The organism is Pseudomonas sp. B7, assembly GCF_016735645.1.
Taxonomy (GTDB): Bacteria; Pseudomonadota; Gammaproteobacteria; order Pseudomonadales; family Pseudomonadaceae; genus Aquipseudomonas; species Aquipseudomonas glycinae.
The window spans coordinates 1-111,726 of sequence record NZ_JAERRE010000005.1; the positions used below are offsets into that span (position 1 = coordinate 1).

Sequence of the window (111,726 nt, forward strand, 5' to 3'; positions counted from 1 at the left end):
ACCAGTACGCCGGTCGCCAGGGCATCAAGGACGGCGATTACGAAGTCATCGATGCCTTGGGCAAAAGCATCAAGGGCAAGCTCGACGCGAAGGGCTTCGCCAGCGTCGCCGGCGCCGCACCGGGGCCGGCGCGGGTGCTGTTCGGCAAGGATCCGGCGGATACCTGGAGCGAAGGCAGCTATATCGGCAAACCGGAATGGCCGTTGAATCCGCCGGGCGCGGAAGACATTCCGAGCCAGGTGCAGGCGATGGTGGCGCAGGTGCTGCCAAGCAAGAACTGGGACATGTTGGAGAAGGGCAAGGACATGGCGAAAACAGGGATGGGCGCCGTGCAGACCGCGCAAGGTGCGATGCAAACGGCGCAGCAGGTGAAAGGTGTGGTGCAGGGCGGGGTGGCCGGGCTGCCGAAACTGGCGAGTGCGGCGATGCCGAGTGCGTCCGGGATTCTCGGGGCGGCGAGCAAGGCGGGCAAGTTGCCGAGCCTGCCGGCGCCGACGCTTCCAAAACCTTCTTTGAAAACTCCGGAATTGCTGGCGGGTGAGGTGCTGTCATGACAACTGGGGGCGGTGGTGCGAAACAGCGTGAGCCGCAAGTCGCGGTGGTACCCCTCAACACGATCGATATTCAGGATGTCGGACGCGGCGCTGCCAAATTCGATGCCTGGTTGCAGTCCATCAGCGGCGGTGTCGTCACACTCGATCGGGTCAAGAACGTCGCGGGTGCTCTTCCTGTCGTGGGCAACATCATGGCGTTGGTTGATGCCCTCGGAGACATCGTCACCCTGGCCAAAAGCAAACAGCGTCAAGTGCTGGATTGGGTCAGCCTGGGTATCAACCTGATTGGTGTATTGCCTGCGCCACCGACCATGGCTTCTGCGCGCATGACACTACGCCCGACCCTGGGGCTGGTGCGTCAGGAACTGCGTAACAGCGCCAAGATGCTGCTGGGGGACTCTCTGATTGAAGTGTTGATCGGGCATCTGAACGCGACCATCGTCGGCACCATCGATGACTTCGTCAAACAGGCACAACCCAAACTGGCGGGCATTCTCGACGACGCTGGAAAACTGGGTCAAAGCGCGGTGAACGAGATCGCCAAGGGCCTGGAAAAGGTGGTCAACGGCAAGCTCGATGCGAAGGGAGACCTCAATGCGGCCGGTTCGAAAATCACGGCGGCGCGCGGTCAGTTGTTGCATGACCCCAAGGCGGCTATCAGCAACATTTTCGGTGCCGCTTTCAGTGCCTACAAGGCTGCAGGCAAAGGCGTTGCCAACAGTGCCGCCAAGAACTTGCTGCCGGAGAAAGCCAAGGCTCTGGTACTGAGCAACACATCGATGCTTCGCACGCTGGGGGTGGAGCTGCAATCCCAGATGAAAAAGCTTGGTGACCCGGGCGTTCAGCATTCCATCGGCTGGCTGTTGCAGATGTTGGCGGGCTCTGTAGTAACTTGGCGCAAACGTCGCTCTCATGGTCAGGCCGCCAGTGTCAAACCGGGGGCCACGAGCAAGGCAGAACAACGCGCCGGCAAAGGCCAACTGGAGTTGCAGCAAAGCCAGGCTCGAGCCCGTTCTGATGCCAGTGATTGCAAGAATCGCGTCCCGACAGGCACGAAAAGAAACATCAGCTTTGCACGCGGCACGGAAACCATCACCCACACGGATTTCCGTTTGCCGGGCCCGTTTCCCGTCGTCTGGAACCGTACTTATTACTCGAATCTGGAGGCCTACGACAAAGGCAGCCTGGGTGCTCGCTGGATCAACGAGTTCACCACTTGTTTCGATTATGTGGATGACGGGTTGGTCTTTCATGCGGCCGATGGCCGAAGTCATGAGTTTGCGTTGCCCAAAGTCGGCGAAGCCCATCATGACCCGATTGAAAACCTGACTCTGATTCGCTCAGGTGAAAATCAATTGCTGCTGTGCCGCGGCGTCGAGCGAAAGGAGACCTACGTGCGTCGTGGGGCACGCTTTCTGCTCGCCGGCATCGAGCTGCGCAGCGGTGCTGGAATCATGCTGCACTATGAGCACATGCATGGTGATGAGCCGGTGCTCTCTGACCTGCTCACCTATCAGGGGGACGTTACAAAGGTTCATCTACAACTCGGAACACTGATCGATGACCACGGACGTCTGACAGGTTTGTGGGAGATCGCCGATGGCATTCCTCAGCGCCAACTGTGTGCCTATCACTATGATGCGTTGGGCGATCTGGTTCAGGCACGGGATGAAAACGGTTATGCCTGGAATTATGAATTTCGCAGCCATCTGATCACGCGATACACCGACCGGACCGGGCGGGGCATGAATTTGCAATGGCAGGGGGACGGCTCCGATGCCAAAGCGATTCGTGAATGGGCGGATGATGGAAGCTTCGATACTCGACTTGAGTGGGACGAAAACATTCGTCTGACCTACGTCACTGACGCTCACGGCAATGAGACCTGGCACTACTACGACATTCTTGGCTACACGTACCGTATCCGTCATCCGGATGAGCGTTCGGAGTGGTTGTTCCGCGATGAGGCCAAAAATGTCGTGCGACATGTCCACACCGATGGAAGCGTTGATCGGTTCAGCTACGACGAGCGTGGCAATCTTCTCGAACACATCCGTGCCGATAACACCGTAATGCATTACGCATACGATGATCTGGACCAACTGATCAAGGTTAGTGATGCAGAGGGCGGACAGTGGACCAGAGCTTATGACGACAGCGGCAATCTTGTGGAAGCTGTCGATCCTCTGGGTAACAAGACGGAGTACACCTACACATCTGCCGGTTATCCGGAGACCGTCAAGGATGCTAACGGAGCAGAGAAGAAATTCGAATACAACGATGCCGGTCAGTTGACCGGGTACACCGATTGTTCCGGCAAAACCAGTACCTGGGAGTACAACGGCCTGGGTCAGTTGATTTGCTTTACCGATGCGGCAGGGCAAAGCACCGAGTATGAGTATGTGGCAGGTCAACTGGTGTTGATCAGGCATCCGGACAAGTCTGAGGAGCGTTTCAGTCGCGATGCCGAAGGGCGACTGTTGGCCCATGTCGACGGCCTGAACCGCTGCACCACCTGGAACTACAGCGCCGCCGGCCTTATCGCCGAGCGAGTGGATGCGGCTGAGCAAACGTTGCGCTATCGCTGGGACCGTCTCGGTCGTTTGACCGCTTTGGAGAACGAAAATGAGCGTAGCGCCCATTTTCACTACGATCCGATGGGGCGGTTATTGGAGGAAACAGGTTTCGACGGCCATATTACGCGCTACCAGTACGACACTGAATCAGGTCGTTTGAGCAGCAAGCTTGATGGCGAGCGGCGAGTGGCTTTCCAATTCGACCTGATGGGCCGTCTGATAGAGCGCCGTGCGAGTCTGGGCGAACAGGTACAAAGTGAAACATTTGCCTACGATGGCAACGGCAATATGACACTGGCTGAAAATGATCACAGTCGCTTGCAGTGGTTCCACGATCCGGCGGGCAACCTGCTGCGTGAACATCAGCATTATCTGAGTCTGGAGCAGCCTCGGATCGCAGTCTGGCAACATGAATACGATGCCCTGAATCAGCGAGTAGCGACTGTGCGTCCGGATGGCCAAAGAGTCAGTTGGATGACCTACGGCAGCGGGCACTTGCTGGGATTGAAAGTGGATGACCACGAGTTGCTGGCCTGGGAGCGTGATGATCTGCATCGCGAAATCGCCCGTCATCAGGGCAACCATTTATTGCAGACGCAGAAGTGGGACCCGGCTGGGCAGTTGCAGGAGCAATTGTTGGGTCGTAGCGATGACAAGCGCACGTTGCTCAAGCGTGAATATCAATATGATCCTGCGGGCCAACTGATCCTTCTCAACGACACGCGACGCGGGCCGCTGACGTATCAGTACGATCCGGTGGGGCGCCTGATCAAGGCGGCGAGTCGACAGGGTGTGGAAACTTTCGCCTTTGATCCTGCCGGTAACTTGCTTGATGAGCCGGTTGAACAGATGCGCCGACCTCTGGATCAGGACCCGATGCGTAGCAAGCGGGTGGACAACCTGCTGCGCGAGTACTCGGGTACCCACTATGAATACGATGATCGAGGCAATCTGATACAGCGTTGGCACAACGGCAGTATCGCCAGAATGCGCTGGGATTTGTTCGACCGTTTGGTTCACTTTGATGATGCCCGACTGGAAGTCGAGTATGCCTACGATGTATTGGGACGCCGTCTTTACAAGAACTCGACTGCGCATTTCAAGCGACGGCCTGAAGCCGGATCACAGTGGAACGACAATGAGTTTGTCCGCAAGCAGCGAGAGTCGGGTTGTGGTTTCACATTGTATGGCTGGGACGGCGATACGCTGGCCTGGGAGAGCAGTCCGGCTCTGCTGGATGGTGATCCCGGACGCACGGTGCATTACATCTATGAGCCGGGTACTTACATTCCGGTTGCGCAAGCTTTGCGACACCAGCCAATCATTCTGATGGGGCAGCCTGACTTCAGCGGCGAGTATCAATTGGAGGACGACCCGCTGTGGAACCACGTACCTGTGGCACTGCCAATCGACGTGTTGAGTTGGTATCAATGCGACCGAATGGGGACGCCTCTGGAGTTGACCGACCAGAATGGCGAAATAGCCTGGAGCGCTCAGTACAAGGCATGGGGGAGCGTGTCTGAGCAGCGTTCGCCAATGGCGCAGCAACAGGGTATTGGCAACCCGATTCGCCTCCAGGGGCAATATCACGATCATGAAACGGGGCTGCATTACAATCGTTATCGTTATTACGATCCGTTGATTGGACGCTTCATCAGCAAAGATCCCATCGGTTATGACGGTGGGCTGAACCTCTTTGTATATGCGCCGAGTCCACTGGGCTGGATTGACCCGCTAGGCTTGGCAAGATGTCCGTGTGCCGATCTGAAGAAAGGCAACCCTGAAGGAACCGGGCCATTCAGAGGTGGATCTTACGGAGGCACCACGGCCTCGGGGATCGAGTCGCATCACATGCCGGCAGACAGCACCAGTCCGATTAAGAGAAGCCAGGGGCCAGCAATACAAATGGAGCCCTATGACCATAGCCAAACAATGAGTCACGGCCACCAGGGTAATCCCGGAAAAGCCTATCGAGCTCAGGTTCAGTCAAAAATCGAAGTGGGAGACATGAGAGGTGCAATGGCGATGGAGATCAGAGATGTGCGCCGTGTAGCCACTCAGGTCGGACAACCCAGAAAGTACAATGAAGCAATGCAAGAAATGCTGGCGTATGCCAAGTGCCGTAAATTTCTGGATAAGTGAGAGAAACCATGAATGATCAAGCGTTCAAAATGTGGCGAGATAAACTGGTTTCATTGGATCGCTACGAGAACCCGGAAGATGCTCGTGAGTTCTCGGCGCTCGTGAGCAGTGTCCGCGACGAACTCGATGCAAAAACCATTGATGTACTACTGTCGACCTTTTGCGATGAAGACGACTACGGTGTGCAAGAGCGCGTGGTGGGTGTTCTTGATCATGCTGAAGCGGGCGTTTTTGCTGAAAGGCTTGCGGTGAACTTCTCAACGTTGCAAAGACAGGCAAGTGGCAAGGAATGGCCTCTTATTCTGATCGGTCGTGTCGTGAACTCGGACAACGCAGAGAAGATCAAGGCGATTGTCGCGGCTGCGAAGAAGTCCCCGGATCTTGACGCCTTTATTCGAAGTGATGAGTTCCTGGATGAGTATCCCGAGATCGATAGCTACTTCCCCTGATACGACTCAAGGCCCGCCGTTTTCACGTTTGATGGATTCCACGGCGCCATTTGGCATGCCAGAAGTCAGGTCAAAGGAGAGACAACATGAAAGACGCAATCCGCCTCGGCGACTCCACCACCCACGGTGGCAAAGTCCTCGAAGCCTTCTCCCGGACCGATCTCAACGGCAAGCCGATTGCCGGGGTCGGTCACAAGGTCAGTTGCCCGTTGTGCAAAGGGATTTTTCCGATTGCCGAGGGCAGCAGCACCTACACCGTCGATGGCACACCCATTGCGCTGGACGGTATGAAAACAGCCTGTGGGGCGGCGCTGATTGCCAGCGGGCCCAAAGGGGCCGTTGTCAGCTAAATCGATATTTGTAATTGCCGTCTCCATGACGCGGCCTTTTCGGCGCGTTATTTGAACAAGACATGCTTCACCCAAAACATGCTTCACCTCAAAAAGAGCTCAAAACGCTCCAACATTTAAAGGAATAAATATGAAGACCGCTTCTTTGATTCTCGCCATGGCAGCCGCGTTTGGCACCAGCACGCTTGCCTACGCCGAAGGGCAAGACGCCGCCACTTTGAAAGGGATATACGACAACGGTCGCAACATGTCAGGCCTGATCAAAAGCTGCGTCGACAAGGGGTTTCTGAAAGCGGACAGCACCGAGAACGCCAACAAGATGGCCGCATTCGTGGGCAACATGCCTGGCGATTTCGACAAGCGTGACGGCGACAAGAACGAACAGTCTGGCCGTAAAGGCGAAGTGTTCACGGATGGGGAATACAAGAGTCTGGAAAGCAACCTGCCGCCGAACCTCACCCTCAAACAATGGTGCGAACAGGCGGATCAGGGAATGCGCGAAGGGTTGAAGCGCGTCGGTCTGTAGCCGTCAGCTGATTCAGGGCCGACGGTAACGGCAAGCCGATTGCCGTGGTCGGTCCTGAGGTCAGTCGAGCCGCTCGATAGACCGAACTAAGCTAATGCAAAAAAGATATTTGTTCGGTGTTTTTAATATCGTTTAGTTTTGTTTCATAGACGAATCAAAAGCATCAAACCGATAGACCTCCCGATTGCCATGACGGCACACGCTGAATCGATCACGGACTCTTCAGGTTTGATTCACACGGGAGTGAATCATGCCGCACACCTCAGACATCACCGCGTTACCCATCCTCGACCTCTCCCTGCTCGACGGTACACCGTCGCAACGCCAGGCCTTTCTCGATGACTTGCGCCACGCCGCCCGCGATGTGGGTTTTTTCTACCTGACCGGCCATGGCATCGACGCCGGCCTGCTCGAGCAAGTGCAGGACTACGCACGCCAGTTCTTCGCCTTGCCTGACAGCGAGAAAACCGCCGTCGGCATGATCAATTCACCGCACTTTCGCGGCTACAACCGCGCCGCTTCCGAGATCACCCGTGGCCAGCCCGATCAGCGTGAGCAATTCGATCTGGGCGCCGAGCGCGACGTCTTGCCGTTGAACGCTGACAGTCCGTTATGGGCGCGGCTGCAAGGGCCGAATCAATGGCCCGGAGCGTTGCCGCAACTCAAGCCGCTGTTGCTCGACTGGCAGCAGGCGATGACCCAAATGTCGCTGCGCCTGCTGCGCGCATTCGCTCAGGCGCTGTCCTTGCCGGAAGACGCTTTCGACCGGTTGTACGGCGACAAACCCAACGAACACATCAAGCTGATGCGCTATCCGGGGCAAGCCTCGACCGCGAGCAATCAGGGCGTCGGCGCGCACAAGGATTCGGGTTTTCTCAGCTTCCTGCTGCAAGACCAGCAGGCCGGTCTGCAAGTGGAGATCGAAGAGGGGCGCTGGATCGATGCGCTGCCTCGGGACAATACGCTGGTGGTGAACATCGGCGAGCTGCTGGAGCTGGCCACCAACGGTTACCTGCGTGCCACGGTACATCGGGTGGTGTCGCCGCCGGTGGGCAGCGAGCGATTGTCCATCGCGTTTTTCCTCGGCGCGCAACTGGATGCGGTAGTGCCGCTGTACCCCTTGCCGACGGCGCTGTTGCGTGAGGCGCGTGGCCCGGCGAGTGATCCGCTCAATCCGCTGTTTCGCGATGTCGGCTGGAATTACCTGAAGGGCCGACTGCGCTCCCATCCCGATGTCGCGCAGCGTTTTTATGCCGATGCGTCGAATACCAGCACACCGCTGCGCAAGACCGCCAACGCCTGATCCATCACTCGCAGAAGGACTCTTTCCATGTTGAAAAAAGCAGGCTTGACCCTGGCCGTCCTCGGCGCGCTGGTGACTTCGTTCAGTGCCCAGGCGCTCGAACCATTGCGCGTTGCAGCGGACCCGGTGCCACACGCGCAGATCCTGGCGTACATCCAGAAACTCGATCCGCAGCTCAACCTCAAGGTGATCGAAATCCCGCAGGGCGTGAACTCCAACGAACTTTTAGTGCACGGCGATGTGGACGCCAACTACTTCCAGCATCTGCCGTACCTGCAATCCCAGGAAAAGGCCCTTGGCGAAAAACTCGCGGTGGCCGCCACGGTGCACATCGAACCGCTGGGCATCTATTCCCATCGCCACAAAACCTTCGCCCAGGTGCCAGACAAAGGTACGGTCGCCGTGCCGAACAACGTCACCAACCTGAGCCGTGCGCTGTACCTGTTGCAGGACAACGGCCTGATCAAACTCAAGCCTGGCTTCAATGACCCGGCGGCCGATCAGGCGACGCCCAAGGACATCGCCGAAAACCCGAAACAGCTGAAGATCCTCGAAATCGAATCGCCGCAACTGCCCCGTGCGCTGGATGACGTGGACCTGGCGGTGATCAACGGCAACTACGCGCTGGAAGCCGGGCTGGTGCCGGCCAAGGATGCGCTGGGGCTGGAGAAGGCCGAGCACAACCCGTACGCCAACATTCTGGTGACCACGCCGAAACTGAAAAATGATCCGCGCATTCAGCAACTGGCCAAGGACCTGACCTCGCCGCAAGTCGCCAAATACATCGCCGAGAACTTCAAGGGTTCGGTGATCCCGGTGGCGGATGCCAAGCCATGATCGTCGTCGAGCAGTTGAGCAAGACCTATCCGTCAGCGTCGATCCCGGCGCTGGATCAGGTGTCGTTGAGCATTCCCGATGGCGCGATCTACGGGATTCTCGGGCGCAGCGGCGCGGGTAAATCAACGTTGCTGCGTTGCCTCAATCTGCTCGAACGCCCGGATGCCGGGCGGATTCTGCTGGACGGCGAAGACCTCACGGCGCTGTCCGACCGTGAGTTGCGCCGCCAGCGTCAGCGCATCGGCATGATCTTTCAGGGCTTCAACCTGCTGCATTCGCGCAACGTGTTCGACAACGTCGCGGTGCCGCTGGAAATCGCCAAGGTTGCCAAGCTACAGCGCCATGAACGGGTTCGGGAACTGCTGGATCTGGTGGGGCTGGGCGACAAGGCTGAAGCCTTTCCATCGCAACTGTCCGGCGGGCAGAAGCAGCGGGTCGGGATCGCCCGGGCCTTGGCGGCGCGGCCGGCGTATCTGCTGTCGGACGAAGCCACCAGCGCCCTCGACCCGGAAACCACCGCGTCGATTCTGGAACTGTTGCGCGACATCAACCGCCAGCTCGGTTTGACCATCGTGCTGATCACCCACGAACTGGACGTGGTCAAGTCGATCTGCGATCACGCCGCGTCCATGGCCAATGGAAAACTGGTGGAGGCGGGACCGGTGGCCCGATTGCTCGCCGATCCGCAGTCCGCCCTCGGTGCTTCACTGCGCCCCAGTTGCGGCTTGCCGCTGGGGCATGACGCGCCCGGCCTGAGTTTTCTGCGGCAATACGGCGTACGGGCGGCCCACTCATGAACCGCGTGATCGACTGGAATGAAATCCTGCAACTGGTGCTCAACGCCACCGGCGAAACCCTGTACATGGTGCTGCTCGCCGGGCTGTTCACCTTGCTGATCGGTTTGCCGCTGGGGGTGTTGCTGTTCATCAGTCGGCGTCAGGGCCTGTACCCGTTGCCGAGGCTCAATCAAGCCTTGGGCGCGATCATCAATCTGGGGCGTTCGCTGCCGTTCGTGGTGATGCTGATTGCCCTGATCCCGCTGACCCGGCTGGTGGTCGGCACCACCCTGGGCAGCACCGCCGCCGTGGTGCCGATCACCATCGGCGCCTTTCCGTTTTTTGCGCGGATCGTCGAGAACGCTTTGGACGAAGTCGAAAAGGGCCGGATCGAAGCGATCCTCGCCATGGGCGGTGACATCCGCCATGTGATTTTCAAAGTGTTGTTGCCCGAAGCGCTGCCGGCCTTGCTGGCGGGCATCACCCTGACGCTGGTGATGCTGATCGGCTTTTCTTCCATGGCCGGGGTCATCGGTGGCGGCGGACTCGGCGATCTGGCGATCCGCTACGGCTATCAACGGTTCAACAATGAAGTGATGGTCGCCACCGTCGTGGTGTTGGTCATCCTCGTCCAGGGTGTGCAAAGCCTGGGCGATCGACTGGTGCGTTCGCTGGCTCATCGACGTTAAGGAATTTTATGGGTGCGCCTGTCGCTGTGGTCTCCGAGCCACTGATTCGTGTACGTGAACTGAGCAAGACCTTTGGCTCGAACCGGGCGCTGGACCGGGTCAGCCTGGATATTTTTCCCGCCGAAGTGGTGGCGCTGCTCGGCGCCAACGGTGCGGGCAAATCGACGCTGGTGAAGATCCTCGCCGGCAGCCAGACCCACGATGGCGGCGAGATCCGGATCGATGGCCAGCACCGGCATTTCAGTTCGCCGCTGTCGGCCCGCCGTTTCGGTATTGTCGCGGTTCATCAGCAGATTAACGAAGGCATCGCGCCCGGATTGAGCGTGGCGGAAAACCTGCTGCTCGATGAACTGTGCCGCCCCGACGCCGACTTCTGGCTCAATCGCAAACGCCTGCTGGAACGCGCCGCGAGCATCGCCGCCGGGCTCGGTCTGGTGCTGCCGCTGGAGCAACCGATCGAGCACCTCGGCCAGGCCGAGCGGCAACTGGTGGTGCTGGCTCGCGCCTTCGCCCCGCAACCGCGCCTGCTGATTCTCGACGAGCCGACAGCGGCCCTGTCGGACGCCGAAGCGCAGCGCCTGTTCGGGCTGATCGACACCTTGCGCAGCCGTGGTGTGGCGATTCTGTACATCTCCCATCGCCTGTCCGATCTGCAACGAGTGGCCGACCGCGCCGTGGTGTTGCGAGACGGGCAACTGGCCGGTGAGTTCAGTGCCCGGCAATTGCCCGAGGCACTGGAAGCGATGCTTGGTCAGGCGCTGGAAGCCCACGTCTACACACCGCGAGCGGCGGGGCGCGAAGTACTGAAACTGCGGGACGTGAAAATCCTGCCGCGCACTCAGGCTTTTGATCTGTCCCTGCACGAAAACGAAGTGGTGGTGCTGACCGGCTTGCTCGGCGCTGGCAAAAGCGAGATCGCCGAAGTGCTGTTCGGGCTGTGCAAACCGGTGTCCGGCTCTCTGCAGCTGGACGGCATCGACTGGCAACCGGGCTCGCCCCGCCAGGCAATCCAGAATGGCGTGTTCTTCGCCGCCGAAGATCGCGCGAGCCAATCGCTGGTGGCGGACTTTTCATTGCGCCGAACTCTGACCTTGCCGTTCCTCGAACGCTTCACCCGTGGCGGTTTCATCCGCAACCGCGCCGAAGCGGCGGCGGTGGAGGCGCAAGTCGCAGCGCTGGGAATCAAGACCGCCGGCATCGATGTGCCGATGAGTGCATTGTCCGGCGGCAATCAGCAGAAAGTCGTGCTCGGTCGCTGGCTGCTCGGCGAGGGCCGGGTGCTGATCCTCGACGAGCCGTTTCAGGGCGTCGATGTGCGTGCCCGGCGCGAGATCGGCCAGTTGCTGCGCGACAGCGCCGCTGGCCGCGCCACGCTGGTGATCTGCTCGGACGTCGATGAAGCGCTGGAGATCGCCGACCGCATTCTGCTGGTGCGCGATCACGCGGTGGTGGCCGAGTACCCGCGTGCCGGGCTGGATCGCGCCACCCTGGTCGCCGCGCTGGCCGGCAGCGATCCGCAAAATTCTATTGTTCACGCCGCGCCAAGGAGTAGAGCGAGTGCCTGATTCGAGTTCCCTGTTGTCATCCGCCCCGGCGCCGACCGAGCGCTTCGTGCAAGCGCTGATCCGCTACGGCCTGCTGTGGGTGCTGGCGTTGATCGTGGTGTTTTTCAGTGTGGCAGAACCGGCGTTTCTGCGCGTTGGCAACCTGTTCAGCATCCTGCAGTCGGTGTCGATTGTTGCACTGCTGGCGTTGGGCGTGACGCTGACCATGGCTGTCGGCGGACTGGATCTGTCGATCGGCGCGGTGGCGGCGATGAGCCTGATGATAGCCAGTTACGTGATGGTGGTGCTCGGCTGGGGCGCGGTGCCGGCGGTGCTGATCAGCCTGGCCGGTGGCGCGCTGGTGGGGCTGCTCAACGGCTGGCTGATCGTGAAGATGCGCGTGCCGGACATTCTCGCCACGCTCGGCAGCATGTTTCTGGTGATCGGCGTGCAACTGATCCCCACGGGCGGCCGCTCGATTGCGGTGGGCATGACCCTGCCCAATGGCGACGAAGCCGAAGGATCGTTCAGTGCGCTGTTTCTGGCACTGGGTCGTGGACGGCTGTGGGACATCGTGCCGGTTCCGGTGTTGATCACGGCGGTGGTCGCGGTGGCGGTGTGGTTGTTTCTCGAACGCACGCGCATCGGCCGGTTGTTCTATGCGATTGGCGGCAACGAGCAGGCGGCGCGTCTGGCCGGTGCGCCGGTGCAGCGCTTCAAGTTGCTGGCTTATGTGCTGTCGGCGCTGCTCGCATCGCTCGGCGGTTTGTTGTTGGCGGCGCGGTTGGGGCGCGGCGATGTCAGCTCCGGCAACGGTTTGGTGCTCGATGCGCTGGGCGCTGCGCTGATCGGTTTCGCGGTGCTCGGGGCGAAGAAGCCCAACGCGTTCGGCACGCTGGTCGGCGCGCTGCTGGTGGCCTCGTTGCTCAACGGCCTGACCATGCTCAACGCGCCGTATTACGCGCAGGATTTCGTCAAGGGACTGGTGCTGGTGCTGGCCCTGATGTTCACCTTCGGCCTCGCGCATCGGGCGCGCTGAGCCGGTTCATTGATGCTTCAAGGAAAGATCCATGCACGGTTCAATCAAGCAGTTCGCACGTCATTGCCTCGCCGGGGCGCTGCTCTCGGCGCTGGCCCTCAATGCGCAGGCCAAGGCCCTGCCCGGCGCACCGGCGCCGTTCGATAAAGGTCAGGTACAGATTGCGCTGGTCGGCTATCTGTTTTCCGGGGATTTCCCTGAAGCCTATCTGCGCGGCGTGGAGAAACAGACCGAAGCGCTGGGCGCCAACCTGCGGGTGTTCGACGCGCGGCAACAGGCGGCGAGCCAGGGCGAGATGATCGATCAGGCTGCCGACCTCGGTGTCGACGGGATCATCGTGCAATTGGGTCTCGCGGAAACCCTCAAAGGGCCAATTGATCGTGCCCTCGCCAAAGGCATCAAGGTCGTCGCGTTCGACGTCGACCTGAACACGCCGCAAGTGACTCAGGTCGAGCAGGATCACCATGCACTGGCGCGGCTGGCACTCGATCAAGCGGTCAAGGACAACGGCACCCGTTTCGATGCCGGTTACGTCTACATCAGTGGTTTCACGCCGATGGAGCGCCGCGACGAGATCTGGAGCCAGGTCAAGGCGAGCAATCCGGGGATCATCGAGAAGGCGCGCTTCGGCACGCTCAATCCGCCGATTGCCAACTCGGTGGCGGATCAGGCCAGCGCCGTGCTGCGGGCCAATCCGGGGATCAGCGTGATTTTCGCGCCGTTCGACGAGTTCGCCAAAGGTGCGAAGATCGCCGTCGATGAGGCCGGTCTCAGCCGCAAGGTGAAGATCTACAGCGCCGACATTTCCACCGCCGACATCCAGATCATGAAAGAGCCGGACAGCGCCTGGGCCGCCACCGCTGCGGTCAATCCGCAAGTGGCCGGCGCGATCAGCGTGCGCAGCCTGGCGATGCTGATCGCCGGGGAAAATCCGGGGCACAAGGTGCTGGTGCCGCCGACCCTGATCACCCGTCAGCAACTGCTGGATCTGGACGTGAAAAACGTACGGGATCTGGGGCAAAAACTGCCGGCCTTCGGTGACACCGCCAATGTCGCGCGGGCACCGTGGATTCCCGTGGCGAACTGAGGAACCGACATGCACGACAAGGCTGCGCGTCTGCGCAAGAGCCGTTCGCCGACAGCCGATGTGGCGCTGGGCGAACGGCTGCCGCCGGGGCAGGTGCTGACGGAGCGTTTCCCGATCCTGCACGAGGGCGAGGTGCCGGCGTATGACCTGGCGACGTGGTCGCTGCGCCTGTTCGGCATTTTGGCCAACCCGGTCGAACTGACCTACGCCGATCTGCAAGCGCTGCCGCAACGCCAGTTGCAATGCGACATTCATTGCGTGACACGCTGGTCGAAGTTCGACACCCGCTGGAGCGGCGTGCACCTGCAAGACCTGTTGCAGGCCCTGGACATCCGGCCGACATCGTCCTTCGTCATGGCCCACGCCGATCACGATTACCAGACCAACCTGCGCCTGGATGACCTGTTGCATCCGGACAGCCTGCTGGCCACCCATTACGACGGTCAGCCGCTGACCGCGCAGCATGGCTGGCCGCTGCGGCTGGTGGTGGCGGGGCGGTACTTCTGGAAGAGCGCGAAATGGCTGCGCGGGCTCGAATTCACCGATCAGGAACAACCGGGCTTCTGGGAGCGCAACGGCTTTCACTTGCACGCCGATCCGTTCATTGAACAGCGTTTCAGCGGCGATACGCTGGACATTGCCGAAGATGCCTGGCGGGAAAAGGACTTCGACTGACGGCATCTAACTTCGCACCGAAAAAAACACAGATTAATAACGCTCTCTACAACATGGAGTGCGTTTTGGTGCGTGCTTAGTTGTTGGTTAGTTGGGTGTTCATGTTGTTGCGCAAACACAAGTGTTGCTCAGGCAACACTCCATTCGTCGGGCATAACCTAAGCGTTATTGGTTCTTTTGCGGCAGGCAACCGCTCGTCTAGCATCGGTAAACAGGGGGTTCTACTAACTTTGGGGTTCTTGCGCTCTAACAGCCGATAGTTGCTCAACACAGTTGGCTGCCTTTCTGAATATCAAAACTACAGCAGAAATTGCCGTGCACTGATTGCCGAGACTTCATGATTCGGCAGCGGCCGGTTATTAACTGCGATTCAAGGAGCTGTCGCATGATTCACCGTTCGCGTTCATTACTCGCCATCGCTGTTGTCAGTGCAATCTGGCAACTTCCTGCGCAAGCCGAAGAGACTTCCGCGCGCGTCGACGATGACACACGGCTGGGCACCGTGCTGGTCACCGGCACCCGGGGCACCGCACGCACGGTGCTGGATTCGCCGGTGCCGGTGGATGTGCTGACCGCCGAGGACCTGAAGACCGCCGGCGCCAGTGGCGGCGAGCTGGGCCAGGCGTTGCAGACGCTGTTGCCGTCGTTCAGTTTTCCGCGCCAGTCCAACTCCGGCGGCGCCGACCACGTGCGCGCCGCGCAGCTTCGCGGCATGAGCCCGGATCAGGTGCTGGTGCTGGTCAACGGCAAGCGCCGCCACACCTCGGCCGTGGTCAACGACTCGTCGAAAATCGGTCGCGGCACGGCGCCGGTGGACTTCAACTCGATCCCGATCAGCGCGATCAAACGCATCGAAGTGCTGCGCGACGGCGCGGGTGCACAGTACGGCTCCGACGCGATTGCCGGGGTGATCAACATCATCCTCGACGACGCCCCCGAAGGCGGCGAAGTCTCCACCAGCTACGGCGCCTACCACACCCACCAGGACGCCATCGGCAAAACCACCACCGACGGCCAGAACAGCGTGACCACCGCCAAGATCGGCACGCGGCTGGGTGAGGAGGGCGGGTTCATTCGCGGCGGTACCGAGTACAAGGATCGCAACCCGACCAACCGTGCCGGCTACGACGGTTTTGCCGACACCCCGGGCCAGCGCAACTACGTGATGGGCGACGGCGTGGCGCGGGACGTCAACGCCTGGTTCAACGGCGAATTGCCGCTGGCCGGCGGCAAGGCCTACAGCTTCGGCACCTACAACGAACGCCACACCACCGGCGCCGAGTTCTACCGCTACCCGTCCGAGCAGCCGCAGTTCTACCCCAACGGCTATCTGCCGCAATCGCTGGGCGACAACACCGACATCTCCGCCACCGCCGGCTACAAAGGCCTGATCGGCGACGACTGGGATTTCGACAGCAGCGTCACCCACGGTCGCAACCGCTTCGAATCGGCAACCCGTCGCACCCTCAACGTCAGCCTCGGCGCGGACTCGCCGACCCGCTTCGACACTGGCGACTATGAGTTGCGCCAGACCACCACCAACCTGGATTTCAGCCGCGAATTGCGCCTCGGTGGCCGCTCGTTCGTGCTGGCGGTGGGCGGTGAATATCGCTACGAAAACTACCTGACCTTTGCCGGGGACGAGGCTTCCTATATTGGTTCCGGGGCCGATGGCGCCAACGGCCTGCGCCCGAGTGAGGAGTCGGATCTGGATCGCAACGTGTTCGGCACCTACGCCGAATTGTCCGGTGATCTCACCGACCGTTTCTTCGTCGATGCCGCCACGCGCTGGGAACATTACGACGATGCGGGCAGCAAACTCACCGGCAAGCTTAGCGGTCGCTACAAGTTGACCGATCAATGGGCGTTGCGCGGTGCGGTGTCGAACAACTTCCGCGCGCCGTCGCTGGCCCAGAGCGGCTTCCAGAACACCACCAGCAACTTCGGCGACGGCGGCACGCTCACCGATATCCGCGTGCTGTCGGTCAACGATCCGATTGCCCGTGCCCTGGGCGCGGAAAAACTCGATCCGGAAACCTCGAAGAACTTCAGCCTCGGCCTGACGTTCCAGTTGAACGAACGCTTCGATGCGTCGCTCGACGTGTTCCGTATCGACGTCAAAGACCGCATCACCCTGTCGCAGCGAATCGGCAGCGACGCGCTGGAAAGCTACATCAATGACAACTTCGGCGTGCCGGGCGTGCACGACGTCAACTTCTTCACCAACGCTGCCGACACCAGCACCGACGGTGCCGAACTGGTGCTCAACTACCATCAGCCGTTCTACGACGGGCAACTGGGCCTGACCACCGCGTACACCTACAACCACACCAAGGTCACCAGCACCAAGGGCACGCCGTCGCAACTGACCGCCTTAGGGATCGGCAATGACGCGCTGGTCGGCGTCGAGGAACGCAACACCCTGACCGACGCCGCGCCCAAGGATCGCTTCGTGTTTTCCGCCAACTGGACCAGCGAACACTGGGGCCTGCTCGGGCGTCTGACCCGCCAGGGCGAAACTACTCGGGTGTTCGATTTCGGCGACTCGCAGCCTGAGCAAACCTACGGCGCGGTGTGGCAACTGGACGCCGAGGTGACCTACAAATTCACCCCGAAATTCAGCATCGCCCTGGGTGGCAACAACCTGACCGACAACTACCCGGAACGCTCCGGCTCGGCCATCAACTACGGCGGCAACCTGCCGTACGACGTGCTGTCGCCGATCGGCACCAACGGCGCGTATTACTACGCCACCGCGACTTACGGCTTCTGAGTCTTTTCCGCCATGGATGGCGGATCATCAGCGGGAACCTTCATGACTCAAACCAATGGCCCCAAGCGGCACCTGCCGGTGTTCCAGGCATTGCTGATCACGCTGGGCATGGTCATCACCACCGATATTCTCAAAACCGCGCCGACCGTTGCCTTGAACGTCGGGCCGGAACATTTCTATTGTGTCTGGGTGCTCGGCGCACTGGCGTCGATGGCCGGGGCCTTGTGCTTTGCCGAGATGGCCACCGCCTTCCCGCATCCGGGCGGTGACTATCATTTCCTGCGCACCGCTTACGGCGAGCGCATGGGTTTCCTGTTTGCCTGGTCGCGATTCTCGGTGATGCACACCGGGTGGATCGCGTTGTCGGCGTTCATGTTTGCCGACTACTTCAATGCTGTCGTGCCGTTGGGGCATTACGGGTCGGGGCTGTTTGCCGGCGCGATCATTGTCGCGTTGGTGCTGCTGAATCTGACGGGCAAGCACATTGGTTTCATGACGCAGACGGTATTGGTCGGGCTGCTTGCTCTCGGGTTCCTGAGTATTGCCAGCGCCGGGGTCTGGCTGGCGTGGCAAGGGATCGAACCGACGCTGCCCAGTGATCCGGTGGTGCCCGAACACACGGGCGCGGCGGAATTTTCAGCGGCGATGATCTTCGTATTTCTGGCCTTCGGCGGCTGGAGCGATGCAGCGACATTGTCCGCCGAAGTGCGCGATGGTCGACGCGGGATCTTCATCGCCATGCTCGGTGCGCTGACGGTGCTGATGGCGATCTATCTGGCGCTGAACTGGGCGTTCGTCCAAGGGCTGGGATTCGAAGGCCTGGCGGCGAGCAACGCGCCGGCGGTGGAATTGTTGAACCGCGCCTTCGGTGCTCCCGGCGTGTTGTTGATTCTGTTGATGATTGGCATCGCGGCCATCGCCACTATCAACTCAACCTTGCTGGTCGGCGCCCGCACCACCTACGCCGCCGCCCGCGATGTGCCGCAACTGCGCCGCTTCGGTGAGTGGGATGAGCGCGATGGCGTCCCGCGCAAGGCGTTGTTGGCGGAGGGGGCGGTGGCGTTGTTGCTGGTGTTGTTTGGCAGTTTTACCCAGAGCGGTTTCAACACCATGGTTGAGTATCTGACGCCGGTGTACTGGCTGTTTCTGAGTTTGAGCAGTCTCGCGTTGATCATTCTGCGCAGGCGCTTTCCTGAGGTGCCCCGGCCGGTGAGGGTGCCGCTTTATCCGGTTTTGCCGCTGTTGTTCTTCGGGCTGTGCGTGTACATGCTGTATTCCAGTGTGACAGTGGTGGGGTTGGGGGCGTTTCTGGGGATTGGGGTTTTGATGGTGGGGGCGTTGTTGCTGGCCGGGTTGAGCCGCCTGGTGTCGACACCTCGGCAGGCTCTGCAAAAGACCTCGGATCAGAAGGACACCGCCGCCGGCTGAGACAACCGCAGCACAGACAAATCCCCCGTAATCCGTTTGTAAGCCAAACGAATCGACTCAATGTCACTCTCACGTTTCGCGGTGCTTTCGTGCAGGATCACAATCACCTTGGTCGCCAGTCGCTCGGGCACTTTCGCGTCGTGGTCCTTCCACTGCCCATACGCATCGAACACGCTGAACCCGTCCGGGAACCGCGTCGTCACTTCCTGATCGAGAAACTCGCGCCAGCGCGCCGGGCTCACCACACCTTCCTTGCCTTCCAGCGGCCCCACCGAGAAATACAACTCGGTGCGCACCCACTGCGCCTGCGCTGGCCGCGTGACATCGCCTTGCAGGGTCGAACTGACGGGATCCTTGGTATGCACGGACACCGGAGGAGGGCTGGCACACCCGGCGACCGCCAGGAACAGTGCTGCCAGTAGTAAACGTTGCGGCATGGAACTTCCTTATTGTTAAGAACTGTCCCGAATTATAGAGGGGGCGGTTAATAGCAATAAAAGATTAAAAAGTGGATCGTCGCTGAACTAATGGAATAAGCAAATACAATGAAAATAATGCCCGCTGGTTAGAACGATTATTTCTTTAAGTTATTTGCTTGGTGTTTGATCGCATATCCATGGCATTTAAAAACCTGTTCCCGCATTTGCCGGATCTGTCATTGCGTCTACTCTGCTGCTGCAACGGTTCAAGTCGCACGGAACGCTGCACTTGAAGCGCTTGAACAGCAGTTTTTGCTGCTCGATGGACAGCTTGTTGCGGATTTTCCAATCCTTAGAATCGGCTCCATCAACTTCTCATCCAGTTCTTAATCCTCAGGGAGCTACACCATGATGAACGCCATGCAGATGCAAATGCCGATGAACGCCAACATGCCGATGATGCCGATGACGGGCATGCCGATGATGATGGCGACCATGAGCTGCGACATGATGGACGACGGCATGATGTGCAAGATGATGCCGGCCGCTGGCATGGACATGGCCATGTTCAAGAACAGCGCTGAAATGATGCAGATGATGATGGACTGCGGCATGCCGATGATGATGCATTGCGGCAACATGAGCATGATGTGCATGTCCCCGGCGGCCATGGCCATGCCGATGATGAACATGATGATGCCGATGCCGATGATGGGCATGCCGATGCCATCGATGAAGTGCGTGATGGAATGCACCATGATGGCCGACTGCATGATGTGCAAAATCATGCCGATGCCGGGCATGAACATGGACATGATGAAAAACTGCTGCGCCCTGATGATGAAGATGATGAACGACTGCAGCATGCCGATGATGATGAGCTGCAACGGCATGCCGATGATGTGCTGCACCTGCTGATTTTCGCCAGCGCATGAAAAAGCCCGACCGGGAAATTCCCGGTCGGGCTTTTTGTTGTCTGTTTTTCAGTCCAGGCGTTCGGGGTAAGTGACCACCAGATACGCCACCGCTTCACTGTCGGCGGGGTTGCGGTAACGATGGGGCTGGTCGGCGTAAAACAGAATCGAGTCGCCCGTCGATAGCAGATAGCGCTCGTCGTTGACGCTGATCTCCAGCACGCCCTGAGCCACCACCAGATTTTCCTGCACGCCGGGGCCGTGGCCTTCGGATTGATCTTCGCCCAAGGGGCTCAGACGCAGTTCGTAGAATTCCGATTGGCGCGCCACGTCAAATGGAAACAAGGCGCGACTGACAAACGCGCCGCTGGCACTCACCAGTCGCTTGCTCTTGCTCGCCGACAACACGGCCACGCCTTCAAACGCGCGATGTTCCAGAAACGCTGCCACCGACACCTTCAAACCCTTGGCGATTTTGCACAGCACCTTGATCGACGGCACGCTGCGCCCGGATTCGATCTGCGCCAGCATCGCCCGGCTCACGCCGCACTGGCGGGCGAGGGCATCGAGCGACAGATGCCGCTTGCCGCGCAGACGTTGCAGGTTCTGCGCGACGCGTTCACAGATCGGGTCTTCTTCCAGGGATTCGAGGTTGTTCAGGTCCAGCACAGGTTCATCGGCGCTCGCCAGAAAGCGCGAGGGTTCACGCGCGTTCACGCTTGACGCGTCTCGCTGGAACGCGCGGCCTGCACCCACTGCCAAGCCTGATAACCGGCATTGCGCGCATACATTTCCCACATCAGCCGGGCCTGTTGCTGGGCGTGGCGGCGTTTGCGGTAGACGGCGAAGTCGATCAGGTTGTCAGTCGGTTTCATGGCGCACTTCACTGTGTTCAATGACGGGATGAGGTGAGAGTACGCCGAGATTTTTATAACGATAAATACTGTTTTTTTATTTATTAATGCAATCAGCTTCTATGTGAGGCAAGTGACACGCCGACGGCAGTCGGCGCGCCAAATCCTTCATTTGCTGGCGTTCAACACAATCCGGTACCGCGCCTTGCCGCTGCGCAAATGGTCGACGGCTTCATTGACCTTGCTCATCGGAAACTCCTCGACCTGCGGCAGGATCTGATGCCGCGCGCAGAATTCCAGCATGGTCGCTGCCGTGGCGGGCGAGCCGACCGGGGAGGCTGACAGGGATTTCTGTTGCGGGATCAGGTTGAACACGTGCACCGGAATCGCGTCGGGCACGATGCCGACGAAGTGCAGCCGGCCCTTGCCGCGCAGGGTGGCGAGCATGGCCGTCCAGTCGAGGTTGGCGTTGGCGGTGATCAGCAGAAAGTCGAGGGTGCCGGCAATCGCTTTCAGCGCTTCGCTGTCGGTGGAGGCGACGACCTTGTGGGCGCCGAGGCGTTTGGCTTCGTCCTGTTTGCTCAGGGAAGAGGTGAAGGCCGTGACGTCGCAACCCCAGGCATTGAGAAACCGCAGCGCCAGGTGACCGAGGCCGCCGATACCCACCACGCCGACCCGGTCGGTCGGCTTGATGTCGAATTCCACCAACGGATTGAAGACCGTGGAACCGGCGCAGAACAGCGGGCCAGCGAGGGCCGGGTCGAGATTGTCCGGGAGTTTCAGCGCCCAGGCCCAGTGGGTGCGCAGTCGATCAGCGAAACCACCATGGCTGCCGATGATCGTCGGTTTTGCGGTGGCGCAAAGATGGTGGGAGCCGCCAATGCAGGACGAGCAATGCATGCAGCTGCCCTTGTACCAGCCGATCCCCACGCGCTGACCGACTTCCAGACCACGTACCTGCGGGCCTGTGCGCACGATGCGGCCGACCACTTCATGGCCGGGAATGAACGGGTATTGGCTGATGCCCCAGTCGTTGTCGATCAGCGACTGGTCGGAGTGACAGACGCCGCAGTACTCCACGGCGACTTCGACCTCTTCATCTCCCAGCGGGCCGGGGTCGTAACTGAAGCGCTCCAGCGGTGCGCCGGCCGAAGTGGCGGCCCAGCCGGTGAATGTCGTGGGTTCGGTGTTATTGCTCATGGGACACCTCCAGGTCTGGCGCTGCGGGCGCAGCCTGAAGAGTCTAGCGTGTCATCGAGCGGGCGCTAGCCAGGTGTTCAGCACGCGCCGGTCGAGCTCTTCCCAATCCGCCATGCCCAGCACTCGGGTGGTATTGAGGCCGCGCAGATAACCGCGCAACTGATTGGCCACGGCCCGCACCGACTCTGAATCGTTCGCTGACTGGCCCAGCACGGTTTCGTATTCGACCAGGTATTCGGCCACCCGGTCGCGGAATTCGGGCAGGACGGCATCGCGGATCAGATCAAAGGTTCGCACGGGTAATCCTCATCTGTTTTCGTTGTGATTGAGTGTGCAGCAGTCTGCACGCCGCGCAACTATTGGTTCAAGTAATAGTGACCATCAAGAAACGCAAGTTCTGCTTTGGCGCCGATGGGCGGAAAATCACCTCCATCGAACACGCTGCTGAAGGAATTGCGCGATGAAGACTTTGACCCGACTGGCTGTAGTCGCCCTGCTGATGGGCGGGGTGGCCGCCACCGTGGCCCCGGCTTACGCAGACGATGCCAACTCGTGCCATTTTCTGCCCGTCGCCGCCAGCAGCGCCGCGCTGCAGCACTCGCAAACCGTCGGTGTGCTGTACAGCGAAAACACCCTGGACAACCTGCAATACCTCGAGCGTTACCACGATGTGGCGGTGAACGGTGCCAAGGACGCGCTCGATGCGCGGATCCGTGACGCCTTCGTCGACAGCTCCGATCCGGAGCTGGCCATCGACTGGCTGATGAGTTCGCTGCAACAGCAGTTTCTCTCGGTGACCGTCTACGACAGCCTCGATGCACTGGTGCAGGCTCATCCGGACGTAGTGGTGATGCTCGACACCCACAACCGTCTGCTGACCCAACGCAACAGCCAGGTCGAAGCGCGTTTCGCCGCACGCTTCTACGACGCCAACCTGCAATACATCGGCAAGGCCGAAGGCGCGGTGGAGAAGCAACTGCCGTCGGTGTGGGTACACAACAAGGCAGCGCCCGAAATCGCTGCCGGAATTGAACAGCAGCGCGACCTGCAACTCAGTGCCTTGAAGCAGTTCGATGACTCGCTCAAAGCCCTGGTGAGTGCAGGCTGAACACCTGAAGCAAAAACGGCAACGGCAGTGCCCGTGACACTGAACGTTGCCGAAGAACCGAACCTTTTATTTTCAGGATTTTACCCATGCGTGCCTTTTTTATCCCTGCCATGGCGTCTGCCACTTTGCTGCTGACCGCTTGCGCCTCTGCGCCGAACGATCCGACGCTGACCCTGCAGACGCACAAGACGCCTGCCCAGTACGCCGAATGCGTGGTGCCCAAGCTGCAGGGCAGCGCGCTGAACCCGACCGTGTCACAGACCCAGCGCAGCTACCGGATCGTGGTACCGAGCAAGGTGGCGGCGGACAACGTGCTGGAAGCCTACAAGGCACAGGACGGCGGCAAGGTGTTTTTGTATGAGCGCCACTTGCTGGCTTCGAGTTTCATGCCGTCGAGTTTTGAACGGGCTGCCCAGGAGTGCCTGTAACGCCTGACGGTTAACGCTTTTTGACGATGCTCCTTTGGTTGGCCGCAACCAACCAATTCCTTTGCCCCGCACCTTGCGGGGCTTTTTTTTGCCCGGCGTTTGGCGCAGTCGGCGCTACGCTGGATAGCGGAAAAGGTTTCGGGAGTACAAGGATATGAAGAAGGACAGCAGCGGCGCGGCGACTGAGAATCCCTCTGTGCTGATCGACGCAAGAGTCAAGGAACTGAATGACTGGCGCGGCCAGAAGCTGGCCGAGATCCGTGCAATCATTCACGAGGCCGACCCGGAGGTCGTCGAGGAGTGGAAGTGGCGCGGCGTTCCGGTCTGGTCACACAACGGCATTATCTGCACCGGGGAAACCTACAAGGCCGTGGTGAAAATGACCTTCGCCAAAGGCGCGGCGCTGGAGGATCCGTCAGGACTGTTCAACGCCAGTCTGGAGGGCAATACCCGGCGGGCGATTGATGTTCACGAAGACGACAAGATCGATACCAAGGCTCTGAAAGCGCTGGTGCGTTCGGCTATTACGTTGAATTTGAAAAAATGATATGCCGTTGAGGCAGAGGTGAAACGGAGGAGGGTGAAACGAGGAAAAAATGGCAGGGGCGGCTGGATTCGAACCAACGCATGGCAGGATCAAAACCTGCTGCCTTACCGCTTGGCGACGCCCCTGTAGCTATTGGTTTCAGTCCCGGGAGGACCTCTGCAACAGTGGGCGGCACTTTACCAGCGCTCTTCCATTCTGTGAAGCCCTGAAACAAATAAATTTCAGGGAAAACAGCTACTTATTTCCCGGACGGCAGCGCCGGTCAGACTTTCCGGGCTTTTTCAGCGATGGCCCCGAGAATCAGAGCGACCGAAGAAGCCCGAAAGACGGGCGAACGGCACCCGCCGCCGTCTCAACTCAATGAACTCGGCACTCCCGCCAGTAAACCGGTCAGCGTCTTCATGATTGCCTGCTGCCGGGCCCGGTCGTTCAGGTGCCGGGCCTCGGCGGCGGCGACATCGGCGCGGCAGTGCGGGCAGATCGATTCGTGGGGGTGGATGTATTGCAGGCAGTCGCGGCACAGGGCCAGTTGTGTCGGCAGGCGTCCTTCCTCGGGGGACGACTGGCCCTGATTGATCCAGGCCAGTTTGATCACTTGCCCGCTGTCGCTGACGCTGCTGACTTTTTCGCCGGTGTCGATGCGTTCAGTGATCAGGTCAAAACGTCCGACCGCAAACGAGCGCTGGGCGGCGTCCTCGACTTTGACGATGCGCTCGCGCAAACCCTGTTTCTGCAATTCCAGGGTTCGGTAGTGGCAGTAAGGATTGTTGCCGGGTTTTCCCAGCAGCGAGTGCGACGTCCAGGTGCAGCCGCCCCGGCAGACGTCGTTGTAATAGCAGCTTCGGCAGTAGCCCCACAGATCATCGACCGAGCGCAGGCGGCCGAAGTGCATGCCTTCGCTGTAGTGCCAGATATCGTGCAGGCTCATGTTGCGCACGTTGCCGCCGGAAAAACCGACGGTCGCCAGTGACGGGCAACCTTTCACCGTGCCGTCCGCTTCCAGCGCCAGCACGGTCTGGCCGGCGGCGCAGCCGCTCCAGTGCACGCGCTCATCACCGAAGCCGCGCCACAGATGTTCGTAAGGGCCGTAATAACCGATGTTATTGCCGACGTTCATCAGCAATCCGCGATCCAGTCCTTCGCGATACAACCGGGCCAGCAGCGGCATCACTTCCAGCAGCTTATACGGCTGGAGCAACAGTTCCGGATGGTCGACGGCGTTGCCCATGGCCACCGTGATCTGGATCTGCCAATGGGTGGCGCCGAGCTCGATGATGGTGTCCATCAGCTCCGGCAGGTCCGGCAACGTGGCCGCGCCGATCTGGGTGTTGACGCTCACCGCCAGCCCCGACGCCTTGGCCCGGCGCAGGGTGTCCACAGCCTTGTCGAACGAACCGGACACGTTGCGCACCTTGTCGTGCAGCGGCGCGAGGCCGTCCAGGGAAATGCCGACCCCGTTGAGCCCGGCATCGACCGCTGCCTGCATCTTCGCCGGTGTGAGATTGCGCCCACCGGTCTGGATCGCGCAGTACATGCCATGGTCGTGGATGGCGCGGATCAGTTGCGTCCAGTCCTTGCGCAAATAGGCTTCGCCGCCGATCAGGGTGATCTCGCGGGTGCCGAGGGCGGCGAGGGAATCGATCACCTCGAGGCATTCGCGGGTGTTGAGTTCATTGGGACGCCGATGCCCCGCGCGGGAGCCGCAATGCAGACACTTGAGGTCGCAGGCGAGGGTGATTTCCCAGACCACGTGCACCGGCACGTAGCGTTTGAGATCGGTGTCGCTGAGGTAGCGGGCAGGGCGGTTGTCTGTCATGGGAGATCCTTGCGCACGGGCCTGTGCGCGGCACGATTGGACTGACCTCGATGGGCAGGAAGACCGGGCGCGGTCACCCAGGACCGCGCCCGGGCCGTACGACTTAGCGTGCTTCCAGTCGCGCGATTTCCGCATTCAACTGCTCAAGGGCACTGCGCAAGGCGCCCTCGTGGGCCAGCTGTTGCTCGCCTTGCTGCACGGCGACTTTCAACTGCGCCAGATCACCGCTGGCCTGTGCCGTTTGCACGGCCACGGCATACAGCGGCTGGACGTGATGCTCGGGCGGCAGTGGCTCGACACTTGGTGCCTGATGCACGGCGACGTGCCGCACGTCCTGCCACTGGCCGCTTTCGTTGTAGCGGTAATCGACAAAGCCGCTGGTCCAGTCGCCCAGAATGCCTTTGAGGTGGAAGGTCTGGGCGATCTGACTCAGCGGACCGCTCGGGCTGCCGTCGAGGGTGAGAATGATGTAATTCTCGGCCGACGGCGTCAGCCTGGCCTCGGAATAATCGCCCCAGACCCGGGCATGGAAGTTGACCGGAGGCCAGGTGCTTTGAAACACGCTCGCGGTGCCGCTGACTTTTTTGCGGACAGTATCGACCACGATATCGAGGGTCAGAACCGGTGCGCCCAGCAGTGAATTGCTGGCGATGAGGCGGGTGTGAAAAAGTCCGATCGACATGATGCTGCTCCCTTGTGAAAGAAATGGTTCCTGTAGCCGATCAGCGACTTTGCGAGCGGCTGATTTCTGTCTTGGCGGCGTCCACCGCTATGCGCAATTGCGGCAATTGCTCCAGCTGCTGTCTGGCCTGTGCGGACAGACTCTTCATCTGGGCCAGGTCACCGCTGGCGATGGCGCCCTGAATCGGCGCGGCATACAACGGCAGGACCGGTTTGTGCGGCTCGATCACCGGGCCGGGATTGAAAGCCTGAAGAACGTTCGAAGGCACCTCCACCAGATGCGCCGGCACGTTGTTCAGTTCGTGCCAGCGCTGGCCGTCGAAGTACTCATAGTTGGCCACGCCTTCGCGCCAGTCGGTGCCGATCACCAGATGGATCTTGAAGTTGATGATGGAGTTGGAACCGGGGCCGCCATGGTTGCCCTGGGCGGTGATCAGGATCTTGCTGACACCGGGCTTCATCACCGTCATGTAGGTGTATTCGCCCCAGACGTCCGAGTCGATGTCGAGCGGCGGATTGGTCGCCTGAGTCACCGCGGCGTTGCCGGTGACCTGCTGCTGTGGCGTGGACACCAGCAGGTTCAGCGCAAGACTCTGCGCCCCCGGCTGGCCCGTACCGATCCGGTAGCTCACCGGGAACAAGCCGACATTTTGCTGAGTTGCTGACATGTTGATTGCCTCCATTGCAATGTGGGAAATGGCCTTAGGGTTTTTCCAGTCGAGAAACTTCTTTGGCCAGTTTTTCGTACGCGGTTTGTAGCTCCTTCGCTTCCGGCTTCGTTGAATCGCGCTGCTTCAACAAAGTCTTCATCTGTTGCAGATCGCCGCCGGTGATCGCGCTCTGGATGGCGACGCCGTAGGGCGGGATGTTGTGGTTTGAACCGGTCATATCGAGGCCTTCCTCGTGGGTGTGTGCCGCTCGACCCCTTGCGCAGAAGGGGCGCCTTTCCTGACAGGCAGGCGAACGACATCCGCCAGAACCACCGGCAACCGGGATTCTCGGCGACGTGACAACCTGATCCGTCGGGATCTGATCAATTCGCAAACAGGGTTCGCGCAGGGGCGACGCCGCAGCGCCGGCTCACGCGCAAGCGTCGTCAGCCAAAACCGTCGGGCCTGACCTCGGGCGTCAATGAAGGGGTTTGCCGAAAGGGCAAATGGGGAAATCTCGCCTGTACGTTGGTCATCTTTCTGTCCTTGATAGAAAGCAACGAAACACAGGGATAGGTCGTTCACTCTTCAAGAGTGCAATACCCGCGCAAGCACAAAAACCATCCCTGATTTTTCTTCCAGTGCCGCTGATGGCGCTCGTCGAGGACGTTTGCCAAGTGGCCAGCATTTTGCCAGCCACGCAACCCTAGACCCGTTTGTGCAGGGCTGCCAGAAAAAGCGCCGAACGGTCATTCTGGCCGTTGCGGTGTGCGCCACCGCAACCGCTATCACTTGGCATTCATCCAGTGTTCAGGCGAAGAAACCGAGCAACAGCGTCGCCAGAATAACCGTCGAGGCGCCGCCGATCCGGGTGGAAATCTGCGCAAAGGGCATCAGTGACATCCGGTTCGACGCCGACAGGATCGCGACGTCGCCGGTGCCGCCCAGACCGCTGTGGCAGCAGGTCACGATGGCCGATTCGATGGGGTACATCTTCATCAGGTTGCCAATGAAAAAACCGGCGACGGTCATCGACACCACCACGCTGAGGCACACCAGCACATAGCCGATCGAAAACACCTTCACCACGCTGTCGAGCGGCACATACAACATTCCAAGACCGATCATCACCGGCCAGATGAAGGCGGCGGACACCAGTTTGTAGAAAGACTGCGCGCCTTTTCCAGCTTCTCCGGCAGCACGCGCACGTATTTGAACAGCACCGCCGCGAGAATCATCATCACCGGCCCCGGAATCCCGACGACCTTTTCCAGCAGGCCACCGAGCAAGAAGAACGCACAGATGACCAGCACGCCAGCGCCCATGAGTCGCAGGTCGATGGCGGTGGCGGACTCATCCTTGACCTTGAATTTATCGTTTTCGGCTTTCGCCCGAATCAGCGCCCCTTCACCGTTGATGGCCGGGCGTTTCAGCGCCAGCCGTGCCAGGTAACCGGCGCAGATGATCGCTGCAATGTTGCCGACCACGGCCGCCGGGACCAGTTGCGCGACATAGATGTCCGGCGTGCCGCCGAGGATCGTCGAATAGGCCAGGGACAGCGGCAGGATGCCTTCGCCGATGCCGCCGCCGATGATCGGCACGATGATGAAAAAGAACGTGTGGTAAGCGCTGTAGCCGGCAAGCTTGCCGACGATCAGCCCGCTCGCGACGGCGGCCAGGGTGCCGGCCAGCAAGGGGATGAATATGCGGATCATGCCCTGGACCAGAATGAACCGGCTCATGCCCAGGATGCTGCCGACCACCAGGCTGGCGATCACGAAGTACAGGAAGTTGGCTTCCTTCATCAGCATTTTGGTCGCGTCGATCGTCGGCGCGCCGAAGAAGCCGTAGAACACCAGCACCGACGGCAGCATCAGGCACAGGATGGCGCCGCCACCGATTTCCCTGAGGATCGGCAGACGCGAGCCCATCTGGCCGAAGAACACGCCCATGGTCATGATCACGGCCAGTCCACCGATCATGTTCTTCGGCAGAAAGCCGAGGTGGGCCGACAGAAACACGATCACGGCGATGCCGAGGAAGATCGGCAGCGGGATGACGCCGATCTCGTAGGTGCGCAGGCGCTGGATGATGCCGTCGGCGCGCGGGCCGTCGACGTTCAGGGATTGCTCAAGGGAGTCGCTCATGACGCATGTCCTCATGTTTGTTTTTATCGAGGATTGACGGGAAACCACGGTGCACCGGGCTCGGGTGGCGAGGCGGTGATTCGATGGTATCCTTCGCAAAATGCGTGATAAACAGCGGAAGCATGCGGCCTATGAACACGAATCGTGACCAATTTCCCTTGCCCGAAGACCTCAAGGTGTTCCTTACCGTCATCCGCAAGAACAGCTTTGCCAGCGCCGCCGACGAGTTGGGCTTTTCACCGGCCTACGTCAGCAAGCGCATCTCGGTGCTGGAAACCACGCTGGCGAGCAAGCTGCTGCACCGCACCACCCGACGCATCGCGCTGACTGATGACGGCGAGCGCGTACGAATTTGGGCGGAGAAATTGCTGGGAGATTTCGATCAGTTTCTCGGCGAGATTTCCCAGGCCCGGCACCAGCCGGCGGGGTCGCTGCACATTTGCAGCAGCTTCGGTTTCGGCCGTAATCATGTGGCGCCGGCGATCAGTCAGTTGTCCCGGGCGTGCCCGAAACTCGACATTCGGCTGGACGTGTTCGACCGGGTGGTCGATCTGGTGGGCGAGGGCTTCGATCTGGAAATCCTCGTCGGCGATGACCTGCCGGGCCAGCATCTGGCGCGCAAACTGGTGAGCAATCGGCGCGTGCTGTGCGCCACGCCGGAATACCTCGAACGCCGGGGTACGCCGCAATCTCTCGAAGACCTGAAAGACCACGATTGTCTGGTGCTCAAGGAGCGCAACAACGCGTTCGGCATCTGGACCCTGAGCAAGGACGGGCAAGAAGAGACGGTGCGGGTGAATGGCCCGCTGTCCTCCAACAGCGGCGAGATTGTGCTGGAGTGGGCGCTGAGCGGCGGCGGGATCCTGTTGCGCTCGATGTGGGACGTCAAACCGATGCTCGAGCAGGGCAGGCTGGTGCAGGTGCTGGACGGCTACACCCAGAGCGCCAACGTCTGGGCGGTCTATCCGACCCGGCTCAGCGAGTCGGCAAAGCTGCGGGTATGCGTGGAGTTTCTGGAAGAGTACTTCCGCGATTTGTCCGTGGAATGAAAACGGGCGGTTCAATGAACCGCCCGTTTTTTTGCCATCAACCCAACCAGGGATTGTCCGCCAGATGCCGTGCCTCAAAGGCGCGGATCTGCTCGGTGCGTTGCAGCGTGGTGCCGATGGCGTCCAGCCCGAGCAGCAACGACTGTTTGCGCAACTGATCGATCTCGAATTCGATCAGCGTACCGTCCGCCAGCTCGAGGGTCTGCTGCGCCAGGTTAACGCTGATCCGCGCGGTCGCCGGAACGCTGATCGCCTCGGCTACACGCTTGAACTGCGCGTCGTCCAGCTGAATCGCCAACACACCATTGCGCTGGCAGTTGTCGTAAAAAATCCCGGCGAAGGTGGTGCCGATCAAGGCCCGGATTCCCACTTGCTTCAAGCCCCATACCGCGTGTTCGCGGCTGGAGCCGCAACCGAAGTTGGGGCCGGTCACCAGAAACGCCGCGTCCTGCCAGGCCGGCTGGTTGAGCACGAATTCAGGGTTGGGTTCGCCGGAGGCGAGAAAGCGCAGATCGAAGAACAGCCCGCGATCCAGCCCCTGACGATCGATGCCCTTGAGAAACTGCTTGGGCATGATCACGTCGGTGTCGATGTTGGATGCAAGAAACGGCGCGGCGCTGCCGCTGACGGTGTCGAAAGGTTGCATGGTTCAAGCCTCCAGCGCGACGGTGCGCACGTCAGTCAAATGGCCGCTGATGGCGGCGGCGGCGACCATCGCCGGGCTCATCAGGTGGGTGCGCGCACCGGCGCCCTGACGGCCTTCGAAGTTGCGATTGGTGCTCGACGCACAGCGATCACCTGGCGCGAGCACGTCGTCGTTCATCGCCAGGCACATCGAGCAACCCGATTGCCGCCATTCGAAACCGGCGTCGAGAAAGATCTGCGCCAGGCCTTCGTCCTCGGCCTGATTGCGCACCAACGTCGAGCCGGGAACGATCATCGCCCGCACGTGGGCCGCCACACGCTTGCCGCGCACCACGCGGGCAACATCACGCAAATCTTCGATCCGCGCATTGGTGCAGGAACCGATGAAGGCATGGCTGATCGTCACTTCGTTCAGCGGCATGCCGGGCGTCAGCCCCATGTAGTCGAGGGCGCGCTGCAGGCCCTGACGCAGGATCGGATCGGGCTGGGCGGCCGGATCCGGCACGTGTGCCTTGATCGGCGCGGCCTGATCGGGGCTGGTGCCCCAGGTCACCATTGGTTCCAGCTCGGCGACATCAAGGATGACTTCGCGATCGAACACTGCGCCCTCATCGCTGTGCAGGGTTTTCCAGTGATCGATGGCCTGCTCCCAGAGCTTGCCCTTGGGCGCACGCGGCTTGTGTTGCAGGTAGGCGAACACCTTGTCATCCGGTGCCATGAACGCACCCCGGGCGCCGGCCTCGACGGCCATGTTGCAGATGGTCATGCGCGCTTCGACGCTGAGGGCGCTGATGGCCGGGCCGGTGAACTCGATGGCGTAACCGGTGGCGCCGGACGCGCCGATCTTTTCGATCAGCGCCATGATGATGTCCTTGGAGGTGACGCCTGCGCCCAGTTCGCCGTTGACCGTCACCCGCAGGGTTTTCAGACGTTTGTAGACCAGCGTCTGGGTTGCCAGCAGGTGCTCGATTTCCGAGGTGCCGATGCCGAAACCGAACGCTCCCAGTGCGCCGTAAGTGGTGGTGTGGCTGTCACCGGCCGCGACCACCATGCCCGGCAAAATGAAACCCTGTTCCGGCGCTACGACGTGTTCGATGCCCTGGCGCTTGTCCAGCACATCGAACAGCTCGATGCCGAAGTCGCGGCAGTTTTCTTCGAAGTACGACACCTGCCGCGCGCCCCCGGCGTCGGGCATGGTCGCGATGCGTTTCGGTGCGGTGGGGTTCACATGATCGACCACCGCCAGCGTCGCCGCAGGCCGCCACACCGTGCGCCCGGCCTCGCGCAGGCCGCTGAAGGCTTGCGGGCTGGTGTATTCGTTGGCGACCTGGCGGTCGATGTAAAGCAGCACGTGGCCCTGATCGTCGAGGGTGCAGACGGTGTGACTGTCGATGTGCTTCTGGTACAGCGTTCTCGGGCTGGGCATGGCTTGCGCTCTTTTCTTTCCGGGGCAAAAACAACATGAGGACAGAATATTGATCGCAGAAATGCCATCAAGAGCGCATTGGTGAAGCGGTTAAACACGAACTGTGAGTAATGGCCTCAGGCTTTTGTACGCATTCCGCGCAGCGGATCGTCCAGCAACTCGAACTGCTCGGCCATGAAGTCGATCAGCATCCGCAGCGACGGCAGCATGCCCTGACGGCTGGCAAACACCGCGTAGATCATCTCCGTACGCGGCGCCCAGTCGGGCAGCACCACCGCCAATTGGCCGCGTTCGATGAAGTCATGCACCAGCGACATTGGCATCTGCGCAACGCCGACGCTGTCGATGGCCGCGCAGCGCAGCATCGGCAGGCCTTTGGTGATCAATTGCGGGCGATGTTGTAGGGTGAACTCGGAACCGTCCTGATGGAACAGCGTCCAGCTGTAAACCTGCTGCGGGCTGCCGTGGTGAGCGCTGGGGAAGCGCGACAGGTCTTCCGGCTCGCTCGGTTCACCCAGCCGGCTCAAGAGCGCAGGGCTGGCGACCAGGCACTGCGGCCGCTGCGACAGCACCCGGCTGACCAGCTCGGAATCCTGCAAGGGCGGCGGCCGCACCCGCAACGCCAGATCGACGCCTTCGGCCACCACGTCGACCTGCCGGTCGCTGGCCTCCAGATGCATTTCGACGCGCGGGTGCATGGCCATGAAGCGCGTGATGATCCCGCCGACGCATTCTTCCAGCAGCGTCGTCGGACAGGTCACGCGCAACACGCCGCCCGGTTCGGCGCGGGTCATGGCAATCGCGGCTTCGGCGGCCTCGGCCTGTTTCAGCATCGCCCGGCAATGGTCGTAGTAGGTCTGGCCCAGCTCCGTCACCGAGAAGTGCCGGGTGTTGCGGATGATCAGGCGCACGCCCAGACGCTCCTCAAGCAAGGCAATGCGCCGGCTCAGGTTCGACTTGGGAATCCCCAGCGCCCGCGCCGTCGGCGCAAAGCCGCCGTGGTCCACCACCATCACGAAATACTGCAGGTCATTGAGGTCTAGCACGGGGCGAGATTCGCTGGAAAAGGGACGCCAACTATACAAGCCCGATTGTCCATTGTGTGGGAAGCAGCGGCCCGTTTTCGGCTCTGGTGGGCGATGCCGGGCGAGCCGTAGATTGCGCCGTCCGAACCTTGCACACACTGGATGTAGAACTTGAACAAGCTTTGCGAGATGCAATCGTTCCTCATGGTGGTCGACACCGGCAGTATCACCGAGGCAGCCCGGCAACTGGGCACCGCCAAATCCATGGTCAGCCAGCGGATTGCGCAACTGGAAAAACGACTCGGCAGCATCGTCCTCGAACGCGGGCGGCAGGCCCGGCTGACGGAGGCCGGGGAGGTGTTTTATCGGTATTGCGTGCGGATTCTGTCGGAGGTCGAAGAGGCGGAAGACGCGGTGCTGGCCTTTCAATCGAGCCTGCGCGGCAGCCTGCGGCTGGCGGCGCCGATGGCGTTCAGCATTCGTTACCTGACGCCGATCCTGTCGTCCTTCGCGGTACGCTATCCCGAGTTGCGCCTGGACATCGAATTCGACGATCGCCACGTCAACCTACACGAAGAACGCTACGACGCGGCGATCCGCATCGGTGAGTTGCCGGACTCCTCGCTGGTGGCGAAAACCATCACCGCCAATCGTCATATCATTTGCGCCAGTCCCGACTATCTGGCCACTCATGGCACGCCGCAAACCCCGCAAGAACTGTCTGAACATTTCGCCATGCTCTACGTGAACCGCGAACCCCACGGCATGTGGACGCTGCCGGTGAACAATGCGCTGGAATCGTTTCGTGTGCGCTGCCGGATGCGCACCAACAACGGCCATCAGTTGATGGAGGCGGCGAAGGCCGGTATGGGGCTGGCGATTCTGCCGACGTTTCTGGCGGCGCAAGCTATCGTGGACGGTGAACTTCAGGAGGTGTTGGCGCCTTACGCGCCCCGAGGCGGGAATATTTCGGCGGTGTACCGACGCTCCCAGCGGGCTTCACCCAAGTTGCAGGCGTTGACCGATTTTCTCTGCGAACAGATCGGCAATCCGCCGGTGTGGGAGCAATTGCTCGGGGCTCATTCGGCCGGTTAAGGCGTTCGGGAAAAGCGAAACCGCGATTCGTTTTTCCCCGGCTTATGAGCCCTCGAACCCTTCAATAAGCTCTTCCTCAACAGGCGCGCTTTGACGCCTGACAGGGAAGAAACCGATGAACGATACCCTTGTTAATTCTGCCCAGCGTGCCCCGGTCGATGTGATCGTGGTGGGCGGCGGTTCCGCCGGCGCGGTACTGGCCCGTCGCTTGAGTGAAAACGTCCGGCGCCAGGTGCTGTTGCTGGAGGCGGGTCAGAGTTTTGCCCCGGGCAAGTACCCCGAAATCGTCGCCAGTAGCGATGTGGTCGGTGCCAATGGCAATCGCCAGTTCGAGTGGGGTTACACCTCCCGGCCGGGCTATGTCGAACACCCGATCGGCGCGTTGCGCGGCAAAGTGCTGGGCGGCAGTTCGGCCATCAACGGCGCGGTGGCGATTCGCGCCCGAGCCACGGACTTCCAGCGCTGGAATCTGCCGGGCTGGAGCTTTGAGGACTTGCTGCCCTCGTTCAAAAAACTGGAAAACCACAGCGGCGGAGCCAGCGCATTGCATGGCCACGACGGGCCGCTGCCGGTGCGTCAGCTCGGCAGCGCCGACGTCACACCAATGCAGAAAGCCTTCATCTACGCCACGGTCGCCAACGGTTACCGGATGATCGACGACTTCGACGGCGCGAATGCCAACGGCGTCGGCCCGTACCCGATGAACATCGTCGACGGCGTGCGGGTCAACACCGGCATGGCTTACCTCACGGACGAGGTGCGCGCCCGCGACAATTTGCAGATTCGCGCCGACAGCCTGGTGGACAAGGTGCTGTTCGACGGCAAACGTGCGGTGGGTGTGCAACTGGCGAATGGCGAGCAATTACGCGCCAACGAAGTGATTCTTTCGGCGGGCAGTTACGGCAGCGCGGCGATCCTGTTGCGCTCCGGTATCGGCCCTGGCGACGATCTGCGCGCACTGGACATTGAGCCGGTCGCCGAATTGCCGGTCGGGCAGAACCTGGCGGATCACCCGTTCTATTACAATGCCTACGCCGCCAAACCCGACCTGATCGGTCGCCAGTCGCCGGCCATAGGCGCCAAGCTCTGGACCCACAGCCGCAGCGCCGAGCACGGCGATCTGGATATTCACATCACCGCGACCCACCTGTTCCCCCATGACCAGAGCCCGACCCAGGTGGGCTTCGTGCTCGCGGTGGCGCTGACCCGGCCGCTGTCCCGAGGCAAGGTTACGCTGGCCAGCCGCGATCCGTCGGTGGCGCCGAATATCGATCTGAATTTTCTCGCCGAGCCCATGGACCGCCAGCGCCTGCTGGACGGTATTCGTCTGGCACGGCGGATCGGTGCGACCGCGCCGCTCAAGGGTTTGATTCACTCGGAGCTGAATCCGGGGCAGGGCAACGACTCCGACGACGCCTTGCTGGCCAGCGTCAAAGCCACGCTCGACACCTATCACCACCCGACCTCGACCGCGCCGATGGGCCGGCCGGGCGATGCCATGGCCGTGGTCGACCTCGAAGCCCGAGTAATCGGCGTGCAGGGCCTGCGGGTGGTCGACGCTTCCATCTTCCCGGACGTGCCGTCCGTTGCCACCAACCTCACCGTGATCGCCACCGCCGAAAAAATCGCCGGTCTCTACGCCTGAATCCAAGGAAGCTTTCGCCATGAACAACACCAAGGTTTTGAACTGGATCGACGGCCTGTGGCTGGATTCCGGTGACTACAAAGACTCCATCGACCCAGCGACTTATGAGCTGATCGGTCGCTACGCCGAAGGCGGACTGGCCGAAGCGCAGCAAGGCATCGAAGCTGCACAACGAGCCTTCACGCAGACCCCATGGAAAGACGACAGTCAACTGCGTGCCCAAGTGCTGCTGGAACTGGCGGACGTCTTTGAACTCAACGCCGCCGAGCTGATCGACACCCTGGCGCTGGAGAACGGCAAGATCCGTCCCGAGGCCGCCTTTGAAGTCGGCATGGTGCCGTCCAAATTGCGCTATTACGCCGCGCTGGCCCGCACCGAATATGGCCGCGCCGCGCAACCCCGGCCCGGCAAGATCTCCCTGGTGATCCGCCAGGCCGTCGGTGTCGCGGGCATCATCGTGCCGTGGAATTCGCCGGTGGTGCTTATGATCCGCTCGCTGGCGCCGGCCTTGGCCGCCGGTTGCACCACGGTGATCAAGATGCCGGGGCAGACCGCGCAGACCAACGCGCTGGTGGCGCGGATCATGAGTGAAGCACCGTCGCTGCCGCGCGGCGTGATCAACCTGTTCAGCGAGCAGGGCGCGACCGGTTCGATTCATCTGGTGGAGTCGCCAAAGGTGCCGGTCATCAGCTTCACCGGCAGCACCGGCACAGGGCGGGCGATCTCGGCAGCGGGGGCGCAACACCTCAAGCGTTTCGGCCTGGAACTGGGTGGCAAAACGCCGATGCTGGTGTTCAACGACGCCGACCTCGACGCCGTGGCGCCGACGCTGGTCAAGGCGCTCACGGTGTTTTCGGGACAGTTCTGCATGACTGGTTCGCGCCTGCTGGTACAGCGCGACATCGCCCACGTATTGACTGAGCGCCTTGCCGCTCGACTTGAAGCGGTGCGGGTCGGGCCGGCGGCGGATCCGGACAGCGACATGGGACCGCTAATCGACAAACCGAACGTGCAGCGTGTCAATCAGGTGGTGGAAGAGGCGATTGCTGCCGGTGCGCAAGTCATCGTGCGCGGTGGGCCGGTGACTGAAGGGCCGCTGGCCAAGGGCGCGTTCTATCGGCCGACGCTGCTACGGGTCAGCGATCCGGAGATGGCCATCGTCCAGCGCGAAACCTTCGGCCCGGTGCTGACCCTACAGGTGTTCGATAGCGAAGCCGAGGCCATTGAACTGGCCAACAACAGCGAATTCGGTCTGGCCGCCAGCGTCTGGACCCGCGACATCGACCGCTCGCTGCGGGTCGCCCGTGAGCTGGAGGCCGGCACGGTGTGGGTCAACGACTGGGCGGTGGTCTACGACGAGTTCGAGGAGGGCGGTTTCAAACAGTCGGGGCAGGGGCGTCTGAACGGTGTGGCAGCGATGGATGATTTTGTCGAGTACAAACACATCGCGCTCAATCCCGGTCGGCGTCAGGAGTGACCGCGATGCGATTATCCCGACCGTGGATCGTCGCGCTGTTGTCGGGGGCGCTGAGTGCGTCCCCGGCCTATGCCGCTGGCGAACAACCGCTGACTTTCACAAGGACTGATCCGGTGTCTCAGGACAAACTCTACGACGCGCTGCTCGATGCGCTTTACGCTACGTTCGGCAAGCATCCGGGCTTTCGCGCGACCCATGCCAAAGGTCTGTTGGTGAACGGGACTTTCACGGCTTCACTTGCGGCGGCGAGTCTCAGCCGTGCGGCCCATTTGCAGGGGAAACCGGTGCCGGTGGTCCTGCGGTTCTCCAACTTCAGTGGCGTGCCGGCCACGGTTGACGGCGACCCGATGGCCAGCCCGCGCGGGGTCGCGGTGCGTTTCAAGCTGCCTAACGGCGAGTTCACCGACATTGTCGGCCATTCGTTCGACGGTTTTCCGGTGGCCACGCCTCTGGAATTTCTCGGCTTCCTGAAAGGCATCGCTGCAACGGTCGCCACACCGCCGGATCCGCAGCCGTTGCAGGCTTTTCTGGCAGAGCATCCGAGGGCCAGACACTTTCTGGAAACGCCGAAACCGGCGCCGTCGAGCTACACCAGCATCGAATACTTCGGCGTGAATTCGCTGGTTTTCAGCAACCATGAAAACCAGGAGCAGATCGTTCGCTATCGCATCGAACCGTTGACCGGCCAATCGCTTATCGGCGACCAGCAAGCCGCCCGCATGCCAGCCGATTATTTGCAGGATGAAATGACGGCACGACTGGCGAGGGGCCCCGCGCAGATGCGTCTGATCGCGCAACTGGCGGCGTCGGGCGACGTGGTCGAAGACGGCTCGATCCCATGGCCAAGAAACCGCCGCGAAGTCGAACTGGGCCTCTTCACCCTCGATTCGCTGGTGCCCGCCGAAGACCAGCAAGCCGCCCAGCAACGCCTCGACTTCAGCCCCGGCCGTTTGCTCGACGGCATCGCCCTGAGCCGCGACCCGATGACCCTGGCCCGCGACCGCATCTACCAGCGCGCCGTGCTGCGGCGCCAGCAACCATGACCACCGAGGCCGGCGCCCGCTGGAAGCAATGGCTGGTGTCATGGCTGATCGTGTGGCCGCTGTCGGTGTCCATGCCATGGGCACTGGCGGCGCTGCTGGAACTGGCGGATCTGCGATTGCCGGGGTGGTTGTTCAAGATGCTGGTCGCCGGGTTGATCTCGTTCAACATGGTGTATTGGCTGATGCCGCAGAGTTCGCGGTTGATGGCGCGGTGGTGGGTGCGCTAAGTGTTTCGGGCCTTACTCGGTGGTGTCAAAAGCCTCGTGGTAGCTGACGACTCCGACCGGCAATTCTCCGTCAAACGCCAACGCCTGAAAGTATTCCGCCGGAATCCCCGGCAACTCCAGGCCTGCATGAGCCTTGAGTCGCGCGAGGGCCTGATCGGCGGCGCTTTCGAGTCGTGCTGCGAGCAGCCGTTCGAGCTGAAGATGGGCGTCCGGATCCATCGCCTGCACGCCGCTTTCCCAGCGGGAAATCGTCGACTGGGTGACCTTGAACAACTCGGCGGCATGGCTCTGCTTGACGCGGTGCAGCACTCGCCAGCGACGCAGGGCGATGCCGGGCAGACTGGGCTTCAACAAGGTGTCGGACATGGCGATGGATCGCAAAAGGAATGCGGGCCGACAGTCTGAAGACTGTCGGCCCGTGCTGCAAATCGACGCGATATCAGGTCATTCCGGCAGCTTGGCAATCACCTTGATCTCGAACTGAAAGCCATACAGCCAGGTCACGCCGACCGCCGTGATGGTCGGATGCGGCGCCTCGCCCCAGAACTCGGGCACCACTTCCCAGATGGTTTCGAAGGTCGACTGCGGGTCGACCATGAACACGGTCACGTCCACCACGTCATCGAAACTGGCGCCGGCCGCGCCGAGAATGGCGTTGAGATTGGTGAAGGCCAGTCGCACCTGTTGTTTCAGGTCCGGCTCCGGTGAGCCGTCCTCAAGGCTGCCAACCTGGCCGGAGACGAATAGAAAACCGTTGGAACGAACCGCCGGGGAATAGCGGTTGCGCTCGTAAAGGGCATGGCGTCCGGGCGGGAAAACCACGTCGCGTTTTGGCTGGGCAAGGGTCATGGGGTTTCTCCTTCAATGGGTTGAAAACCGGTGATGGAGCAACTGTAGGGACTTGCCTCGGCGCGATAAACGCGCAACCTTGGCGATCACTGTTTGCAAATACCAAACAATCGAGCCCCTGTCAGAGGTGGGATATGGACCGTTTTGACGCGATGCAAGCTTTCGCCCGGGTGGTGGAGGCGGGCAGTTTCACCAAGGCCGCCGAGACCCTGCACATGAGCAAGACCACCGTGACCCAGCTTATTCAGCAACTGGAGGCGCGGCTGCGAGTGAAGTTGCTCAACCGCACCACGCGCAAGGTCAACGCCACGGCGGACGGCGCGGTTTATTACGAGCGGGTGATCAAGTTGCTGGCGGACATGGACGACGCCGAGACCAGTCTTCCCGGTGCGGCGGCGCAGCCCAAGGGACGCTTGCGGGTCGATGTGCCCAGCCCCCTGGCCAATCTGATTCTGGTGCCGGCTCTGCCCGAGTTTTGCGCGCGGTATCCGGAGATCCAGATCGACATGGGCGTCAGCGACCGAATCGTCGACATCATCGATGAGAACGTAGATTGCGTGGTGCGCGGGGGCGAGCTGCGGGATCAGTCACTGATGGCCCGGAAAGTGGCGGATCTTCAACTTGGCGTGTATGCCGCGCCGAGCTATCTGGCCCGTGCCGGCACCCCGGCGCATCCCCGAGAGCTGGAAGACAGCCATCACCGAGTAGTCGGTTTCCTCTGGGCGCGCACCGGCAAACCCGTGCCTTACGCCCTGCACAACGAACACGAAGATCTGCAGATCAAGGGCCGCCATGTGCTGGCCGTCGATGACGGTAATGCCTATCTGTCGGCGGGCCTCGCGGGGCTGGGCGTGTTGTGGCTGCCCAAGTACATGTCCAAGGCTCACGAGGCGAGCGGTAATCTGGTGCCGCTGTTCGAAGACTGGCGCCTCGATCCGATGCCGCTCTATGTCGCCTACCCGCCGAACCGCCACATCAGCCGCAAGCTGCGGGTGTTCATCGACTGGATCGCCGAGGTAATGGCCCGCCACGCACCGGTCATGGATCGCTCAGGTTCGCCAGCAGCCATTCGGTAAAACTGCGGGCCATCGGATCGTTTTCGCTGTCGCGGTGGGTCAGCAGCGCCCAGTTCGGGCCGCGAATGGTCTCGTCCACCAAGGGCTGCAACAGCCCGTCAGCCCGAGCCTTGCGGCTGAGCAACTGGCTGACCAGCGCGATGCCGAGCCCGCCGCATGCAGCGTCCAGCAGCAGGCCCGGATCAGAGAAATTCAAACCCTGATCCTGCTGGCCGACATCGATCCCTGATTCAACCGCCCAATGGCTCCAGTCCATTTCCCGCTCGCCGTGCAGCGTCGTCCGCTGCGCGCTCGGCACGCTCAGCAGGCTCGGGTGGCACGCTGGATAGAGGCGGTCAGCGTGCAACACCTTGAAGCTGCATTCAGCCTGGGAACTGATGTCGTCGCGCACCGCCAGATCGATGGTCTGGGTCGCCATGTCTGGCACCTCATCGGTGCTGAAAATCCACAGATCGACCTGCGGATGCTGTCGCCGAAAATCCCCCAGGCGCGGCAGCAGCCAGTGCCGGGCAAACGCCGGCGTGGTGTTGAGCACCAGTTGATTGGGTTTCTGGTATTGCCCCAGCCGCCGGATGCCCACCGACAGTTGCTGCAGCATGGCCTGGGTGGTGCTGAGCAGATCGTGGCCGGCGTCGGTCAGGCTGACGCTGCGTCCGCTGCGGAAAAACAGCGGTTGCTCGAGGTACGCCTCAAGGCTGCGGATCTGCTGGCTGATGGCCGATTGCGTGAGGCTCAGTTCCTCGGCGGCCTTGTGAAAACTGCCCAGCCTTGCGGCGGCTTCGAAGCCGCGCAACGAGCTGAGGGGTGGCCAGTGTTTCAGCATGATCGATAAGTTCCTCTAATCAGTTTTCCGCTAAATCCATCGTTTGTTTGCCCTTCAGGCCGCCATTAGCATGCACGTCAACGCCGCCGAGGCTGTTTTCATTGAACACAATGGCTTAACTCAAAGGGCTTTTTACCATGCAACATAACAAAAACAACAACAGCGGTTGGATGATGCCGGCAGAGTGGGTGACGCACGCGGCGACCTGGATGGTCTGGCCCCACAATCAGGCCCTGTGGGAGTCGGGCTGGGGCGTCACCTTGCCGTTGGTGCAGGAAGATTTCGCCCGCGTCGCCAACGCCATCGCCCGGTTCGAACCGGTGAAAATGGTTGTCGATCCGTCGGCCATCGCCAGTGCAAAAGCCTTGTGCGGGCCGAACATCGAACTGATTCCGCTGGCCGTCAACGACAGCTGGTGCCGCGATTCTGGCCCGAGTTTCGTCGTTCACCCTGAGCAAGGTCTGGCGGGCGTGAGCTGGCGGTTCAACGCCTGGGGCGGCAAGTCGGCCCATGATCTGGACGAAAGCCTGGCGCGCCGCGTGCTCAATCACTTGGGCGGCGAGTGCTTCGGCACTGCGCTGAGCAACGAGGGCGGCGCGATCCACGTGGACGGCGAGGGCACGTTGATCACCACCGAATCGGTGCTGCTCAACCCCAATCGCAACCCCGGTGTGAGCAAGGCCGAGATGGAAGAAATCTTCAGCCGCCTGCTCGGCGTGAAGAAAACCATCTGGCTGCCGGGCGATCCGGATTACGTCACCGGCGACATGACCGACGGCCACGTCGATGGCGTCTGCGCCTTCGCTCGTCCCGGCGTGTTGCTGGTGGACGCGACTCACGATTGCAGCTCGGTGTACGCCGAAGTGGTGCGGGAAAACCGCCGCGCACTGGAGCTGGCCACCGACGCTCAGGGCCGCAAATTCGAGCTGATCGAGTTGTATGAAGCCACCGATGCCGTGGACACCGAAGCCGAAGTGTTCTGCGCCTCGTACACCAACTTCTACATCGCCAACGGCGCGATCATCATGCCGGCGTACGGCATCGAGGCCGACCATGTGGCGGCGCAAACCCTGGCCGAGGCGTTCCCAGGCCGTGAAGTGGTGCCGGTGCAGATCAATCACCTGGCCCATGGCGGCGGAGGTGTGCATTGCATCACCCAGCAACAGCCAGCCTGGCCGGTGGAGGGTTGATCGATGACGATATTGAAAGTCGCCACCACCCAGATGCCGTGCACCTGGGACCTGAAAAGCAACCTTGATCGCGCCGAGCAGTTGGTGCGTGAAGCGGCTGGGCAGGGCGCGCAAGTGATCCTGTTGCAGGAGCTGTTCGCCACGCCGTATTTCTGCATCGAGCAGAGCCATCAGCACATGGCGCTGGCCGAGGCGTACCGCGACAGTCAGGTGCTGTCGCGATTCGCCGCGCTGGCCCGCGAACTGGGCGTGGTGTTACCGCTGAGCTGGTACGAGAAGGCCGGCAACGCCTACTTCAACTCGCTGAGCGTGGCGGATGCCGACGGGCGCCTGTTGGGCGTGTATCGCAAGACTCACATCCCCAACGCCATCGGTTATCAGGAGAAGGAGTATTTCAGCCCCGGCGACACCGGTTTCAAAGTCTGGGACACCGCGTTCGGCCGCCTCGGCGTGGGCATCTGCTGGGATCAGTGGTTCCCGGAAACTGCCCGCTGCCTGGCGTTGATGGGGGCTGAGGTGCTGCTGTTCCCGACCGCCATCGGCTCGGAACCGGGCTGCGCGGATCTGGATTCGCGCGACCACTGGCAGATGACCATGCGCGGCCACGCGGCTGCCAATCTGCTGCCGGTGATCGCCTCCAACCGGGTTGGCCGCGAAGTGGCCGGCACCGATGCGGCGTTGCAAATGAATTTCTACGGCTCATCGTTCATCTGCAACCACAAGGGAAAAGTGCTCGCCGAAGCCGACCGCGCCAGCACCGGTGTCTTGGTGCAAAGCCTGGATCTGGCAGCCATGCGTGAAGATCGCCTGAGCTGGGGCATCTACCGCGACCGTCGTCCGGAAATGTATGGCGCTTTGCTCAGCCAGGACGGCCGTCACCTTAACGTCCGCTGGAATCCCCAAGGAGTCTGATATGCCTACTTCACACAAGTGGTTGCTGGGCGCTCTGGGCCTGGCGCTGGCCGGCCTGATGCCGGCCGTGCACGCCGAAGACAAGACCTTACGGCTGTACAACTGGGCGGATTATTTCGCTGAAGACACACTGAGCAAATTCACCGCCGAAACCGGAATCAAGGTGATCTACGACGTGATGGACGGCAGCGAAACCCTGGAAGCCAAAATGCTCTCCGGCGGCAGCGGCTACGATCTGATCTTCCCCGGTGACACCGTGGCCGAACGGCTGATGCGCGCCGGCAGCCTGTTGCCGCTGGATCCTTCGAAGATCACCGCGATGAACGACATCGAACCGGGCCTGCAAAAGCTGCGCAGCCATTACGAGCATTCGAACAAGGCCACCGTGCCGTACACCTGGGGCACCATCGGCCTGACCTACAACGCCGAGCAGATCCAGCAACGCATGGCCGACGCGCCGGTCAACAGCCTCGACATGCTGTTCAAACCGGAACTGGCCGCGAAGTTTGCCGATTGCGGGATTTCGATGATCGACTCGCCGGACGAAGTGCTGGCCGTGGTGCTCAACTATCTGGGCCGCGACCCGCGCAGCGCCAAGCCTGCGGATCTGGCGGCGGCCAGTGATTTGCTGATGAAGCTGCGGCCGTACATTCGCAAGTTCCAGTCGCAACCGGTGACCGATCTGGTCAACGGCAACCTGTGCCTGTCCCTCGGCTACAGCGGCGACATGACTCAGGCCCAGCGCACTTCGGACAGCGCCGGCAAGCAGACCCGCTTCCAGTACCGCGTGCCGCGTGAGGGCACCACGGTGTGGATGGACACCATGGCCATTCCGGTGGATGCCAAACACCCGGAATACGCCTACGAATTCATCAACTTCGTGATGCGCCCGGAAAACATGGCTGCGATCAGCAATTTCACCGGTTACCCGACCTCCAACGCCAAGGCCCGGCCAAACGTGGATGAGGCCATGCGCAACAACCCGGACATCTACCTCGACGAAGCGACCTATGCTCGTCTGATACCGGGCAAGGACATTCCCCAGGCCGACATGCGCGCCCGCATGCGCACCTGGACCAAGTTCAAGACTGCCACTGCCAAGTGATTTTTCCGGGCCGCCCCGGCGGCCCCTTACCCATCAGGAACGTACACATGCCGACTCGTCGCGAGTTCATCAAACAGGTTTCAGTCGCCGTCGGTGCAGGCGCTGCCGTCATGGGTCTTGGCCTGTCCCCGGCGCGGGTACTGGCGGCCAGTGAAGGTCGCTGGTTCATGCCCGACGAGGGCGACAAGCACGAACGCGCCTACATGGCCTTCGGCGCGCAGGACGCGATCTGGGAAGACTTCACCGAAGACGTCCAGGAAGCCCTGGGCCGAATCGCCCGCGCCATCGCCCGCTATGAACCGCTGACCATCTACTGCCGCAGCGGCGAGCGCAGCCTGGCCGAAGAGATTTGCGGCAGCTCCAACATCACCTACCAGATCGCCAACCTCGACGACATCTGGATGCGCGACATCAGCGCCAACTTCGTCATCGATGACAAGAACGGCCTGGGCGCGGTGGACTTCAACTTCAGCGGCTGGGGCAACAAGCAACAGCATTCGAAGGACGCGAAGATCGCCAAACGCGTGGCGGCCGATGCGCAGGCGACCTACCAGCGCAGCGAACTGGTGGGCGAGGGCGGCGGCATCGAAGTCGACGGTCACGGCACCGCGATCATGACCGAAAGCTGCTGGGTCAACGAAAACCGCAACCCCGGCTGGAGCAAGGCCGACGTCGAGGCGGAACTGAAAGCACGCCTCGGTCTGCGCAAGATCATCTGGCTGCCGGGCATCAAGGGCAAGGACATCACCGACGCCCACGTCGATTTCTACGCGCGCTTCGTCACGCCCGGCGTGGTGATCGCCAACCTCGACACCGACCCGCGCTCCTACGACAACAAGGTCACCCTGGCGCACCTGGAAATCCTGAAGAAAGCCACCGACGCCGACGGTCGTCCGTTGCAGATCCACACCGTGTCGCCACCGCTGAAACCGCGCAAGACCAAGTTCAACAAGGACAACGACGATTTCGCGGCCGGTTACATCAACTATTTCGTGATCAACGGCGCGGTGATCGCTCCGGAGTTCGGCGACAAGGACGCCGACAAGAAGGCCTTCGACCTGCTGAAAAAGCTCTACCCGAACCGCGACGTGGTGCAGATCAACATCGACGCCATCGCGGCCGGTGGTGGCGGGATTCACTGCGTGACCAGTCACCAGCCGGCGTAAGGCTCAGCGTCTGCGCACCGCCACGCATTTGATTTCCACCAGCAGCCCCGGATGGGCCAGCTCGCTGACACCGATGCAGGTCCAGGCGCAGAAGCCTTTGGGGAACACGCGGTTTTTCACGTCACGAAACACCGGCATGTGTTGGCTCATGTCGACGTGATAGGTGGTCATCTCCACCACATCGTTGAAGGTGCAGCCACCGGCCTTCAGCACCTCGTCGAGGTTTTCCCAGGCGCGGATGAATTGCTGCTCGGGGTCTTCGATGACCTTCAAATCAGCCGTCCGGCCCACCTGACCGGCGCAGTAAAGCGTATCGCCGACCAGAACCGCCGGGGCGTAACCGGCGCGTTCGACGATGGGTTTCATGGAGTCGGGGATGATGATTTCGCGATCGGGCATCGAGTTTTCCTTCAGTGACGGATTTCAGCGACCGTGCGCGGCCGCTGCCAACTGCTCGGTATCCACTCGCACAAACACCGAATCGCCCACCGCCGTCAGCACATCCCCGGCGTAGACCTCGCAGATAACCCGGGTCTTGCGCCCGACCTCACCGTCGACTCTGGCCTTCAACGTCAGCGGCACGCCCATTGGCGTTGGTTTGATGAACTTGATGCCGAGGTTGCCGGTCACGCAGTTGATGCGCGGCAAGCTCTCGGCTTCACGGTTCTCCGCCCGGTAGTGGTAAGCCATTGCGGTCCAGTTGGAATGGCAGTCCACCAGCATCGCGATCAGGCCGCCGTAGACCAGCTCCGGCCAGCCGCAGTATTTGGCCTCGGGCACATGCTCGGCCATGACGTGCACGCCGTCCTCATGCCAGAAACTCTTGATGTGCAAGCCGTGCGGGTTGCTGCTGCCGCAGCCGAAGCAGACGCCGTCGGGGGCGGCGGTGTCTTGCAGGGAGGTGTCGGGGGTGGACATGCGGGGTCATCCTTAAACTGTTAGCCGAACCGCGCGGATTCTAACCTTGATTCAAGGACAAAACGTTGCTTCGAGTGGGGCGCACTGCTGTTTGCGTCGATCCCGGTGCAGGGCTAATTACGCTGCGCCAGATTGCGTTGAAACTCTTCGAAGCTGCACGGCAGGGTCGTGGCCTTGCGCTTTTTCGACTTTTCGCGCTCGTCCGGCAGTTGATCGCTCAATTCCCAGACCTCAAGCATCTTCGCGTATTCGAAGGCGTGGCGCGGGCTGATCTGAATCCACTGCTGAAATGCCTGACGCTCGTCAGGGGTGCAGCTGTCGTCTTGCAGACGCAGGCACCAGTGCGCCGCTTGATTGAGGATTTCATCATCGGCGTCTTGAGGGCTTTGGAGGTTCATTGACTGCTTCCAGGATGGCCGGAGAGGGCACTTTACCCTGCCTCTTGCAAAAAAAACGTCAAATATCGGCAGGGATTTAGCCCGTTTTACGGACAGAACGCGCAGCCGAAGGACAGATCGCGCCGGGATTGGCTGTCTTCGACGTTTTGTCATATTCAGTCACATTACCTTGCAGATAGTGGGCAGCCCAACCGGTTTTCAATGAGGCTGCATCGTGTTTCCACGTTTTCTGTGTTCGCTGTCCGTGTTGAGTCTGTCCATCGCCGCCGTCCACGCGGCCGACCTTGATACCCCGCGCCTGCAAGGCATCGACAACTTCCGCGATATCGCCGGTATTACCACGGCTTACTCCACGACCCATGACGGCACGATGCGCGCCGGGGTGTTCTACCGCTCCAATGCGCTGACGCCGACGGCGTCGGATCTGGCGACCCTCAACGGTCTGGGCATCAAGGCCGTTTACGACTTGCGCACCCCCAGCGAAATCGCCGGCACGCCGGACACAATGATCAGCGGGGCTACCTACCAGAACATCGACATCATCGGCGCCACCACCTCGGGCGCAAACATCACCACGGTCTCGTTCAAAAGCGCGGCCGACGCGATTGCGATGATGCAGCAGACCAACCGCGCGTTCGTCAGCGACGCCGGCATGCGCGGGCAGCTGGGCGTGCTGTTCAACGAACTGGCCGGTGTCGACGGCGCCGCGTTGTTCCATTGCACCGCCGGCAAGGACCGCACCGGCTGGACCGCCGCTGTGCTGCAAAGCATTGCCGGGGTCGATGACGCGACGATCATGAGCAACTACCTGGCGACCAACGACTACACCGCCGCGCGGGTCGCCAAAACCCTGGCGATGATGCCGCCGAGCATGGCCGCGATCTACGCGCCGCTGCTGGGCGTCGAGGCCAGTTACCTGCAAGCGGGCCTGGATCAGGTGAGCGCGCAATACGGCAGCATGGACAACTACCTCAAACAGGGGCTGGGTCTGTCCCAGGAAACCATTTATGTACTGCGCGGCAAAATGGTCGAGTACAACAGCCTGCCGGGTCAGGCGGGGCTGATCGGCAACGCCGCCGCCGGTGCGCAGCTGTTGCAGGAATTGCAGAACAGCAAGCTGTCGGGCACTTACAGCGCCTACAACTACTACCTGCAATCGGCCATCGACGCCGGCACCCTTAGTGGCGTCGAGTCCACGGTCGGCGGTCAGGTACATGCGGATGCGGCCAGTTATCTGCTGCGTCAGAACGCAATGATCGAACAGGCCGCCGCGCCATTCGCAAGCGGCACTGACCTCAAGGTCGGTCAATACCGCTTGTGGAGCACCGCGCTCGCCGGTTACCTCGGCACCGACGGCTCGGCCCATGCGCAAAGCAGCAACGAACACAGTCAGGGCCTGATGGTTGGCGTCACGCAGCGCTTCTCCGAACAACTCAGCGCTCGCGGCGGCATCGGTTACAGCAAAGGCTCGGTGGGCGGCGCAGGTGGGGAGACTGACACCGATTTCACCTTCCTTGACCTTGGCGCCCGTTATGGTTTCACCAGCCTGGAACGTGGCCTGTTTGTCGATGCCAATATCAGCGCCGGTTACGTCGACTACGACAGCAAACGCGACCTCGGTGGCGGCCTCGGCTCGGCGAAGGGCGACACCCACGGCAATCTCAGCGGCGCCACGTTGGCACTCGGTTATCGGATGCCGATGAACGATGTGGTTCTGGAGCCGAGCCTTGGCGTGCGGGTCAGCCGTCTGGACCTATCAGGCTTCCAGGAGAAGGGCAGCGAATTGGCCCTTAATGTCGATGACATTCAGGAAACCCGCCGCAGTGCGGTGGCCAATCTCGACGTCTCGTTCGCCCCGATGTCGATGGGCGCGTGGCAACTGGTGCCGGGCGTGCGGGTCGGTTACGAGCATGTGCTGGGCGATCATCAGGTCGACAGCGAAGGGCACCTGCTGGGGCTGGATATCGAACAGCGCGCGGCGTTCGATAACCGCGATCAGTTCAGCGGGGGTGTCAACCTGATGGCCAACCTCGGTGCTCTGAGCCTTGGTGCGGAAGTCGGTGCCAGCGGTGGCGGCGACAGCCATGGTTTCAGCGGCGGGCTCAAGGCCAGTTACCAGTTCTGATCAACTGAAGGTGAAGGAAAAGGATTGCCTCAGCGCAATCCTTTTCGAACCTCGGCCGGGCTCACGCCGTAGGCATTCTGGAAATACTGGCTGAACCGGCCGACATTGCTGAAGCCCAATCGCAGCGCCACCTCAGTCACCGACGGCGAAACGCCCTGACGCAACGTTTCGTAAGCGCGCTCCAGCCGCACCTGCCGCTGATACCCGACAATCGACATCCCGGCAAACCGTCGAAACCCTTCCTGCAATGCGCGCAGGCTGACGTTGGCCAGCCGCGCCAGATCCGTGCCACTGATCTGAATCTCGGGATGCGCCTGAATGTAATCGATCGCCTGCCGCACATGCCTGGGCGCAATCAATGCCTCTGGACGGCGCAAGGCCTGGCTGAAATTGTGCGGCCAGGCTTCCAATACCGCGTCCACCAGCATCTCCCGCAGCCGTGACGGCATCAGCGAGCCAGCGTTCAACAGCAGATCGAATTCCGCACCGGTGGCCAGATCGATCAGCGCGCGAATGCCCTGACACGCCGGGCTGTTCAGATCCACCCTCGGCTCGAAATGCAGCTTGTGCACGATCGGTTTGCCCAGCAGGGTCGACAGCCGTTCGGTGAGCGCCGCACGGCTGATCGACATGCCGTGCTGGGCATGATTGTCGATAAAACGCATCGAACGCAGGTCAGCCTTGTCGATGGCCAGCCCCACATCGCTCAGCCCCACGGATTCATGGTTGAAAACGATCTTGCCGGCGGTGGGAATGACGAAAGTGATTTCGTCGAACGGCTCGGGGAAGGCAACGGTGAAATCGCCCCGGTAATGCATGCGCCGGAAACTCACGCCTTCATACCGTCCGTAAACGCCGCCGATGATGATGTCTTTTGGCGGCGGCGGGGTATCGCCATAACGGTTGCCGAACATTCGCGAGAACAGGGCACCGAAGTCGTCGCTGGCCATGTTGTCGGATCGCAGGATGAGGGTCTGGCGCGTCGGGCTTGAGTACACCGGGAGGGTCACCTTGGTGGTCGGGGCATCGGGGCGCGACGACGTTACCAAGGGAGAATGACGCCGATGTGACAACGTTCGATGCTGTGCGTGAACGCCACGCACAGCATCGAACAGAGTTGAGTCAGGTGTGATGAATGTCCCGATCCTTGGTCTCCGGCATGAAGAAGATCCCCAGAATCGCCGTCATCACCGCAATCACGATCGGGTACCACAAGCCGTAGTAGATATCCCCGGTGGCCGCGACCATCGCAAACGCCACCGTCGGCAGGAACCCGCCGAACCAGCCGTTGCCGATGTGATACGGCAGCGACATCGAGGTGTAGCGGATGCGCGCCGGGAACAGCTCGACCAGCCACGCGGCAATCGGACCGTAGACCATGGTCACGTAGATCACCAGAACGGTCAGCAGGAGCAGCACCATCGGGTAATTGGTCTTGGCCGGGTCGGCTTTTTCCGGGTAACCGGCTTCTTTCAGCGCGGCGCCGAGGCTGGCGGTGAAAGCGTCGTTACGGGTCTTGAAGTCAGCGGCCGGCAGGGTCGTGCCTTCGAAGCTTTCGATGACTTTGTCGCCGATACGCACCTGGGCCACGGTGCCCGGTTCCGCCACCACGTTTTCGTACGGGATCGCCCGTTTCGCCAGGATGGTTTTCGCCAGATCGCACGAGCTGGTGAATTTGGCCTTGCCCACCGGATCGAACTGGAACGAGCACTGGTCGGGGTTGGCGATCACTTTGACCGGGTTCTTCTCTTGGGCGACGAATACGTCGGGGTTACCGTACTGGGTCAGCGCGTGGAAGATCGGGAAGTAGGTCACCGCCGCCAGAATGCACCCGGCCATGATGATGCCCTTGCGCCCGATGCGGTCGGACAGGCTGCCGAAAATCACGAAGAACGGCGTGCCGATCAGCAGCGAACCGGCGATCAGCAGGTTGGCGGTCTGCGGGTCGATCTTCAGTGTTTGCAGCAGGAAAAACAGCGCGTAGAACTGCCCGGTGTACCAGACCACCGCTTGGCCTGCGGTGCCGCCGAGCAGGGCCATGATCACGATTTTCAGGTTGTCCCAACGGGCGAAGGACTCGGTCAGCGGGGCTTTCGACGACTTGCCTTCTTCCTTCATTTTCTTGAACACCGGCGACTCGTTCAGCTGCAACCGGATGTACACCGAGACCGCCAGCAGCAGGATCGACAGCAGAAACGGAATCCGCCAGCCCCAGGCCTCGAACGCTTCGGTGCCCAGCGCGGTACGGCAGGCGAGGATCACCAGCAACGACATAAACAGACCCAGGGTCGCGGTGGTCTGAATCCAGGAAGTGAAATAACCGCGCTTGCCCTTGGGCGCATGCTCGGCCACATACGTTGCCGCGCCGCCGTACTCGCCGCCCAGCGCCAGGCCTTGCAGCAGGCGCAGGGTAATCAGAATGATCGGCGCCGCGACTCCGATGGTCGCGTAACCGGGCAGGAAACCCACAATCGCCGTCGACACACCCATGATCACAATCGTGATCAGAAACGTGTGCTTGCGCCCGATCATGTCACCCAAGCGTCCGAAAACAATCGCCCCGAACGGCCGCACCGCAAAACCGGCGGCAAAGGCGAGCAGGGCGAAGATAAACGCCGTGGTCTCGTTCACCCCGGCAAAGAAGTGCTTGGCGATGATCGCCGCCAGGGAGCCGTAGAGATAAAAGTCGTACCACTCGAACACCGTGCCGAGGGACGACGCAAAGATGACCTTGCGTTCCTCTCGGCTGACGCTGTGGTGCGGGGCACTGCCGGTGGACATGCTGTCGAGTACTGCCATGGGTGTTCTCCGTCGTGCTTGTTTTTGTAGGCCGGAGCACTTCATCAACGTCGCGTACCCAAGGCCTGTGGCGGATGCCGGTTCAGGTATTTCGTGGAGCGTGCACAGAATCACGACCTCGCGGGAGGGCGGGGTTTCATTGAGCATAATTGGGATTGGGGGGATATCCAGTGGCGGGGATTGATCGACTGCTGCGGGGGCGGCAGGAGAGACCTGCCGCCAAGGGCCTTATTCCGTTGGCACAACGTTATCCAGTACCTGATTCACCGCCAGTTCCGCCAGCATCACGATTTGCGCGATGCCCTGCGCGGTTTTGCGGTGGGGGCCTTGGAGGAGGTCGACGAAGTTGTTGAGCATGACGTTGGCCGAGCCCAGGGTTTCGACGGCGTCGGCGAGCAGGGATTCGTTGTTGCTGGCCGGGTTGGCCTGGTAGAGGCGGTTGGGGTAGTAGGGCGCGGCCATCATGTGGGCTGATATCGGGCCGAGGTGGTAGTCGAGGGCGCGGTTGGCGGCTTCGTTGAATCTCTTGGAGTCAGGGCATTCGTAGGGGGAAGTTGGGTCGGTGATGCTGGACGGTTCGGTGACCGGAGGATTCGGCGTTACTTTGAACATGGTGATGTGCCTCGTTGAGGCTGCAACCGTCTCGCTGCTAAACGGAAGGTGGCAGCTGTGCGCAAGTTAGCAGACCGGTCATCACCAAACCCGGCGCACCCGAAGGTGCCATGCGCACAGCCACCGCAAAATGCAGGTAAAAACCTGACAAGGTGAGATGTGCAACCGTGGTAGATGAACCGGGCTGCTAAACCCGATCACTGGAAATCAGTGACCCGATCCAAGTTACCGACCGACCCCAAGGCGCACAAGCCGGCGGATTCTGGCGTAGCGGTAGGCTCTGGCGCAAGGATTTGTAGGCATCCGGACGCATTCCGACATGTCTTTAAACGGCGTGATTCAAACCTGTTTATTGATCCTCACCCAAGGAGGAGAAGCCTGACGCTTTACGCCCCAAAGCCATTCGTCGCCAGCCCCGCACTCATCACGCCGCCCCTCGCTCAAAAGCTGCATGACCAAAACCATCAACGCCCGAGACTTGCACATCGACCTGCATCCGCTGAACGAATCAGCCCTGTTCAAATGGTTGCTCGCCAGTTTCCTGATGGGTAAACCAATCCAAGCGGCCAGGGTGCTGTTTTGATTGCGTCGTCGATCTTCATCGGTTGCGCCGGCTGGAGCCTGCCCCGCGAATACTGGCCGGACTTCCCGGAGCAGGGCACTCACCTGCAACGCTATGCCGCGCTGCTCAATGGTGTGGAAATCAACAGCTCCTTTTACCGTCCGCACAAGCTGCAAACCTATGCCCGATGGGCCGAGTCGGTGGCGGACGGATTTCGCTTCTGCGTGAAGATGCCAAAGTCGATCAGCCATGAGCGACGCCTGCGGGACTGCGAATCTGAGCTCGATGCCTTTCTCAAGCAGTGTTCGGGGCTGGGTGATCATCTGGGTTGCCTGCTGCTGCAGTTGCCGCCGTCGCTGACGTTTGACGAAGCGCTTGCAGAGGCCTTTTTCATCGCGTTGCGTCAGCGCTATTCCGGGGCCGTCGTGCTGGAGCCGCGCCACGAATCCTGGGCCGCCGCCAAACTGCTGTTGATGGCGTATCGCATCGCGCAAGCGGTGGTCGATCCCTCGCGAATCAGCACCGATGCAGCTCCGTGCGGCTGGCCGGGCGTGCGCTACTGGCGGCTGCACGGTTCGCCACGGATTTATCACAGCCCCTATGATTCGGCGTATCTGGAAAGGCTCGCCGGCGACTTGAAGGTGGCTGCAAAGGACGGCGTCGAAACGTGGTGCATCTTTGACAACACCGCCAGCGGCTCGGCAATCGGCAATGCGCTGGAGCTGCGGCGGATACTGGCGCAGGGCTGACACACCGCGTCGGGACTTCCCACCGGCGACCGGGTCTGTAAACTGGCCGCCCGAAACGGCGCGCGATGGCGCCGTCCTCACTGCCAGCGAAGGACTTTCCCATGGCCAACCAAGACATCACCTACACCCCGGACCCGGATGCAGACTCGATCTCTTCGGACGTGACCGAATTCAACGGCATCCTGATGTCGACCCAGATTCCGACCCGTGCCGACGGCAGCCTGGAACTGGGCGACGTCACCGCGCAAAGCGAATGCACGTTGCAGGCGCTGAAAGTGGCGCTGGAAAAGGCCGGCAGTTCGATGGATCGGGTGCTGCACCTGACCATTTATCTGACCGACATGGCTGATCGTGCTGCGTTCAATGAGGTGTACAAGCGCTTCTTCGCCAAGCCATGGCCGGTGCGCGCGGCGGTTGGCGTGGCGGCGCTGGCCGTTGAGGGGATGAAGGTGGAAGTGACTGCGATGGCTGCGAAGGCCTGATTCAGCCCCGGATTGATCGTTCCCATGCTCTGCGTGGGAATGCCTCAACGGACGCTCCGCGTTCGGCTCTGGAAGGGACGCGGAGCATCCCGGGGCTGCATTCCCACGCGGAGCGTGGGAACGATCGGTGACGGTCCGCGTGGGAGCGATCTGATCGTGACGGGTTGAAAACAGCCACCCGGCAGCACAGGCGTGCCGCCCACGCGTTTCGCGGCTACAATGCGCGCCTCGACCGTGACAGCCTGACTAAAAACTATATATGTCCTTGCCCAAACATCACCTGGAACTGCTCAGCCCCGCCCGTGACGTGGCCATCGCCCGCGAGGCCATCCTGCATGGCGCCGACGCGGTGTACATCGGCGGCCCGAGCTTCGGCGCGCGCCACAACGCGTGCAACGAGGTGAGCGAAATCGCCGAACTGGTGGAATTTGCCCGTCGCTATCACGCGCGCATCTTCACCACCATCAATACCATCCTGCACGACAACGAACTGGAGCCGGCGCGCAAGCTGATCCATCAGTTGTACGATGCCGGCGTCGATGCGCTGATCGTCCAGGACCTGGGCGTGATGGAGCTGGACATTCCACCCATCGAGCTGCACGCCAGCACCCAGACCGATATCCGCACCCTTGAGCGGGCCAAGTTCCTCGATCAGGCCGGTTTTTCGCAACTGGTGCTGGCCCGTGAACTGAACCTCAAGGAAATCCGCGCGATCGCCGATGAAACCGATGCCGCTATCGAGTTCTTCATTCACGGCGCGCTGTGCGTGGCGTTCTCCGGTCAGTGCAACATTTCCCACGCGCAGACCGGGCGCAGTGCCAACCGGGGCGACTGCTCTCAGGCTTGCCGCCTGCCGTACACCCTGAAAGACGAAAAGGGTGGCGTGATCGCCTACGAAAAACACCTGCTGTCGATGAAGGACAACAACCAGAGCGCCAACATCCGCGCACTGGTCGAGGCCGGTGTGCGTTCGTTCAAGATCGAAGGTCGCTACAAGGACATGGGCTATGTGAAGAACATCACCGCCTATTACCGCCAGCGCCTGGACGACGTGCTCAACGACCGCCCGGACCTGGCCCGCGCTTCCAGCGGGCGCACTGCGCATTTCTTCATGCCGGACCCGGAAAAGACCTTCCACCGTGGCAGCACCGACTACTTCGTCAGCAAGCGCAAGATCGACATCGGCGCGTTCGATTCGCCGACCTTCACCGGTCTGGCGGTGGGCGTGGTCGAGAAAGTCGGCAAGCGTGACATGCAGGTCATCACCCACGAGCCGCTGTCCAATGGCGACGGCCTCAACGTGCTGGTCAAGCGCGAAGTGGTGGGTTTCCGCGCCAACATCGCCGAAGCCAAGGGCGAGTTCGAGGAAGAAGGCGAGAAGCGCTACCGCTACCGTGTCGAGCCGAACGAGATGCCGGAAGGCCTGTACAAGCTGCGCCCGAACCACCCGCTGAACCGCAACCTCGACCACAACTGGCAGCAGGCCTTGCTCAAGACCTCCGCCGAGCGTCGGATCGGCGTGAGCTGGCTGGCGAAGCTGCGTGAGGAACGTCTGGAACTGACCGTGACCAGTGAAGAGGGCATCAGCGCCAGTGTTGCGCTGGAAGGCCCGTTTGGCGCTGCCAACAAACCGGAGCAGGCGCTGGAGACCTTGCACGATCTGCTTGGCCAACTCGGCACCACCGAGTACCACGCGACCTCGATCAAACTCGATGCGCCGCAAGCGTTCTTCATCCCGAACTCGCAGCTCAAGTCGTTGCGTCGTGAAGTGATCGAAGCGCTGACCGCCGCGCGCGTTGCCGCTCATCCGCGCGGTTCGCGCAAGGCAGAGACCACGCCACCGCCGGTGTATCCGGAGGCGCATCTGTCGTTCCTGGCCAACGTCTACAACCAGAAGGCTCGCGACTTCTACCACCGTCACGGCGTGAAGCTGATCGACGCCGCGTACGAGGCCCACGAAGAGGCGGGTGAAGTGCCGGTGATGATCACCAAGCACTGCCTGCGGTTCTCCTTCAACCTGTGCCCGAAACAGGCCAAAGGCGTGACCGGCGTGAAAACCAAAGTCGCGCCGATGCAGCTGATTCATGGCGACGAAGTGCTGACCCTGAAGTTCGACTGCAAACCGTGCGAGATGCACGTGATCGGCAAGATGAAGGGCCACATCCTGAATCTGCCGCAGCCGGGCAGTGTGGTGGGGCATATCAGCCCTGAGGATCTGATGAAAACGATCCCGCGCGCGCCGCACTGATTCAGAGGCAATAAAAAACCGGTGACGAAAGTCACCGGTTTTTTTATGCCTGCCAGAAACTCAACTGGCTTCGTAGCGCGATCCTGTCTGCGGCGCCGCTTCGCCGCTCAACGCATCGACCATCGGCGGATGCTCCTGCGCCGCCTGACGCAGATCCTCGGTCACCCGCAGCTCTGCACCGGTCGGCGAGAAGGTCGCCGCTGCTGCGAACGGCGCCGGATTGGCCGGCACCGGACGCTTGCCGCGACGCCAGAAGAAGAACGTCACCATGGCCAGGTTGACCAGCGCGAAGGCCCAGAACAGGCCGGTTTCGCCATGGGCATTCATCGCCGGGGAGATCAGCAGCGGGCTCATCGCCGAGCCCAGCGAGTTGATCAGCAGCATGCCTTGAATCATCGGCACCAGGGTTTCGACCGGCGCACGGTCGGCGGCGTGGCTGACCGCAACCGGGTACAGCGCGAACACGCCGCCACCCAGCAGGAACAGCATCGCTGCGAGCAGGGCCGAGGACAGCGGCACCAGCACGATCACCAGCGACAGAACGGTGCACGCGGCGCAGAGCACGGTCAGCACTTGCAGGCGATCCTTGCGGTCGGACCAGCGCCCGACCGGGTATTGCAGCAGCATTGCGCCGAGGATCGTCCACGCCATCATGCTGCCGACTTCGCCGACGTTCAGGCCGATGCGTTGCAGGTACAGCGGCAGCAGGGTGTAGATCGCCGCGATGGTCACGCCGGAGCCGAAGCAGCCGACCAGACCGGTGGGCGACACGCCCAGCAGCGCCCGTGGCTTGAGCGGTTCGACCTGTTCAAGCAGCGGTGAAACCCGCGGCAGGATCACGATCGGCAGCACCGACAGGGTCGCGAGCATGCCGGCGACCATGAACGGCGCGGTGTCGCCCAGCCCGGTGATTTTTCCCAAAAACGCCTGACCCAGCACGCCGGCGCCGTAGAGAACGATCATGTACAACGCGAGCAGACGGCCGCGAATCTTCGCGTCACCGGCCAGCAGCAGCCAGCTCTCGATCACCAGAAATACACCGACCGTGGCCCAACCGTTGATCAGGCGCAGCACGACCCAGCCCCAGGTGTCATAAAACAGCCCTTGCAACAGGATGGTCGCGGCGATCAGCGAGGCGAAGCTGCTGTAGGCGCGGATGTGGCCGATGCGCAGGATCAGCCGGTCGTTGAAGATCGCGCCCAGCGTCAGGCCGATGAAATAGGCCGAGGACACGATGCCGATCATCGTCGCCGATTCGCCGGCAGCGCCCAAACGCAGGGTGGTCAAAGAAGACAGAAAGCCGTTGCCCAGCGCAACAATGAACAGCCCGAGCAGGGGCGCCAGCGCCATGGCCAGCAAACGCGGTGTCATAAAAACCTCAAGTGATCGAACAGCGGAACGTGCGCCTCTGCGCATGCGAGTGCCAAGCCGAAGTGTGTTGAAGACAAACGACCGCCGAACGGGCAGGACGATTGAGCCTGGCGCGCTTCGTGGAAGTGGCCGGCTGTTCAAACCTGAGGGTTGTCATGGCTGCGGGCAGGCGCCGGTCGGGCGACTGCAAGAGGAGGCGCGATTTTAAGCCTTGTGCAGCGTTTGCCAAGGTGCCGGGCCTGCGACGTTGGGACGCAGGCAAATTCGTTCAGGCTGATCGTTCCCTGCAGTGCTTGCGTCGTTCGCGAGTAATTTGCTGCGGCGCCGGTTAGCATGGCGGCATAACAACGAACGATGGACCCCACCTTGATCGAACGACGCCAATTCAGCGGTGGCATGAAGGGCAAGAACCTTCGCTACCTGAACGAGCCCGCCAGCGGGCCGGGACGCATGACCCGCACCGGGTTCGTGCTGCTGGAGCATTTTTCCCTGCCGGCCTTCACTCAGGCGCTGGACACTCTTGTCACCGCCAATCTGCTGCGCCCCGGTCTATTTTCCACGCGCACCTTTGGCCTGAGCGACGGCGAAGTGATCAGCGATCTGGGGCTGGTGATCCGCCCGGACTCGCGTCTGGAAACCAGCGTGTTGCAGGAACTGGATCTGCTGGTGATCTGCGGCGGTTACCGCACGGAACTGAAGGCGAGCGACGAATTCATCAACCTGCTGAGAATGGCCGCCGAGGCGGGCGTGATACTGGCCGGGTTGTGGAACGGCGCGTGGTTCCTGGGTCGGGCAGGGGTGCTGGAAGGCTACCGCTGTGCGATTCACCCGGAGCATCGGCCGGCGCTGGCGGAAATTTCCAAGGCGACCCAGGTCAGCAGCGAGCCCTACGTGATCGACCGCGACCGTTTGACGGCGTCGAGTCCGTCCGGCGCGTTCCACATGGCGCTGGACTGGATCAAGGGCCTGCACGACAAGGCGCTGGTCGAAGGCATCGAAGACATTCTGGCGTTCGAGGAATCGCGCTACCGGCGGATCAAACCGACCGAGAACATCTGCGTCAGCGCGCCGTTGCGTGAAGTGGTGAAGCTGATGGACGCCAATCTTGAAGAACCGTTGGAGCTTGAACAACTGGCGGTGTATGCCGGGCGTTCCCGACGTCAGCTGGAGCGGCTGTTCAAGGAACAATTGGGCACCACGCCGCAGCGTTATTACATGGAACTGCGCATCACCGAGGCCCGGCGCCTGCTGCAACACACCGAGCTGTCGCAGGTGGACGTGCTGGTGGCCTGCGGATTCGTTTCGCCGAGTCATTTCAGCAAGTGCTATAGCGCCTATTTCGGTTATCGCCCGTCCAAGGAAAAACGGCTCGTCAAATGACGAGCCGTCTGGCGTGCCGCTTCAGAGGTGATCGGCGTCAATGATCGCCTGAGCGAAGGCTTTCGGGTCTTCCTGCGGCAGGTTGTGACCGATGCCGCCGTTGATCAGGCGGAACTGGTATTTGCCGGTGAAGCGTTTGGCGTAGTCCTCGGGCGCCGGGTGCGGTGCGCCGTTGGCATCGCCTTCCAGGGTGATGGTCGGCACGCTGATCGACGGTGCGGTGGCGAGTTTCTGTTCCAGCGCATCGTACTGGCTTTCACCCTGCACCAGGCCCAGACGCCAGCGGTAGTTGAACACGGTGATGGCGACGTGATCCGGGTTCTGCAACGCCTTGGCACTGCGGTCGAACGTGGCGTCGTCGAAGGCCCATTTCGGTGATGCCAGTTGCCAGATCAGCTTGGCGAAATCATGGGTGTTCTTGGCGTAGCCTGCTTCACCGCGATCAGTGGCGAAGTAGAACTGATACCACCATTGCAGTTCGGCCTTGGGCGGCAGCGGGTTCTTGCCGGCGGCCTGATTGCCGATCAGGTAACCGCTGACCGACACCAGCGCCTTGACCCGCTCCGGCCACAGCGCCGAAACGATGTCAGCCGAGCGCGCGCCCCAGTCGTAGCCACCGAGCACGGCTTGCTTGATCTTCAGCGCATCCATGAAATCGATCACGTCACTGGCCAGCGCCGCCGGCTGACCGTTGCGCACGGTCTTGTCGGACAGGAAATGCGTGTCGCCATAACCCCGGGCGTATGGCATCAATACCCGATAACCCTTGGCCGCCAGCAGCGGCGCGACGTCGTCGTAGCTGTGAATGTCGTAGGGCCAGCCGTGCAGCAGAATCACCACCGGGCCATTGGCCGGGCCGGTTTCGGCGTAGGCCACGTCGAGCAGGCCGGCCTTAACGTGTTTCAGCGGGCCGAAGGGCAAATCCGCTTTGACGCTGGCGGCTTCGGTCTTGACCGGATCGGACGTTGCGGTTTGTGCCTGGGCGAAGGCGCCGAATTGCAGCAGCGCGGTGGCGAGAATCGACAGGCCCAGCAGGCGACGACGGTTTTTCCCGGTGGTGACGGTGGCGTGTGGTGCGTGCTTCATGGCAAGTCTCCTTATGATCGGCGAGGGCCGGGTTCTGGCTGAACCCTTCGAATCTGGAGCCCATTAAAGACTGGCCACGTATCTGCGCTGTTTCCGTTTCCGCTGGCTGATGCGCGGGCATGTATCCGGGAGGCGTTCGTACACACTGCGATACAAACCAGCGGCCAACAAAAAGCCCCGAATGTTCGGGGCTCTCGCTGACCTTGGGCTTCAGGCCTGAGTGACGTGCTTGGGCCCGGCCAGTGCCCAGGCGATCAGCCCGAACAGCGGCACAAATACGATCAATACGATCCAGACGCCTTTGTTGCTGGCTTTCCCCTCACTCTTGCGCACCCGGTTGATCGCCCACAATTCGATGAGCAAAAGCACGACGGCCAGTACGATCCACGTGGTTTCAATTTGCATGAGCTACCTCCTGATGGTCTTTGGCTTAGGCGGGCCGTGGCACTCAGGGTTCATTAAATTTGCTGGGTGGTCTGCCTGGCTCACGTGCACAAATGTTCTAAACCCATCGGCAAAGTCGCGGTAACGTAGACGTCCTTGACGAACAACCACTGCCTTCGGAGCCTTGCGTGGACAAACGCAACTGGATCGAGCTGTCCCAGGATGCCGACACCGGGATCGAGTCGATTCGTGCCCACTTTCAGGGACATGCCTACGATCCGCACTGGCATGACAGCTTTCTGGTGGGCGTCACCGAGCAGGGCGTGCAGCAGTTTCATTGCCGACGCGTGCGCCATCTGAGTACGCCGGGCAAGATTTTCATGCTGGAGCCGGGGGAGATCCACGACGGGCACGCGCCGACGGAGGAGGGCTTCACCTATTCCATGCTCTACCTCGACCCGCACTGGCTGGAGCGTGAATTGCGCGTGCTGTTCGAGCATGCGCCGGACAACAGCCAGCTCGGGTTCACCGATACCCTGAGTCAGGATTCGCGCCTGTCCACGGCCATCAATCAGGCCTTCAACGCCCTGCATCAAGGCGACTTGCGCATCGTGCGTCAGACCGCCATCGACACCTTGCTCGGCGCGCTGACATCCCACCTCGACTGGCGCAAGCGACAACCGTTCGATCCGCGCCTGCCACGCGTGGCCCAGGTGGCGCGGGACTATCTGCATGCTCATGCCTTTGAGGACATCGGGCTGGACGACCTGGCCCAGGCCTGCGGGGTCGATCGCTTTCGTCTGACCCGTGCATTCAAGGCCGCTTTCGGACTGGCGCCGCATGCGTATCTGATCCAGTTGCGCCTGGCCCGCGCCCGCCAGTTGCTGGCGCGTGGCGAAACCCCCGCCACCGTCGCCAGCGCCCTCGGTTTCGCCGATCAAAGCCATCTCGGGCGCTGGTTCCGCCGTGCCTATCACCTGACACCGGCGGATTACCGCAAGCGCTGCTCAAACCTTCCAGACTGAACCCTGCGCAACCGCGACCATGGTCTCCTGTTTTGATTCGGGAGCCCTGTCATGGAATCGTTGCTGCCTTTTCTGCTGTTTTCATTCGTTGCCTCGATCACCCCGGGGCCGACCAATATTCTGGTGATGAGCCACAGCTCGCGACGCGGTCTGACAGCCACCGTGCCGATCATCTTCGGTGCCTGTGTGTCGGCGGCGCTGGTGGTGTTGGTGGTCGGACTCGGCGTGGGAGAAACCTTGTTGCGCTATCCCCTTGTGCAACAGGCGATGGCCTGGGCCGGCGTGTTGTGGTTGAGCTGGCTGGCGTGGCAGATCTTTCGCAGCACGCCGCCATCTTTGGAGTCCTCAACGTCGAATGATGACGGTTTCAACGTATTCGGCGCCGCCGGCCTGCAATTGATCAACCCCAAGGTGTGGATGATGGCCGTGGCGGTGGTGAGTGTGTTTGGCGGAAACGGCGATGACAGCGCGCGGATGCTGCTGTTGTCTTTCGTGTTTCTGTTGGTTTGCCTGCCGTGCATGACAGCGTGGGCACTGCTGGGCGTGGGCAGTGCGCGGTTCTTCGGGTCGCCAAGGGCGTTAAGGCGCATGAATGCCGGGCTGGCGTTTTTGTTGTTGCTGTCGGCTTGGTTGACGGTGTTGGTCTAGGCATCGCGATTGGTCACATAAATTTGAATTGCCAGCCGTTGCCCCCCAGAATCGCGCCCCGATCCGGCCACCAGTGCCGGGCGTTCAGAGTGAAAGGGGTTGCGGTTGAACGAACAGACATTGTCCATGCGCATGGAGCGGGTGGCGGCGCAGGTGCCCGCCGGTGCGCGGCTGGCCGATATCGGCTCGGATCACGGTTACCTGCCAGTGGCCCTGATGCGCCGTGGCGCGATCGCGGCGGCGGTGGCGGGCGAGATGGCCGAGACGCCGTTCCGTTCGGCGCAACGCACCGTGCGCGACAACGATCTTGAGCAGCAGATCACCGTGCGCCTGGCCAATGGCTTGATGGCCGTCGAACCGGAAGACGGGATCACGGCAATTACCGTGTGTGGCATGGGCGGTGAAACCATCCGCGACATCCTCGAAGCCGGCAAGGCGCGCCTGAGCGGTCGCGAACGCCTGATCCTGCAACCCAACGGCGGCGAGCAACCGCTGCGCCAATGGTTGATGGACAACGACTACCGAATCCTCTGTGAGGAAATCCTTCGGGAGAACCGCTTCGACTACGAAATCATCGTGGCCGAGCGGGGCGGGCCGGTTTCCTATACCGCCGAGGAACTGTACTTCGGGCCGCTGCAGTTGCAGGCACGCAGTCCGGCGTTTGTCAGTAAGTGGCAGCACCGGCTGCGGCACAAGCAGCAGACATTGGCTAATTTTGGGCGGGCACGGCATGGCGTTTGCGAGCGCAAGGTGCAGGATCTGACGCAGCAAGTGCGCTGGATCACTGACGTGCTGGGGTGAAGCACGCCCAACGCTGATATCATCCAACCACTTTCAAGCAGGCCAAAAAACACCATGAACCGTCAGAAAAAACTGCAACAGCTCTTCAAGGAAAAATCCAGAAAGGCCAACGCCAAACTGGCACCCAAGAGCAACAAGCCGAGGTACATCAGTAAGGCGGATCGTTTGAAACTGGCGACTGAAGTGGTTCCAGAGTCAACTGACACCCCTGAGGCCTGATCAAGCAGGCGCGCAGCGGTACAGGCCCCATCAGGTTTTTCCTCAGGTACTCGGCGGTTTCGCCAGCTCAATCCCCGCTGCCCCCAGCCGCTTGAGAATCTCGAACAACAGATCACTCTTGGTCGTCCCGACAATCCTCGGGCTCGCAACATAGCCGGTCACCGTCAACGTAATCCCGTCCGGCGTCAGCTTGCTGAAGCGCACGAACGGCGCCGGTTTCTCGAGGATGGTTTCGTGTTCCTTGTAGGTGTCGAACAGCAGGTTCTGCACCTGTTCGGGGTCGATGTCCAGCGGGAACATCAGCTCCAGCGTCGCCACGCCTTGGGCGCTGCCGCCGAGGGTGACGTTGCGCAGGTTCTGCGAGATCAGTTGCGAGTTGGGCACGATCACGATCGAGCGATCGCTGAGCTGGATCTCGGTGGCGCGCACGTTGATCCGGCGGATGTCGCCCTCGACGCCGCTGATGCTGATCAGGTCGCCGACCTTGACCGGCCGTTCGGTGAGCAGGATCAGCCCGGAGACGAAGTTCTTCACGATCTCCTGCAAGCCGAAGCCGATGCCCACCGACAGGGCGCTGACGATCCACGCCAGGTTGGTCCACTGCACGCCCAGCGATGACAGGGTCAGCAGGATCACCACCGCATAACCGATGTTGGAAAACAGCGTGCTGAGTGAGGCGCACATGCCCGGGTCCATGTCGGTCTTGGGCAGGAACTCGTTGTCGAGCCAGCGGCGCAGGGCGCGGATCAGGTAGATGCCGATCAGCAGCGCCAGCATCGCGTTGAGCAAATGGCCGGGGACGATGTTCAGTTTGCGCAGGCCGGCGCCGCCGAGGATCGTGCCGATGTTGTTGGCCAGTTGGCCCAGGGTGGTGCCGATCCCGCCGACAAACAGCGTGATGACGGCCAACAGCAGCAGCGCAGCCCGACCGAAACCGGCCAGCAGGGTCGAGGCCTGTTCGAGACGCCGGTCGCCGACCCCCAGCAGCTGTTTCAGCGCCTTGCCGCTGGAGTGGCGGGGCGAGAAGAAGTACTCGCAGCTGTCCTTGAGCAACTGCATCAGCAGGTAAAACCCGGAAAACACGATAAACGCCCAGACCAGTTCGTAGGTGATGAACCGCGCCAGCGACACATACCCCGTCAGCAGGGTGCCGAACGACAGCACCATGGCCAGGGTGGCCACGGTGTAAATCACCCCGGCAAACGTGTTGCCCGCCACCTGCGTATCCCCGGCCGCCGCCAACACTTTGCGCACTTTACCGACGCGCATCAGCAACGTTGTGACGATGACCAGCACCACCAGCGCAATGATGCCTCGGCCTGCGAGCACGATCTGGCTGCTCATGCCGGAGGCATTGCTGACCTGCACCGCCGTCACCAGCACCAGCAGCGCGGCGGCGAGGATCCGCGCAAATGGCTGCAGCGCGTTTGCCACCTCGTCAGCCACCGCCGGCAAGCGCCACGACGGATGCTCGGTGGACAGCAGGGCGCGGCTGAGCCCTGTGATCAACACGCAGGCATAAACCACTTTCCCGAACTCATCGGAAAATGTCGCCAGCATCGGCGGCAACGGCACGTGACGGGTGCAGGCGTAATAGAGCAGTTGCAGGGCGATGGCGGTGGTCGCGAGTGTCGCCAGTGCCGAGGCGAACGCCAGCGAACTGCGGCGCAGTCGCCCCTCCGGCATGCGGTGAATGCACACCCACGCCAGCCAGCGATCGGCCAGCCGCCGGCCCAGCGTCCAGACGACGAAGGCCAGCACCACCAGCAGGGCGGTGTAAAAACGCTGGCCGGGTTGCCAGGCTTCGGCACCGGTCTGTTGCACCTGTTCGACGAAAAATCGCAGACGCTGGCGGTCGTCCGCTGACGGATTGACAAGGGGAGCCCAGAAACCGGGATTCAGAATGCTGTCGGTGCTGAGCGTCAGTTCGCTTTCGAGCAAGGTGCGGCGGATACCGGCGATCTGGGTGATCAGCTCCGTGGCGCTTTGCTTGAGGATGGCGAGGTTCTTCAACGCCGTATCGACTTTGGTTTTTTGCTCGATCAACGTCGCCCGCTGCGCCGCGATATCGGCTTGTTCGGCAGCGACCGCTTCGGCCGGCGCGGCACCGAGCACGCCCAGTTGCACGGCCAGTTGCGCCTGCTGCGGCAACAGCGACGCCGACAGTCGATCAATGTCCAGAATGAACGTCTGCACCCGATCCTGCGGGCCTTCGAGCTGGTTGTAATTGTTGGCGGACGAGATCTGCTGCTTGAGTCCGTCGAGGCGCAGTTGCAAGGCTTGCAGATCGCTTTGCGTGACGCCGGGGAGCGGGGCGCCGGTACTGACATCGGGTGTGCCGGGCAAGTCGGCGGCCGACACCGCCACGAACCCCGAGCCGAGCAGGATCAAAGCGATGAACATCAATGACTTCAATGCATTACGCATGGGACTGGGCGATTCCGGTTGATCACACAAGCATTGAGGTTAGGTGATCGGGCGCCTGCTGCATCATTTTCTGCTGCTAATCCTGGCTTAATGCGTGTCCGGTGAGATCGCCGGGCAGCCGATTGTAGGCGCCCGTTTTCACGACTAGACTCCCGGCCATGAAACGCTATCTGCGGTTTTGTCTCGTTTTCCTGATCAGCCTGGCGCTTCCCCTCAGCGGGATGGCGGGCGTGCAGGCACCGACAGAACCGTGCCCGATGCAAACCATGGGCATGGCGATGATGGACGGCATGAACATGGATTGCTGCCAGGACATGAAGAATCCTGCCGACCATGGCTCCCCCTGCAAACCCGGCCAGGAGTGCAAGACCGGCGGCTTGCTGCAAGTCGCGATCCTCAAGCCGCCCGTTACCGTTTTCAGCCCTGTCACGCATTCGTTCTTCAGTGATTCCCTGCCGCTAGCGGCCCCATCCGGGGTCTGGCGACCGCCCCGCACCTGATTCCTGTCCCCCCTCGAAGCTCATTCCGCCCAGGCGGAGTGATTTAGCTGTGCGCGTGTTTTACGCCGCGCGCAGTGGACGATCACAGGAATCGTAAACATGACATTCAAGTGCAATTGCACGGGTTGGCCTCTGGTGGCCGGCCTTGCGGCAAGCGTGCTCGCGTGGCCGGGTTTCGCCACCGCGCTGACACTCGATCAAGCGCTGCGGCTGGCCGAAAACAATGCGCCGTCGCTGACCGCACAAGATCAGAAAATCCAGGCCGCCAGCAGCGCGGCCATTCCGGCGGGCGAGTTGCCCGATCCCAAGCTGTTGCTCGGTTTGCAGAACTACCCCGTGGGCGGCCCGGATCGCTGGAGCGTCGATCAGGACTTCATGACCATGCAGATGGTCGGTTACCGGCAGGAGATGCCCAACGCAGACAAACGCAAGGCGCGCATCGAAGTTGCCGACGCCGCTATTGAGCGCGCGGCGGCCGAGCGCAGGGTCGAGCGTTTGAAGGTGCGTCAGGCGACAGCGCTGGCGTGGATCAGCGGCTATTCGGTCGAGCGTAAGGAAGCGCTGTTCCGGGATCTCTTCAAGGAAAATCGCCTGCTGAGTGAGACCGTCCGGGCGCAGATCGCCGGTGGCCGCGCGCAACCTGCCGACGCGGTGACGCCGAAGCAGGAAGCGGCCCGACTCGCCGAGCAACAGGACAACCTGACCCTCGAGCGTACCCTGGCCCGAGCCGCGCTCAAACGCTGGATCGGCAGCGCCGCCAACGACAAGCCCGAAGGCGGTTTGCCCGTGTGGTCGGTCGATGCCTCGACCTTCAATCATCAACTGCAACACCATCCCGAACTCGCTGCTTTCGCGCCCATGACCCGCGAAGCCCAGGCCAGGGTGCAAGAGGCGGTGTCCGAGAAAAAGTCCGACTGGAGCTGGGAGGTGGATTACCAGCACCGGGGGCGCGAGTTTGGCGACATGGTCAGCGTGCAGTTTTCCTGGGATCTGCCGCTGTTTCCCGAGACGCGGCAGAACCCGAAAATCGCCGCCAGACAGGCCGAGGTCAGCCAACTGCAAGCCGAGCGCGAGGCCCTGTCCCGCGAGCACACCGAACAACTGGAAAACCAGTTGGCCGATTACCAGCGCCTCGATCGGGCCGTACGCCGCACCGAAGAAAGCCTGGTGCCGCTGGCCAGAGAGAAAGTCGATCTGAGCCTGGCCAGTTATCGCGCCGGCCAGGGCGATTTGAACGCGGTGGTCAGCGCCCGCCGCGAACTCATCGAGGCCCGCCTCAAACAGATCGACATGGAAGAACAACGCGCGCTGACCGCTGCGCGTCTGCATTTCGCTTATGGGGAGACCAGCCTGTGAACCGTAAACAATGGAACGGCGTGTGGCTGGCCGGCCTCGCGCTGGCGGTGGGCGTGGGTGGCGGTTACGGATTGGCCTATCAGCGAATGAACGGAGTAGCGGCTTCAGCCCCTGCGCCGAGCACTGAGCCCAAGGCCTTGTACTGGTATGACCCGATGTACCCGCAGCAGAAGTTCGACAAACCGGGCAAGTCACCCTTCATGGACATGCAACTGGTGCCCCGATACGCCAGCGGCGAGGAGGGCAGTGCGACCGTCAGCATTGATCCGGGGCTGAGTCAGAACCTCGGTCTGCGTGTGGCGCCGGTCAGTCGCGGCGCCTTCACCTCAAGCCTCGATGTGAGCGGTGTGCTGGGGTTCAACGAGCGCGATGTCGCGGTGATCCAGGCGCGCACCAATGGGTTTGTCGAGCGGGTCTACGCCCGAGCGCCGGGGGATGTGCTGACGGCTGGCGCGGCGTTGGCCGATATCCTTGTGCCGGAATGGACGGCGGCCCAGAGCGAGTTTCTGGCGCTCAGACGCAGCGGCGATGCCGACCTGATCGCGGCGGCGCGCCAGCGCTTGCGGCTGACCGGGATGCCAGCAAGCTTGATTGCTCAAGTGGAGCGCAGCGGCAAGGTGCAGTCCGAACTGACGGTCACCAGCCCTTTGGGCGGTGTGCTGCAAGCACTCGATGTGCGGGCGGGCATGACCGTGGCGAGCGGTGAAACCCTGGCGCGGGTCAACGGGCTGAACAGTGTCTGGCTCGCTGTGGCGGTGCCGGAATCGCAGACCGGTTCGGTTGCCGTGGGGCAGGCCGTCGAAGCACGCCTGCCGGCCTTTCCCGGCAGAGTATTCAACGGAACGGTCAGCGCGATTCTGCCGGACACCAACCCGGACAGCCGAACCCTGCGCGTCAGGGTTGAGCTGACCAATGCCGACGGCCGATTGCGGCCGGGGATGACGGCGCAAGTGCGGTTGAACCGATCGACCGGGCAAGACAGTTTGTCGGTGCCCAGCGAGGCAGTTATTCGCACCGGCAAGCGGGCATTGGTCATGCTCGCCGAGGACGCGGGGCACTATCGCCCGGTGGAGGTGCGCCTCGGTCAGGAAAGCGACGGCAGAACGGTGATCCTCGAGGGCCTGGCAGAAGGGCAGAGCGTCGTGACGTCCGGCCAGTTCCTGCTCGATTCGGAGGCCAGTCTCAAGGGCATCGTCGCCGAGCCGCTTGAATCGGGCGGGAACGTTTCGGGGAGCCAGCCATGATCGCCGCGCTGATTCGCTGGTCCGTCGCCAATCGTTTTCTGGTGCTGCTGGCGATGCTGTTCGTCACGGGTTGGGGCGTGTGGTCGGTGCAGAACACACCGATCGATGCGCTGCCGGATCTGTCCGATGTGCAGGTGATCATCCGCACGCCGTACCCCGGACAGGCACCGCAGATTGTCGAGAATCAGGTGACCTATCCGCTGACCACCACCATGCTTTCGGTGCCGGGGGCGAAAACCGTACGCGGTTATTCGTTCTTCGGTGACAGCTTCGTTTACGTGCTGTTCGAAGACGGCACCGATCAATACTGGGCGCGCTCGCGAGTGCTGGAGTACCTGAGCCAGATCCAGAGTCGCCTGCCTGCCGGCGTCAAACCGGGATTGGGTCCGGATGCGACCGGCGTCGGCTGGATCTATCAGTACGCGCTGGTGGATCGCAGCGGCGGGCATGATCTGGCGCAGCTTCGGGCGTTACAGGACTGGTTCCTAAAGTTCGAGCTCAAGACCCTGCCCGACGTCGCCGAGGTCGTTACCGTTGGCGGCATGGTCAAGCAGTATCAGGTGCAGCCCGATCCGGTGCGGCTGGCCAATTTGGGTATCACTCTGGCGCAGGTGCGCGAAGCCATCGGCAAGGCCAATCAGGAAACCGGTGGCGCGGTGCTGGAAATGGCCGAAACCGAATTCATCGTGCGCGCTTCCGGCTACCTGAAGACGCTTGATGATTTTCGGGCGATCCCGCTAAAGCTCGGCGTGGGTGGCGTACCGGTAACCCTGGGTGATGTTGCAACGGTTCAGACCGGGCCGGACATGCGCCGGGGCATTACCGAGCTGGATGGCCAGGGTGAAACCGTCGGCGGCGTGGTAATCCTGCGCAGCGGCAAGAACGCCCGCGAGACCATCGCGGCGGTCAAGGCCAAACTCGATGACATGAAAAGCAGCCTGCCGCCCGGCGTCGAGATCGTCACCACCTACGATCGCAGCAAACTGATCGATCGCGCCGTGGAAAATCTCAGCCACAAACTGCTCGAAGAGTTCATCGTCGTCGCGCTGGTGTGCGGGATCTTCCTCTGGCATTTGCGCTCTTCGCTGGTGGCGATCATTTCGTTGCCGGTGGGCGTGCTGATCGCCTTCATCGTGATGCGTTATCAGGGCTTGAACGCCAACATCATGTCGTTGGGCGGGATCGCCATCGCCATTGGTGCGATGGTCGATGCGGCGGTGGTGATGATCGAGAACGCCCACAAGAAAATCGAAGCGTGGCACGCGGCCAATCCGGGGCAGGCGCTCAAGGGCGAGCGCCATTGGCAGGTGATGACCGACGCGGCAGCGGAGGTGGGGCCGGCGCTGTTTTTCTGTTTGCTGATCATCACGCTGTCGTTCATTCCGGTGTTCACCTTGCAGGCCCAGGAAGGGCGGCTGTTCGGCCCGCTGGCGTTTACCAAGACTTACGCCATGGCAGCAGCAGCGGGACTTTCTGTGACGCTGGTACCGGTGCTGATGGGCTACTGGATTCGCGGGCGGATTCCGGATGAGCGCCACAATCCGCTCAACCGCTGGTTGATCCGGATTTATCAACCGGCGCTGGATGCGGTGTTGCGCCGGCCGAAATTCACTTTGCTGGTGGCATTGCTGGTATTCGTCAGCGCTGCCTGGCCGATTTCGCGGCTCGGTGGCGAATTCCTCCCGCCGCTGGACGAGGGCGATCTGCTGTACATGCCTTCGGCCTTGCCGGGTTTGTCGGCGCAAAAAGCCGCGCAACTGTTGCAGCAGACCGATCGGCTGATCAAGTCAGTGCCCGAGGTCGAGCATGTATTCGGCAAGGCTGGTCGTGCGGAAACCGCTACCGACCCGGCACCGCTGGAGATGTTCGAGACCACTATCCAATTCAAGCCCCACGATCAATGGCGTCCGGGCATGACCCCGGAAAAACTCGTGGAAGAACTGGATCGCGTGGTGCGAGTGCCGGGCCTGACCAACATCTGGATTCCACCGATCCGCAATCGCATCGACATGCTCGCCACCGGGATCAAAAGTCCCATCGGCGTGAAAGTCGCCGGCAACGATCTGGCCCAGATCGACGCCGCGACCCAGGCCGTCGAGCGGGTGGCCAAAGGTGTGCCCGGCGTCAGTTCGGCACTGGCCGAGCGCCTGACCGGTGGCCGCTACATCGACGTGGATATCGACCGCAACGCCGCCGGCCGCTACGGGCTGAACATCAGCGATGTGCAATCCATCGTCTCCGGTGCCATTGGCGGGGAAAACATCGGGGAAACCATCGAGGGGCTGGCGCGGTTTCCGATCAACATCCGTTATCCACGAGAGTGGCGTGATTCGCCCGGCGCGCTGGAGCAATTGCCGATCTACACGCCTTCCGGCAGTAAGATCACCCTCGGCATGCTGGCGAAGATCAAGGTCACGGACGGCCCACCGATGCTCAAGAGCGAGAATGCCCGGCCTTCCGGTTGGGTGTACATCGACGTGCGCGGGCGGGACATCGCTTCGGTGGTGGCCGATCTGCGTCGCGCCGTCAATGAACAGGTGAAATTGCAGCCCGGTATGAGCCTGAGCTATTCGGGGCAGTTCGAGTTTCTGGAACGGGCCAATGCGCGGCTGAAACTGGTAGTGCCTGCCACGCTGCTGATCATCTTCGTGCTGCTCTACCTGACGTTTGCTCGCTTCGATGAGGCGCTACTGATCATGGCCACGTTGCCGTTCGCATTGAGCGGCGGTGCGTGGTTCCTGTATTTGCTGGGCTACAACTTGTCGGTCGCGACCGGGGTTGGCTTTATTGCACTGGCCGGGGTTTCGGCCGAGTTCGGCGTGATCATGCTGCTCTACCTGAAAAACGCCTGGGCCGAGCGCGAAGGCCTCGGCGACCACTTTGAACGTGGACTGGTCGCGGCGATTCGCGAAGGCGCTGTGCAACGCGTGCGCCCCAAGGCGATGACCGTGGCCGTGATCATCGCCGGCCTGTTGCCGATTCTGCTGGGCAGCGGCACCGGCAGCGAAGTCATGAGCCGCATCGCCGCGCCCATGGTCGGCGGCATGGTCACGGCGCCGCTGTTGTCCCTGTTTGTCATACCGGCGGCGTATCGCCTGATGCGCCGTCGACGGTTGCCCGCTGAAAACAAGTCACCTCAAAGCGACGATGCTTCCATCCAGCCGTAACCCGGCGACGAAAAAAAAACCGGTGCGAACGTTCGCACCGGTTTTTTATTGTGAGGTCTGGTCATCAGATCGACCGCTGATTGACCCGCTGCATCAACTCTTCTGCCGATTCCTTGCGCTCCGAGTAGCGATCCACCAGTTCCGGGCGATCACGCAGCAACAGCGTGAATTTCACCAACTCTTCCATCACGTCCACCACCCGGTCGTACAGCGCCGACGGTTTCATGCGGTTGCCTTCGTCGAATTCCAGATAAGCCTTGGGCACCGATGACTGATTGGGGATGGTGAACATGCGCATCCAGCGGCCGAGCACGCGCAGTTGATTGACCACGTTGAACGACTGCGAGCCGCCGCAGACCTGCATCACCGCCAGGGTTTTACCCTGGGTCGGGCGGACCGCGCCAAGGGCCAGCGGCACCCAGTCGATCTGCGCCTTGAACACCGCCGACATGGCGCCGTGGCGTTCCGGCGAGCACCAGACCTGGCCTTCCGACCATTGCATCAGTTCGAGCAGTTCCTGGACTTTCGGGTGATCGCCCGGCGCATCGTCCGGCAGCGGCAGACCCGAAGGGTTGAAGATTCGCGTCTCGGCACCGAAGTGCTCCAGCAGGCGGGCGGCTTCTTCGACCAGCAAACGGCTGAAGGAGCGCGGGCGAGTCGAACCGTACAGCAACAGGATGCGCGGCTTGTGGGCGCCTTCGTCACGCGTGGTTGTTTGAACCAGTGAAGGATCGAGGTTGGGCAGGTCGGTCATGTCGGCTCCGATTACAGCGTGCTGATGCGGTCGAGCTCGCGCTTGAGGGCATCACGGTCAAGTTGGGTGAAGGGCAGGGCGAGGAAGGCCCGGCAGCGTGTTTCGATTCGGGCGAGGGTGGCGCGGAAGGCGGCATCGATGGTGTCTTCATCACCGCGCACATCCGATGGATCCTCCAGCCCCCAATGGGCTTTCAGGGCCGGGCCGAAATACACCGGGCAGGCTTCCCCGGCGGCCTTGTCGCACACGGTGATGACGATGTCCGGCGGGTTGTCTTCGAAGGCCTCGTTGCCCTTGCTGCTCAACCCGGCGATGGAAATGCCGGCCGCCTGCAACGTGGTCAGGCTGCGCGGCAGCACCTCGCCCTTGGGGAAACTGCCGGCACTGACTGCTTCGAAACCGGCCGGCGCCAAGTGATTGAACATCGCCTCCGAGAGAATGCTGCGGCAGCTGTTGGCGGTGCACATGAATAGAACGCGCATGATGATTCCTCTTTCCAGACAGGCGTTAAACGCTCAGGCGCAGGGCCAGGGCAGACAAGGTGATGAACAGAATCGGCAGGGTCAGCACCACGCCGGTCTTGAAGTAATAACCCCAGGTGATGCGGATCCCTTTGCGCTCCAGCACGTGCAGCCAGAGCAGCGTCGCCAGACTGCCGATGGGGGTGATTTTCGGGCCCAGGTCCGAGCCGATGACATTGGCGTAGATCATCGCCTCGCGTATCACGCCGACGGCATCACTGGCCTGGATCGACAACGCGCCCACCAATACCGTCGGCATGTTGTTCATCGCGGACGACAGCAGGGCGGTCAGAAATCCCGTACCCAGCGCCGCGCCCCAAAGCCCGGTACCGGCCAGATAATTCAGTGCCGTCGCCAGATAATCCGTCAGCCCGGCGTTCTTCAGCCCGTACACCACCAGGTACATGCCGAGCGAGAAAATCACGATCTGCCAAGGGGCTTCGCGCAGCACGCGCCGGGTCGAAATCACATGACCCCGCGCCGCCACCGCGAACAGCAGCGCCGCGCAGACTGCGGCAATCGCACTGATGGGAATGCCCAGCGGTTCCAGGGCGAACAGACCGATCAGGAGCAGCCCCAACACGATCCAGCCGACCCGGAAAGTCAGCCCGTCGCGGATGGCCAGTCGCGGATCCTGCAAGTCATCCAGTGAGTAATGTGTGGGTATGTCACGCCGGAAGAACCAGTACAGCACCCCCAGAGTGGAGGCCACGGCAACCGCGTTGACCGGCACCATCACCGAGGCATATTCGCTGAAGCCAAGGCCGAAATAATCGGCGGAAACGATGTTGACCAGGTTGGACACCACCAGCGGCAGGCTGGCGGTATCGGCGATGAAACCGGCCGCCATGACGAACGCCAAAGTGGAAGCCGCCGAGAAGCGCAGGGCGAGCAGTATCGAAATCACAATCGGCGTCAGGATCAGCGCCGCGCCATCGTTGGCAAACAGCGCAGAAACGGCGGCGCCCAACAACACCGTAAAGACGAACAGACGCCGGCCATCGCCCTTTGCCCAACGGGCGACGTGCAACGCGGCCCACTGGAAAAAACCGGCTTCGTCGAGCAACAGGCTAATGATAATGACGGCAATGAACGTCGCGGTCGCGTTCCAGACAATGCCCCACACCGTGGGAATATCGCCCAGGGTCACAACCCCGCTGAGCAGCGCCAGCACCGCGCCGAGCGTCGCACTCCAGCCGACACCCAGCCCCTTCGGCTGCCAGATGACCAGCACAATCGTGAATAGAAAAATGGCAAAAGCAAAAAACATGGGAATCCCGAAAGCCTGAGGCTTAGCAGCAAGCAGAGGTGTTGAGCGGGCGATCGCCCATGGCCGCCAGCCGCGCGCTGTTCTCTTCCAGCCAGACGGTGTTGGCGGCGAGCGTGGTTTCAAGCAGCGTGCGAATCCATGCGGGCAAATCAGGGTTGAGCCGGTAATAAACCCACTGGCCCTGACGACGATCCAGCAGCAGACCGCAGGTGCGCAGCTGCGCGAGATGGCGGGAGATTTTCGGCTGACTGTCGTCCAGCGCGCAGACCAGTTCGCAGACACACAGCTCACCCTCACGGGTGATCAGCAGCGTGGCCCGGGCGCGGGTTTCGTCGGCGAGGCATTTGAAAACGGAGGCGGGGTTGAGCATGTGGATGCCTTCAGTACATATGGTTTTCCGAATATACGGATATCCATATGTATTGGGCAAGTCTTGAGTTTGATGAAGTGGCAGCTCTCGACTGAGGGTGCGTTTAGCGCAGACGCCTCAACGCTTGCTGAACGCCAGCCGCGCAGCAAACAAAACGAAAATCATCCCGGTGGTGCGATCCATCCAGCGAATCACCTTCTCGCGGCGAAGGAAACCGGACAGCGGCTGTGTCGCGCCAATCAGCACCAGCGACCAGATCAGCCCGAGCACCACATGAATGCTCACCAGCCCGAACGTCCAAGGCACCAGCGGCTGACCTTGCGGAATGAACTGTGGCAGAAACGACACGTAGAAAATCCCGATCTTCGGATTCAGCACGTTCCCCAGCATGCCCTTGAAAAACCAGTTCGCCCCCGGCTTGCCGTCAGCCTCGGCCGGTGCCAGCGAACGGCGAGGGCGCAGCAGCATGTTCAACCCCAGCCACGCCAGATACGCCGCGCCGCAATACTTCAACAGGTTGTAGGCCAGCTCCGACACCGCAATCAACGCCCCCAACCCAAACGCCACCGCCGCGCCCCACAACAGACAACCGACGTTGATCCCCAATGCTGCTCGCAACGCCTGCTGTTTGCCCTCGACGGTGGCGGTGCGCAGCACCAGCGCGGTGTCGAGACCGGGCATCAGGGTCAACAGGGTGGCGGCGAGGGTGAAGGCGAGTAGGTTGTCGGCGATGGACATGGCGCGTGGGTTCCCGGTACTGGATGCGGGAACGGTAGCGGTTTCAGGCAGGGGGATCCAGCAGGGAAATCAGGCGCGGTTCGATGTGGTCGGGTTGTATCTCGAGGATCGCCAGCGTGACCGGCAATTTGAAACGCCGAGGGCCGGCGCTGCCGGGGTTCACGTAGAGACGATCACCGCGCCATTCGATGCGGGGTTTGTGGGAATGGCCGGTGATGATGAGCTTGATGCCCGGATCGAGATCGGCGGGGACGTCGGCGATGTCGTGGACGAGGAGTGCTGGCCAGCCGTTGAGGATGAAGGTCAGGAGGTCGGGGAGGTTTTCGGCCCACGGGCTGTTGAGATCGTTGTTGCCGCGCACGGCGTGGACGGGGGCGATTTTTGCCAGTTGGGCGAGGATGTCCGGGTTGCCGATGTCGCCGGCGTGGACGATCTGGTCACAACCCTGGAGCGCGGCAAGGGCTTCGGGGCGCAGGAGGTTGTGGGTGTCGGAGATCAGGGCGGTTTTCATGGATATCTCCGTTGATGTTTTGAAAGACGAATTGTTGGTTCGGTTATATATGAAGCCATTTAACGGTATCAAATAATTTGAACCGCTTCAGGACGCTCTCGCCTAATGATCAGCTTGTGGAAAATTTCACAGGCAATGTGCCAATACCGGCACTTCGAGAGGTGGTCGACGTGGCTAAAGAAGAGAAGAAAAATAAAGGTGAGTCCTCGAAAAATGCCAAGGAATTGAAAGACAAGAAATCGTCCCCAACGAAAAAGTCAGCGGCTGCCTCGGCTCTTGCCAAATCGCCCGAAAAGAAAGACAAGAAAAAAGATGCCGAACCAAAAAAATCTGCAAAAAAAACTGACAGCAAGACAACCAAGGCTAAAAAGTCAGACAAAGCAGAAAAACCGGCGAACAAGAAAAAGTGATATCAGCTAGGGCTACTCGCCCTAGCGTCCTACGCTTGTATTTCCAATCATTATTACCTCTCGCAGCAATTGCCGATTACTGACTCACTTCCGCTATTTGCAATCACCTCACCCCCTACTCATGCAGAGTGCATGCTTATATTTTGCCATCACATTGCGCAACTCCTTGATATTTAATGCCATTTAAAAGCTGTGATGCTGGCACAAAATATGCGAGATCTGTCCGGAATAACGCGAGAATTGCCGACCTTGATCGGCGAACAATCATCCGTGATAGAGGCCTGAAATGAACGCCATCGACCTTCTGAAAACTGACCACGAAAAAGTTAAAGGCATTCTGAATCAACTCAGTGAATCCACCGATCGCGCATTAAAAAAGCGTGCGGAGTTGCTGGACAAGCTTGAACTGGAAATTACCATTCATACTCAGCTCGAGGAGCAGATTCTGTATCCGGCTTTCAAGGAGGCAGGCGATAAGGAACAGGATGAGATGTACTACGAGGCGAAAGAAGAACACCGCACGGTAGATTCACTGGTATTGCCTGACCTGAAATCCACCGATCCTTCTACACCTGAGTTTGCCGGCCGCGTGAAGGTGGTCAAAGAGCTTCTGGAACACCATATTGAGGAAGAGGAAACTGAGATGTTTCCTCAGGCCAGAAAGCTGCTGGGCAAGGCAAAGCTCGAGGAGCTGGGCAAGGAAATGGAAGTGATGAAGGCTTCACTCAAGAAAAGCCTCGGCGGGGCGAATATGGCAGCCTGAACAATTAGATGATTCTGCTGCGTAATCACAAGCCCGGCTCAATGCCGGGCTTATCTATTTCAGCCCCTGCGCGAGGGGAGGTCGATGTGATCAGGCCACCTGGATGTACACACCCCAAAAGCCGAGCAGCACCCAGAATGACGCGAAAATCCACGGCGTGCGCACCGAAAACAGCAGTGCCTTGCGATAGCCTTTGTGCGTTGACTCGCGCTCATAGAACAGAGGGAATTCGTCATAAGCCATACCCATTACGGGCTCGCTGCGTAACAGTTCACTCTGTTTGTAGTACCAGTGGTCGATGATGTCGTAAGCGGCGCGGATGAACAGTAAGCGAGCGCAAGGGAGAGGACTGGACGGGTACATCGACGAGGCATTATGAGGTGCGCTCATCAGTCCTGCAGAACCGTTGAGCGCGAAGTGATTTCAGTCGCCTGCGAGGTTTTCTCGAACCCACTGTTCTGCGCTGGTGACCTGAATGGATTGCTGCTCGTTGAACGTGCCAGCTTTCGGCCAGGCCACGCCTCTGCCTTGTGCAAACACGGCGCGATACTTTTTGATGTGGTGGGTGGGATCTTTTTCGAGTTCCAGGATCAGGTGCTCGACAGTCCAGACGTTGCGTTTGAACGGACGTTCCAGCACCCGTTCAAGGATGCTCGCCACTTGTCCGTAGGTCACGGTGTCACCGGAAAGGTAGACGATCTGATTGCGAAAACGAGGTTCGAAGAAGACGATTTCGGCGGTCAACCTGCCGATGTCTTGCGGTGTCGTGAGCGTCACGCTGTTGTCGAGACTGCCCAATGCGTTCACGGCGTCGTTGTCGAAGTCCACGACCTCAAATACCGGCTCGAACAGGAAACTGGTGAACATGCCCGTCGAGATGATGACCCACTCGGTTTTATCCTGGGCGCGAAGCAACTCGCGCACATCGAGCTGAGCATCAAACAGGTCCTGAGGACTGCCTCGCCCGATCACTTCGAAATCCACACCAAACTGCCATGGGAAGTAGCGCTTCACGCCGGCCTTGAGCGCTGCGGTGGCAAGCTTCATCGGCGTTTCCCGACCCGCGACCATGCCTGCACAGCCGATGACGGTATCGAATCGTGCGAAAACTTCAGCCAGTTGATCGATCGAATCGCTCACCAGATCGGCGGCGACCATTTGAATACCCAGACTCCGCAGCTCATCGATTTCTGCCTTTTTCTCGGGCACCTGAGTACCGATGGTTGAGGCTCTGAGAAGGACACTGATTGTGGAACCGGGTGCGCGTTTTGCGACCTGTGCGAGATTGCGCAAAACCGGCAGGCCGAGTTCGCCGGCGCCCAGTACGAGAATCGATTGGGGGGAAAGCGGTATGACTTCGGTCATGATGTCTCCTGAAACCTGCTGTCTGTAAGATGGGCAAATACTTGCACCATTCGCCAGCACCAGTAAGAAGGCACACGTGTGATACCGGGAGGAGAAATGACCGACCAAGAGACTCTTGGCCAGGCAGAGAGGATCTGCCAGACGCTCAGAGACGATGATGATGGCGTCCGGCGAGAAGTCCTCACGCATGCCGGCAGTCGCTGGTCGTTGGGCATCCTGCACGCGCTGGGTGTGTACGGCACGATGCGCCATGCCGAGATCAAGCGACAGATGAGGGGCGTGACTCAGCGCATGTTGACCAAGACGCTGCGCTCACTGGAGCGTGATGGTCTTCTGATTCGACGGGAGTTCGGTGAAGTTCCGCCACGTGTCGAATACGAGCTGACGCCACTGGGCATGGGACTTTTGGTCCGTATGTCGCCTGTGTGGACGTGGGTGGTCGAAAACGTCGACGACATTCGCAAGGCACGTCGTGCTTTCGACAGTCAGGTTGACCAAAAACCTTCATGGCAAGTCCCTACGCCCATGGCGGTCGATTCAGAGGTGCCTTAGGACGCTATTGTCCTGCCTGACTACGACGACTCACCGCGAGCATAAACCTCACAACTCGATCGCCCATGTCTGACTCACCAGCTCTTTGCCGAAGCTGTGAATCGGCTCTTCCTCGACCAACTCAAACCCCGCCCGCTGATACAACCGGCGGGCATCCACCAGATTGCTGGTGGTCCACAAAATCATCTTCTTGTAACCGACATCCCGGGCAAAACGCAGACATTCTTCGACCAGCCGATTGCCGATCCCCAGGCCCCGCGCGCTGGCATCCACGTAGAGCATGCGCAGTTTCGCGGTGGTTTCGTCGTGGCGGATGACGAATACCGAACCCACCACCTTGCCGTCCTTTTCCGCGATCCAGCAGCGCTCGCCGCTGGGGTCGAATTCGCGCAGGTACTTGGCAACAACCTCTGCCACCAGCGCTTCGAACTCTGAATTCCAGCCGTATTCACGGCTGTAGATTGCGGTCTGTTGATGCACCACCAGGCCCATGTCACCGGGCTGCGGATCGCGCAACAGATAGGTCGTCGACTGGCCGCCCTCGAGTAGCGTCTGTATTTGCTTCATCGAGGCGATCAGTTGCAGTTGCTGCGGTTCAGACAGGCGTTCGAGCAGGGTGATGACTTCTTGTCGCGAGGCCTGTTCCAGCGGGGCGAGAGTTTCGCGGCCGAGGTCGGTGATGTGCAATTGACTGGCGCGGGCGTCGGTGGCGGAGGGGACTTTCTGGATCAGGCCCTTTTTGTCGAAACCGCTGATGAGGCGACTCATGTAGCCCGCGTCGAGGCCGAGCATCTGGCGCAGGTCGGCGCTGGTGAGGTCACCGCCGGACGCGAGTTCGTAGAGGATGCGCAGCTCGGTCAGCGAGTAATCGCTTTGCAGCAGATGCTCCTGCAACACGCCGATCTGGTGAGTATAGAAGCGGTTGAATTGCCGAACGATGTCGGCGCGGTCGGTGATTGTGGACATTACGGTATGCTCATATATTTGCCTTAGGCAACTATATAGTTGCCTAAGGCAATCAAGTCAAATGAATGATTCCACGATCCCGAACGCAAAGTCTCCCGGATCGAACCGCTCGGTCGTGTCCATTTTTATGTTTCTGAGGCTCACCGTTTCCAGATGCGTTGAGTAGAGCGATTCGGAAAACCAGGTAATCAACAGGGTTCGTCGGGCTGCACCGCTGGAGTTCAAGCTGCCGGCGTGGATCAGGTCGGCATCGAAGATCAGGATGTCGCCCGCGCTGCCCGTCAGCTGCACGGATCGGGACTCGTCAGTGAAATCGAATGGGGGCTCGCTCAGAGCAGGGCGATGGCTGCCGGGAACAATGCGGGTTGCACCGTTTTCCGGGCCGTAATCGTCGAGGTACACCAGCGCGTTGACGGTGTCGCCGGGGCGTTGCGCCGACAAGTCGCGGTGCAGTTGTTGGTGGCCGCCATTGATGAGCGGTTCGCGGCCCTCGACCTGAGAGAGGAAGAAGCGTTCGCCGATCAACTCGCCCACCACCGCCAGCAATTGTGGCAATCGGCATACGCGCTGAATGTTCGGATCAGTGTCCAGCTGCGAATGGCGCCAATCGATGCCGCGGGGCACGGGCCATTCGTTTGAGGGTTTGATGCCGGTATCGAATGCGATACGAAGGGCGGCCAGCCACATGGTCGGAACTGCTCCAAAGAGCAGTGTGTAGCCTTTGCTATGGAGTAGTTCGCGGCTCGTCATGGCTTCGTCAGTCTCCCTTTGTACAATCAGGGCGAGTATTGCCGATCGTGATCAAGCCAACGCGAACCTCGGTATCGCTGCCGTAACCCCAAGACAATCGGTCTCCGTAACTCACCAGATCGTAGATCTCGCTTTCGCCAAGTAGCTGATCATCGCGATTGTCGTACAAACGGAAAAACGCGGGAGATTCCCAGCGGACGAACCATTGAGTTTCGAAGGGGGCGTCTGGAGGCGCCTGCGGGTGAAGGAAGTTGGGCAGTAACCAGAAAGGTCTGAAAGTTTGCACCCTGAAGCAGCCATCGGGGCTGATATGAGCTGCGTAGTCAGGCTTCGCCAACGCCTTCTCCCACCACTCGGAAGCACCCCATAGCCCAACACAAAACACTAGCCCGGCCAGGAAGATTTTCATCCGTCGAGAAAAGGCCGAAGGCCGACTATTTGAGCGCGTAGACATAGGCATCCATCGTCGTTCCGTTATCCAGCTTCACCTTGGTCAACACCCGCTGATACTCAGCCCCTTCAAACTCATCCAGTGCCGCCCAGTGTTCGTGGAAACTCTCGGAAGCGAACACGTAGCCTTCGATCACATCGCCATCCTCGGCAATCACCAGACCGGGAAAACCCATCGCCGCGCCCCATCCGGCCTGCGACAGACGCCCCTTCAGCGAAGCGGCCTGCCACGTGCCGCCGATTTTCGGCATCACATGCTCATTCGGTCGGCCAGGGCCCAGGGTTCCATAAACGAAAAGACGTTCCACGATTGCTGCTGCCAGTCAAAAAAGGGAGGGATCCTGACGGATGAACGATACGCAGGCAAGACCGCGATCAGTTCTGCGCCGACCGGCTAATTAACGCAACCACCTGTTGCTGGATCACCTCACGGGAACGAGCGCCGCCGTCCGCACAGATGATGCCGTCGCCGGGCGAGTCCTCTTCGAGCAGGGGAATGGCCGGCGACTGCAATTCGCCCCTTCGAAACCGTGCCAAATTGCCGTTTTTCATTGTTTTTATCGTCCTTGATCAAATCGGGCAAACGGGACGTTCGCCCAGACGTTCTACCAGTCTTACGAGATAGTCGTCCGGATCCTGAACGAGAAATTCACGCTGGCCGACTTCGACATCATCAGCGCGATACCAGGTGTCTTTGCAGGTTTTATAGAGTGAGACCTGAGCGGTGCCCAGTCTTTCGATGATGGGGGCAACCGCCTCAACGTCAATCTGCAGATTGACGCCTCTTCCGAAGGGCTTGCTCAGTTCCGCCGTCAGCCATTGGCCTGCATCCGGATCAACCTGTTCGAGCATGACTTGAGCGCCATTCAGGTCGAGGTAGGCAAAGCCCTCTTCCGGGCGTTGATAAGCGATGTTGAAGCCCAGGCAGGAGACCCAAAACGCGAGGCTGGCCTGCAGATCCGTGACCATCAGTTCTGGAACCAGTTTGTTCCGTTCGAACATGGGGTGAATTCCTTTTCGTTGAAGTCGGGGCGGCGGTGCCAGACTTCTTTCCCGCGATAATACGAGTCGGGCGCATGGTAAGCGCGAATCGGGGAGCACCGAAAGCTGCACGCATCGAGAATAGTCACAAACCGCGATGACAGGGCCATCTCTCCATGCCTGTAAAAAACTGACTAGAATCCACACACACTCTTTCAAGGAACGACCCATGTCCGGTTTACGCACGTTGATTGCGACCACGACCTGTATTGCGCTGTTGAGCACTTCGGTGTCCGCGCTGGCCGATCCTGGCAACGGAAAGGGGCAGGGCAAAGGCAACCCGCATAACAGCCAGGATCATGGCAATCAGGGGAAAAAAGGCGGGGGCGGTTATCAGGGGCACGGCCCGAGTATCGATCGCGGCGGGGTGATCGGGATTGTGGACGGCTATCGTGGCTACTGGACCCCGGGCCCGGCGTTGCCGCCCGGCATCCAGAAGAACCTGGCGCGGGGTAAACCGCTGCCGCCCGGTATTGCGAAGAAACTCGATGGTCGACTGGTCGGCAGGCTGCCGCACTACGACGGCTACGAATGGCAGCAGGTCGGCACCGATCTGATCCTGGTCGCGCTCGCTACCGGGCTGATTTATGAAGTGCTCAATGGCGCCTTCGATTGAGTCATCAGCGCAGCGGGCGACTCGATGAACTGATCATTTGAAGGCGCTGCGCAGTTCCTCAATCACCTCTTCAACAGAGCGTCCCTGGATCACCGGCGGTTTGGGGTTCTCGGCAAATTCTCGCCAAACGAACAGCGTCAGTTCTGCACCATCGGTTGATGGCAAAGGATTCTCGACGTAGGCAAAAGATTCGAGCAGGCGAAAGCGGGAGTCTTTCCAGAACAGGTCTTCGACCCAGGCATAGACCGGTATGAAATGGAAATGGAGGGGAAGACCGGGTTCATGACCGAAGCGGCCGATATAAAGGCGCTTGGGCTTCAGATGGCGCTCAATGATTTGCTGAGTTCTTGCGAGCAGCCCTCCGTCCGACGGTGAGTTGACCGTTCGCGTTCCCCTGTCGCAGCATGCATTCACTCAAAACGCCTTACCCGGAAAACCTATGCACACGCCTGTAGATCTTGATGAATTGTTAGCGCTTGTCAGAGATGAGCAGTCGTTCATTCGATTTGTCGAGGCGCTGGGGGCTGATTTTGCCAGTGAACGTTTGTTGGAACATAACGCTCCCTCATCAATAGATCGATCAGATAGCCAGGAATGGGAAAACGGAACGGTTAATGCGTTTCTCGATGCGGCAGCTGCATGGGCGCATGCCAGCAACCGATCTCCTTTGGACGATAATGCCCAATCGAATATATGGCAGCGCTGTGCAGCGATTCTGTTCGCTGGAAAGTTTTATGAGTGACAGTTGTATTGTCGCGCACAGAGGTGACAGGTTCTTCTCCCCCGACAAAAGATCCGTCCTCTTTAAGCCGGTTCTCCGATCTTCAGAAAAAGCTCGCGATGACGACAACTGTTACGTCCCTGAAGAAGCTTTACACCTGCCGATCTATTTTCAGGAGGACATCACGGACGCAATAAAAATTGAAGCCAGCGGGGCTGGTTTGCAGCCGCAGGTCAAGGTTTAAAGGAAAAGCTATTCATGGTCATTGATAAAACCGGGCGCTCTCTGATGAGGTCCGGTTTTGGCGTAATGCACGCCACAAACCGCTTCCGCTTGCTGGCGATAGTCAGCGTAGTCGTTGCTGGCTGCTCCAGCTCCAAGTCGCCGCCTCCGGTCGAGCGTGACGCGTGCCTGGCGGCTGGTCCGGCCAAAAGTGTTGATTACGATAATTGTGTAGCGAATCGAGAACGCAGAAGCAGGGCGGCGCTCGAAGCGCTTCTCGACGACAAATTCGTTTATCCCCCACAGCAGCAAATTGTCGAGGCCTCTGAAAGCAAGTATCAGCCATCCGATTTTCCAGAGTCCCCCGCACCCATGATCTACAAGGGGCTGGACTCGATATCGCTGACTGAGAAACGAGCGTTGTCTTTCAAAATCAGGATCGTCTGGAAGTACACATCGACAGGCGTGATACCGGAGCGTCGGGACGCCATCCGCATGGCTGATATGGAGAAGTTGATAGTGCCGGCGGTAGAGGAGAAGGGACTGGCGAAGTGGGTCTGCACGGTGACGGGTGGACACCAGCGGGAGTGGATTTTCTATACGCAAAACGATGAAGCGTTTACCGCCAGGACGCGGTCGGCGCTCTCGCAGGGCGGGCCATACCCTATCGAGTTGAGTGCACGCCGGGATGTGGTGTTGAGTACCGGTTCGCAGCCTGCTGACAACCTGGCGGAGGTGATTCGCATCAAAGGACAGGGCGATACCCTTCAGACATGAAAAAGCCCGGCGGATAAGGCCGGGCTTTTGTCGAGTGCTGCGGTAAAACCCCGCATTCAGACGTTACGACGTTCGATCAGACGGTCAGAACCACCTTCGGCAACCGCATCGCTGAACAGCGGATCGGTTTCAGTCGCGGCTACGGCATCGCTGAACAGCGGATCGGTTTCAGTCGCGGCTACGGCATCGCTGAACAGTGGATCGGTTTCGGTCGCGGCTACGGCATCGCTGAACAGTGGATCGGTTTCGGTCGCGGCTACGGCGTCACTGAACAGTGGATCAGTCTGAGTCGCAGAGGCAACTGCATCGCTGAACAGTGGGTCAGTCTCGGTCGCCGCAAAAGCATTCAGGGCGAAGAGTGAGAAAGCGATACCGAGGATAGTTTGGCGTTTCATGGTTCTGTACTCCGTGTGCAGTGGGTTGGTATGGAGCAGATCCTACGCTTTGGATTCGATATGAGAACTTCATTGAATTAATGGTTGTTATTGATGTAGTCAATGATTGAGCTCGGTGGCCTGAGATGCGCTGAACGGCACCGATGACAACAACCTGCTTGTCAGTCACTGCGCAATAAACCTGCGAATCGCTTGAGTGGTTTCCACTGGCGCTTCCTCCATCAGCCAATGCCCCGCGTCGGCGATCACCAATTCGGTGACGTGGTCGGCGGCATTGCGCATCACCATGGCTTCGTTGTTGCCGAAGGACTTCTCGCCGCCCACCGCCAGTACCGGCATTTTCAGTTTGGTTTTCATCGACGTTTCGTTGTCCACCGCGTCTTGGCGAATCGCACGGAACTGGGCGAACGCCGCGTGCATGGCGCCGGGGCGGGCGTAGAGTTTGGCGTAGTGCTGGCGGGTGGCCTCGTCGACTTTTTTCGGGTCGCCGGCGAACTCGTTCCAGAAGCGGTCGAGGTAGATGCGCTCACGCCCGGCCACCAGCCGTTCTGCATCCGGCCCGCCGAAATCGAAATGCCAGAGCATCGGCGAGCGGACGATTTCGTTCCAGGGCGGGATCCCCGGAACGGGCGCGTCCATCACCACCAGGCGATCGGTCTGCTGCGGATACCGCGAGGCGTAGGCGAAGGCGACCATGGTGCCGATGTCGTGGCCGACCACCACCGAATGCTCGATGCCCAGCGAAGCCAGCACCGCGCGGATATCACCGGCCTGGGTCTTCTTGTCGTAGCCATCGGCCGGGATCGACGACAGGCCCATGCCCCGCAAATCAGGCACCACCACGGTGTGATCCTTCGCCAGATCCGCCGCCAGCGGCGCCCACATATCACCGGTGTCGCCGAAACCGTGCAACAGCACCACCGCCGGGCCTTTTCCGCCGATGCGCGTGTGGATTTTCGCACCGTCGACGGCGATGTCCTGAGTGCGGAACGAGGCGGGGAAGGGCGTCACGTCCGCATGGGCCGGAACACTCATGACCAGCAGCAGGGAAGCGGTGAGCAGGGCGCGGATCATGGCGTTCACTCCAGAGGGGGTGGCTGGAGCGTAGTCGGCTTTGATGTTTCAGACAGTATTCATACGAAATCCGGCAACAGTGTTTGTTCAGCTGGCCGATTTTTCAGCACTACCCGAACCCTTAGCATCGTCTCCAATCCGTGAACAAACACGGTCCTCAACGAGACGGTGAACATCATGAATCTCAAGAAAATCGCGCTGGTTTTAATGCTTGGCAGTTTCGGTGCGCACGCTTACGCCGATAACGCGGACGCGGCGAACATCCCGGTCGAGACCTACAGTTCTTCGACCAATCTGGACATCGAACACGTCATCTCCATCACCGAACCGGCCAACGAATGCGCCCCGGTGCCGGTGCAGATGACCTACGAAGATTCCCATGGCGAGCGCCACGTTCTGCAATATCAAGTGATGGGCACTGGCTGTTCCAGTTGAGTCGGGCGCAGGGGATGGAGGGTCGACACTCCATGTCTGCGGTACTCAAACCGCTTTCTTTCCAACGATGTCTTCATCCGATGCCAGCAATTGCGGGATCGACTGCTTCAGAAACTCCACCCAGGTCTTGATCTTCGCATCGACGAACTTGCGCGACGGATAGATCGCGAACAGGTTCAACTCCTCCAGCCGGTACTCCGGCAACACCCGCACCAAAGTTCCCGCCCTCAAACCATCCACGGCCGAAGCAATCGGCTGAATACCGATGCCCATGCCTTTTCTGATCGCGATGGTCATGCCGTCGGCGGTGTTGATGTGGAAGGGTGATACGGGAATGCTGATGGTTTCCATGCCTTCGGGCCCTTCGAATGTCCAGTTTTCCACCGGCATCACCGTGTTGACGATGCGCAGACACTCGTGTTCGCAAAGCTCGCCCGGTGTTTGCGGCAGACCGCGTTTGACCACGTAGGCGGGCGAGGCGCAAAGAATGCTGTAGGTGATGCCCAAACGTTGCGCGACGAAGCCGGAATCCGGCAGGTCGCGGGCCAGCACGATGGACATGTCGAAGCCTTCTTCGAGCAGGTCGGGGACGCGGTTGGTCAGGGTCAGATCGAACATCACCGTGGGGTGAATGTCGCGATAGCGGGCGATGGCGTCGATCACGTAGTGGTTGCCGATGGCCGACATGGTGTGAATCTTCAAGCGGCCGACGGGCAGGGTCTGGGCGGTGCCGGCTTCTTCGTCGGCTTCGCGCACGTCATCGAGGATTTTTTCGCAGCGTTCCAGATAGCGCACACCGGCTTCGGTCAGGGCCAGACGGCGGGTGGTGCGATTGATCAGCCGCGTGTGCAGACGTGCTTCGAGAGCAGAGATCGCTTTGGAGACGTTGGTGGTATTGGTGTCCAGCAGCTCGGCGGCGGCGGTGAAGCTGCCACTTTGGGCGACGGCGATGAAGAAGCGCATGCTTTGGAAGACGTCCATCGGTGTCGTCTCAACAGTCAGGTGGAAAGAGTATAGGGGCGACCTCACAGGAGGCCGCCCCTTTGCCATGTGTCACTTTTTACGGGGGATGAAACCAGGTACGCCGGTCTCGACCACCGAGTTGAAGCGGATTCGCGTCGTGATCTCTTCCTTGATCTCGCGCATCGCCCGGTGCGGCAACGTCGCGATATCGAAGTTTTCCTGAATCCGGCTCGGATTGGCCGAGGTCGTCAGGAACGCCGTCCCACGCTGCACCGCCCAGGCCAAGGCCACTTGCGCCGGGGTTTTCTGTACGTGCCGGGCGATTCCGGTGAGTACGGAGTCCTCGAGCACATTCGGCTCCATGCCATGACCCAATGGGGCGAAGGCGAGCAGGATGATGCCGTGTTCCTTGCAGAATTCCAGCATCTCCCACTCCGGCAGGTACGGATGGGATTCGATCTGCACCACCGCCGGTTTGATCCGTGCGGCGGCGACGATGTCCTTCAGTGCACCGAGGGTGATGTCGGAAAGGCCGATGGACCTGCAGCGTCCTTCATCCACCAGCGCTTCGAGCGCTCGCCAGGTGTCGATCAAACGGGTTTCGCCATCGTAGATAACGTGGCCGAACACATCCCGCGGGTCCTGATCGTCGCCGTGCTGGAAGGCGAATGGCGTGTGGATCAGGTAGCTGTCGAGATAGTCGACTTGCAGCCGCTGACAACTGGCTTCGAACGCCGGTTTTACTCGCTCGGGGCGATGGTTGGTGTTCCACAGTTTGCTGGTGACGAACACGTCTTCGCGGCGGATGTTGCCCGCCGAAAACACCTGCGCAAAAGCCTCGCCAATCTGCGCTTCATTGCGATAGCGCTCGGCGCAGTCGAAGTGGCGAAAGCCCACTTCCAGCGCGCACTTGACCGCATCGGTGGTGGTGCTCAAGTCGCGAAACAACGTGCCGAATCCCACGGCCGGCATCGAGCCTGCGCCGTTGTTCAGCGGTAGGCGGGTGTTGCGAAGTTCATCGTGAAAGGCTTCGTAGGTCATGTCGTGTCTCCGGTATCTGCCGTTAAAGAAGGGATGAGGTTTTGCGGGTGGCGAGCTTCTGGTCGAGCACACCCACCGAGTTGCCGCCGAGCGCCACGAACAGGCGCACCGAGTCGAGATAACGCGCGGTCTTCACCTGAATCTGCCCGAGCAGCGCCTGTTGGTAGGCGCGTTCGGCTTCCAGCACCTGCAACAGACTGGTTTCGCCCTGGGCGTAGGCCTGGCGATTGAGACGCTGGCTGGTGTCGGCTGCTTGCAAGGCGTCGTCCTGCGCCAGGTTTTGCTCTGCGCCGTGGTTGAGCGCCTGCAAGGTGTCCGCGACCTGGCCGAAGGACTGAATCACCGTCTGTTGATAGCGGGCGAGTGACGCGTTGTAGCCTTCGACGGCGCCTTCGCGTTCAGCCTTCAAGGTGCCGCCATTGAAGATCGGCGCCGTCAGGCCGGCGGCAAATCCCCAGAGTGCGGCGCCGCCATTGCCCGACGCGGCTTGCATCAGCGAGGCCGACAGCTCGACATGCGGGTAAAGATTGGCGGTCGCGACACCCACCGCCGCGCTGGCGATGTGCAGTTCGGATTCAGCCTGGAGAATGTCCGGGCGGGTACGGGCCATTTCCGAAGGCAGGCTGACCGGGATGTTTGACGGCAGGGCGAATTCGTCGAGGCTGAAGTCCGGCGCAATCCAGTCCGCCGGGCCCTTGCCGGCCAGAATCGACAATGCGTGACGCGCTGCATCGCGCTGCTGGGCGAGGGGTGGCAGCAGCGTGCGATCTTGGGCGAGCCGGGTTTCGGCCAGCGAGATATCGATTTGTGTGGTGCTGCCGCTCGCCTGGGCCCGGCGCACCAGATCGAGGTTTTTCGCGTCGTTGGCCAACAGGGTTTCCACGGCCTGGATCTGCGCGTTGGCCGAGGCCAGCAGCAATGCCTGGCTGGCGACGTCGCCGGTCAAAGTCAGCCAGGCTGCTTCGTAGCGATGCTTTTGCAGATCGGTCAGCGCTTGTTGTTGCTCGACCGCGCGTTTGTTGCCACCAAAAACATCCAGATCGAACGCGACCCGTGGCCCGATCCCGTAGAAATTGGAGACCACCGGCTCTGGCCCATTGTGGGTGCGCTGGCGCCCGGCAGAAGCAGCGAAATCAACCTGCGGATACAACACGCCTTCCGCCGCCGCGACTGAAGCGGCGGCCTGACGAAGGGTGGCGTCAGCGGCGGCCAGTTCGAGGTTGCCGTCGATGGCGCGGCGCACAACCTGATCGAGTTTTGGTGAACGGAACGCCGACCACCAATCGCCGTTGAGCCGCCGGCCCATCGCAAAATGCTGTTCGGCTGCTTGATCGTAATGCTGCGACGGGCTCTCGGCAGGCCGCTGAAAATCAGGGCCGACGGTGCAGGCGGACAACATCACCAGCATCGCCAGCGGGGTGAAGCGCATAGAAGCTTTCATGGTTCAGACTCCACGTCATCAGTTGGCCGCAACAGGTTTGCGCAGGAACATCACCAGCGGACTCACCACGAGCATCGCCAGCATCAGAATCTTGAATTGGCCCATCACCGCGACGAACGCCGCCTGGTGGGTGACCAGATGGTTGAGGCCTTCGAGCGCCGGCAAGGAGGTCGGCAGGGCCACGCGATAAGGCGTCAGCTGACTAACCAGCGCCGAGTGCATCGCCTGGGTGTTGTTGAAGAAAAAAATCTGCACCACGGCCACGCCGAGGGTGCTGCCGTAAACCCGCATCAGGTTGAAGAAACCGGTGGCTTCCGGGCGCAGTTTCGGGTCGATGGTGCTGAACGCGGTCTTGCTCAGCGCCGGCACCAAGACGCCCAGACCGACGCCCTGGATAAACCCGGTGACGGCCACGGGCGTCCAGTCCATCAGCGGCGAGTACCCGAGCATCAGCCAGTTGGCATACACCACCAGCGCGATGCCGGCGGCAACAAACAGCCGAGCGTCGATCCATGCTGGCGCGCGCATCATCAGCAAAAATGCGCCTACCAGTCCGATGCCGCGCGGGACGGTCAGCAACCCGGTGGTGTCCGGCGGATAGCCGAGGATTTCATCGAGCATCGGCGAGGTCAGGGCCATGGTCGACAGCAACACAAATCCCAGGGCGAAGAACATCACCGTCGACAACATGAAGTTGCGGTCGCCGAACAAGCCCTTGCTGAGAAAGTGGGTCTTGCGGGTTAGCGCATGGACGACGAACAGGTACAGGCCGAGGGCGCTGGCCAGCGCTTCGATCCAGATTTCCGGCGAGTCGAACCAGTCCAGCCGTTCGCCGCGATCGAGCAACATCTGCAGGCTGATCATGCCGACCGTGAAACTGGCGAAACCGAAGAAATCGAACGTCGGACGCGGGTCTGCTTTCTTCTCGACGAGCAGCAATGTCACCACCATCAGGATGTACGCAGTCAGCGGCAGGCTGAGGTAGAACATCGGGCGCCAGTCGAAGTACTCGCAGATCAAGCCGCCGATGCTCGGGCCACTGACGATGCCGAACAGCACCAGCGCCGTCCATTTCGGACCGAACGCGGGGCGCTTTGCTGCTGGCAACGTCTCCAGGGCGATGGCCATCGACAACGGCGCAATCACGCCGCTGGCCAGACCTTGCAGGAGGCGTGCGCCGATGAATTCCAGCGGTGTGCCGGCCAGCGTGCCGAGCCACAGACCGAGGGCGAACAGCACCAGTGCTGTCTGGTAAACCCGCTTCAACCCAAAGCGTCCGGCGAGCCATTGCGCGACCGGCATCGTGATCGCGCTCGCGGCCAGATAAGAGGTGAAAATCCATCCGGCCTGATCGTCGGTCATCGACAGACTGCCCTGAATCAACCGCAGCGCGGCGTTCGGCAACGGCAGGTTGGCCGACTGCATATAGGTGGCGAGCAGGGCGACAAACCGCAGTGCCCGCGCATCGGCTGCTGAGCTGTTCATCACGAATTACCCGCAGACAACAACGATTTGAGCGGCTGCCACCAGGGCGAGCGATGCCCGGTGTCGACTTTGACCGTGGCGCTGGTACCGGAAAACAGCGGCAGGGCAGGGTCGCTATCGTCCAGTTCCAGACGCACCGGCACTCGCTGCACCACCTTCACCCAGTTGCCGGTGGCGTTCTCCGGCGGCAACAGCGCGAAGTCGGCACCGGCGCCGGGGCTCATGCTGATCACGTGTGCCTTGAACGGGCGATCCGGGTAGGTATCGAGGGTGACTGTCGCGGTCTGACCGGGGCGCATGTGCGTCAACTGGGTCTCGCGAAAGTTGGCCTCGACCCAGATTTCCCGGTCGGAAATCAGCGCAAACGCCGGTGCGCCGTTGTTGACGTAGTTGCCCACCTGCAAATCATCGACCCTGGCGACGATGCCGTCGTCCGGCGCCGTCACCGTGGCGTAAGACAGATACAGCAGCGCTTCATCGAGCTGAGCCTTGGCCTCGCGCACGGTCGGGTGATTGTCTAGGGCGATGTCCGGGTTACCGTTCAACGCGACGACGGTGTTGGCAATCTGTTGCTCGATGGACGCGATGCGTTGGCGCGAGACTTTCAGGTCAGTTTCGGCGCGCTCGAAAAGCGCCTTCGACACGAACTCGGTGGCGATCAAGGCTTTCTTGCGGGCGAACTCCTTCTGGTCATATTCCGCCGAGGCTTTCGCCGATTGCAGCTCGGCTTGCTGCTGGCGATAACTGGCCTTGAGCCCGTCGATGCGCAGGCGCGCGTTGGCCAGTTGCGCTTCGGCCCGGTCGACGGCGATTTGCAATGGCTTGGGATCGATGCGAAACAGCACCTGGCCTTTGCGTACTGGCTGGTTGTCGTCGACCGCGATCTCGACCACTTGCCCGGAAATCCGTGCGTTGATCGAGGCCTTGGCCACGCGGGCATAGGCGTTGTCGGTGGAAACGAAGGGCTCGTTGGCGACGTACTGGCCGTAGCCAATCGCGGCGAAAAGCGCGGGGACGCCCCACATGAAGACCGGGCGCAGTCTCTGCTTGAGCGGCATTTTCGGCGGCGCGTCGACGGGGTGCGCGCGGGCTTGTCCTGCGGTGAGATCGAATTGCTGAGTCATGAACGGCTCTCCAAAAGGCTGGGCGCCTGGACGGCATTGAATGCGTGAGTCATCAAATCCATTCGCGGTGGGGGAGGATCACTCCGTACCGCTGTTTTCGTCGCCGCGGGACCCGGTTCGAGCGCTGTTACAACAAACCTGCCGATCAAGGAATTTCTGATTCCTTAATTTTGTGCGATGGTGTAAGAATATGAGCGACTTCATTTCCCCGCAAGGAATTTGTACGACATGGCACAAAATAAACCGACAGAAGGAAAAGGCCGTGGCCGTCCACGGGCCTATGACCCGCAAACCGCGCTGCAACAGGCGCTTGGCGTGTTCTGGAACACCGGCTATTCCGGCGCGTCACTGGACAGCATCGCCAGCGCCGCCGGCATGAACCGCCCCAGTCTGTACGCCGCGTTCGGAGACAAACACGCGCTCTACATCAAGGCTCTCGACCAATACTGGGCCACCGCCCACGCCGCCATGCAGGCCGCGCTGAACGACAGCAGCCTGACCCTGGAACAAGCCCTGACCGGTTTCTACGAAGGGCAACTGGCGATCTATTTTTCCGGCGACGGCCAGCCACGCGGCTGCTTCGCCATCGGCACCGCGACCACCGAAGCGGTCGAGGACCCGGAAATCCGCAACGTGCTGTCCCAGCGCTTGAGCCAGCTCGATGCCGATCTCGAAGCTCGTCTGCAACGGGCGATCGAGTCCGGCGAACTGAACGGTGATGTGGACGCAGCCGCGCGGGCCATGCTCGCGTCATCGCTGCTGCACAGCATCTCGATCCGCGCCCGCGCCGGTAAATCCCGCGAAGAACTGGCCGGGCAGGCGCGCGATGCGGTGAAGGTGATCTGCGGTTGAACGGGCTTGAGGACATCCTCACGCAAGGCCTGTCCGTGGTGTTCTGCGGAATCAATCCGGGTTTGTTGGCGGCAGAGCAGGGCCATCACTTCGCCGGACGCAGCAACCGCTTCTGGCGCACGCTGCATCTGGCCGGCTTCACGCCCCACGAGTTACGCCCGGAAGAAGACTGCTCGATCCTGCAATTCCACTGCGGCCTGACCGCCGTGGTCGAGCGTCCGACGGCGAGTGCGGATCAACTGTTGGCGGAGGAATTCACCGCAGCCGCCGCCAGCTTCGAACGCAAGATCGCTCGTTACGCGGCGCGCTTCGTGGCGTTCCTCGGTAAGGCGGCGTATGCCGGGTTATCCGGCAAGAAGTCGATTGAGTGGGGGCTGCAAGAGGAGACGTTCGGCGGCGCTAAAGTCTGGATTCTGCCCAACCCCAGCGGCCGTAACCTGGCGTTTAATCAAGCGCAACTGGTGACGGCGTATCAGCAGCTTCAGCGGGCGTCGAGCGCCACCACATAAGCACTGAACATGTCCGCCATCCCCTCGGCTCGATCCGTAATTCCCGCGTCGGTGCGCGGGCTGAGTGAAAATTCCTTCCCCACCGAACTGAGCGTGGCCAGGATCAGATCGCAGGCCTGCGTGCGAACGATTTCGCTGGCCCCGGGCAACAACTCCACCATGAACGTCGCAAAGATCCGCTTGCCTGCCGCCCGTACTTCATGAGCCTCCGGCGCATCGCGATAAAGCGGCGCCGCATCACTCAACGCGCCGCGCATCTGCGCTTCTTCGCACTCCGAACGAATGAACGCGTGCACCAGCGTGCGCAGGCGTTCCAACGGCGGTTGCTGATGATTTTCCAGAATCCGCTGCAGCATCCCGGTGGTCTGCAACCACTCATCACTCTGCAAGCGAAACAGAATCGCCGCCTTGTTGGGAAAGTACTGATACAGCGAGCCGACACTCACGCCAGCCTTCTCCGCGACCCGCGCCGTGGTGAAACGCGCCGCGCCTTCCTTGGCCAAAACCTGAATAGCCGCCTGCAGAATCGCCGCCACCAGCTCGGCGGAGCGTGCCTGCTGCGGCTGTTTGCGTGAGGAAATACGGGCGGTCTGGCGATCGGTCATGGCTAGCTCGGGCGTCGGGTTGGAATGCGAATAGCGAACAGGGCCATTCGCTTGCATCATTTAAATGCGACGAATCATTCGCATATTAGCTCTCAACCCACGGAAAACCATCATGACAACCCTGACCACCGAACCGCTGGCGACCCTGATCGAACGCCTCTACGCCCAGGCCAGCGCCGCCACCAGCCCGGCGCTGAACAACGTATCCGGCGAAGAACGCGAACGCCTGATGCACAGCAAAACCGAATACCGCGAACTCTACGCCATGCTCAAAGACCTGTGGCTGCCCGTCTCCCGCGACACCGGCAAACTGCTGTACATGCTGGCGCGCAGCACAAAGGCCAAAGCCATCGTCGAATTCGGCACCTCGTTTGGCCTGTCGACCCTACACCTGGCGGCAGCGCTGCGGGACAACGGTGGCGGAGTGCTGATCGGCAGCGAGTTTGAACCGTCGAAGATCGAACTAGCTCGGCGTCATTTTGTTGAGGGCGGGGTTAGTGATCTGATTGAGATTCGGGAAGGGGATGCGCTTGTGACGCTGGCTCGCGACCTGCCACCGACTGTGGATTTACTTCTGCTCGATGGTGCGAAAGCGCTGTATGGCGACGTGCTGAAACTGGTTGAAAAACACCTGCGGCCGGGTGCGCTGGTGGTGGCGGATAACACCGATTATTGCCCGGAGTATCTGGCGCATGTGCGTTCGCCGGGGAACGGTTACGTGAGCGTGCCGTTTGCGGATGATATTGAGGTGTCGATGCGGTTGGGGTGAAAGCCGTTGCTGTCCACGCTTCAAAAAGCAGGGGACTGATCCACGGATTAATGGATCACTCCCCATTTTTCGCTACGATCAAGTGAAGACGCGCAAGGAGCGGCCCTTGATGGATTACCTGATTCGAAACGCTACGAATGCAGATGCGCCAGCGATCAGTCGAACGATCCTCAGTGCTTTGCGCGAGTCGAACGTTCAGGACTACTCCGCCGAAATCATCGAGCAAGTGGCGCAAAGCTTTTCTCCCCCGTCGATTCTTCATCTGTTGACTGAGCGTCAAGTCCTGGTGGCTACAGCCTGCAGTCATATCGTTGCAACCGCGAGTCTGGATCACGACATTGTCCGAAGTGTGTTTGTCGACCCGCGCTATCAAGGAAAGGGTATCGGAAGACAGCTGATGGAGAGGCTTCAATCACTTGCCATCAATGCAGGTCTGGAACGGCTGCGTGTGCCTTCTTCAATTACCGCAGAGGGCTTCTATGCTTCGCTTGGGTTTGAAAAGGTTCGAGACGAGTTTCACGGGGCTGAGCGCACGGTCATCATGGCGAAGGCATTGGAGCTGTAGCGCTCCAGAGTGCAGAGCGGCATGAGGCCAAAGAATGGATTACATCCTCGATATCTTGCTCAACCGCTTGGCTCATCGAATCGGGGTCTGCGTGCTTGGCTTGCTGAGTGGCGGTCGATTCAAGGGGGAAAGTGGTTTTACCTGGGGCTGGTCGGTCGCCGTCGGTCGGCTGGTGCTGATTGCACCGTTCGTGGCATTCATTGCTTTGCTCATCCAGTCTCGCGGCGGGTAAAAGCCGCTGATCATGAGGCGCCGCGTACGCTTTGCGCCGTCATCGTCAGACGTGGGGCAGATCTATCATCACGCTTCGGATTCATAGATCTGCCCCCCGCTTTTTTAAAACAAAAACGCCCAAGGGTTTGGCACGTCCTGGATGATTAGGACGGCTTACTGCCTTGGGCGGGATGTGGGTGACGGGAAAAGGATACGGCTTGAGGGGCGAGCCCTGAAAGCCGGCGTTTTCTGGTGAATTTGTAGGCACTTGCTCAAGGGGGTGTAGGCTCGAGTAGCAACAGAAAAGCAAAGAAAATGCTGCCGTTACAGTCGAGGTCGTTCCAGCTTGATCCACTCTTGTACCGTCGGGCGCTGCCATTGGCGTTGAGCGTAATTCTCCAGTTGAGCCGGCACCGTGTCCCCGTTGAGTATCAATCGGTTCAGCATCAACGCGAGATCAACGTCGGCGATCGACCATTCACCAAAAAGGTAGTCCGGATTGTCGGTAAGCAGCCATTGAGCGACATCAATCAACTTTTGCTTGGCAGCCTCAGCCGACGCTGACAACGGTCCGTATTTCTGACCATAGAACACGACAAGGGTAGAGCGCTCCTGTCGGATCGGGAGTAAATCACTGCGCAGCCACGCCTGAACTTGCCTCGCTGCCGCGCGTTTCTGTGGGTGCCGTGGGTAAACAGCTGTCTGGGGGAACACATCTTCCAGGTATTCCGTGATCGCCGATGACTCCGACAACGCAAAGTCGCCATGCACGAGGGTGGGGACCCTCTGAGTCAGCGAAAGACGGGCGTAATCGCTGGCCTGGTTCTCCAGTTTGTCCAGGTCCAGGGTGCTCATTTCGAACTCGATTCCCTTTTCTCGAAGGGCCACAAAGCACGACATTGCGTAGGGACTGGTGAATTGAGCATCGACGTAAAGGCGCAGGCTTGAGTCATTCATAGCGTCATCTCCATATGCAGAATGGACGACGCTAAAAGATTGGGCGCCTTAAATAAAATTCATGTTTTTTATGGGGGCATTCCTGTCAGGAATGCAGTACCACAGGAATGGGGACGGATCTATTTTTTCACCACCGGATAAATAGATCTGTCCCCATTTTTGATTCATTTTCGACGTACGTCGCGTACAGCTCGTTGATTTGATTTGTACAAGCCTTTGGTCTTTCCATCCAGCGATGAGCAGCGAACGGCAAAACCAAGGTCCAGGACCTTATGAACCATTGTCGCTTCATCAACTTCCTCGCCGGCCTCCAGCGTGTTTCCGTTAGCCCCCCCACGAGAAATTCGATAGGCGACAATTCCGGTACTCCTGCGCTTCATTTGCACTGGAAACAGTTCGGTGCCGTTGTTAAGAACAAAGCTGAACGCGCGTGAAAAACGATCCTGATCCGCAGCCATAGATGACAATCCTTGGAGATGGGTAAAGCAAACTGTAGTTGATCTATGTGCGCGCAGAGGGGGAGTCATTAGTTTGTAGATTCAACCGAGCTTTCGATTCATCGCCGTCATTGAGATTGCGGCCACAGATCCCGAATCTCATACCAGCACGCCTTGGACGCGACCTCGACATGGCGCTGTTTTTCGGCCGTAAAATCCGTGTCCAAAGTCCCCAGTGCAATGGAAACCCAATCGGCATGATCGCCATTGCTTTTCGACCAGAACAACGACGAGCCGCATTGGCTGCAAAACTTTCGAAGTACTGATTCAGAAGAGCGGTAAGCCGTCATGTGATCCGCACCCTGGATGAGGTGCAAATCCTTGCATGGCACGCTGCCATAACTGGCAAACGCAGCCCCATGGCTTTTGCGGCACTGACTGCAATGGCAGTGCGAAAACGCTTTGGGTCGCGAGGTAATTTCGTATTTGATGGCGCGGCAGAGACAACTGCCTTGGAACGTATCGGTCATGGTGGATGCAGCCTGATTGTGAAAATGAGGCAGACCCATTATCCCGTCACCAGATAACAGAGCTGCCTCATTCTTATTTGTTCGTTTGGGAAATCACACCGCTCATATATTGATGCAAGTCGCGAAAGTCGTTAACGCTCCAGGCGTGCGGGGGGATCTTCACGCCATTCTCCCGCAAGGTCTTTGGAATCAAATCCCCGTTGGGACGAAGAATCACCGAGGACACGATAACGCCCGGGTAATCACTCAGTCGCTTTTTGAAGGCAGCGGTGGTCAGGTCAGGTGTCGGCGGATTGCTTTTCCTGGCCAACGGCCCGGTGCCCTTGATGTCGGCTCCGTGGCACACGGCGCATCGCTGGGAGTAGAGGGCTTTTCCATTGGCAGTATCGGCGAGGGATAGCGCCGTTTGGGTGAGGGCAAAGAAGCCTGACATGGCGATGAGGAATGTTTTGAATCTCAGGCGTCCCGGTATGGACACGCCCGCGCAAAAAGCCCCTGTCCTATAAATCCGCATTTTTCCTCCATGAATGCACGTCGATTCCGAGGCCGGCACGATATCCCATCGCGGCTGGTAAATCAGCGGGGCAGAGTCATCCAAGGCGCACCCTCGGCAAAAGCGCCCTCGATCCACTCCTTGAACGCCGTAGTGGTCGCCGTGTTGAACCGGGCCGAAGGCCGCACCAGATAAACCCCCGTGTCCGCATCCAGTTGCCACTCGGGCAGCACCCGCACCAGGCGCCCCTCGCGCAGGTCTTTGGTCATCAGCCAGTCGCCGCCGGCCAAAATCCCCACGCCCATGCGCGCGGCACACAGCTGCGCTTGGTTGTCATTGCTGACCAGTCGGCTGCGGATTTTCAGAGTGTGTTTCTCGTCGCCTCGGGTCAGCCGCCATTCGGGATACGAATGCAACCCGGTAAACCCCAGGCAATGATGGCCGGCAAGATCTGCCGGCGTTTTCGGTTCGCCGTGTTGTTGAAGGTAGGAGGGCGCGGCACACAGGATTCGACGGTGATCGCAGAGCTTTTTCGCCACCAGCCGATTGTCCGCCAGCTCGCCAATGCGGATCGCTGCGTCGAAACCTTCGGCGACGATATCGACAAAGCGCTCGGCATATTCAACTTCCAGCGCCACGTTCGGATGGGCCAGGGCGAACGCCGAAACGATATCCCCCAGCCACAGCCGACCCATGGCGGCCGGCAGGGCGATGCGCAAACGCCCGCGAACTTCGGCGGCACCCTCGCGCGCATCCTGCTCCGCTTCGGCGATCAGGCTGACCGCATGCCCGAACCGCGCCACCAGCCGTTGCCCCTCATCGGTGAAACGCAATTGCCGGGTGGTGCGCTCGATCAGCCGCACCCCCAGCCGCGACTCCAGCGCGCTGAGCCGTTTCGACAGCACCGAGGGATGGCGCTGCAACGTCCGGCCCGCCGCCGCAAACGAGCCGTGCTCGGCCAGGGCCAGCAGGGTGGCGACTTCATCGGCCTGACGGCTATCGAACAGATCCATGCAACGACAACCCTCGTGGATGACCCGAAAAAAAGACTCAAGGCACCAGCACAACCGCCCCCGGCAAACCGCCCCGGTGCAGATCGGCATGGGCCCGGGCGGCGTCCGCCAGCGGATAACGACGCCCGACATTGGGCCGGATGATACCGGCGTCAATCGCTTGCAACACGTCCTTTGCACGCTGCTGGTATTCCTCCGGCGTGGCGGTGTGGGCGGCGAGGGACGGTCGGGTCAGGAACAGCGAACCCTTGGCGTTCAGAGTGCTGATCTCGACCGGCGCCGGCGCCCCCGACGCCATGCCGAACGACACCAGCAACCCGCGCGGACGCAGGCAATTCAACGACGCCTCGAAAGACACCCGGCCAATCGGGTCGTACACCACATCCACTTTCTTGCCCTGGGTGAGGTCGGCCACCGCGTCGGCCAGCGTCGCCGCATCGAACACCAACACCTCATCACAACCCGCCAACCGCGCCCGCTCGACACTCTCGGCGCCGGACACCACACCAATCACCAACGCCCCCAAATGCTTCGCCCACGGCACCATGATCTGCCCCAGCGCACCGGCCGCGCCGTAGATCAGCACCGTCGAACCCGGCCCGACCGGGTAAGTGGACTTGAGCAAATACTGCGCGGTGATGCCCTTGAACAGCACAGCCGCCGCGTCCTCGAAACTCAAGCTGTCGGGGATCTTCACCAGCCGATTGGCCGGGTAGAGGCGGGCGCTGGCATAGGCGCCAATAGGGCCCGTGGCATAAGCAACCCGGTCGCCGACGGCCACGTTCGTCACATCGGCCCCCACCGCCACAACCCGCCCGGCACCCTCAAGCCCCAACCCGGAAGGCAACGCCAACGGTGCGGCACCGGAACGTTGGCTCAAATCGAGCGGGTTGACGCCAATGGCGAACTGCTCAAGCCAGACCTCGCCGGGGCCGGGTGTTTGCGCGGTGGATGGCTCAAGCTGAATGACTTGAGGCTCACCGGTTTGATGGATGACGGCGCTGGTGACCATGTTGAACGCTCCCTTACGTTGATCGTGGGGAGAGTCTAAAGGCCTGCGTTTGGAGCACTAGTTGGGTTGATTGCAGTTCATATGTGCATTTGATGCAGTAATTGGATCAAGGCTCCGTGGTTCGATTTACTGAAACGCAAACAGCCCGGGCCGACGCCCTTCGTCGTTAACGAGGGTGTCGGCCCGGGCTGTTTTGCATTCCATAACCTCTTGAGCCTCACTTTTTCCTGCAACGGGAGACTCAATAAGTCGCGCTGTAGAAGCCGCCACGAACGGCTCCTACAGCCATCGCCGACTTACGCGACCTCGACGTGATCCAGCGCCTGATTCACCGCCAGCTCGGCAATCATCACTATCTGCGCAATACCGATCGCCGTCTTGCGATGCGACGGATCGAGCGTGGCCGCGAAATTACTCAGCATCTCACTGGCCGCACCGAGGTTTTCGCTGGCATTGGCCAGCAGGCATTCAGTGTTGAATTTCGGATTGGCCAGGTACATCCGCTCGGGCTCGTTCAAGGACGACATGATCCCGGCGGCGGGGAACAGGTAGTGATCCAGCGCGCGCTCGGCGGCGTCGTGGAGTTTTTTGGAGTTGGGGGATTCGTAGGGGGAGGTGGGGTCGGTTTCGGGTGGGTTGGGTGTTGGCTTGATCATGGTGAAACTCCTTGTGTCGTCATCAGGAGCCATCACCCACACGCTACCAAACGTTGGGTGGTGGCCATACGCAGGTTGGTAGACCGGGACACAAGGAGACCGGCGCGCCCGAAGACGCCCTGTGCATGGCCACCATTAAGCCGAGGCGATTGACCGCCGCGATGGTGTGCTCTGCATCTTGTGTTTATCTCGGGCTACCAAACCCGATCACTGTTTTTCAGTGACCCGGAAACGATAAAACCCGCGCTGTAGACACACAAGCCGGCGGATTCTGGCGTAGTCGTAGGCAATGACGCAAGGCGTTGTAGCCTCGGGGAAGTTACGGCGGGTTGCTTTAAACGGAGCTGTTTAAGCTCTCAAAGGCGAGGCCATATTTCTTGAGAAACAGTCCCGTCCCTTATCGGCTGAATAGAGAAAAGGGCGAAGTTATCCGGATGTCGGAGAAGGCGGGGCCGTGCGAGTAGTTCGCAGCAGAGAGAAGCGCTTGGCACGGAACCAAGCGCTCAGGGTAGGGCGGGGCACTCAAGGCTCCACCCTGATGTTTCAGTTTTTGCTGGCGTTCAGCTTGCGCAGTTCTTCGTAGGTCGCCGACTGGACGAACCAGAAGCCGGAAATGATGCACCAGCACAGGGTGCCGGCCACGAAGATACCCAGCGCCGGCAAGAACCCAGTGGTGAAAATCGCGACGATAGCGACCAGCCAGATGAATGCCAGGGAGAGATAGAGGACGGTGTTGTTGACGCTGATGACGAAGTCTTTCACGGGGCATATTCCTTGCGGGATGTAGAAAAATTCCCCCTCTCCGGGGGGAGGCGCGGGAATGCTATCACAATGCCTTCATGGACCAAAAGAATGGCCTCATCTTCTGAAAATAAATCCGTCCGCTATTTTTCCTACTCACCTTTGGTCGGTGGTTTATCGTTTAATAGTGCTGATTTTAGTGACTCAAGAACGCTAAATGCTGTGCTAGGTGTGTATTCAGCAGAAATGTAAGGAAAATACGAACCGTCAGATCGCATTAGAAGGATTGCTAATTTTCCTTTATTGGCGATAACGTTGAACTCTAAGTTTGAGAATGAATTAAGATCTTGAATGTAGTTTGAGATGCTTTCTCTCATGATGCTGTCGAGTTCTGAAGTGCTAATTGTTTTGAATAGGCTTTTATTGGAAAGTATGTGGTCTATATTTGTTTCCGTACTTTTTAAAGGAGGTTTGTCTAATTGTTGCTTGGCGGTCTCTGCTTCTGCTGGGGTTTCAGTCGGCGAGGTAGTGCTACTAATGTCGCCAGAAGCGTTCTTGTCTACTGTTTCAAGAGGTTCTTCAAGTTTAATTATTTTTTGTTGAAGTTCAGAGATTAATTCCTTCAATCTTGAGTTCTCGGAGGTTTTTGAATCTATTTCGGACTCGTATTTCAATTGGTTTTCAAGGGCCTCTCTTCGAATCTTTCTCGCTTGCTCTTTTGAGAGTGGACTTTCGTCGTCAATGGATTGTTGTATTTCTTTTAAGCGTCTTTGATTCGTTTTTACATGTCTGTATATGAATTCTGCAGGTATTGGGTATATGAAAATCAGAAATAGACTCGTAAGTAGTGGTAGTAGCGCGCCGTAAGTTATTTTACTGCTTAAGGTTGGGAATATGTTTAGCTCGATGTAGGTTAATTTTTCATGTGCGGAGATGCTAGAAAGGATTACTAAAAGAAATTTATAATTCCAGCCGCACCATGAAAAAATGAAAGAGCTTAGCAGAGGGCTGCTAACTCTTTCATAAAGCTGGGCTTTTATAGTTGTGGTGAATTCATCGAGCAATGTTCAGGCTCCTCTTTTGTATCAGTGCGACTGTCGCTTAGCGTGGTTAATGATAACTGAATTTTAGTGGGTGTTTCTTATTCGCTAGCGGCGCCGGGTAGATTTTTTCATATGTTGGAAAAAGCTAGTGGCCGCCTCCCGTAATATCGCTATTAGTTAATTTTGTTTGTTCAGCTTGATCTCGATTTTGATAGTTTGGAGACAGGGAGTACTCCGTGTTGGGTTTTGTTTAATTAATCTATCAGTTCTTGATCGAAAATTTCGTGCTGGTCAACGATGATGTCGAGGGCTCGGTGGAGCATTTTGTGTACTTTGAAGTGCTCCGCTCTTTTGATTTCGCCTCTTGTCGCAGATGACTGATCTACATGTGACCAGATGTACGTGTCTACAGAACTGGTTTTTAAACCAACTGCACCAACTCTGTATAGACATGAGAGCATTGTAATTAGTAAATCGGATTCTTTTATGTTGCTATTTGGCTCATAAAACTTTTTCACTGTCGTCACGCATGGGTCTCGATGATCACCAGAACTTAGGGCAATCATGACTTCCTCAAGTACCGTGTCTTTAATCATAGATTTTGAGAAAGTTGCTTTGATATTGCGTAGGATTTCCACTGTTTCATCGAAGCTTGGAAAGACGTTACCCCATTCCTCCTTTAAAGATTTAAGACGTTTTTCAGAGTATTGCGCTTCTGCAGCTAATAAAGATCTCCAAGAAATTCTTTCTCGCTCGTACGCAATTGCAAAGCACTCGTTTACGAACTGCAACGCATCTCTAGGCCTTCTCAGCGTTCTTTCAATTATGAAATCAATTGCAGTTTGCCCACCACCTTTTCGAGGCTTTGGGAAAAGGTCGTTAATGCTTACTAGTTGTTTTGTGTATTGGCTTTTAAATACTTCATTGATTCTTAACTCTACCATTCGAGTCAGGTCTTCAGTGGACCATCTAAGGCTCATTAGGTACGATTCATACTTTTCCTGTTGAAATCCGGAGTCCCGAGTTCGATCAAATACTTGGTCTAGCAAGTCCTCTCTCAGAGCGGCGATTATCTTTACTTGTCTAATTTTTCTAAAACTTTTTATCTCTTCTATGAGTGCTCTAATGAATCTGACTCTGGTTTCGGTTGCCGCCCACTCTTCATCTAAGTGGTCTATCAGTATGAAGAATTTTTTTTGAGGGTCCGAAAAAGAATGCTCAGATAGTAAGTCAAGAATTTCATTAAGCTTTCTAATTTGCAAGCTGCTTACAACCTGGTTGGCTCTCTGTTTGACTTCTGTTCGTTCCTGTTCTGATAATTTTAACGCCCCGTCAGATGAGAGGTTTATTCCTGCATACTTCAATCCAATTGAACTCTTGGTATCCGTTTCGAGCTTTTTGGTTATTTCTCTTAAGTGCTCGTCGGTATCCAGCCAAAAGTTATTGCCCCACTCATTAAAGTATTCGATGGCTTTTCTCTTCGTTGCATCCCTGTTGAAAGAGCTAAAAAGTCCGTCAATAAAGCCTTTACTGTCATTTTCTGACTTTATGTCATATCGGAGCTTGAGAAATTCTACAGTCAGCACATGTCTCCACAATAACCGATAGAACAAGTCAAGGCTCACACCTAAAGTGTCAAAAAATTGAACGATGTCTGAGCTTTCCAGGAATCTAACTGATACGTCATTGGGGTCAAGCATCACATGCTTTTGAGTCGTTTGAGCTACTTTGTATAAAAGTGCGCTTTTCCCAGAACCTGTCCTTCCGAGAACAATTGAGGCCGGCGAGTCAACGTCCATAATTTGCGTTAAGTACCCATTATCTACAAAGCACTTGTTCAATAAGTCTGTGTCGGCCTCGGCGTCTAGTGCTCCAACTTTTAGGTTTTTTGTTATTTTTAGACTTTTTTCTTCCATGACACTAGGCTCTCGATGTTGATGATCTAATTTTAATATTGTTATGAAATGGCATAGCCTGATGCTTTCAGGTCTTTTATTATGCTGTATGCAACTTCCTCTATGCTTCTATCAAATTTTTTATAGATGATTCCATTGACGTCGCTTGGTAGTGAAACGTTTCCTGTATATAAGCAGCAGACTCTTGAGCGTCCAAATTTTCCAATAAAATAGCCAAATTCAAATATAACATTTGGGCGGGCTCGATACTCTTTCATGCGTTCAGAGTCTGGCTTCTCTTCGTCGCTTGCTAAATACGCCACTTCATCAGGAGTAAGTAAAATAAATACATAGCCTACATCGCTATGCTTTTCGAATTTTTCGATAATTGTTAACCCTTCATCAGCTTGTCTGTGAAGTACTACTGGCTCTAAATCTATTTCATGCAAAAACACCTCTAAGCTTGTTTTGGCGACTTCGTCTCTACCATGTACAACAAAAACTTTTTTGGTTCGAGGCTGTTTTTCGTTGGTTATGTTATTTTCTTTGCTTGCGTCAAAGACTAATTTTTCGTCAATTGGTATTAGTTCAATTCTTTCGATAATTGAGTCGATTCGATGTATCTTGGTGTCAAATTTTTTGAAAGCATCTGCAATTTTCTCACCAAGAGATGGTTCTCGCATGATCATGGCAGCTACGCCATAATGACTATATTCTTTTGCAAGTTCGTCTGTGTTGAAGAGCTGTTTTAGTAACTCTTTGTTGAAAGCATCCCATTTCTGATAGTCTTTTAATAGGATGTCGTAAGTCTCGCGGGTATCGACTTTCCTCTGCTTAAGTTCTAATCCTTTTTCAATTCTTTCTCCTAGTCTGTTTTTTGCTTCATCTCTCGGTTGTATCAGTTTCAATGGTAAGGGGGTAGGAGCTATTTGTTGAGTGGTACGTTTCGTGACCATGACGTTCCTTGGAAACTGTGGTTGGCTTTCTATACACTAGCAAACGGCCATTACTATATCCATGTTTTGTTTGTTCTTGTGATTACTCTTTTATTTTCAATGGGTTGGATTGTTTTCGGTGTATTAATGTTGGAGGAAGTTTTGAGGGTTACTTTGAAAAATGCAGAGGGGGAGAGTGGCGTTGCACTAGAAATCTTGACTTGAAACATTACATCCTATGCCTTAACCCACCGCCCCCGACTCCAGGCACTCAACGAATCCACCCCCCACACAAGCACCAACATCGCCAATATCACCGTCCCCGCCTGCGCCTCCTGAAACAAACTCAAGCTCACATACAACATCTGCCCCAACCCCCCAGCCCCGACAAACCCCAACACGCTGGCCATCCGAATATTGTTCTCCCACCGATACAAACAATACGCCAGCAACTGCGGCGCCAGGTTCGGCAGCGTGCCGTAGCAGAACGCCAATATCGGATTCCCCCCCTGCAACCGAATCGCATCCGCCGGTTCCGGCGGTGTGTTCTCCAGTGCTTCAGCAAACAACCGCCCCAACACGCCCGTGGTGTGCAGGGCCAACGCAAGTGTCCCGGCATTCGGCCCAAGCCCAGCCGCCAGCACCATCAACGCAGCCCACACTAATTCGGGTATGGCGCGCAGGGCATTGAGCAGCAGGCGCGCGGCACTCTGAAAAAACCAGCCAAATCGCCCAGCGGCGGGGAGCGCCAACAACAGACCCAGCACGGCAGCGAGCAGGGTTCCGAGGGCGGACATGGCGAGGGTTTCCATCGATCCGCGCAAGATGGCGCTTAGGTAGTCAGCGCTCAGGTCGGGGCTGAGGAAACGCCCCACATACAAGCCCATCTGTTTCAGGCTGGTAGCGCTGCCGAGTTCTTCAAGATCGAGGCCCAGATAGTCAAACGAGGCAATGACGGCCGCGACGATGGCGAGAATCAGCACCGAATTGATCAGGCGTTTCATGCCAGCCTCCAGCGCAGCAGGCGGCTGAGTTGGTCGGCGGCGAGGACGAGCACGAGGAAGGTCAGGAGCATGCTGGCGACTTCGCCGCCGGCGAACATGCGGATCGACAGGTCGATCTGTTGGCCGAGGCCGCCGGCGCCGACGAAGCCCATGACCACTGAGGCGCGGATGGCGCATTCCCAGCGGTAGACGGTGTAGGAAAGCAGTTCCGCCGCGACGTTGGGCAATACGCCGTAGGCGAAGCTGGCGAGGCGGCCGCTGCCGGCCTGGAGCAGGGCGTGGGCCGGGCGTTGGTCGGTGGATTCGTAGATTTCGGCGTAGACCTTGCCGAGCATGCCGCTGTAGGTGATGGCGATGGCCAGCACGCCCGCCGCCGGGCCGAGGCCGACGGCGCGCACGAACAGCAGCGCCCAGACGATTTCCGGCACGCTGCGCAGGAAGATCAGCAGCCCGCGCACCGGCCAGCGCAGCAGGCGGCCCAACAGGCTCGGGCGGCCGCTGCGGGAGGCGGCGGTCAGCGACAGGGCGCGGCTGGCGAGCAGGCTGGCCGGCACGGCCAGCAGCAGGGCCAGGGCCATGCCAGCGGTGGCGATGGCCAGGGTTTGCAGGGTGGCTTTGAGCAGTAATTGCAGAAACTCGCGGTCATGGGCCGGTGGCCAAAACATCGACACGAAGCGGCCCATTTCGCTCTGGCTGTCGGCGTGGAACAGCACGCCCAGATCCAGTTCGCTGAGCTGGATGCCGGGCCAGAGCAAGGCAATCGCCAGCCCGGTCAGCAGCAACCGGGGCAGCGCGGCGGGGTCGCGGTTGTCGGCGCTCAGCATCGGGGAATCTGCACAATCAGTGGGGTGACGGCGGGCGCCGGGGATTGCAATTGTTCGTTGGCGTAGAGGGTGTCGAGCATGTCGCGGCTGACCTGCGCGGACGGGCAGTCGAACAGGATTTGCCCCTCGCGCAGACCGACGATGCGCGGAAAGTGCGACAGCGCCAGTTCCACCGCGTGCAGGCTCGCCACCAGCGTGACGTTGTGCTCACGGGCATGGCGCGACAGGGTCGACAGCGTGTGCCCGGCCAGCACCGGGTCCATCGCCGAGACCGGCTCATCCGCCAGCAACACCTCCGGCGCCTGATACAGCACGCGAGCGATGCCGACCCGCTGCAATTGCCCACCGGACAATTGTTGGCATTGGCTGAAGAGTTTGTCGGCCAGATCCAGTTTTGCCAGGGCTGCGCGGGCGCCGGGCACGTCGAGTGGATGTAGCAGGTTGATCAGGCTTTTGCCCAGGCTCCATTGCCCGAGTTTGCCGGCCAGCACCGCCGTCACCACCCGTTGCCGGGGCGGCAGCGGCGGCGCCTGATGCACCAGGCCGATGCGCGCACGCAGGCGCTGGCGTTGGCGGGCGGACAAGTGCCAGGCGCGCTCGCCGAGCACTTCGATGTCGCCGCTGCTGGGCCGAATCGCGGTCGCCAGCATATTCAGCAGGCTGGATTTGCCGGCGCCGGACGGTCCGATGATCGCCACCTGCTCGCCGGCCTCGATCTGCAAATCCACGCCGCGCAAGGCCTCCACTCCATTGGCGTGGTGCAGAGAAGCCTGTTTGAGGCGCAGCGTCATTTCAGCAAGTCGGCGGCGCGGGCGGCTTCCTCGATGCCTTTGTAATTGTCCGGGCTGGTTTCGATGAAACGGCTGGCGGCTTGCAGGTCGAGGATTTTCTTGTGCTCGGGGTTGGCCGGGTCGAGGTCAAGGAAGGCTTTTTTGATCTTCGCCGCCAGCGCCGGATCGAGGGTGCCGCGCACGGTCCAGTTGTAATCGAAGTAGGCCGGGGTGGTGGCGAAAACCTTGACCTTGTTGGTGTCGACCTTGCCGGCATCCACCAGTTTCTGCCAGACGCTGGCGTTCAGCACACCGGCGTCGACCTTGCCGGCCTGCACCCAGGCGACGGTGGCGTCGTGGGCGCCGGAGTAGCCGACGCGGCTGAAATAGCTTTCCGGTTTGATGCCGTCCTTGAGCATGAAGTAGCGCGGCATCAGGCTGCCGGAGGTGGACGACACGGAGCCGAAGGCGAAGGTCTTGCCCTTGAGGTCGGCGAGGTTTTTGACGTTCGGGTCGGCGGTGATGAATTTGCTGGTGAACTGGGCGTCTTGCTCACGCTGCACCAGCGGAATGACCTTTGGATCACTTTTCAACTGCGCCTGGACGAAAGTGAAGCCACCGAGCCAAGCCAGATCGAGACGGTTGGTGGCCAATGCTTCGACCACTGCCGGGTAGTCGGCCACCGGCACAAACTCGACTTTCATGTTCAGTTGCTTCTGCAGATAAGACCCCAGCGGTTCGAACTTGCGCAGCAGCTCGGTCGGGGCTTCATCGGGAATCGCGCTGACCTTCAACACCTCCGCGGCTTGCGCCAGCACGGCGGACAGGGACAGGGCCAGACCAGCGGTCAGTGCCAGGGTTCGCTTGAGCATGGAATTCTCCGTTTCGTGGGCATCAAGGTCGGAGCACCCGTCGATGGGCAATCATCGTCGGGTGCAACGTCAGGTTAGCCGAAACGGTGAAAGTGCGAGGGCGCCGAGATCACTTCAAGCGGTCAACGAGGGTCTTGCCCACGGCCAGGGCCGACGCCGGGTTCTGTCCGGTGACCAGTTCGCGATCGACCACCACATGGCTGGCCCACGGCGCCGTGTTACTGCTGAAAACACCGCCGGCCTTCTCCAGTGCCGTCTGCGGATAGAACTTCATCGCGCCGCCGTTCAACAGGCCTTTGGCGATTTCTTCTTCCTGATTGCTGATGACCGTGAATGTGTAGCCGGCATACGTCCAGTTGTTTGCCGTCGTGGCTTTGCCGGTTTCCAGCTGGCGGGTGAATGCGGTCGGATCCGTCAGGGTCGACAGCAGCGCAATCGGGCCGTGGCACACCAGCGCAGTGGTTTTGCCTGTTTGATGGAAGTTGTTCAGCAGTTTGCCCAGCGCTTGGCTGTGCAGCAGATCCTGCATCGGTGCGTGGCCACCCGGAATGTAGACAGCATCGAAATGCTCGTAGCCGACTTGCTCGACCCGCGACAGGCTGATGACCGGCGATTCACCGGGCGAGGTGATCTTCAGTTTTTCCAGCAGCGCCTTGTGGGTCTGCAGGGCTGCCACGTCATTGTTGAAATACATCTTGTCATCGGAGGAGCGATCCAGTGTCGGCGCCTTGCCGGTCGGGGTGGCGAAGGTCACGGTGTGGCCGGCATCGAGCAGCAGCTTGACCGGTTGCATCAGTTCGTTGAGGTAGAAACCGGTGCTGAAGACCTTGCCGTCCTTCAGATCGAGATGGTCGGAGTCCGACAGCACCACCAGCACATTGGCCGCCTGGGCGTTCAACGCGGCAACGGAGAGAGACAAGGCGAAAGCAAGACGTGTAATTGAGCGCATGGCGATTCCTGAACGTGGAAGAAAGTGCGGCTCACTGTATTGATGCTCATTGCGGCGATAAACTCGCGCTACAGCAAAGCATTTGTTCTCTGGGGATCAAGATGAGTCGCCGATTCGATTATCTGGCCGACGTCGAAGTGTTCGTCACGGTGGTGGAGAAGGGGTCGCTGAGCGCCGGTGCAGTGTTTCTCGCAACCACGCCGTCGGTGGTCAGCCGGGCGATTTCGCGGCTGGAGGCGCGCCTGGGTGTGCAGTTGCTGCGGCGCACCACGCGGCGTTTGAGCCTGACCGATGCCGGTGTGTTGTATCTGGAGCAATCCCGGGCGGCGTTCGGCCTGATCGATGATGCTGAGCGCACGATCCAGGGACAGGACGGCGAACTCAGCGGCCGCGTGCGCCTCAGCGTGCCGACCACTTACGGTCACTACCGTTTGCCGGCCATGCTCGCCCGATTCACCCGGCAACATCCGCAAGTGCGCGTTGAGTTGAGCATCAGCAATCGTAATGTCGATCTGGTAGCCGAAGGCTTCGACCTGGCTATTCGGCTGGGCGCGTTGCCGG

The 111,726-nt window shown here is 60.1% G+C and carries 117 protein-coding genes, 1 tRNA gene and 5 pseudogenes (1 of these 123 only partly in view); 58 read left to right on the plus strand and 65 right to left on the minus strand.

Translation table 11 applies throughout. The annotated features are described in order from the left end of the window. From JKA62_RS12980 to JKA62_RS13050, 15 genes and pseudogenes are all read left to right on the plus strand, one after another. Positions 1-554 (plus strand): annotated as a pseudogene (locus tag JKA62_RS12980) (type VI secretion system tip protein VgrG); the annotation flags it as partial. Further along, positions 551-5,272, plus strand: a complete 4,722-nt coding sequence (locus tag JKA62_RS12985) for an RHS repeat-associated core domain-containing protein (RefSeq protein ID WP_201818077.1) — start codon at positions 551-553, stop codon at positions 5,270-5,272. The pseudogene JKA62_RS12980 and the gene JKA62_RS12985, both read left to right, overlap by 4 nt. Before the next feature lie 8 nt (positions 5,273-5,280). Further along, entirely contained in the window at positions 5,281-5,721 is a 441-nt protein-coding gene (locus tag JKA62_RS12990; protein WP_011333756.1) for a hypothetical protein, read from the plus strand. A gap of 86 nt (positions 5,722-5,807) precedes the next feature. After that, positions 5,808-6,071 carry a PAAR domain-containing protein gene (locus JKA62_RS12995; RefSeq protein ID WP_011333757.1) on the plus strand — a complete coding sequence of 88 codons (264 nt, stop codon included), beginning with the start codon at positions 5,808-5,810 and terminating at the stop codon, positions 6,069-6,071. Positions 6,072-6,201: 130 nt separating this feature from the next. Further along, the gene (locus JKA62_RS13000) at positions 6,202-6,597 is read left to right on the plus strand and encodes a hypothetical protein (protein ID WP_201818079.1); all 396 of its coding nucleotides are present in this window, start codon (positions 6,202-6,204) and stop codon (positions 6,595-6,597) included. A gap of 250 nt (positions 6,598-6,847) precedes the next feature. After that, positions 6,848-7,900, plus strand: a complete 1,053-nt coding sequence (locus tag JKA62_RS13005) for an isopenicillin N synthase family dioxygenase (RefSeq protein WP_201818081.1) — start codon at positions 6,848-6,850, stop codon at positions 7,898-7,900. A gap of 27 nt (positions 7,901-7,927) precedes the next feature. Then, entirely contained in the window at positions 7,928-8,737 is an 810-nt protein-coding gene (locus JKA62_RS13010; RefSeq protein ID WP_201818083.1) for a MetQ/NlpA family ABC transporter substrate-binding protein, read from the plus strand. After that, positions 8,734-9,534: a methionine ABC transporter ATP-binding protein gene (locus JKA62_RS13015; protein ID WP_201818085.1), complete on the plus strand. Its 801-nt coding sequence runs from the start codon at positions 8,734-8,736 to the stop codon at positions 9,532-9,534. Before JKA62_RS13010 ends, JKA62_RS13015 begins: the two co-directional genes overlap by 4 nt. Further along, complete coding sequence (locus JKA62_RS13020) at positions 9,531-10,202, plus strand: methionine ABC transporter permease (RefSeq protein ID WP_007955507.1); 672 nt, start codon at positions 9,531-9,533, stop codon at positions 10,200-10,202. Before JKA62_RS13015 ends, JKA62_RS13020 begins: the two co-directional genes overlap by 4 nt. Before the next feature lie 8 nt (positions 10,203-10,210). Further along, complete coding sequence (locus JKA62_RS13025) at positions 10,211-11,767, plus strand: sugar ABC transporter ATP-binding protein (protein ID WP_201818088.1); 1,557 nt, start codon at positions 10,211-10,213, stop codon at positions 11,765-11,767. Beyond that, on the plus strand, positions 11,760-12,785 hold the full coding sequence (locus JKA62_RS13030) for an ABC transporter permease (protein ID WP_201818092.1): 1,026 nt from the start codon (positions 11,760-11,762) through the stop codon (positions 12,783-12,785). Before JKA62_RS13025 ends, JKA62_RS13030 begins: the two co-directional genes overlap by 8 nt. A 31-nt stretch (positions 12,786-12,816) precedes the next feature. Then, positions 12,817-13,872, plus strand: coding sequence for a substrate-binding domain-containing protein (locus JKA62_RS13035; RefSeq protein WP_007955504.1), 1,056 nt, complete (start codon positions 12,817-12,819; stop codon positions 13,870-13,872). 9 nt (positions 13,873-13,881) lie between these two features. Further along, complete coding sequence (locus JKA62_RS13040) at positions 13,882-14,547, plus strand: sulfite oxidase-like oxidoreductase (RefSeq protein WP_011333765.1); 666 nt, start codon at positions 13,882-13,884, stop codon at positions 14,545-14,547. Between the two features lie 385 nt (positions 14,548-14,932). Then, a complete protein-coding gene (locus JKA62_RS13045; protein ID WP_064381954.1) occupies positions 14,933-17,320 on the plus strand; it encodes a TonB-dependent receptor plug domain-containing protein in 2,388 nt (795 codons plus the stop codon). Positions 17,321-17,362: 42 nt separating this feature from the next. Continuing rightward, positions 17,363-18,748: an APC family permease gene (locus JKA62_RS13050; RefSeq protein WP_201818095.1), complete on the plus strand. Its 1,386-nt coding sequence runs from the start codon at positions 17,363-17,365 to the stop codon at positions 18,746-18,748. On the opposite strand, the gene JKA62_RS13055 is transcribed toward JKA62_RS13050, so the two are convergent. Continuing rightward, the gene (locus tag JKA62_RS13055) at positions 18,724-19,185 is read right to left on the minus strand and encodes a DUF3574 domain-containing protein (RefSeq protein ID WP_201818098.1); all 462 of its coding nucleotides are present in this window, start codon (positions 19,183-19,185) and stop codon (positions 18,724-18,726) included. The two genes, JKA62_RS13050 and JKA62_RS13055, sit on opposite strands and share 25 nt — an antisense overlap. A gap of 390 nt (positions 19,186-19,575) precedes the next feature. Here JKA62_RS13055 and JKA62_RS28925 point away from each other — a divergent pair, with 390 nt between their 5' ends. Next, positions 19,576-20,085 carry a hypothetical protein gene (locus tag JKA62_RS28925; protein WP_007955499.1) on the plus strand — a complete coding sequence of 170 codons (510 nt, stop codon included), beginning with the start codon at positions 19,576-19,578 and terminating at the stop codon, positions 20,083-20,085. A gap of 65 nt (positions 20,086-20,150) precedes the next feature. On the opposite strand, the gene JKA62_RS13065 is transcribed toward JKA62_RS28925, so the two are convergent. From JKA62_RS13065 to JKA62_RS13080, 4 genes are all read right to left on the minus strand, one after another. Next, complete coding sequence (locus JKA62_RS13065) at positions 20,151-20,741, minus strand: helix-turn-helix domain-containing protein (RefSeq protein ID WP_201818391.1); 591 nt, start codon at positions 20,739-20,741, stop codon at positions 20,151-20,153. A 53-nt stretch (positions 20,742-20,794) separates the two neighbouring features. Next, positions 20,795-20,956 (minus strand): hypothetical protein, encoded by a 162-nt coding sequence (locus JKA62_RS13070; RefSeq protein WP_170928274.1) that lies wholly within the window; start codon positions 20,954-20,956, stop codon positions 20,795-20,797. A gap of 147 nt (positions 20,957-21,103) precedes the next feature. Further along, on the minus strand, positions 21,104-22,135 hold the full coding sequence (ahr, locus tag JKA62_RS13075; RefSeq protein WP_039773073.1) for an NADPH-dependent aldehyde reductase Ahr: 1,032 nt from the start codon (positions 22,133-22,135) through the stop codon (positions 21,104-21,106). Positions 22,136-22,186: 51 nt separating this feature from the next. Further along, entirely contained in the window at positions 22,187-22,432 is a 246-nt protein-coding gene (locus JKA62_RS13080; protein ID WP_085655376.1) for a hypothetical protein, read from the minus strand. 163 nt (positions 22,433-22,595) lie between these two features. Here JKA62_RS13080 and JKA62_RS13085 point away from each other — a divergent pair, with 163 nt between their 5' ends. From JKA62_RS13085 to JKA62_RS13095, 3 genes are all read left to right on the plus strand, one after another. Beyond that, positions 22,596-23,243, plus strand: coding sequence for a hypothetical protein (locus tag JKA62_RS13085; RefSeq protein ID WP_064381948.1), 648 nt, complete (start codon positions 22,596-22,598; stop codon positions 23,241-23,243). 86 nt (positions 23,244-23,329) lie between these two features. Beyond that, positions 23,330-23,671, plus strand: a complete 342-nt coding sequence (locus tag JKA62_RS13090; RefSeq protein WP_115077529.1) for a hypothetical protein — start codon at positions 23,330-23,332, stop codon at positions 23,669-23,671. A gap of 154 nt (positions 23,672-23,825) precedes the next feature. Continuing rightward, positions 23,826-24,218 (plus strand): DUF1801 domain-containing protein, encoded by a 393-nt coding sequence (locus JKA62_RS13095; RefSeq protein ID WP_201818103.1) that lies wholly within the window; start codon positions 23,826-23,828, stop codon positions 24,216-24,218. 50 nt (positions 24,219-24,268) lie between these two features. Here JKA62_RS13095 and JKA62_RS13100 read toward each other — a convergent pair. The 6 genes and pseudogenes from JKA62_RS13100 to JKA62_RS13125 all read right to left on the minus strand — a co-directional run bounded on the left by JKA62_RS13100 (position 24,269) and on the right by JKA62_RS13125 (position 29,512). Beyond that, positions 24,269-24,343: transfer RNA gene (locus tag JKA62_RS13100), tRNA-Gln, on the minus strand. 227 nt (positions 24,344-24,570) lie between these two features. Further along, entirely contained in the window at positions 24,571-26,034 is a 1,464-nt protein-coding gene (locus tag JKA62_RS13105) for a GDL motif peptide-associated radical SAM/SPASM maturase (RefSeq protein ID WP_011333776.1), read from the minus strand. A 103-nt stretch (positions 26,035-26,137) separates the two neighbouring features. Next, positions 26,138-26,716 carry a DUF1842 domain-containing protein gene (locus JKA62_RS13110; RefSeq protein ID WP_011333777.1) on the minus strand — a complete coding sequence of 193 codons (579 nt, stop codon included), beginning with the start codon at positions 26,714-26,716 and terminating at the stop codon, positions 26,138-26,140. Positions 26,717-26,756: 40 nt separating this feature from the next. Continuing rightward, positions 26,757-27,383: a DUF1842 domain-containing protein gene (locus JKA62_RS13115; protein WP_011333778.1), complete on the minus strand. Its 627-nt coding sequence runs from the start codon at positions 27,381-27,383 to the stop codon at positions 26,757-26,759. A 34-nt stretch (positions 27,384-27,417) separates the two neighbouring features. Next, positions 27,418-27,603, minus strand: coding sequence for a DUF1843 domain-containing protein (locus JKA62_RS13120; protein ID WP_041475227.1), 186 nt, complete (start codon positions 27,601-27,603; stop codon positions 27,418-27,420). Between the two features lie 572 nt (positions 27,604-28,175). After that, positions 28,176-29,512: pseudogene (locus JKA62_RS13125) on the minus strand (2-hydroxycarboxylate transporter family protein). A 131-nt stretch (positions 29,513-29,643) separates the two neighbouring features. Between JKA62_RS13125 and JKA62_RS13130 the strand changes: the two are divergent. After that, entirely contained in the window at positions 29,644-30,561 is a 918-nt protein-coding gene (locus tag JKA62_RS13130; RefSeq protein ID WP_041475228.1) for a LysR substrate-binding domain-containing protein, read from the plus strand. Between the two features lie 37 nt (positions 30,562-30,598). On the opposite strand, the gene leuD is transcribed toward JKA62_RS13130, so the two are convergent. The 3 genes from leuD to JKA62_RS13145 form a co-directional block, all read right to left on the minus strand. After that, a complete protein-coding gene (leuD, locus tag JKA62_RS13135; RefSeq protein WP_011333782.1) occupies positions 30,599-31,207 on the minus strand; it encodes a 3-isopropylmalate dehydratase small subunit in 609 nt (202 codons plus the stop codon). Between the two features lie 3 nt (positions 31,208-31,210). Next, positions 31,211-32,632, minus strand: coding sequence for a 3-isopropylmalate dehydratase large subunit (leuC, locus tag JKA62_RS13140; RefSeq protein WP_201818106.1), 1,422 nt, complete (start codon positions 32,630-32,632; stop codon positions 31,211-31,213). Positions 32,633-32,748: 116 nt separating this feature from the next. Next, positions 32,749-33,678 (minus strand): LysR substrate-binding domain-containing protein, encoded by a 930-nt coding sequence (locus tag JKA62_RS13145; protein ID WP_041475229.1) that lies wholly within the window; start codon positions 33,676-33,678, stop codon positions 32,749-32,751. A gap of 150 nt (positions 33,679-33,828) precedes the next feature. Here JKA62_RS13145 and JKA62_RS13150 point away from each other — a divergent pair, with 150 nt between their 5' ends. The 5 genes from JKA62_RS13150 to JKA62_RS13170 all read left to right on the plus strand — a co-directional run bounded on the left by JKA62_RS13150 (position 33,829) and on the right by JKA62_RS13170 (position 39,144). Then, entirely contained in the window at positions 33,829-34,752 is a 924-nt protein-coding gene (locus JKA62_RS13150; protein WP_201818109.1) for a LysR family transcriptional regulator, read from the plus strand. Positions 34,753-34,867: 115 nt separating this feature from the next. After that, positions 34,868-36,397, plus strand: coding sequence for a GMC family oxidoreductase (locus JKA62_RS13155; protein WP_011333786.1), 1,530 nt, complete (start codon positions 34,868-34,870; stop codon positions 36,395-36,397). 19 nt (positions 36,398-36,416) lie between these two features. Further along, positions 36,417-37,874 carry an aldehyde dehydrogenase family protein gene (locus JKA62_RS13160; protein ID WP_011333787.1) on the plus strand — a complete coding sequence of 486 codons (1,458 nt, stop codon included), beginning with the start codon at positions 36,417-36,419 and terminating at the stop codon, positions 37,872-37,874. A 5-nt stretch (positions 37,875-37,879) separates the two neighbouring features. Beyond that, positions 37,880-38,917 (plus strand): catalase family peroxidase, encoded by a 1,038-nt coding sequence (locus JKA62_RS13165; RefSeq protein WP_011333788.1) that lies wholly within the window; start codon positions 37,880-37,882, stop codon positions 38,915-38,917. Continuing rightward, positions 38,914-39,144 (plus strand): hypothetical protein, encoded by a 231-nt coding sequence (locus JKA62_RS13170; protein ID WP_041475231.1) that lies wholly within the window; start codon positions 38,914-38,916, stop codon positions 39,142-39,144. The genes JKA62_RS13165 and JKA62_RS13170 overlap by 4 nt, the downstream gene beginning before the upstream one ends. Positions 39,145-39,279: 135 nt before the next feature. On the opposite strand, the pseudogene JKA62_RS13175 reads toward JKA62_RS13170, so the two are convergent. Together JKA62_RS13175 and JKA62_RS13180 are read right to left on the minus strand one after the other, a co-directional pair. After that, positions 39,280-39,510: pseudogene (locus JKA62_RS13175) on the minus strand (helix-turn-helix domain-containing protein); the annotation flags it as partial. Positions 39,511-39,588: 78 nt separating this feature from the next. Continuing rightward, entirely contained in the window at positions 39,589-39,993 is a 405-nt protein-coding gene (locus JKA62_RS13180) for a RidA family protein (RefSeq protein ID WP_011333790.1), read from the minus strand. Positions 39,994-40,127: 134 nt separating this feature from the next. On the opposite strand from JKA62_RS13180, the gene JKA62_RS13185 reads away from it, so the two are divergent. Further along, positions 40,128-41,069 (plus strand): LysR family transcriptional regulator, encoded by a 942-nt coding sequence (locus JKA62_RS13185; RefSeq protein WP_011333791.1) that lies wholly within the window; start codon positions 40,128-40,130, stop codon positions 41,067-41,069. On the opposite strand, the gene JKA62_RS13190 is transcribed toward JKA62_RS13185, so the two are convergent. Next, entirely contained in the window at positions 41,032-41,892 is an 861-nt protein-coding gene (locus tag JKA62_RS13190) for a LysR substrate-binding domain-containing protein (RefSeq protein ID WP_011333792.1), read from the minus strand. The genes JKA62_RS13185 and JKA62_RS13190 overlap by 38 nt on opposite strands. 137 nt (positions 41,893-42,029) lie before the next feature. Here JKA62_RS13190 and JKA62_RS13195 point away from each other — a divergent pair, with 137 nt between their 5' ends. The 4 genes from JKA62_RS13195 to JKA62_RS13210 are packed head-to-tail and all read left to right on the plus strand — an operon-like array spanning position 42,030 to position 46,265. Then, entirely contained in the window at positions 42,030-43,082 is a 1,053-nt protein-coding gene (locus JKA62_RS13195; RefSeq protein ID WP_011333793.1) for an agmatine deiminase family protein, read from the plus strand. 3 nt (positions 43,083-43,085) lie between these two features. Further along, the gene (gene aguB / locus JKA62_RS13200) at positions 43,086-43,994 is read left to right on the plus strand and encodes an N-carbamoylputrescine amidase (protein WP_011333794.1); all 909 of its coding nucleotides are present in this window, start codon (positions 43,086-43,088) and stop codon (positions 43,992-43,994) included. Position 43,995: 1 nt separating this feature from the next. Further along, entirely contained in the window at positions 43,996-45,099 is a 1,104-nt protein-coding gene (locus JKA62_RS13205) for an extracellular solute-binding protein (RefSeq protein ID WP_011333795.1), read from the plus strand. A gap of 47 nt (positions 45,100-45,146) precedes the next feature. Continuing rightward, positions 45,147-46,265: an agmatine deiminase family protein gene (locus tag JKA62_RS13210; protein WP_011333796.1), complete on the plus strand. Its 1,119-nt coding sequence runs from the start codon at positions 45,147-45,149 to the stop codon at positions 46,263-46,265. 3 nt (positions 46,266-46,268) lie between these two features. Here the strand turns inward: JKA62_RS13210 and JKA62_RS13215 are convergent, their stop codons facing one another. The 3 genes from JKA62_RS13215 to JKA62_RS13225 all read right to left on the minus strand — a co-directional run bounded on the left by JKA62_RS13215 (position 46,269) and on the right by JKA62_RS13225 (position 47,581). Then, a complete protein-coding gene (locus JKA62_RS13215) occupies positions 46,269-46,664 on the minus strand; it encodes a RidA family protein (protein ID WP_011333797.1) in 396 nt (131 codons plus the stop codon). A gap of 24 nt (positions 46,665-46,688) precedes the next feature. Further along, positions 46,689-47,183 carry a PaaI family thioesterase gene (locus JKA62_RS13220; protein WP_011333798.1) on the minus strand — a complete coding sequence of 165 codons (495 nt, stop codon included), beginning with the start codon at positions 47,181-47,183 and terminating at the stop codon, positions 46,689-46,691. A 113-nt stretch (positions 47,184-47,296) separates the two neighbouring features. Continuing rightward, complete coding sequence (locus tag JKA62_RS13225) at positions 47,297-47,581, minus strand: FecR/PupR family sigma factor regulator (RefSeq protein WP_011333799.1); 285 nt, start codon at positions 47,579-47,581, stop codon at positions 47,297-47,299. A gap of 214 nt (positions 47,582-47,795) precedes the next feature. Here JKA62_RS13225 and JKA62_RS13230 point away from each other — a divergent pair, with 214 nt between their 5' ends. After that, positions 47,796-49,706 carry a tyrosine-protein phosphatase gene (locus JKA62_RS13230; protein WP_011333800.1) on the plus strand — a complete coding sequence of 637 codons (1,911 nt, stop codon included), beginning with the start codon at positions 47,796-47,798 and terminating at the stop codon, positions 49,704-49,706. A 29-nt stretch (positions 49,707-49,735) separates the two neighbouring features. Here the strand turns inward: JKA62_RS13230 and JKA62_RS13235 are convergent, their stop codons facing one another. The 3 genes from JKA62_RS13235 to JKA62_RS13245 form a co-directional block, all read right to left on the minus strand. Next, positions 49,736-50,704: a helix-turn-helix transcriptional regulator gene (locus JKA62_RS13235; protein WP_011333801.1), complete on the minus strand. Its 969-nt coding sequence runs from the start codon at positions 50,702-50,704 to the stop codon at positions 49,736-49,738. A gap of 124 nt (positions 50,705-50,828) precedes the next feature. Then, positions 50,829-52,505 (minus strand): MFS transporter, encoded by a 1,677-nt coding sequence (locus JKA62_RS13240; protein ID WP_041475232.1) that lies wholly within the window; start codon positions 52,503-52,505, stop codon positions 50,829-50,831. A 228-nt stretch (positions 52,506-52,733) separates the two neighbouring features. Beyond that, on the minus strand, positions 52,734-53,117 hold the full coding sequence (locus tag JKA62_RS13245; protein ID WP_011333803.1) for a DUF6124 family protein: 384 nt from the start codon (positions 53,115-53,117) through the stop codon (positions 52,734-52,736). A gap of 451 nt (positions 53,118-53,568) precedes the next feature. Here JKA62_RS13245 and JKA62_RS28930 point away from each other — a divergent pair, with 451 nt between their 5' ends. The 4 genes from JKA62_RS28930 (at position 53,569) to JKA62_RS13260 (ending at position 57,158) form a co-directional block, all read left to right on the plus strand. After that, positions 53,569-53,700 (plus strand): hypothetical protein, encoded by a 132-nt coding sequence (locus JKA62_RS28930; protein ID WP_373423148.1) that lies wholly within the window; start codon positions 53,569-53,571, stop codon positions 53,698-53,700. Next, positions 53,697-54,428 carry a DUF72 domain-containing protein gene (locus tag JKA62_RS13250; protein WP_201818112.1) on the plus strand — a complete coding sequence of 244 codons (732 nt, stop codon included), beginning with the start codon at positions 53,697-53,699 and terminating at the stop codon, positions 54,426-54,428. The genes JKA62_RS28930 and JKA62_RS13250 overlap by 4 nt, the downstream gene beginning before the upstream one ends. Positions 54,429-54,529: 101 nt before the next feature. Then, complete coding sequence (locus JKA62_RS13255; protein WP_065261325.1) at positions 54,530-54,910, plus strand: RidA family protein; 381 nt, start codon at positions 54,530-54,532, stop codon at positions 54,908-54,910. 259 nt (positions 54,911-55,169) lie between these two features. Next, a complete protein-coding gene (locus JKA62_RS13260; RefSeq protein WP_201818114.1) occupies positions 55,170-57,158 on the plus strand; it encodes a peptidase U32 family protein in 1,989 nt (662 codons plus the stop codon). A 60-nt stretch (positions 57,159-57,218) separates the two neighbouring features. On the opposite strand, the gene JKA62_RS13265 is transcribed toward JKA62_RS13260, so the two are convergent. Further along, on the minus strand, positions 57,219-58,529 hold the full coding sequence (locus JKA62_RS13265; RefSeq protein ID WP_201818116.1) for an MFS transporter: 1,311 nt from the start codon (positions 58,527-58,529) through the stop codon (positions 57,219-57,221). Between the two features lie 354 nt (positions 58,530-58,883). Here JKA62_RS13265 and JKA62_RS13270 point away from each other — a divergent pair, with 354 nt between their 5' ends. Beyond that, positions 58,884-59,909: a GlxA family transcriptional regulator gene (locus JKA62_RS13270; RefSeq protein ID WP_201818118.1), complete on the plus strand. Its 1,026-nt coding sequence runs from the start codon at positions 58,884-58,886 to the stop codon at positions 59,907-59,909. Positions 59,910-59,930: 21 nt separating this feature from the next. On the opposite strand, the gene JKA62_RS13275 is transcribed toward JKA62_RS13270, so the two are convergent. Both JKA62_RS13275 and JKA62_RS13280 read right to left on the minus strand, forming a co-directional pair. After that, entirely contained in the window at positions 59,931-60,995 is a 1,065-nt protein-coding gene (locus tag JKA62_RS13275; protein ID WP_201818121.1) for an alpha/beta fold hydrolase, read from the minus strand. Between the two features lie 210 nt (positions 60,996-61,205). After that, positions 61,206-61,400: a PLDc N-terminal domain-containing protein gene (locus JKA62_RS13280; protein WP_041475233.1), complete on the minus strand. Its 195-nt coding sequence runs from the start codon at positions 61,398-61,400 to the stop codon at positions 61,206-61,208. Positions 61,401-61,567: 167 nt separating this feature from the next. Here JKA62_RS13280 and JKA62_RS13285 point away from each other — a divergent pair, with 167 nt between their 5' ends. From JKA62_RS13285 to JKA62_RS13300, 4 genes are all read left to right on the plus strand, one after another. After that, positions 61,568-62,404 carry an AraC family transcriptional regulator gene (locus JKA62_RS13285; RefSeq protein ID WP_201818124.1) on the plus strand — a complete coding sequence of 279 codons (837 nt, stop codon included), beginning with the start codon at positions 61,568-61,570 and terminating at the stop codon, positions 62,402-62,404. Between the two features lie 51 nt (positions 62,405-62,455). Further along, a complete protein-coding gene (locus tag JKA62_RS13290; protein WP_201818127.1) occupies positions 62,456-63,052 on the plus strand; it encodes a LysE family translocator in 597 nt (198 codons plus the stop codon). Between the two features lie 105 nt (positions 63,053-63,157). Further along, entirely contained in the window at positions 63,158-63,853 is a 696-nt protein-coding gene (locus tag JKA62_RS13295) for a tRNA (adenine(22)-N(1))-methyltransferase (protein ID WP_201818130.1), read from the plus strand. 54 nt (positions 63,854-63,907) lie between these two features. Further along, complete coding sequence (locus JKA62_RS13300) at positions 63,908-64,072, plus strand: DUF2986 domain-containing protein (RefSeq protein ID WP_201818133.1); 165 nt, start codon at positions 63,908-63,910, stop codon at positions 64,070-64,072. 42 nt (positions 64,073-64,114) lie between these two features. Here JKA62_RS13300 and JKA62_RS13305 read toward each other — a convergent pair whose 3' ends face one another. Further along, positions 64,115-66,499, minus strand: a complete 2,385-nt coding sequence (locus JKA62_RS13305) for a DUF3772 domain-containing protein (protein WP_201818136.1) — start codon at positions 66,497-66,499, stop codon at positions 64,115-64,117. A 158-nt stretch (positions 66,500-66,657) separates the two neighbouring features. On the opposite strand from JKA62_RS13305, the gene JKA62_RS13310 reads away from it, so the two are divergent. The 4 genes from JKA62_RS13310 (at position 66,658) to JKA62_RS13325 (ending at position 72,766) form a co-directional block, all read left to right on the plus strand. Further along, positions 66,658-66,999, plus strand: coding sequence for a hypothetical protein (locus JKA62_RS13310; RefSeq protein ID WP_201818139.1), 342 nt, complete (start codon positions 66,658-66,660; stop codon positions 66,997-66,999). 99 nt (positions 67,000-67,098) lie between these two features. Then, on the plus strand, positions 67,099-68,355 hold the full coding sequence (locus JKA62_RS13315; protein WP_201818142.1) for a TolC family protein: 1,257 nt from the start codon (positions 67,099-67,101) through the stop codon (positions 68,353-68,355). Then, entirely contained in the window at positions 68,352-69,599 is a 1,248-nt protein-coding gene (locus tag JKA62_RS13320) for an efflux RND transporter periplasmic adaptor subunit (protein ID WP_201818145.1), read from the plus strand. The genes JKA62_RS13315 and JKA62_RS13320 overlap by 4 nt, the downstream gene beginning before the upstream one ends. Beyond that, on the plus strand, positions 69,596-72,766 hold the full coding sequence (locus JKA62_RS13325; protein ID WP_201818148.1) for an efflux RND transporter permease subunit: 3,171 nt from the start codon (positions 69,596-69,598) through the stop codon (positions 72,764-72,766). Before JKA62_RS13320 ends, JKA62_RS13325 begins: the two co-directional genes overlap by 4 nt. Before the next feature lie 64 nt (positions 72,767-72,830). On the opposite strand, the gene arsH is transcribed toward JKA62_RS13325, so the two are convergent. The 6 genes from arsH to JKA62_RS13355 all read right to left on the minus strand — a co-directional run bounded on the left by arsH (position 72,831) and on the right by JKA62_RS13355 (position 76,930). After that, positions 72,831-73,520: an arsenical resistance protein ArsH gene (gene arsH / locus JKA62_RS13330; protein ID WP_201818153.1), complete on the minus strand. Its 690-nt coding sequence runs from the start codon at positions 73,518-73,520 to the stop codon at positions 72,831-72,833. A gap of 11 nt (positions 73,521-73,531) precedes the next feature. Continuing rightward, the gene (locus JKA62_RS13335; RefSeq protein ID WP_201818155.1) at positions 73,532-74,002 is read right to left on the minus strand and encodes an arsenate reductase ArsC; all 471 of its coding nucleotides are present in this window, start codon (positions 74,000-74,002) and stop codon (positions 73,532-73,534) included. Between the two features lie 25 nt (positions 74,003-74,027). Continuing rightward, positions 74,028-75,311: an arsenic transporter gene (locus JKA62_RS13340; RefSeq protein ID WP_201818157.1), complete on the minus strand. Its 1,284-nt coding sequence runs from the start codon at positions 75,309-75,311 to the stop codon at positions 74,028-74,030. A 22-nt stretch (positions 75,312-75,333) separates the two neighbouring features. Next, a complete protein-coding gene (locus JKA62_RS13345) occupies positions 75,334-75,681 on the minus strand; it encodes a metalloregulator ArsR/SmtB family transcription factor (RefSeq protein ID WP_011333823.1) in 348 nt (115 codons plus the stop codon). Between the two features lie 117 nt (positions 75,682-75,798). Further along, positions 75,799-76,419: a LysE family translocator gene (locus JKA62_RS13350; protein ID WP_201818160.1), complete on the minus strand. Its 621-nt coding sequence runs from the start codon at positions 76,417-76,419 to the stop codon at positions 75,799-75,801. Positions 76,420-76,462: 43 nt separating this feature from the next. Continuing rightward, positions 76,463-76,930, minus strand: a complete 468-nt coding sequence (locus JKA62_RS13355) for a metallophosphoesterase family protein (RefSeq protein WP_011333825.1) — start codon at positions 76,928-76,930, stop codon at positions 76,463-76,465. Between the two features lie 170 nt (positions 76,931-77,100). On the opposite strand from JKA62_RS13355, the gene JKA62_RS13360 reads away from it, so the two are divergent. Together JKA62_RS13360 and JKA62_RS13365 are read left to right on the plus strand one after the other, a co-directional pair. Further along, positions 77,101-77,340 (plus strand): hypothetical protein, encoded by a 240-nt coding sequence (locus tag JKA62_RS13360; protein ID WP_011333826.1) that lies wholly within the window; start codon positions 77,101-77,103, stop codon positions 77,338-77,340. A 286-nt stretch (positions 77,341-77,626) separates the two neighbouring features. Continuing rightward, positions 77,627-78,103, plus strand: coding sequence for a hemerythrin domain-containing protein (locus tag JKA62_RS13365; protein WP_011333827.1), 477 nt, complete (start codon positions 77,627-77,629; stop codon positions 78,101-78,103). A gap of 90 nt (positions 78,104-78,193) precedes the next feature. Here JKA62_RS13365 and JKA62_RS13370 read toward each other — a convergent pair. Together JKA62_RS13370 and JKA62_RS13375 are read right to left on the minus strand one after the other, a co-directional pair. Beyond that, positions 78,194-78,424: pseudogene (locus JKA62_RS13370) on the minus strand (hypothetical protein); the annotation flags it as partial. 102 nt (positions 78,425-78,526) lie between these two features. Beyond that, positions 78,527-79,468 (minus strand): aromatic alcohol reductase, encoded by a 942-nt coding sequence (locus JKA62_RS13375; RefSeq protein ID WP_201818163.1) that lies wholly within the window; start codon positions 79,466-79,468, stop codon positions 78,527-78,529. 96 nt (positions 79,469-79,564) lie between these two features. On the opposite strand from JKA62_RS13375, the gene JKA62_RS13380 reads away from it, so the two are divergent. Further along, on the plus strand, positions 79,565-80,020 hold the full coding sequence (locus JKA62_RS13380; RefSeq protein ID WP_041475235.1) for a winged helix-turn-helix transcriptional regulator: 456 nt from the start codon (positions 79,565-79,567) through the stop codon (positions 80,018-80,020). A 48-nt stretch (positions 80,021-80,068) separates the two neighbouring features. On the opposite strand, the gene JKA62_RS13385 is transcribed toward JKA62_RS13380, so the two are convergent. The 5 genes and pseudogenes from JKA62_RS13385 to JKA62_RS13405 all read right to left on the minus strand — a co-directional run bounded on the left by JKA62_RS13385 (position 80,069) and on the right by JKA62_RS13405 (position 83,188). Next, positions 80,069-80,986 carry a bifunctional helix-turn-helix transcriptional regulator/GNAT family N-acetyltransferase gene (locus JKA62_RS13385; protein ID WP_011333831.1) on the minus strand — a complete coding sequence of 306 codons (918 nt, stop codon included), beginning with the start codon at positions 80,984-80,986 and terminating at the stop codon, positions 80,069-80,071. A 57-nt stretch (positions 80,987-81,043) separates the two neighbouring features. Next, on the minus strand, positions 81,044-81,736 hold the full coding sequence (locus JKA62_RS13390; RefSeq protein WP_201818166.1) for a phytanoyl-CoA dioxygenase family protein: 693 nt from the start codon (positions 81,734-81,736) through the stop codon (positions 81,044-81,046). A 434-nt stretch (positions 81,737-82,170) separates the two neighbouring features. Further along, positions 82,171-82,494, minus strand: a complete 324-nt coding sequence (locus JKA62_RS13395) for a gamma-glutamylcyclotransferase family protein (protein ID WP_041475236.1) — start codon at positions 82,492-82,494, stop codon at positions 82,171-82,173. 67 nt (positions 82,495-82,561) lie between these two features. Further along, positions 82,562-82,687 (minus strand): annotated as a pseudogene (locus tag JKA62_RS13400) (dienelactone hydrolase); the annotation flags it as partial. A 69-nt stretch (positions 82,688-82,756) separates the two neighbouring features. Then, positions 82,757-83,188 carry a bleomycin resistance protein gene (locus JKA62_RS13405; protein ID WP_201818169.1) on the minus strand — a complete coding sequence of 144 codons (432 nt, stop codon included), beginning with the start codon at positions 83,186-83,188 and terminating at the stop codon, positions 82,757-82,759. Between the two features lie 208 nt (positions 83,189-83,396). On the opposite strand from JKA62_RS13405, the gene JKA62_RS13410 reads away from it, so the two are divergent. Beyond that, positions 83,397-83,843, plus strand: a complete 447-nt coding sequence (locus JKA62_RS13410; RefSeq protein ID WP_011333836.1) for an anti-virulence regulator CigR family protein — start codon at positions 83,397-83,399, stop codon at positions 83,841-83,843. 33 nt (positions 83,844-83,876) lie between these two features. Here the strand turns inward: JKA62_RS13410 and JKA62_RS13415 are convergent, their stop codons facing one another. Further along, entirely contained in the window at positions 83,877-84,257 is a 381-nt protein-coding gene (locus JKA62_RS13415) for a hypothetical protein (RefSeq protein ID WP_330932817.1), read from the minus strand. A gap of 25 nt (positions 84,258-84,282) precedes the next feature. On the opposite strand from JKA62_RS13415, the gene JKA62_RS13420 reads away from it, so the two are divergent. Genes JKA62_RS13420 through JKA62_RS13430 form a run of 3 tightly spaced genes read left to right on the plus strand, consistent with a single transcriptional unit; the run spans position 84,283 to position 85,563 of the window. Further along, a complete protein-coding gene (locus JKA62_RS13420) occupies positions 84,283-84,585 on the plus strand; it encodes a DUF7660 family protein (RefSeq protein ID WP_201818174.1) in 303 nt (100 codons plus the stop codon). Continuing rightward, positions 84,578-84,808 carry a hypothetical protein gene (locus JKA62_RS13425; RefSeq protein WP_201818177.1) on the plus strand — a complete coding sequence of 77 codons (231 nt, stop codon included), beginning with the start codon at positions 84,578-84,580 and terminating at the stop codon, positions 84,806-84,808. Before JKA62_RS13420 ends, JKA62_RS13425 begins: the two co-directional genes overlap by 8 nt. A 14-nt stretch (positions 84,809-84,822) precedes the next feature. Beyond that, on the plus strand, positions 84,823-85,563 hold the full coding sequence (locus JKA62_RS13430) for a DUF695 domain-containing protein (RefSeq protein WP_201818179.1): 741 nt from the start codon (positions 84,823-84,825) through the stop codon (positions 85,561-85,563). Positions 85,564-85,619: 56 nt separating this feature from the next. On the opposite strand, the gene JKA62_RS13435 is transcribed toward JKA62_RS13430, so the two are convergent. After that, positions 85,620-85,958, minus strand: a complete 339-nt coding sequence (locus tag JKA62_RS13435; RefSeq protein ID WP_201818181.1) for a hypothetical protein — start codon at positions 85,956-85,958, stop codon at positions 85,620-85,622. A gap of 165 nt (positions 85,959-86,123) precedes the next feature. Continuing rightward, entirely contained in the window at positions 86,124-87,032 is a 909-nt protein-coding gene (locus tag JKA62_RS13440; protein WP_201818184.1) for an alpha/beta fold hydrolase, read from the minus strand. Positions 87,033-87,209: 177 nt separating this feature from the next. Here JKA62_RS13440 and JKA62_RS13445 point away from each other — a divergent pair, with 177 nt between their 5' ends. Then, a complete protein-coding gene (locus JKA62_RS13445) occupies positions 87,210-87,467 on the plus strand; it encodes a DUF2790 domain-containing protein (protein ID WP_011333841.1) in 258 nt (85 codons plus the stop codon). A 45-nt stretch (positions 87,468-87,512) separates the two neighbouring features. On the opposite strand, the gene JKA62_RS13450 is transcribed toward JKA62_RS13445, so the two are convergent. The 5 genes from JKA62_RS13450 to JKA62_RS13470 form a co-directional block, all read right to left on the minus strand. Then, positions 87,513-88,448: a LysR family transcriptional regulator gene (locus tag JKA62_RS13450; protein ID WP_201818186.1), complete on the minus strand. Its 936-nt coding sequence runs from the start codon at positions 88,446-88,448 to the stop codon at positions 87,513-87,515. Between the two features lie 72 nt (positions 88,449-88,520). Then, positions 88,521-89,471 (minus strand): aldo/keto reductase, encoded by a 951-nt coding sequence (locus JKA62_RS13455; protein ID WP_201818188.1) that lies wholly within the window; start codon positions 89,469-89,471, stop codon positions 88,521-88,523. A gap of 22 nt (positions 89,472-89,493) precedes the next feature. Further along, the gene (locus JKA62_RS13460) at positions 89,494-90,912 is read right to left on the minus strand and encodes an efflux transporter outer membrane subunit (RefSeq protein WP_201818190.1); all 1,419 of its coding nucleotides are present in this window, start codon (positions 90,910-90,912) and stop codon (positions 89,494-89,496) included. An 18-nt stretch (positions 90,913-90,930) separates the two neighbouring features. Further along, positions 90,931-92,397: a DHA2 family efflux MFS transporter permease subunit gene (locus JKA62_RS13465; RefSeq protein WP_201818192.1), complete on the minus strand. Its 1,467-nt coding sequence runs from the start codon at positions 92,395-92,397 to the stop codon at positions 90,931-90,933. Next, positions 92,397-93,521: an HlyD family secretion protein gene (locus JKA62_RS13470; RefSeq protein ID WP_201818195.1), complete on the minus strand. Its 1,125-nt coding sequence runs from the start codon at positions 93,519-93,521 to the stop codon at positions 92,397-92,399. Before JKA62_RS13470 ends, JKA62_RS13465 begins: the two co-directional genes overlap by 1 nt. A 228-nt stretch (positions 93,522-93,749) precedes the next feature. Between JKA62_RS13470 and JKA62_RS13475 the strand changes: the two genes are divergently transcribed. After that, a complete protein-coding gene (locus tag JKA62_RS13475; RefSeq protein ID WP_085747415.1) occupies positions 93,750-94,373 on the plus strand; it encodes a TetR/AcrR family transcriptional regulator in 624 nt (207 codons plus the stop codon). Continuing rightward, complete coding sequence (gene mug, locus JKA62_RS13480; protein ID WP_201818198.1) at positions 94,370-94,882, plus strand: G/U mismatch-specific DNA glycosylase; 513 nt, start codon at positions 94,370-94,372, stop codon at positions 94,880-94,882. Before JKA62_RS13475 ends, mug begins: the two co-directional genes overlap by 4 nt. Here mug and JKA62_RS13485 read toward each other — a convergent pair. Further along, positions 94,855-95,487, minus strand: a complete 633-nt coding sequence (locus JKA62_RS13485; RefSeq protein ID WP_201818200.1) for a TetR family transcriptional regulator — start codon at positions 95,485-95,487, stop codon at positions 94,855-94,857. The genes mug and JKA62_RS13485 overlap by 28 nt on opposite strands. A 112-nt stretch (positions 95,488-95,599) precedes the next feature. Here JKA62_RS13485 and JKA62_RS13490 point away from each other — a divergent pair, with 112 nt between their 5' ends. From JKA62_RS13490 to JKA62_RS13500, 3 genes are all read left to right on the plus strand, one after another. Then, complete coding sequence (locus tag JKA62_RS13490; protein WP_201818202.1) at positions 95,600-96,256, plus strand: O-methyltransferase; 657 nt, start codon at positions 95,600-95,602, stop codon at positions 96,254-96,256. Positions 96,257-96,365: 109 nt separating this feature from the next. Further along, on the plus strand, positions 96,366-96,821 hold the full coding sequence (locus tag JKA62_RS13495) for a GNAT family N-acetyltransferase (RefSeq protein WP_201818203.1): 456 nt from the start codon (positions 96,366-96,368) through the stop codon (positions 96,819-96,821). 34 nt (positions 96,822-96,855) lie between these two features. Next, complete coding sequence (locus tag JKA62_RS13500) at positions 96,856-97,053, plus strand: hypothetical protein (protein ID WP_201818204.1); 198 nt, start codon at positions 96,856-96,858, stop codon at positions 97,051-97,053. 305 nt (positions 97,054-97,358) lie between these two features. Here JKA62_RS13500 and yfcF read toward each other — a convergent pair whose 3' ends face one another. The 16 genes from yfcF to JKA62_RS13580 form a co-directional block, all read right to left on the minus strand. Next, entirely contained in the window at positions 97,359-97,991 is a 633-nt protein-coding gene (gene yfcF, locus JKA62_RS13505; protein ID WP_201818205.1) for a glutathione transferase, read from the minus strand. Between the two features lie 164 nt (positions 97,992-98,155). Next, positions 98,156-98,449: a hypothetical protein gene (locus JKA62_RS13510; protein ID WP_201818207.1), complete on the minus strand. Its 294-nt coding sequence runs from the start codon at positions 98,447-98,449 to the stop codon at positions 98,156-98,158. A gap of 107 nt (positions 98,450-98,556) precedes the next feature. Further along, positions 98,557-98,958: a GFA family protein gene (locus JKA62_RS13515; RefSeq protein ID WP_201818209.1), complete on the minus strand. Its 402-nt coding sequence runs from the start codon at positions 98,956-98,958 to the stop codon at positions 98,557-98,559. Positions 98,959-99,031: 73 nt separating this feature from the next. Continuing rightward, a complete protein-coding gene (locus JKA62_RS13520; protein WP_201818393.1) occupies positions 99,032-99,391 on the minus strand; it encodes a c-type cytochrome in 360 nt (119 codons plus the stop codon). A 143-nt stretch (positions 99,392-99,534) separates the two neighbouring features. Further along, positions 99,535-100,464, minus strand: a complete 930-nt coding sequence (locus tag JKA62_RS13525; RefSeq protein ID WP_201818211.1) for a LysR family transcriptional regulator — start codon at positions 100,462-100,464, stop codon at positions 99,535-99,537. A 37-nt stretch (positions 100,465-100,501) separates the two neighbouring features. Continuing rightward, positions 100,502-101,476, minus strand: a complete 975-nt coding sequence (locus JKA62_RS13530) for a quinone oxidoreductase family protein (protein WP_201818213.1) — start codon at positions 101,474-101,476, stop codon at positions 100,502-100,504. A gap of 296 nt (positions 101,477-101,772) precedes the next feature. Next, positions 101,773-102,132, minus strand: coding sequence for a DUF6124 family protein (locus tag JKA62_RS13535; protein ID WP_108561607.1), 360 nt, complete (start codon positions 102,130-102,132; stop codon positions 101,773-101,775). 543 nt (positions 102,133-102,675) lie between these two features. Continuing rightward, positions 102,676-102,894 carry a hypothetical protein gene (locus tag JKA62_RS13540; RefSeq protein ID WP_201818215.1) on the minus strand — a complete coding sequence of 73 codons (219 nt, stop codon included), beginning with the start codon at positions 102,892-102,894 and terminating at the stop codon, positions 102,676-102,678. A 131-nt stretch (positions 102,895-103,025) separates the two neighbouring features. Beyond that, positions 103,026-103,937 carry a hypothetical protein gene (locus JKA62_RS13545; protein WP_201818217.1) on the minus strand — a complete coding sequence of 304 codons (912 nt, stop codon included), beginning with the start codon at positions 103,935-103,937 and terminating at the stop codon, positions 103,026-103,028. Positions 103,938-104,170: 233 nt separating this feature from the next. Further along, positions 104,171-105,832: a P-loop ATPase, Sll1717 family gene (locus JKA62_RS13550; protein ID WP_179695220.1), complete on the minus strand. Its 1,662-nt coding sequence runs from the start codon at positions 105,830-105,832 to the stop codon at positions 104,171-104,173. A gap of 41 nt (positions 105,833-105,873) precedes the next feature. After that, positions 105,874-106,767 carry a TIR domain-containing protein gene (locus tag JKA62_RS13555; protein ID WP_179695219.1) on the minus strand — a complete coding sequence of 298 codons (894 nt, stop codon included), beginning with the start codon at positions 106,765-106,767 and terminating at the stop codon, positions 105,874-105,876. 215 nt (positions 106,768-106,982) lie between these two features. Next, entirely contained in the window at positions 106,983-107,750 is a 768-nt protein-coding gene (gene phnE / locus JKA62_RS13560; RefSeq protein ID WP_201818219.1) for a phosphonate ABC transporter, permease protein PhnE, read from the minus strand. Next, entirely contained in the window at positions 107,747-108,574 is an 828-nt protein-coding gene (locus JKA62_RS13565) for a PhnE/PtxC family ABC transporter permease (RefSeq protein WP_201818223.1), read from the minus strand. The genes phnE and JKA62_RS13565 overlap by 4 nt, the downstream gene beginning before the upstream one ends. Then, complete coding sequence (locus tag JKA62_RS13570; RefSeq protein WP_201818226.1) at positions 108,568-109,365, minus strand: phosphonate ABC transporter ATP-binding protein; 798 nt, start codon at positions 109,363-109,365, stop codon at positions 108,568-108,570. The genes JKA62_RS13565 and JKA62_RS13570 overlap by 7 nt, the downstream gene beginning before the upstream one ends. Then, positions 109,362-110,216: a putative selenate ABC transporter substrate-binding protein gene (locus JKA62_RS13575; protein WP_201818228.1), complete on the minus strand. Its 855-nt coding sequence runs from the start codon at positions 110,214-110,216 to the stop codon at positions 109,362-109,364. The genes JKA62_RS13570 and JKA62_RS13575 overlap by 4 nt, the downstream gene beginning before the upstream one ends. A gap of 109 nt (positions 110,217-110,325) precedes the next feature. Continuing rightward, positions 110,326-111,165: a type 1 glutamine amidotransferase domain-containing protein gene (locus tag JKA62_RS13580; RefSeq protein ID WP_201818230.1), complete on the minus strand. Its 840-nt coding sequence runs from the start codon at positions 111,163-111,165 to the stop codon at positions 110,326-110,328. A 101-nt stretch (positions 111,166-111,266) separates the two neighbouring features. On the opposite strand from JKA62_RS13580, the gene JKA62_RS13585 reads away from it, so the two are divergent. Continuing rightward, positions 111,267-111,726, plus strand: partial view of a LysR family transcriptional regulator gene (locus tag JKA62_RS13585; RefSeq protein ID WP_201818231.1) — the start only. The gene runs 467 nt beyond the window's last position; 460 of the gene's 927 nt are visible here — the first part of the coding sequence; it begins with the start codon at positions 111,267-111,269; its stop codon lies beyond the right edge, outside the window.

Bases quoted from the DNA above. Each gene is read 5' to 3' on its own strand.
- JKA62_RS13565 (WP_201818223.1), bottom strand. From the start codon at position 108,574: ATGCTGAGCGCCGACAACCGCGACCCCGCCGCGCTGCCCCGGTTGCTG.
- JKA62_RS13180 (WP_011333790.1), bottom strand. From the start codon at position 39,993: ATGACCCTTGCCCAGCCAAAACGCGACGTGGTTTTCCCGCCCGGACGC.
- JKA62_RS13110 (WP_011333777.1), bottom strand. From the start codon at position 26,716: ATGTCGATCGGACTTTTTCACACCCGCCTCATCGCCAGCAATTCACTG.
- JKA62_RS13515 (WP_201818209.1), bottom strand. From the start codon at position 98,958: ATGACCGATACGTTCCAAGGCAGTTGTCTCTGCCGCGCCATCAAATAC.
- JKA62_RS13345 (WP_011333823.1), bottom strand. From the start codon at position 75,681: ATGCTCAACCCCGCCTCCGTTTTCAAATGCCTCGCCGACGAAACCCGC.
- JKA62_RS13355 (WP_011333825.1), bottom strand. From the start codon at position 76,930: ATGAAAACCGCCCTGATCTCCGACACCCACAACCTCCTGCGCCCCGAA.
- JKA62_RS13365 (WP_011333827.1), top strand. From the start codon at position 77,627: ATGAACGCCATCGACCTTCTGAAAACTGACCACGAAAAAGTTAAAGGC.
- JKA62_RS13530 (WP_201818213.1), bottom strand. From the start codon at position 101,476: ATGGTCACCAGCGCCGTCATCCATCAAACCGGTGAGCCTCAAGTCATT.
- JKA62_RS13010 (WP_201818083.1), top strand. From the start codon at position 7,928: ATGTTGAAAAAAGCAGGCTTGACCCTGGCCGTCCTCGGCGCGCTGGTG.
- JKA62_RS13495 (WP_201818203.1), top strand. From the start codon at position 96,366: ATGGATTACCTGATTCGAAACGCTACGAATGCAGATGCGCCAGCGATC.
- JKA62_RS13520 (WP_201818393.1), bottom strand. From the start codon at position 99,391: ATGTCAGGCTTCTTTGCCCTCACCCAAACGGCGCTATCCCTCGCCGAT.
- JKA62_RS13310 (WP_201818139.1), top strand. From the start codon at position 66,658: ATGAAACGCTATCTGCGGTTTTGTCTCGTTTTCCTGATCAGCCTGGCG.
- JKA62_RS13340 (WP_201818157.1), bottom strand. From the start codon at position 75,311: ATGTTTTTTGCTTTTGCCATTTTTCTATTCACGATTGTGCTGGTCATC.
- JKA62_RS13090 (WP_115077529.1), top strand. From the start codon at position 23,330: ATGCGTGCCTTTTTTATCCCTGCCATGGCGTCTGCCACTTTGCTGCTG.
- JKA62_RS13305 (WP_201818136.1), bottom strand. From the start codon at position 66,499: ATGCGTAATGCATTGAAGTCATTGATGTTCATCGCTTTGATCCTGCTC.
- JKA62_RS13460 (WP_201818190.1), bottom strand. From the start codon at position 90,912: ATGAAAGCTTCTATGCGCTTCACCCCGCTGGCGATGCTGGTGATGTTG.
- aguB (WP_011333794.1), top strand. From the start codon at position 43,086: ATGACGATATTGAAAGTCGCCACCACCCAGATGCCGTGCACCTGGGAC.
- JKA62_RS13455 (WP_201818188.1), bottom strand. From the start codon at position 89,471: ATGACCTACGAAGCCTTTCACGATGAACTTCGCAACACCCGCCTACCG.
- JKA62_RS13525 (WP_201818211.1), bottom strand. From the start codon at position 100,464: ATGGATCTGTTCGATAGCCGTCAGGCCGATGAAGTCGCCACCCTGCTG.
- JKA62_RS12995 (WP_011333757.1), top strand. From the start codon at position 5,808: ATGAAAGACGCAATCCGCCTCGGCGACTCCACCACCCACGGTGGCAAA.
- JKA62_RS13000 (WP_201818079.1), top strand. From the start codon at position 6,202: ATGAAGACCGCTTCTTTGATTCTCGCCATGGCAGCCGCGTTTGGCACC.
- JKA62_RS13210 (WP_011333796.1), top strand. From the start codon at position 45,147: ATGCCGACTCGTCGCGAGTTCATCAAACAGGTTTCAGTCGCCGTCGGT.
- JKA62_RS13350 (WP_201818160.1), bottom strand. From the start codon at position 76,419: ATGTCCATCGCCGACAACCTACTCGCCTTCACCCTCGCCGCCACCCTG.
- JKA62_RS13055 (WP_201818098.1), bottom strand. From the start codon at position 19,185: ATGCCGCAACGTTTACTACTGGCAGCACTGTTCCTGGCGGTCGCCGGG.
- JKA62_RS13580 (WP_201818230.1), bottom strand. From the start codon at position 111,165: ATGCGCTCAATTACACGTCTTGCTTTCGCCTTGTCTCTCTCCGTTGCC.
- JKA62_RS13275 (WP_201818121.1), bottom strand. From the start codon at position 60,995: ATGAAGCACGCACCACACGCCACCGTCACCACCGGGAAAAACCGTCGT.
- leuC (WP_201818106.1), bottom strand. From the start codon at position 32,632: ATGCCCAGCCCGAGAACGCTGTACCAGAAGCACATCGACAGTCACACC.
- JKA62_RS12990 (WP_011333756.1), top strand. From the start codon at position 5,281: ATGAATGATCAAGCGTTCAAAATGTGGCGAGATAAACTGGTTTCATTG.
- JKA62_RS12985 (WP_201818077.1), top strand. From the start codon at position 551: ATGACAACTGGGGGCGGTGGTGCGAAACAGCGTGAGCCGCAAGTCGCG.
- JKA62_RS13050 (WP_201818095.1), top strand. From the start codon at position 17,363: ATGACTCAAACCAATGGCCCCAAGCGGCACCTGCCGGTGTTCCAGGCA.
- JKA62_RS13470 (WP_201818195.1), bottom strand. From the start codon at position 93,521: ATGACTCAGCAATTCGATCTCACCGCAGGACAAGCCCGCGCGCACCCC.
- JKA62_RS13315 (WP_201818142.1), top strand. From the start codon at position 67,099: ATGACATTCAAGTGCAATTGCACGGGTTGGCCTCTGGTGGCCGGCCTT.
- JKA62_RS13215 (WP_011333797.1), bottom strand. From the start codon at position 46,664: ATGCCCGATCGCGAAATCATCATCCCCGACTCCATGAAACCCATCGTC.
- JKA62_RS13570 (WP_201818226.1), bottom strand. From the start codon at position 109,365: ATGACGCTGCGCCTCAAACAGGCTTCTCTGCACCACGCCAATGGAGTG.
- JKA62_RS13445 (WP_011333841.1), top strand. From the start codon at position 87,210: ATGAATCTCAAGAAAATCGCGCTGGTTTTAATGCTTGGCAGTTTCGGT.
- JKA62_RS13290 (WP_201818127.1), top strand. From the start codon at position 62,456: ATGGAATCGTTGCTGCCTTTTCTGCTGTTTTCATTCGTTGCCTCGATC.
- phnE (WP_201818219.1), bottom strand. From the start codon at position 107,750: ATGAAACGCCTGATCAATTCGGTGCTGATTCTCGCCATCGTCGCGGCC.
- JKA62_RS13240 (WP_041475232.1), bottom strand. From the start codon at position 52,505: ATGGCAGTACTCGACAGCATGTCCACCGGCAGTGCCCCGCACCACAGC.
- JKA62_RS13165 (WP_011333788.1), top strand. From the start codon at position 37,880: ATGCGATTATCCCGACCGTGGATCGTCGCGCTGTTGTCGGGGGCGCTG.
- JKA62_RS13500 (WP_201818204.1), top strand. From the start codon at position 96,856: ATGGATTACATCCTCGATATCTTGCTCAACCGCTTGGCTCATCGAATC.
- JKA62_RS13390 (WP_201818166.1), bottom strand. From the start codon at position 81,736: ATGACGAGCCGCGAACTACTCCATAGCAAAGGCTACACACTGCTCTTT.
- JKA62_RS13130 (WP_041475228.1), top strand. From the start codon at position 29,644: ATGAACACGAATCGTGACCAATTTCCCTTGCCCGAAGACCTCAAGGTG.
- leuD (WP_011333782.1), bottom strand. From the start codon at position 31,207: ATGCAACCTTTCGACACCGTCAGCGGCAGCGCCGCGCCGTTTCTTGCA.
- JKA62_RS13405 (WP_201818169.1), bottom strand. From the start codon at position 83,188: ATGTTCGAACGGAACAAACTGGTTCCAGAACTGATGGTCACGGATCTG.
- JKA62_RS13270 (WP_201818118.1), top strand. From the start codon at position 58,884: ATGGACCCCACCTTGATCGAACGACGCCAATTCAGCGGTGGCATGAAG.
- JKA62_RS13325 (WP_201818148.1), top strand. From the start codon at position 69,596: ATGATCGCCGCGCTGATTCGCTGGTCCGTCGCCAATCGTTTTCTGGTG.
- JKA62_RS13195 (WP_011333793.1), top strand. From the start codon at position 42,030: ATGCAACATAACAAAAACAACAACAGCGGTTGGATGATGCCGGCAGAG.
- JKA62_RS13475 (WP_085747415.1), top strand. From the start codon at position 93,750: ATGGCACAAAATAAACCGACAGAAGGAAAAGGCCGTGGCCGTCCACGG.
- JKA62_RS13385 (WP_011333831.1), bottom strand. From the start codon at position 80,986: ATGTCCACAATCACCGACCGCGCCGACATCGTTCGGCAATTCAACCGC.
- JKA62_RS13420 (WP_201818174.1), top strand. From the start codon at position 84,283: ATGCACACGCCTGTAGATCTTGATGAATTGTTAGCGCTTGTCAGAGAT.
- JKA62_RS13015 (WP_201818085.1), top strand. From the start codon at position 8,734: ATGATCGTCGTCGAGCAGTTGAGCAAGACCTATCCGTCAGCGTCGATC.
- JKA62_RS13425 (WP_201818177.1), top strand. From the start codon at position 84,578: ATGAGTGACAGTTGTATTGTCGCGCACAGAGGTGACAGGTTCTTCTCC.
- JKA62_RS13535 (WP_108561607.1), bottom strand. From the start codon at position 102,132: ATGATCAAGCCAACACCCAACCCACCCGAAACCGACCCCACCTCCCCC.
- JKA62_RS13485 (WP_201818200.1), bottom strand. From the start codon at position 95,487: ATGACCGATCGCCAGACCGCCCGTATTTCCTCACGCAAACAGCCGCAG.
- JKA62_RS13245 (WP_011333803.1), bottom strand. From the start codon at position 53,117: ATGTTCAAAGTAACGCCGAATCCTCCGGTCACCGAACCGTCCAGCATC.
- JKA62_RS13070 (WP_170928274.1), bottom strand. From the start codon at position 20,956: ATGAAACCGACTGACAACCTGATCGACTTCGCCGTCTACCGCAAACGC.
- JKA62_RS13095 (WP_201818103.1), top strand. From the start codon at position 23,826: ATGAAGAAGGACAGCAGCGGCGCGGCGACTGAGAATCCCTCTGTGCTG.
- JKA62_RS13120 (WP_041475227.1), bottom strand. From the start codon at position 27,603: ATGACCGGTTCAAACCACAACATCCCGCCCTACGGCGTCGCCATCCAG.
- JKA62_RS13190 (WP_011333792.1), bottom strand. From the start codon at position 41,892: ATGCTGAAACACTGGCCACCCCTCAGCTCGTTGCGCGGCTTCGAAGCC.
- JKA62_RS13105 (WP_011333776.1), bottom strand. From the start codon at position 26,034: ATGACAGACAACCGCCCTGCCCGCTACCTCAGCGACACCGATCTCAAA.
- JKA62_RS13575 (WP_201818228.1), bottom strand. From the start codon at position 110,216: ATGCTCAAGCGAACCCTGGCACTGACCGCTGGTCTGGCCCTGTCCCTG.
- JKA62_RS13155 (WP_011333786.1), top strand. From the start codon at position 34,868: ATGAACGATACCCTTGTTAATTCTGCCCAGCGTGCCCCGGTCGATGTG.
- JKA62_RS13375 (WP_201818163.1), bottom strand. From the start codon at position 79,468: ATGACCGAAGTCATACCGCTTTCCCCCCAATCGATTCTCGTACTGGGC.
- JKA62_RS13025 (WP_201818088.1), top strand. From the start codon at position 10,211: ATGGGTGCGCCTGTCGCTGTGGTCTCCGAGCCACTGATTCGTGTACGT.
- JKA62_RS13335 (WP_201818155.1), bottom strand. From the start codon at position 74,002: ATGCGCGTTCTATTCATGTGCACCGCCAACAGCTGCCGCAGCATTCTC.
- JKA62_RS13020 (WP_007955507.1), top strand. From the start codon at position 9,531: ATGAACCGCGTGATCGACTGGAATGAAATCCTGCAACTGGTGCTCAAC.
- JKA62_RS13045 (WP_064381954.1), top strand. From the start codon at position 14,933: ATGATTCACCGTTCGCGTTCATTACTCGCCATCGCTGTTGTCAGTGCA.
- JKA62_RS13035 (WP_007955504.1), top strand. From the start codon at position 12,817: ATGCACGGTTCAATCAAGCAGTTCGCACGTCATTGCCTCGCCGGGGCG.
- JKA62_RS13550 (WP_179695220.1), bottom strand. From the start codon at position 105,832: ATGGAAGAAAAAAGTCTAAAAATAACAAAAAACCTAAAAGTTGGAGCA.
- arsH (WP_201818153.1), bottom strand. From the start codon at position 73,520: ATGACCGACCTGCCCAACCTCGATCCTTCACTGGTTCAAACAACCACG.
- JKA62_RS13555 (WP_179695219.1), bottom strand. From the start codon at position 106,767: ATGGTCACGAAACGTACCACTCAACAAATAGCTCCTACCCCCTTACCA.
- JKA62_RS13040 (WP_011333765.1), top strand. From the start codon at position 13,882: ATGCACGACAAGGCTGCGCGTCTGCGCAAGAGCCGTTCGCCGACAGCC.
- JKA62_RS13450 (WP_201818186.1), bottom strand. From the start codon at position 88,448: ATGGACGTCTTCCAAAGCATGCGCTTCTTCATCGCCGTCGCCCAAAGT.
- JKA62_RS13430 (WP_201818179.1), top strand. From the start codon at position 84,823: ATGGTCATTGATAAAACCGGGCGCTCTCTGATGAGGTCCGGTTTTGGC.
- JKA62_RS13205 (WP_011333795.1), top strand. From the start codon at position 43,996: ATGCCTACTTCACACAAGTGGTTGCTGGGCGCTCTGGGCCTGGCGCTG.
- JKA62_RS13260 (WP_201818114.1), top strand. From the start codon at position 55,170: ATGTCCTTGCCCAAACATCACCTGGAACTGCTCAGCCCCGCCCGTGAC.
- JKA62_RS13160 (WP_011333787.1), top strand. From the start codon at position 36,417: ATGAACAACACCAAGGTTTTGAACTGGATCGACGGCCTGTGGCTGGAT.
- JKA62_RS13185 (WP_011333791.1), top strand. From the start codon at position 40,128: ATGGACCGTTTTGACGCGATGCAAGCTTTCGCCCGGGTGGTGGAGGCG.
- yfcF (WP_201818205.1), bottom strand. From the start codon at position 97,991: ATGAATGACTCAAGCCTGCGCCTTTACGTCGATGCTCAATTCACCAGT.
- JKA62_RS28925 (WP_007955499.1), top strand. From the start codon at position 19,576: ATGATGAACGCCATGCAGATGCAAATGCCGATGAACGCCAACATGCCG.
- JKA62_RS13440 (WP_201818184.1), bottom strand. From the start codon at position 87,032: ATGATCCGCGCCCTGCTCACCGCTTCCCTGCTGCTGGTCATGAGTGTT.
- JKA62_RS13300 (WP_201818133.1), top strand. From the start codon at position 63,908: ATGAACCGTCAGAAAAAACTGCAACAGCTCTTCAAGGAAAAATCCAGA.
- JKA62_RS13435 (WP_201818181.1), bottom strand. From the start codon at position 85,958: ATGAAACGCCAAACTATCCTCGGTATCGCTTTCTCACTCTTCGCCCTG.
- JKA62_RS13380 (WP_041475235.1), top strand. From the start codon at position 79,565: ATGACCGACCAAGAGACTCTTGGCCAGGCAGAGAGGATCTGCCAGACG.
- JKA62_RS13005 (WP_201818081.1), top strand. From the start codon at position 6,848: ATGCCGCACACCTCAGACATCACCGCGTTACCCATCCTCGACCTCTCC.
- ahr (WP_039773073.1), bottom strand. From the start codon at position 22,135: ATGAGCAATAACACCGAACCCACGACATTCACCGGCTGGGCCGCCACT.
- JKA62_RS13220 (WP_011333798.1), bottom strand. From the start codon at position 47,183: ATGTCCACCCCCGACACCTCCCTGCAAGACACCGCCGCCCCCGACGGC.
- JKA62_RS13225 (WP_011333799.1), bottom strand. From the start codon at position 47,581: ATGAACCTCCAAAGCCCTCAAGACGCCGATGATGAAATCCTCAATCAA.
- JKA62_RS13255 (WP_065261325.1), top strand. From the start codon at position 54,530: ATGGCCAACCAAGACATCACCTACACCCCGGACCCGGATGCAGACTCG.
- JKA62_RS13490 (WP_201818202.1), top strand. From the start codon at position 95,600: ATGACAACCCTGACCACCGAACCGCTGGCGACCCTGATCGAACGCCTC.
- JKA62_RS13115 (WP_011333778.1), bottom strand. From the start codon at position 27,383: ATGTCAGCAACTCAGCAAAATGTCGGCTTGTTCCCGGTGAGCTACCGG.
- JKA62_RS13465 (WP_201818192.1), bottom strand. From the start codon at position 92,397: ATGAACAGCTCAGCAGCCGATGCGCGGGCACTGCGGTTTGTCGCCCTG.
- JKA62_RS13280 (WP_041475233.1), bottom strand. From the start codon at position 61,400: ATGCAAATTGAAACCACGTGGATCGTACTGGCCGTCGTGCTTTTGCTC.
- JKA62_RS13265 (WP_201818116.1), bottom strand. From the start codon at position 58,529: ATGACACCGCGTTTGCTGGCCATGGCGCTGGCGCCCCTGCTCGGGCTG.
- JKA62_RS13170 (WP_041475231.1), top strand. From the start codon at position 38,914: ATGACCACCGAGGCCGGCGCCCGCTGGAAGCAATGGCTGGTGTCATGG.
- JKA62_RS28930 (WP_373423148.1), top strand. From the start codon at position 53,569: ATGACCAAAACCATCAACGCCCGAGACTTGCACATCGACCTGCATCCG.
- JKA62_RS13085 (WP_064381948.1), top strand. From the start codon at position 22,596: ATGAAGACTTTGACCCGACTGGCTGTAGTCGCCCTGCTGATGGGCGGG.
- JKA62_RS13510 (WP_201818207.1), bottom strand. From the start codon at position 98,449: ATGGCTGCGGATCAGGATCGTTTTTCACGCGCGTTCAGCTTTGTTCTT.
- JKA62_RS13410 (WP_011333836.1), top strand. From the start codon at position 83,397: ATGTCCGGTTTACGCACGTTGATTGCGACCACGACCTGTATTGCGCTG.